General features: G+C 67.0%; 102 protein-coding genes and 1 other RNA gene. 62 read left to right on the forward strand and 41 right to left on the reverse strand.

The features are described 5' to 3' along the window. The 5 genes from AAHB16_RS23685 to AAHB16_RS23705 form a co-directional block, all read right to left on the reverse strand. The coding region (locus AAHB16_RS23685) for an MFS transporter (RefSeq protein ID WP_342052179.1) at positions 1-758 on the reverse strand (758 nt) is incomplete at its 3' end. An 8-nt stretch (positions 759-766) separates the two neighbouring features. After that, positions 767-1,522 carry an arsenical resistance protein ArsH gene (gene arsH, locus AAHB16_RS23690; protein ID WP_342052136.1) on the reverse strand — a complete coding sequence of 252 codons (756 nt, stop codon included), beginning with the start codon at positions 1,520-1,522 and terminating at the stop codon, positions 767-769. Then, entirely contained in the window at positions 1,519-1,941 is a 423-nt protein-coding gene (arsC, locus tag AAHB16_RS23695; RefSeq protein WP_342052137.1) for an arsenate reductase (glutaredoxin), read from the reverse strand. The genes arsH and arsC overlap by 4 nt, the downstream gene beginning before the upstream one ends. A 9-nt stretch (positions 1,942-1,950) precedes the next feature. Then, positions 1,951-3,015 (reverse strand): ACR3 family arsenite efflux transporter, encoded by a 1,065-nt coding sequence (arsB, locus tag AAHB16_RS23700; RefSeq protein WP_342052138.1) that lies wholly within the window; start codon positions 3,013-3,015, stop codon positions 1,951-1,953. Beyond that, positions 3,012-3,365: an ArsR/SmtB family transcription factor gene (locus tag AAHB16_RS23705; protein WP_342052139.1), complete on the reverse strand. Its 354-nt coding sequence runs from the start codon at positions 3,363-3,365 to the stop codon at positions 3,012-3,014. The genes arsB and AAHB16_RS23705 overlap by 4 nt, the downstream gene beginning before the upstream one ends. A gap of 236 nt (positions 3,366-3,601) precedes the next feature. Between AAHB16_RS23705 and ilvD the strand changes: the two genes are divergently transcribed. Further along, positions 3,602-5,461 carry a dihydroxy-acid dehydratase gene (gene ilvD, locus AAHB16_RS23710; RefSeq protein WP_342052140.1) on the forward strand — a complete coding sequence of 620 codons (1,860 nt, stop codon included), beginning with the start codon at positions 3,602-3,604 and terminating at the stop codon, positions 5,459-5,461. A gap of 85 nt (positions 5,462-5,546) precedes the next feature. On the opposite strand, the gene AAHB16_RS23715 is transcribed toward ilvD, so the two are convergent. Beyond that, positions 5,547-6,284 (reverse strand): DUF2076 domain-containing protein, encoded by a 738-nt coding sequence (locus AAHB16_RS23715; RefSeq protein WP_342052141.1) that lies wholly within the window; start codon positions 6,282-6,284, stop codon positions 5,547-5,549. A 151-nt stretch (positions 6,285-6,435) separates the two neighbouring features. On the opposite strand from AAHB16_RS23715, the gene AAHB16_RS23720 reads away from it, so the two are divergent. Then, positions 6,436-7,020, forward strand: a complete 585-nt coding sequence (locus tag AAHB16_RS23720) for a TetR/AcrR family transcriptional regulator (protein WP_342052142.1) — start codon at positions 6,436-6,438, stop codon at positions 7,018-7,020. Here AAHB16_RS23720 and AAHB16_RS23725 read toward each other — a convergent pair. Together AAHB16_RS23725 and AAHB16_RS23730 are read right to left on the reverse strand one after the other, a co-directional pair. Next, the gene (locus AAHB16_RS23725; protein ID WP_342052143.1) at positions 6,980-7,564 is read right to left on the reverse strand and encodes a TetR/AcrR family transcriptional regulator; all 585 of its coding nucleotides are present in this window, start codon (positions 7,562-7,564) and stop codon (positions 6,980-6,982) included. The genes AAHB16_RS23720 and AAHB16_RS23725 overlap by 41 nt on opposite strands. A gap of 43 nt (positions 7,565-7,607) precedes the next feature. Next, a complete protein-coding gene (locus tag AAHB16_RS23730; RefSeq protein ID WP_342052144.1) occupies positions 7,608-8,381 on the reverse strand; it encodes an IclR family transcriptional regulator in 774 nt (257 codons plus the stop codon). A 183-nt stretch (positions 8,382-8,564) separates the two neighbouring features. Between AAHB16_RS23730 and AAHB16_RS23735 the strand changes: the two genes are divergently transcribed. From AAHB16_RS23735 to AAHB16_RS23760, 6 genes are all read left to right on the forward strand, one after another. Continuing rightward, complete coding sequence (locus tag AAHB16_RS23735; RefSeq protein WP_150372863.1) at positions 8,565-9,536, forward strand: Bug family tripartite tricarboxylate transporter substrate binding protein; 972 nt, start codon at positions 8,565-8,567, stop codon at positions 9,534-9,536. 97 nt (positions 9,537-9,633) lie between these two features. Next, on the forward strand, positions 9,634-11,628 hold the full coding sequence (locus tag AAHB16_RS23740; RefSeq protein WP_342052145.1) for a flavin-containing monooxygenase: 1,995 nt from the start codon (positions 9,634-9,636) through the stop codon (positions 11,626-11,628). Next, entirely contained in the window at positions 11,625-12,839 is a 1,215-nt protein-coding gene (locus tag AAHB16_RS23745) for a CaiB/BaiF CoA transferase family protein (protein ID WP_342052146.1), read from the forward strand. Before AAHB16_RS23740 ends, AAHB16_RS23745 begins: the two co-directional genes overlap by 4 nt. Further along, on the forward strand, positions 12,836-13,807 hold the full coding sequence (locus tag AAHB16_RS23750) for a patatin-like phospholipase family protein (protein ID WP_342052147.1): 972 nt from the start codon (positions 12,836-12,838) through the stop codon (positions 13,805-13,807). The genes AAHB16_RS23745 and AAHB16_RS23750 overlap by 4 nt, the downstream gene beginning before the upstream one ends. Further along, positions 13,732-14,760, forward strand: a complete 1,029-nt coding sequence (locus AAHB16_RS23755; protein WP_342052148.1) for a Bug family tripartite tricarboxylate transporter substrate binding protein — start codon at positions 13,732-13,734, stop codon at positions 14,758-14,760. Before AAHB16_RS23750 ends, AAHB16_RS23755 begins: the two co-directional genes overlap by 76 nt. 2 nt (positions 14,761-14,762) lie before the next feature. After that, positions 14,763-15,341 (forward strand): nuclear transport factor 2 family protein, encoded by a 579-nt coding sequence (locus AAHB16_RS23760; protein WP_191002150.1) that lies wholly within the window; start codon positions 14,763-14,765, stop codon positions 15,339-15,341. Positions 15,342-15,363: 22 nt separating this feature from the next. Here the strand turns inward: AAHB16_RS23760 and AAHB16_RS23765 are convergent, their stop codons facing one another. Both AAHB16_RS23765 and AAHB16_RS23770 read right to left on the reverse strand, forming a co-directional pair. Continuing rightward, positions 15,364-16,581, reverse strand: a complete 1,218-nt coding sequence (locus tag AAHB16_RS23765; protein WP_150372857.1) for an MFS transporter — start codon at positions 16,579-16,581, stop codon at positions 15,364-15,366. Between the two features lie 134 nt (positions 16,582-16,715). Continuing rightward, positions 16,716-17,987: a GGDEF domain-containing protein gene (locus tag AAHB16_RS23770; protein ID WP_342052149.1), complete on the reverse strand. Its 1,272-nt coding sequence runs from the start codon at positions 17,985-17,987 to the stop codon at positions 16,716-16,718. A gap of 445 nt (positions 17,988-18,432) precedes the next feature. Here AAHB16_RS23770 and AAHB16_RS23775 point away from each other — a divergent pair, with 445 nt between their 5' ends. Next, on the forward strand, positions 18,433-20,604 hold the full coding sequence (locus AAHB16_RS23775; RefSeq protein ID WP_150372855.1) for a di-heme oxidoreductase family protein: 2,172 nt from the start codon (positions 18,433-18,435) through the stop codon (positions 20,602-20,604). A gap of 267 nt (positions 20,605-20,871) precedes the next feature. Beyond that, entirely contained in the window at positions 20,872-24,327 is a 3,456-nt protein-coding gene (locus tag AAHB16_RS23780; protein WP_342052150.1) for a response regulator, read from the forward strand. Positions 24,328-24,358: 31 nt separating this feature from the next. On the opposite strand, the gene AAHB16_RS23785 is transcribed toward AAHB16_RS23780, so the two are convergent. Then, entirely contained in the window at positions 24,359-25,882 is a 1,524-nt protein-coding gene (locus tag AAHB16_RS23785; protein ID WP_150373893.1) for a glucan biosynthesis protein G, read from the reverse strand. A 296-nt stretch (positions 25,883-26,178) separates the two neighbouring features. On the opposite strand from AAHB16_RS23785, the gene bglX reads away from it, so the two are divergent. The 4 genes from bglX (at position 26,179) to AAHB16_RS23805 (ending at position 31,280) form a co-directional block, all read left to right on the forward strand. Beyond that, positions 26,179-28,512, forward strand: a complete 2,334-nt coding sequence (bglX, locus tag AAHB16_RS23790) for a beta-glucosidase BglX (protein ID WP_342052151.1) — start codon at positions 26,179-26,181, stop codon at positions 28,510-28,512. A 56-nt stretch (positions 28,513-28,568) separates the two neighbouring features. Beyond that, positions 28,569-28,955, forward strand: coding sequence for a hypothetical protein (locus AAHB16_RS23795; RefSeq protein ID WP_191002149.1), 387 nt, complete (start codon positions 28,569-28,571; stop codon positions 28,953-28,955). 135 nt (positions 28,956-29,090) lie between these two features. Continuing rightward, positions 29,091-29,993, forward strand: a complete 903-nt coding sequence (locus AAHB16_RS23800; protein WP_150372852.1) for a transporter substrate-binding domain-containing protein — start codon at positions 29,091-29,093, stop codon at positions 29,991-29,993. Positions 29,994-30,083: 90 nt separating this feature from the next. After that, entirely contained in the window at positions 30,084-31,280 is a 1,197-nt protein-coding gene (locus AAHB16_RS23805) for a pyridoxal phosphate-dependent aminotransferase (protein WP_342052152.1), read from the forward strand. Between the two features lie 31 nt (positions 31,281-31,311). Here AAHB16_RS23805 and AAHB16_RS23810 read toward each other — a convergent pair whose 3' ends face one another. From AAHB16_RS23810 to AAHB16_RS23830, 5 genes are all read right to left on the reverse strand, one after another. Then, entirely contained in the window at positions 31,312-32,766 is a 1,455-nt protein-coding gene (locus tag AAHB16_RS23810) for an efflux transporter outer membrane subunit (RefSeq protein WP_150372850.1), read from the reverse strand. 19 nt (positions 32,767-32,785) lie between these two features. Further along, positions 32,786-33,964, reverse strand: coding sequence for an ABC transporter permease (locus AAHB16_RS23815; RefSeq protein WP_150372849.1), 1,179 nt, complete (start codon positions 33,962-33,964; stop codon positions 32,786-32,788). Next, a complete protein-coding gene (locus AAHB16_RS23820) occupies positions 33,961-34,959 on the reverse strand; it encodes an ABC transporter ATP-binding protein (protein WP_342052153.1) in 999 nt (332 codons plus the stop codon). Before AAHB16_RS23820 ends, AAHB16_RS23815 begins: the two co-directional genes overlap by 4 nt. Continuing rightward, complete coding sequence (locus tag AAHB16_RS23825; protein ID WP_446718128.1) at positions 34,956-35,960, reverse strand: HlyD family secretion protein; 1,005 nt, start codon at positions 35,958-35,960, stop codon at positions 34,956-34,958. Before AAHB16_RS23825 ends, AAHB16_RS23820 begins: the two co-directional genes overlap by 4 nt. Before the next feature lie 142 nt (positions 35,961-36,102). After that, complete coding sequence (locus AAHB16_RS23830) at positions 36,103-36,804, reverse strand: TetR/AcrR family transcriptional regulator (RefSeq protein WP_342052154.1); 702 nt, start codon at positions 36,802-36,804, stop codon at positions 36,103-36,105. Positions 36,805-37,036: 232 nt separating this feature from the next. Between AAHB16_RS23830 and AAHB16_RS23835 the strand changes: the two genes are divergently transcribed. Then, complete coding sequence (locus AAHB16_RS23835; protein ID WP_342052155.1) at positions 37,037-38,398, forward strand: carbohydrate porin; 1,362 nt, start codon at positions 37,037-37,039, stop codon at positions 38,396-38,398. 13 nt (positions 38,399-38,411) lie between these two features. Here AAHB16_RS23835 and queF read toward each other — a convergent pair whose 3' ends face one another. Further along, positions 38,412-39,275, reverse strand: coding sequence for an NADPH-dependent 7-cyano-7-deazaguanine reductase QueF (queF, locus tag AAHB16_RS23840; protein WP_150372845.1), 864 nt, complete (start codon positions 39,273-39,275; stop codon positions 38,412-38,414). 2 nt (positions 39,276-39,277) lie between these two features. Then, on the reverse strand, positions 39,278-40,837 hold the full coding sequence (gene ilvA, locus AAHB16_RS23845) for a threonine ammonia-lyase, biosynthetic (RefSeq protein WP_150372844.1): 1,560 nt from the start codon (positions 40,835-40,837) through the stop codon (positions 39,278-39,280). A 219-nt stretch (positions 40,838-41,056) separates the two neighbouring features. Here ilvA and otsB point away from each other — a divergent pair, with 219 nt between their 5' ends. The 3 genes from otsB (at position 41,057) to otsA (ending at position 45,263) form a co-directional block, all read left to right on the forward strand. Then, positions 41,057-41,821, forward strand: coding sequence for a trehalose-phosphatase (gene otsB, locus AAHB16_RS23850; protein WP_342052156.1), 765 nt, complete (start codon positions 41,057-41,059; stop codon positions 41,819-41,821). Positions 41,822-42,047: 226 nt separating this feature from the next. After that, positions 42,048-43,805: a glycoside hydrolase family 15 protein gene (locus tag AAHB16_RS23855; RefSeq protein ID WP_150373891.1), complete on the forward strand. Its 1,758-nt coding sequence runs from the start codon at positions 42,048-42,050 to the stop codon at positions 43,803-43,805. A gap of 63 nt (positions 43,806-43,868) precedes the next feature. Continuing rightward, positions 43,869-45,263 (forward strand): alpha,alpha-trehalose-phosphate synthase (UDP-forming), encoded by a 1,395-nt coding sequence (gene otsA, locus AAHB16_RS23860; RefSeq protein ID WP_150372842.1) that lies wholly within the window; start codon positions 43,869-43,871, stop codon positions 45,261-45,263. A 17-nt stretch (positions 45,264-45,280) separates the two neighbouring features. Here otsA and AAHB16_RS23865 read toward each other — a convergent pair whose 3' ends face one another. From AAHB16_RS23865 to AAHB16_RS23900, 8 genes are read right to left on the reverse strand one after another with little or no spacing between them, the layout of a single operon-like run. Then, positions 45,281-45,889, reverse strand: coding sequence for a nucleotidyltransferase family protein (locus AAHB16_RS23865; RefSeq protein WP_342052157.1), 609 nt, complete (start codon positions 45,887-45,889; stop codon positions 45,281-45,283). Positions 45,890-45,905: 16 nt separating this feature from the next. Then, positions 45,906-46,979, reverse strand: a complete 1,074-nt coding sequence (locus AAHB16_RS23870; RefSeq protein ID WP_150372840.1) for an XdhC family protein — start codon at positions 46,977-46,979, stop codon at positions 45,906-45,908. Then, positions 46,952-47,479, reverse strand: coding sequence for a CoxG family protein (locus AAHB16_RS23875; protein WP_342052158.1), 528 nt, complete (start codon positions 47,477-47,479; stop codon positions 46,952-46,954). The genes AAHB16_RS23870 and AAHB16_RS23875 overlap by 28 nt, the downstream gene beginning before the upstream one ends. Further along, positions 47,409-48,698: a vWA domain-containing protein gene (locus AAHB16_RS23880; RefSeq protein WP_446718129.1), complete on the reverse strand. Its 1,290-nt coding sequence runs from the start codon at positions 48,696-48,698 to the stop codon at positions 47,409-47,411. The genes AAHB16_RS23875 and AAHB16_RS23880 overlap by 71 nt, the downstream gene beginning before the upstream one ends. Further along, on the reverse strand, positions 48,695-49,585 hold the full coding sequence (locus AAHB16_RS23885) for an AAA family ATPase (protein WP_150372837.1): 891 nt from the start codon (positions 49,583-49,585) through the stop codon (positions 48,695-48,697). Before AAHB16_RS23885 ends, AAHB16_RS23880 begins: the two co-directional genes overlap by 4 nt. A 13-nt stretch (positions 49,586-49,598) precedes the next feature. Next, on the reverse strand, positions 49,599-50,399 hold the full coding sequence (locus AAHB16_RS23890; protein ID WP_342052159.1) for an FAD binding domain-containing protein: 801 nt from the start codon (positions 50,397-50,399) through the stop codon (positions 49,599-49,601). A 16-nt stretch (positions 50,400-50,415) separates the two neighbouring features. Next, a complete protein-coding gene (locus tag AAHB16_RS23895; protein ID WP_342052160.1) occupies positions 50,416-52,821 on the reverse strand; it encodes a xanthine dehydrogenase family protein molybdopterin-binding subunit in 2,406 nt (801 codons plus the stop codon). 13 nt (positions 52,822-52,834) lie between these two features. After that, the gene (locus tag AAHB16_RS23900) at positions 52,835-53,320 is read right to left on the reverse strand and encodes a (2Fe-2S)-binding protein (RefSeq protein WP_342052161.1); all 486 of its coding nucleotides are present in this window, start codon (positions 53,318-53,320) and stop codon (positions 52,835-52,837) included. Between the two features lie 235 nt (positions 53,321-53,555). Here AAHB16_RS23900 and AAHB16_RS23905 point away from each other — a divergent pair, with 235 nt between their 5' ends. The 16 genes from AAHB16_RS23905 to AAHB16_RS23980 all read left to right on the forward strand — a co-directional run bounded on the left by AAHB16_RS23905 (position 53,556) and on the right by AAHB16_RS23980 (position 72,541). Next, a complete protein-coding gene (locus AAHB16_RS23905; protein WP_150373890.1) occupies positions 53,556-54,134 on the forward strand; it encodes a YqaA family protein in 579 nt (192 codons plus the stop codon). 145 nt (positions 54,135-54,279) lie between these two features. Then, the gene (locus AAHB16_RS23910; RefSeq protein ID WP_150372833.1) at positions 54,280-58,254 is read left to right on the forward strand and encodes a DUF3683 domain-containing protein; all 3,975 of its coding nucleotides are present in this window, start codon (positions 54,280-54,282) and stop codon (positions 58,252-58,254) included. Positions 58,255-58,275: 21 nt separating this feature from the next. Further along, on the forward strand, positions 58,276-58,734 hold the full coding sequence (locus AAHB16_RS23915) for an HIT family protein (RefSeq protein ID WP_150372832.1): 459 nt from the start codon (positions 58,276-58,278) through the stop codon (positions 58,732-58,734). 138 nt (positions 58,735-58,872) lie between these two features. After that, on the forward strand, positions 58,873-60,807 hold the full coding sequence (locus AAHB16_RS23920; protein WP_342052162.1) for an ABC transporter ATP-binding protein/permease: 1,935 nt from the start codon (positions 58,873-58,875) through the stop codon (positions 60,805-60,807). A gap of 8 nt (positions 60,808-60,815) precedes the next feature. Then, positions 60,816-61,232 (forward strand): gamma-butyrobetaine hydroxylase-like domain-containing protein, encoded by a 417-nt coding sequence (locus tag AAHB16_RS23925; protein ID WP_150373889.1) that lies wholly within the window; start codon positions 60,816-60,818, stop codon positions 61,230-61,232. A gap of 19 nt (positions 61,233-61,251) precedes the next feature. Next, positions 61,252-61,983 (forward strand): bifunctional demethylmenaquinone methyltransferase/2-methoxy-6-polyprenyl-1,4-benzoquinol methylase UbiE, encoded by a 732-nt coding sequence (ubiE, locus tag AAHB16_RS23930; protein WP_342052163.1) that lies wholly within the window; start codon positions 61,252-61,254, stop codon positions 61,981-61,983. 84 nt (positions 61,984-62,067) lie between these two features. Next, positions 62,068-63,066, forward strand: coding sequence for a Tim44 domain-containing protein (locus tag AAHB16_RS23935; protein WP_150372829.1), 999 nt, complete (start codon positions 62,068-62,070; stop codon positions 63,064-63,066). Positions 63,067-63,166: 100 nt separating this feature from the next. Then, positions 63,167-63,826, forward strand: a complete 660-nt coding sequence (locus tag AAHB16_RS23940) for a ubiquinone biosynthesis accessory factor UbiJ (protein WP_150372828.1) — start codon at positions 63,167-63,169, stop codon at positions 63,824-63,826. A gap of 79 nt (positions 63,827-63,905) precedes the next feature. Then, positions 63,906-65,486 (forward strand): ubiquinone biosynthesis regulatory protein kinase UbiB, encoded by a 1,581-nt coding sequence (ubiB, locus tag AAHB16_RS23945; RefSeq protein ID WP_150372827.1) that lies wholly within the window; start codon positions 63,906-63,908, stop codon positions 65,484-65,486. 65 nt (positions 65,487-65,551) lie between these two features. Next, a complete protein-coding gene (locus tag AAHB16_RS23950) occupies positions 65,552-66,988 on the forward strand; it encodes a sodium:solute symporter family protein (protein WP_150372826.1) in 1,437 nt (478 codons plus the stop codon). 124 nt (positions 66,989-67,112) lie between these two features. Next, positions 67,113-67,475, forward strand: coding sequence for an FmdB family zinc ribbon protein (locus AAHB16_RS23955; protein WP_342052164.1), 363 nt, complete (start codon positions 67,113-67,115; stop codon positions 67,473-67,475). A gap of 11 nt (positions 67,476-67,486) precedes the next feature. Beyond that, entirely contained in the window at positions 67,487-68,248 is a 762-nt protein-coding gene (locus tag AAHB16_RS23960; RefSeq protein ID WP_342052165.1) for a DUF502 domain-containing protein, read from the forward strand. 47 nt (positions 68,249-68,295) lie between these two features. Beyond that, entirely contained in the window at positions 68,296-70,101 is a 1,806-nt protein-coding gene (gene aspS, locus AAHB16_RS23965; protein WP_150372823.1) for an aspartate--tRNA ligase, read from the forward strand. Positions 70,102-70,278: 177 nt separating this feature from the next. Then, entirely contained in the window at positions 70,279-71,247 is a 969-nt protein-coding gene (locus tag AAHB16_RS23970; protein WP_342052166.1) for a hypothetical protein, read from the forward strand. Between the two features lie 53 nt (positions 71,248-71,300). Continuing rightward, a complete protein-coding gene (nudB, locus tag AAHB16_RS23975; RefSeq protein WP_150372822.1) occupies positions 71,301-71,786 on the forward strand; it encodes a dihydroneopterin triphosphate diphosphatase in 486 nt (161 codons plus the stop codon). Then, the gene (locus tag AAHB16_RS23980; protein WP_191002148.1) at positions 71,783-72,541 is read left to right on the forward strand and encodes an endonuclease/exonuclease/phosphatase family protein; all 759 of its coding nucleotides are present in this window, start codon (positions 71,783-71,785) and stop codon (positions 72,539-72,541) included. The genes nudB and AAHB16_RS23980 overlap by 4 nt, the downstream gene beginning before the upstream one ends. 3 nt (positions 72,542-72,544) lie before the next feature. Here AAHB16_RS23980 and mobB read toward each other — a convergent pair whose 3' ends face one another. Then, complete coding sequence (mobB, locus tag AAHB16_RS23985) at positions 72,545-73,048, reverse strand: molybdopterin-guanine dinucleotide biosynthesis protein B (protein WP_150372821.1); 504 nt, start codon at positions 73,046-73,048, stop codon at positions 72,545-72,547. A 93-nt stretch (positions 73,049-73,141) separates the two neighbouring features. Between mobB and clsB the strand changes: the two genes are divergently transcribed. The 6 genes from clsB (at position 73,142) to AAHB16_RS24015 (ending at position 81,611) form a co-directional block, all read left to right on the forward strand. Continuing rightward, on the forward strand, positions 73,142-74,464 hold the full coding sequence (gene clsB, locus AAHB16_RS23990; protein WP_223851322.1) for a cardiolipin synthase ClsB: 1,323 nt from the start codon (positions 73,142-73,144) through the stop codon (positions 74,462-74,464). A 187-nt stretch (positions 74,465-74,651) separates the two neighbouring features. Next, a complete protein-coding gene (locus tag AAHB16_RS23995) occupies positions 74,652-75,242 on the forward strand; it encodes a TetR/AcrR family transcriptional regulator (protein ID WP_109582102.1) in 591 nt (196 codons plus the stop codon). 76 nt (positions 75,243-75,318) lie between these two features. After that, a complete protein-coding gene (locus AAHB16_RS24000; protein ID WP_150372819.1) occupies positions 75,319-77,106 on the forward strand; it encodes an acyl-CoA dehydrogenase C-terminal domain-containing protein in 1,788 nt (595 codons plus the stop codon). Between the two features lie 62 nt (positions 77,107-77,168). Next, a complete protein-coding gene (locus AAHB16_RS24005) occupies positions 77,169-79,601 on the forward strand; it encodes a 3-hydroxyacyl-CoA dehydrogenase/enoyl-CoA hydratase family protein (RefSeq protein ID WP_342052167.1) in 2,433 nt (810 codons plus the stop codon). 20 nt (positions 79,602-79,621) lie between these two features. Then, complete coding sequence (locus tag AAHB16_RS24010) at positions 79,622-80,821, forward strand: acetyl-CoA C-acyltransferase (RefSeq protein WP_150372817.1); 1,200 nt, start codon at positions 79,622-79,624, stop codon at positions 80,819-80,821. Positions 80,822-80,834: 13 nt separating this feature from the next. Further along, complete coding sequence (locus AAHB16_RS24015; protein WP_150372816.1) at positions 80,835-81,611, forward strand: enoyl-CoA hydratase; 777 nt, start codon at positions 80,835-80,837, stop codon at positions 81,609-81,611. 50 nt (positions 81,612-81,661) lie between these two features. Here the strand turns inward: AAHB16_RS24015 and AAHB16_RS24020 are convergent, their stop codons facing one another. After that, a complete protein-coding gene (locus AAHB16_RS24020) occupies positions 81,662-82,063 on the reverse strand; it encodes an acyl-CoA thioesterase (RefSeq protein ID WP_150372815.1) in 402 nt (133 codons plus the stop codon). 167 nt (positions 82,064-82,230) lie between these two features. Here AAHB16_RS24020 and AAHB16_RS24025 point away from each other — a divergent pair, with 167 nt between their 5' ends. Continuing rightward, positions 82,231-84,114, forward strand: a complete 1,884-nt coding sequence (locus tag AAHB16_RS24025) for an ABCB family ABC transporter ATP-binding protein/permease (RefSeq protein WP_150372814.1) — start codon at positions 82,231-82,233, stop codon at positions 84,112-84,114. Between the two features lie 22 nt (positions 84,115-84,136). On the opposite strand, the gene AAHB16_RS24030 is transcribed toward AAHB16_RS24025, so the two are convergent. Both AAHB16_RS24030 and AAHB16_RS24035 read right to left on the reverse strand, forming a co-directional pair. Next, a complete protein-coding gene (locus AAHB16_RS24030; protein ID WP_342052168.1) occupies positions 84,137-84,595 on the reverse strand; it encodes an Lrp/AsnC family transcriptional regulator in 459 nt (152 codons plus the stop codon). A 19-nt stretch (positions 84,596-84,614) separates the two neighbouring features. Next, the gene (locus AAHB16_RS24035; RefSeq protein WP_446718130.1) at positions 84,615-85,178 is read right to left on the reverse strand and encodes a cysteine dioxygenase; all 564 of its coding nucleotides are present in this window, start codon (positions 85,176-85,178) and stop codon (positions 84,615-84,617) included. 199 nt (positions 85,179-85,377) lie between these two features. On the opposite strand from AAHB16_RS24035, the gene AAHB16_RS24040 reads away from it, so the two are divergent. From AAHB16_RS24040 to AAHB16_RS24070, 7 genes are all read left to right on the forward strand, one after another. Beyond that, the gene (locus AAHB16_RS24040) at positions 85,378-86,340 is read left to right on the forward strand and encodes a LysR substrate-binding domain-containing protein (RefSeq protein ID WP_150372812.1); all 963 of its coding nucleotides are present in this window, start codon (positions 85,378-85,380) and stop codon (positions 86,338-86,340) included. A gap of 133 nt (positions 86,341-86,473) precedes the next feature. Next, positions 86,474-87,784 carry a Glu/Leu/Phe/Val family dehydrogenase gene (locus AAHB16_RS24045; RefSeq protein WP_150372811.1) on the forward strand — a complete coding sequence of 437 codons (1,311 nt, stop codon included), beginning with the start codon at positions 86,474-86,476 and terminating at the stop codon, positions 87,782-87,784. Between the two features lie 288 nt (positions 87,785-88,072). After that, positions 88,073-88,972, forward strand: a complete 900-nt coding sequence (locus tag AAHB16_RS24050; RefSeq protein ID WP_150372810.1) for a glutamate/aspartate ABC transporter substrate-binding protein — start codon at positions 88,073-88,075, stop codon at positions 88,970-88,972. A gap of 64 nt (positions 88,973-89,036) precedes the next feature. Next, positions 89,037-89,765, forward strand: coding sequence for an amino acid ABC transporter permease (locus tag AAHB16_RS24055; RefSeq protein ID WP_150372809.1), 729 nt, complete (start codon positions 89,037-89,039; stop codon positions 89,763-89,765). Between the two features lie 9 nt (positions 89,766-89,774). Beyond that, positions 89,775-90,458, forward strand: coding sequence for a glutamate/aspartate ABC transporter permease GltK (gltK, locus tag AAHB16_RS24060; protein WP_150372808.1), 684 nt, complete (start codon positions 89,775-89,777; stop codon positions 90,456-90,458). After that, a complete protein-coding gene (locus AAHB16_RS24065; RefSeq protein WP_150372807.1) occupies positions 90,455-91,189 on the forward strand; it encodes an amino acid ABC transporter ATP-binding protein in 735 nt (244 codons plus the stop codon). The genes gltK and AAHB16_RS24065 overlap by 4 nt, the downstream gene beginning before the upstream one ends. A gap of 68 nt (positions 91,190-91,257) precedes the next feature. Continuing rightward, on the forward strand, positions 91,258-92,211 hold the full coding sequence (locus tag AAHB16_RS24070) for a LysR family transcriptional regulator (RefSeq protein ID WP_342052169.1): 954 nt from the start codon (positions 91,258-91,260) through the stop codon (positions 92,209-92,211). On the opposite strand, the gene AAHB16_RS24075 is transcribed toward AAHB16_RS24070, so the two are convergent. From AAHB16_RS24075 to AAHB16_RS24085, 3 genes are all read right to left on the reverse strand, one after another. Beyond that, entirely contained in the window at positions 92,180-93,853 is a 1,674-nt protein-coding gene (locus AAHB16_RS24075; protein ID WP_342052170.1) for a thiamine pyrophosphate-binding protein, read from the reverse strand. The genes AAHB16_RS24070 and AAHB16_RS24075 overlap by 32 nt on opposite strands. An 8-nt stretch (positions 93,854-93,861) precedes the next feature. Then, a complete protein-coding gene (locus tag AAHB16_RS24080) occupies positions 93,862-94,863 on the reverse strand; it encodes a Bug family tripartite tricarboxylate transporter substrate binding protein (protein ID WP_223851321.1) in 1,002 nt (333 codons plus the stop codon). 131 nt (positions 94,864-94,994) lie between these two features. Then, complete coding sequence (locus AAHB16_RS24085; RefSeq protein ID WP_150372804.1) at positions 94,995-95,825, reverse strand: class II glutamine amidotransferase; 831 nt, start codon at positions 95,823-95,825, stop codon at positions 94,995-94,997. Positions 95,826-95,937: 112 nt separating this feature from the next. On the opposite strand from AAHB16_RS24085, the gene AAHB16_RS24090 reads away from it, so the two are divergent. From AAHB16_RS24090 to rnpB, 5 genes are all read left to right on the forward strand, one after another. Then, positions 95,938-97,011, forward strand: coding sequence for a tartrate dehydrogenase (locus AAHB16_RS24090; protein ID WP_150372803.1), 1,074 nt, complete (start codon positions 95,938-95,940; stop codon positions 97,009-97,011). Next, positions 97,008-98,333: a glycerate kinase type-2 family protein gene (locus AAHB16_RS24095; RefSeq protein WP_150372802.1), complete on the forward strand. Its 1,326-nt coding sequence runs from the start codon at positions 97,008-97,010 to the stop codon at positions 98,331-98,333. The genes AAHB16_RS24090 and AAHB16_RS24095 overlap by 4 nt, the downstream gene beginning before the upstream one ends. Further along, positions 98,330-99,373, forward strand: a complete 1,044-nt coding sequence (gene pyrC / locus AAHB16_RS24100; protein WP_150372801.1) for a dihydroorotase — start codon at positions 98,330-98,332, stop codon at positions 99,371-99,373. The genes AAHB16_RS24095 and pyrC overlap by 4 nt, the downstream gene beginning before the upstream one ends. Beyond that, complete coding sequence (locus tag AAHB16_RS24105) at positions 99,370-100,140, forward strand: DUF3025 domain-containing protein (protein ID WP_342052171.1); 771 nt, start codon at positions 99,370-99,372, stop codon at positions 100,138-100,140. Before pyrC ends, AAHB16_RS24105 begins: the two co-directional genes overlap by 4 nt. 15 nt (positions 100,141-100,155) lie before the next feature. Continuing rightward, positions 100,156-100,496, forward strand: an RNA gene (gene rnpB, locus AAHB16_RS24110) — RNase P RNA component class A. A 1-nt stretch (position 100,497) separates the two neighbouring features. On the opposite strand, the gene AAHB16_RS24115 is transcribed toward rnpB, so the two are convergent. After that, positions 100,498-100,920 carry an OsmC family protein gene (locus AAHB16_RS24115; protein ID WP_109582083.1) on the reverse strand — a complete coding sequence of 141 codons (423 nt, stop codon included), beginning with the start codon at positions 100,918-100,920 and terminating at the stop codon, positions 100,498-100,500. A gap of 581 nt (positions 100,921-101,501) precedes the next feature. Here AAHB16_RS24115 and rplM point away from each other — a divergent pair. The 5 genes from rplM to erpA all read left to right on the forward strand — a co-directional run bounded on the left by rplM (position 101,502) and on the right by erpA (position 104,247). Continuing rightward, positions 101,502-101,930, forward strand: a complete 429-nt coding sequence (gene rplM, locus AAHB16_RS24120) for a 50S ribosomal protein L13 (protein WP_109582082.1) — start codon at positions 101,502-101,504, stop codon at positions 101,928-101,930. Between the two features lie 12 nt (positions 101,931-101,942). Continuing rightward, positions 101,943-102,335 (forward strand): 30S ribosomal protein S9, encoded by a 393-nt coding sequence (gene rpsI, locus AAHB16_RS24125; protein ID WP_150372800.1) that lies wholly within the window; start codon positions 101,943-101,945, stop codon positions 102,333-102,335. A 208-nt stretch (positions 102,336-102,543) separates the two neighbouring features. Next, positions 102,544-103,305 (forward strand): DUF6776 family protein, encoded by a 762-nt coding sequence (locus AAHB16_RS24130; RefSeq protein WP_342052172.1) that lies wholly within the window; start codon positions 102,544-102,546, stop codon positions 103,303-103,305. A gap of 45 nt (positions 103,306-103,350) precedes the next feature. Continuing rightward, on the forward strand, positions 103,351-103,806 hold the full coding sequence (locus tag AAHB16_RS24135; RefSeq protein ID WP_150372798.1) for a bactofilin family protein: 456 nt from the start codon (positions 103,351-103,353) through the stop codon (positions 103,804-103,806). A gap of 72 nt (positions 103,807-103,878) precedes the next feature. Continuing rightward, positions 103,879-104,247, forward strand: coding sequence for an iron-sulfur cluster insertion protein ErpA (erpA, locus tag AAHB16_RS24140; protein WP_150372797.1), 369 nt, complete (start codon positions 103,879-103,881; stop codon positions 104,245-104,247). A 61-nt stretch (positions 104,248-104,308) separates the two neighbouring features. Here erpA and AAHB16_RS24145 read toward each other — a convergent pair whose 3' ends face one another. Then, positions 104,309-105,454, reverse strand: coding sequence for an anhydro-N-acetylmuramic acid kinase (locus AAHB16_RS24145; RefSeq protein ID WP_150372796.1), 1,146 nt, complete (start codon positions 105,452-105,454; stop codon positions 104,309-104,311). Position 105,455: 1 nt separating this feature from the next. Then, positions 105,456-106,847 carry a M23 family metallopeptidase gene (locus AAHB16_RS24150; RefSeq protein WP_150372795.1) on the reverse strand — a complete coding sequence of 464 codons (1,392 nt, stop codon included), beginning with the start codon at positions 106,845-106,847 and terminating at the stop codon, positions 105,456-105,458. A 239-nt stretch (positions 106,848-107,086) separates the two neighbouring features. Here AAHB16_RS24150 and tyrS point away from each other — a divergent pair, with 239 nt between their 5' ends. From tyrS to AAHB16_RS24170, 4 genes are read left to right on the forward strand one after another with little or no spacing between them, the layout of a single operon-like run. Beyond that, positions 107,087-108,328, forward strand: coding sequence for a tyrosine--tRNA ligase (tyrS, locus tag AAHB16_RS24155; protein ID WP_150372794.1), 1,242 nt, complete (start codon positions 107,087-107,089; stop codon positions 108,326-108,328). Beyond that, positions 108,325-108,798: a D-aminoacyl-tRNA deacylase gene (dtd, locus tag AAHB16_RS24160; protein ID WP_150372793.1), complete on the forward strand. Its 474-nt coding sequence runs from the start codon at positions 108,325-108,327 to the stop codon at positions 108,796-108,798. The genes tyrS and dtd overlap by 4 nt, the downstream gene beginning before the upstream one ends. A 26-nt stretch (positions 108,799-108,824) precedes the next feature. Next, a complete protein-coding gene (locus AAHB16_RS24165) occupies positions 108,825-109,472 on the forward strand; it encodes a YbhB/YbcL family Raf kinase inhibitor-like protein (RefSeq protein WP_342052173.1) in 648 nt (215 codons plus the stop codon). A 34-nt stretch (positions 109,473-109,506) separates the two neighbouring features. After that, positions 109,507-110,175, forward strand: a complete 669-nt coding sequence (locus AAHB16_RS24170; protein WP_150372791.1) for a histidine phosphatase family protein — start codon at positions 109,507-109,509, stop codon at positions 110,173-110,175. Between the two features lie 50 nt (positions 110,176-110,225). Here the strand turns inward: AAHB16_RS24170 and AAHB16_RS24175 are convergent, their stop codons facing one another. The 5 genes from AAHB16_RS24175 to ruvA form a co-directional block, all read right to left on the reverse strand. Beyond that, entirely contained in the window at positions 110,226-110,981 is a 756-nt protein-coding gene (locus AAHB16_RS24175; protein WP_446718131.1) for a queuosine precursor transporter, read from the reverse strand. 105 nt (positions 110,982-111,086) lie between these two features. Then, positions 111,087-111,671, reverse strand: a complete 585-nt coding sequence (locus tag AAHB16_RS24180) for a BPSL1445 family SYLF domain-containing lipoprotein (RefSeq protein ID WP_150372789.1) — start codon at positions 111,669-111,671, stop codon at positions 111,087-111,089. A 30-nt stretch (positions 111,672-111,701) separates the two neighbouring features. Next, the gene (locus AAHB16_RS24185; protein WP_150372788.1) at positions 111,702-112,301 is read right to left on the reverse strand and encodes a hypothetical protein; all 600 of its coding nucleotides are present in this window, start codon (positions 112,299-112,301) and stop codon (positions 111,702-111,704) included. 149 nt (positions 112,302-112,450) lie between these two features. Then, a complete protein-coding gene (ruvB, locus tag AAHB16_RS24190) occupies positions 112,451-113,527 on the reverse strand; it encodes a Holliday junction branch migration DNA helicase RuvB (RefSeq protein ID WP_150372787.1) in 1,077 nt (358 codons plus the stop codon). Between the two features lie 29 nt (positions 113,528-113,556). Continuing rightward, on the reverse strand, positions 113,557-114,138 hold the full coding sequence (ruvA, locus tag AAHB16_RS24195; protein WP_150372786.1) for a Holliday junction branch migration protein RuvA: 582 nt from the start codon (positions 114,136-114,138) through the stop codon (positions 113,557-113,559). Positions 114,139-114,145 lie beyond the last annotated feature (7 nt).

Below are 114,145 nucleotides of genomic sequence, written 5' to 3' on the forward strand. Positions count from 1 at the left end.
GCGGGTGCGGACGAGGGCGAGGGTGCGGGTGCGGACGAGGACGAGGACGAGGACGAGGACGAGGGTGCGGGTGCGGACGAGGGTGCGGGTGCGGACGAGGGCGAGGGCGAGGGCGAGGGCGAGGGCGAGGGCGAGGGCGAGGGCGAGGGCGAGGACGAGGGCGCGGACGCCTCTGCGGGGGGCGTGCCGTCCGATTCGCGGCGCGGCATGCTGCAGTTCAGCGCAAGTCCCAGCGTCACGTGCAGGACCGCCCACGCGAAACACGCGCCGCGCCAGCCGATATGGGCTTCCATATACGTGGAAAGCGGCCAGCCCACGGTGCTCGCGAAGCCCGCGATCAGCGTGATGCCGGTGATCGCGCCGCGCGAGCGATGACCATATAGCCCGACCAGCGTCGCGAACGCGGCCTCGTAGAGGCCCGCGCCCATCCCGATACCGAGCACGAGCCACGCCGCGAACAGGCCGATCACGCCCTGCGCGGCACCGAGACCCGCCAGACCCAGCGCGAAGACCACGCTCATTGCAACCAGCATCGGGCGGCCGCCATGACGGTCGATCATCCGCCCGGCCGATGGGCCGACCAGCGCGGAGACCACGAGCGCCGCGCTGAATGCCGCGAAGATCGTCGGCGGCGATACGCCGAGGTCGCGCGCCATGGGCGTCGCCAGCATCGCGGGCAGGTAGTAGGTGGACCCCCATGCCAGCGTCTGGGCAATACCGAGCCGCGCGATGACGGCCCGGCTCGGTGCCGTCTGCATGCCTGCGGTCATTCGAGTTCGTCGCTGTCTTCGGCCGGTGCGTCCTGCTCGTGTTGCATCGCCGCGGCCGCGAGTGCCGCGGCCTGGGCAGGCGCGGCGTCCTTGCGTTCGCTGTAGCGATCCGTCAGGTAGTCGCTGCGGTCGCGCAGCAGCAGCGTGAACTTGTAGAGCTCCTCCATGACATCGACCACGCGGTCGTAGTACGCAGATGGCTTCATGCGGCCGTCCGCGTCGAACTCCTGATACGCCTTGGCGACCGACGACTGGTTGGGGATCGTCACCATGCGCATCCAGCGGCCGAGCACGCGTAGCGCGTTGACGGCGTTGAACGACTGCGAGCCGCCGCTGACCTGCATCACCGCGAGCGTGCGGCCCTGCGTGGGCCGAATGCCGCCGAACTCGAGCGGCAGCCAGTCGATCTGGTTCTTGAACACGGCCGTCAGCGTGCCGTGCCGTTCGGGGCTGCACCAGACCTGTCCCTCGGACCACTGGGACAGCTCGCGCAGTTCGACGACCTTCGGATGATCGGCGGGCACGCTGTCGGCCATCGGCAGTCCAGCGGGATCGAACACGCGCGTCTCGGCGCCGAACTGCTGGAGAATGCGCTCGGCCTCCCGCACGAGCAGGCGGCTGTAGGACGTCGTACGCAGCGAGCCGTAGAGCAGCAGGATGCGCGGCGGATGCGTGCTGACGCGCGAAGGCTCGAGCTTGCGCAGGTCCGGCGTGTCGAACACCGCCGGCATGATGTTAGGCAGATCGATCATCGGATTCTCTGTCCCCGCGCGTCGATGACGGCTTCGCCATCTTCCTTGGTAAAGGCGCCCTGCTGCGGCGAGGGCAGGATATCGAGCACGACCTCCGACGGGCGGCAGAGCCGCGTGCCACGTTCGGTGACGACAAACGGCCGGTTGATGAGGATCGGGTGGGCCAGCATTGCGTCGAGTAGCTGGGCATCCGTGAGCGCCGGGTCGCCAAGGCCGAGTTCGGCGTAAGGCGTGCCCTTCTCGCGCATGGCCTCGCGCACGGTGAGGCCGGCGTCGCGAATCATCGCCTGCAGGGTCTCGCGATCGGGCGGGGTGGCCAGGTATTCGATGATCGCGGGCTCGATGCCAGCATTGCGGATCATGGCCAGCGTGTTGCGCGACGTGCCGCAGGCAGGGTTGTGATAGATCGTGACGGACATTGGAGGTTCCTACGCAGATTCGTACCAGCGTTGCGAGCGGTTGACCACGCGCACGACCAGCAGCATGACGGGGACTTCGATCAGCACGCCCACGACCGTCGCGAGCGCGGCGCCCGACCGGAAGCCGAACAGGCTGATGGCGGTGGCCACGGCGAGCTCGAAGAAATTGCTCGCGCCGATAAGCGCCGACGGTCCCGCGACGCAGTGCGCGACCCCGAGCCGGCGATTGAGCAGATAGGCGAGGCCCGAGTTGAACAACACCTGCACGAGAATCGGCACGGCGAGCAGCAGGATGATCAGCGGCTGCGCCACGATGGCATTGCCCTGGAAGCCGAACAGCAGCACGAGCGTGGCGAGCAGGGCAGCGATCCCGTAGGGTCCCATCGCGGCGACGGCCCGCTGGTACGTTGCCTCGCCCCGCGCGAGCAGTACGCGGCGAATGCCTTGCGCGATCAGCACGGGCGTGACGATATACAGCCCGACGGAGGCGATCAGCGTATCCCATGGCACCGTAATCGACGACAGGCCAAGCAGCAGGCCGACCACGGGCGCGAAGGCCACGACCATGATCGCGTCGTTGAGCGCGACCTGCGACAGCGTGAAGTACGGATCGCCCCTGCACAGCTGCGACCACACGAAGACCATGGCCGTGCACGGCGCCGCGGCCAGCAGGATCAGTCCCGCGACATAGCTGTCGAGCTGGTCGGCGGGCAGCCATCCCGCGAACAGATGCCGCACGAAGAGCCAGCCGAGCAGCGCCATCGAAAATGGCTTGACGAGCCAGTTCACGAACAGCGTGACGCCGATGCCGCGCCAGTGTCCGGCCACCTGGCCCATGGCGCCGAAATCGATCCGGATCAGCATGGGCACGATCATGACCCAGATAAGCGCGCCGACCGGCAGGTTCACCTGCGCGATCTCCATGGCGCCGATCGCGCGGAACAGCCCGGGCAGCCATTGGCCCAGCGCGATGCCGGCGACGATGCAGAGGGCGACCCAGACCGTGAGATAGCGCTCGAACACGCCGATGGCGGCGGCCGGCGCGCTCGCTTCGAGCGGTGGTGCGGCACTCATGACCGCACCGGGGCCGCGCAGGCGGACGAACCCGCGGACAAACCGGCGGACGCCGGCCCGCACGGCGCGCCACCGCAGCAATTTTCGGTGAGATAGCCCAGCAGGCCGCCCATGGTGTCGAAGCGCGCCATATAGACGATCGACCGCCCTTCCTGCCGGCTTGCCAGCAGGTGGGCACGGTGCAGTTCCTTGAGGTGGAACGACAGCGACGACGGTGGCATGTCCATGATTTCGGCAATGCGGCCCGCGGGCAGGCCCTCCGGCCCGGCCTGCACGAGCAGGCGGAAAATGGCGAGGCGCACGGCGTGGGCGAGCGCGCTTAGCGCTTCGAGGGCGCCGTCGGTTTCCATGATCTTCGTTTCCATTGTTCGACTATATTCGAAATATGGAAGATTGCCAACGTGCGCGATGGCGGGGGTGGGTGGCGCGGGCCGCTCGGAGCCCGTTATGGGATAATCGTCGGGTTTTGCCCACGGCGCGGCTCAAGAGGTTGTTCGCACGGGCGAGCGAAGGGCTCCTACTCGCGGGGCCCCCGGGTCTTCGACCCCCCATGATTCCAATTGCCGCGATTCAAACAGTTCCCACGATGCCCGCATACCGTTCCAAAACCTCCACCGCCGGTCGCAACATGGCGGGGGCGCGCTCGCTCTGGCGCGCCACCGGCATGAAGGACGAAGACTTCTCGAAGCCGATCGTCGCGGTGGTCAATTCGTTCACCCAGTTCGTTCCCGGACACGTCCACCTGAAGGACCTCGGCCAGCTCGTCGCGCGCGAGATCGAGGCGGCAGGCGGCGTGGCCAAGGAATTCAACACCATCGCCGTCGATGACGGTATCGCGATGGGTCACGACGGCATGCTGTATTCGCTGCCGAGCCGCGACATCATTGCGGACTCCGTCGAGTACATGGTCAATGCCCACTGCGCGGACGCGATGGTGTGCATTTCCAACTGCGACAAGATCACCCCGGGCATGCTGATGGCCGCCATGCGCCTGAACATTCCCGTGATCTTCGTGTCGGGCGGCCCGATGGAAGCGGGCAAGACGCGCCTGGCGAACCCCGTCACCAAGGCCGTCGAGTTCAAGAAGCTCGACCTCGTCGACGCGATGGTGATCGCGGCCGATGCGTCGTACTCGGATGCCGATGTGGCCGAGGTGGAGCGTTCCGCCTGCCCGACCTGCGGATCGTGCTCGGGCATGTTTACGGCTAACTCGATGAACTGCCTGACCGAGGCGCTGGGTCTTTCGCTGCCGGGCAACGGCACCGTGGTGGCCACGCACGCCGACCGCGAGCAGCTGTTCAAGCGCGCCGGCCGCCGTATCGTCGAACTCACGCGCGAGTACTACGAGCAGGAGAACGACCGCGTGCTGCCGCGTTCGGTTGGCTTCAAGGCGTTCGAGAATGCCATGACGCTCGATATCGCGATGGGCGGTTCGACCAACACGATCCTGCACCTGCTGGCGATCGCGCGCGAAGCCGAGATCGACTTCACGATGACCGACATCGACCGCATGTCGCGCATCGTGCCGCAGCTGTGCAAGGTGGCGCCGAACACGAACAAGTACCACATCGAGGACGTGCATCGCGCCGGCGGCATCATGGCGATCCTCGGCGAGCTGGACCGCGCCGGCAAGCTGCACACCGATGTGCCGACCGTGCATACGCCGACGCTCAAGGACGCGCTCGACCAGTGGGACATCGTCCGCACGCAGGACGAAGCGGTGCGCAAGTTCTATATGGCAGGCCCCGCCGGCATTCCGACGCAGGTGGCGTTCAGCCAGAACACGCGCTGGCCGAGCCTCGACCTCGATCGTGCCGAAGGCTGCATCCGCTCGTACGAGCATGCGTTCTCGAAGGAGGGCGGCCTGGCCGTGCTGACCGGCAATATCGCGCTCGACGGCTGCGTGGTGAAGACCGCCGGCGTGGACGAGAGCATTCTCGTGTTCGAGGGCAATGCGCACGTGACGGAGTCCCAGGACGAGGCCGTCGAGAACATCCTGAACGACAAGGTCAAGGCCGGCGACATCGTGATCGTGCGTTACGAAGGTCCGAAGGGCGGCCCCGGCATGCAGGAGATGCTGTACCCGACGAGCTATATCAAGTCGAAGGGTCTCGGCAAGGCCTGCGCGCTGCTGACGGATGGCCGCTTCTCGGGCGGTACGTCGGGCCTGTCGATCGGCCACTGCTCGCCGGAAGCGGCCGCGGGCGGCGCGATCGGTCTGGTGCGCGATGGCGACAAGATCCGCATCGACATTCCGAACCGCACGATCAACGTGCTGGTGTCGGACGAGGAACTCGCGCGCCGCCGCGAGGCGCAGAACGCCAAGGGCTGGAAGCCGGCGAAGCCGCGTCCGCGCAAGGTCACGGCCGCGCTGAAGGCCTACGCCAAGCTCGTGATGTCGGCGGACAAGGGCGCCGTGCGCGACCTGTCGCTGCTGGACGACTGAACGGACCGGCCGCTGTGCGGCCGGGCGACCGGTTGCCCAGTCAGGAAAGGGCCCGTCCCCGGTTTCGGGGCGGGCCCTTCCGCTTTCAGGTCCACGACGAATCGTCGTCGAGGAACGACCCGTTGCCGAGATCGTCGTCGTCGAGGAAGCTGTTGCCCGACGACGCGCTGGTCGTGTCCAGCGAGGGCGTGTCGTTGTTGCCGTAGTAGTTGTTCACCACGGTCTCGTTGGGCTGCTCCAGCACCGCCATATCCGGGTTCCCCAGCACATTGCTCGCGCTATTGCGATGGAACATGTTTTCGAGGCCCTGGAACAGGAACGCGCCACCGGCCACGCCGGCTGCCGTGGTCGCGATGCTCCCCAGCGTGCCGCCCAGCCCGCCACCGAGCCAGCCCGATCTTGCAGGTGGCTGTGCCGCGGCGGGTTGATACGCCACCGGTGGTTGGCCGGGTCCCTGAGCGGGTGCCTGAACGGGCGCCGGCTGGGGTGCCGCCATGGATGCGGCGCCGGCCGCCGCCGCGCGACCCGCGTTGTTGCCCGATGCGTAGCCCCACGCGTTGTCATCGAGAAAGCCGCGATTGCCGCCCCCCTGGGCGGCCTGCAATTGCTGCAATTGCGATTGCAGCGCGGCATTCTGCTCGCGTGCGGCGGCCAGCGCATTGTCGAGCAGCAGCGCGCGCTGCACGAGCAGGTAGGCGGCATCGGGCTGCCGCGCGACCGTTTCGGCGATCATGGCATCGGCCTGCGGATCTTTCGCGGCGACGCGCGCCTGCGACAGTTGGGTCAAGAAGCGTTCCAGCGCTTGGGTTTCCTGGGGGGTCATGGCTATCTCCTGTCCCGTTCGTTCGTACGGCTTGAGGTGAGTACGGGTTGAGTCTAGGGACGAAGACTTAAAGGAGACTTAAGGGAACCAACGATTGCACGTGCTAGGATCGACGCGTTAATCGACCCCGCATTCAGACCATGCATTCATCATGAGGCATTCACGCGCGGAGAAGGCCGCGACGCATCAACGCATCGTGCGGATTGCCGCGCGCCGTTTTCGCGAGCGCGGGTTCGCGGGCATTGGCGTGGCGGACATCATGGAGGAAGCGGGCCTGACGGTCGGTGGCTTCTACAAGCACTTTGCGTCGCGCGAAGATCTCGTCGTGGAGGCGCTGGCCGCCGCGTTCGGCGATCTCGAGGGATGGGACGACGCGGCGAGGACCAGCCTGCGCGATGCCATCGCGCGGTATCTCTCGCCCGCGCATCGCGACGATCGCTGCGGATCGTGCCCGCTGACAGCGCTGCTCAACGACGTGCCGCGCCATGTTCCGGACCGGGCGTCCGATGTCTACACCGGCCAGATCGAGCGCATGTTCGCGTTCTTCGAGCGGCTGTTGCCCGAAGAAGTGCGGGCGCGGCGGCGCGCGCGGGCGCGGCTGACCTTCAGTGCCTGCGTGGGCGCGCTCGCGCTGTCGCGCGCGGTGGACGATCCCGCGCTGTCGCGCGAGATACTCGACACGGTCGCCGCGCAGCTTACCGAGGCATTCGCGGGGACCGCGACGGCCACTGCGTGAGTTCCGCCGCGACATCCGCGAGCAGTTCGCCGGAAGCGGACGCGTCGGGTATCGCGCGCGACAGGCCCAGCGCGCCGACGCAGGCGCACCACGACAGGATGGCCTCCGCACGGGCCCGCTCACCGGCCTCGGGCGCGAGGCGATGGGCGAGCATGTCGATGACGCCGCGTACATGCGCGGTGAAGGCGCCGCGCAGGGCATCATCGGCGGTACCGTGTGCCATGTCGCTCGCGAGCGCGGCGACGGGGCAGCCCGCATCGACCGCATCGCGATGCGCGGGGCTCAGGTAGAGGGAGACGGCCGTATCGAAGTCCGGCGACCGGCGCGACCAGTCTCCGAGTACCGTGGCCGCCGCGGCGAATGCTTCCCGCAGCAGCACGTCGCGCGACGCGAAGTGCCGATAGATCGCGCCCGCCGTGATGTGCGCGTCCGCCGCGATATCGGCGACGCTCGCGCCATTGGTGCCCTCGCGCAGCAGGCGCCGCGCGGCGGTGACGACAAGGCGCTCGCGCGTGGCCGCCTTGGATGCCTGTGAATGACCCATGCCCGCTAGTGTGAAGCGAGACCGCGCGCGATGCAAACGCGGATCATCCCTCGGGCGGCAACGCCCATCCCGCGGCGCGCAGTTCCTCGCGCATCAGGTCCGCGATCCATCGGCGCCGCGCATCGTCCATGCGCGAGCGAATCGCGCCGATGCTGATGGCCGCATAGGTCCCCGGCGTGACCTCGAACGCCACGCCCACGCCGCCCACGCCCGTCGCCACGAGGTTGTCGGTCAGCGCATGGCCCTGTTGCCGGATCTGCGCGGCCTGGCGCAGCAGATGCGGCAGCGAACCGCGCTCCGGCGGCAACTCGGCCGCATGCCGCGCATGAAAGCCTTCGAGTTCGGCGTCTGACAGCGTCGCCATCAATGCGGTGCCCGCCGAGCCCACGCCCAGCAGCCGCAGCCCGCCGACCTGCAGCACGAGCGCCTTGATCGGAAACGCGCCCTGCTCGTAGTGCACGCAATGCGCATAGTCGCCATTGCGCACGACGAGGTAGACGGTGTCCTCGGTACGCCGGGCAAGCCGGATCATCGTCGGGCGGCAGCGCTCCATGATCGGCACGCGGCTCATCGTCGCGAGGCCCAGCTGCATCGACTCGAGGCCAAGCCGGTACAGCTTGCCCTCGTCGCGCGCGACCATGCCGCTCTGCACGAGCGAACTCAGCAGCCGGTAGGCGGTGGCCCGATCGAGCCCCGTCGCCGCGACCAGCGAAGCCAGCGAGATGCCATGCTCGTGGTTCAGCCCGACGAGCTTGAGCAGGTCGATCGCCCGGAACACGGCCTGCGCGCCGCGCGTACGGGAGGCTTCCGTATTCACAATGTGAACTCCTGCAAAAGATCACGCGCTCCATTATCGCCGCTCCGCCCGCTACGGTGCAGCATAGGGGAATCCGCACGTTCATATTGTGAACGAATCGGTATCGAGAGTTTTACGCCGTTACGCGCGCATACCGATACTGTGGCTATCGGCTACAAAAAAAACAGAACATCAGGAGACAACATGACTCGCGCATCCCTCATTGCCGCCACCTGTCTGGCGCTGCTGCTGCCCGGCGGCGCCTATGCGCAGGGGCCCGACAATTTTCCCGCCCGGCCCGTGAAGCTGCTGGTCGGTTACCCGCCCGGCGGCGCTTCGGACACGATCAGCCGCCTGATCGGGCAGGAGCTGTCGAAGCTCAACAACCAGTCGTTCGTGATCGAGAACCGCCCCGGGGTCGGCGGCATGATCGCGATGGGCATGGTTGCCAAGGCGCCGCCCGATGGCTACACGCTCGGCCTGGCCGTCAGCGGCACGCTGACCACGGGGCCGCATCTGCAGGCCACCAGGCTCTACGATCCGCTCAACGACTTCGAGCCCATCGGCATGGTGGCCAAGGCACCGATGATCCTGCTGGCCAGCCCCGCGAGCGGGTATGACAGCGTGGAGGCCGTGATCCGCGACGCGCGCAAGAAGCCCGGCCAGCTGATGTTCGCATCGGGCGCGCAGGCATTCGAGCTTGCGCTGCAGCTGTTCAAGTCCAAGGCCAACGTCGATATCACCACGGTCTCGTACCAGGGCGGCGCGCCCGCGTCCATCGATGTGATGTCCGGCCGCGCGCAGCTCATGGTGGACACCATCGGCGCGCAGCACGAGAACATCAAGGCAGGCAAGCTCAAGGCGCTGGCCGTGCTCGATAGCACGCGCTCCTCGATCGCGCCGGACGTGCCGACGATGATCGAGGCGGGGGTGAAGGGATATGAAGCGCTGGGCTGGACCGCGCTGGTCGCCCCGCGCGGCACGCCGCCCGCCATCGTGCAGAAGCTCAGCGCGCAGTTGCAGCAGGTGCTCACGATGCCGCAGGTCAAGCAGAAGCTCGACGCGCTGGGCTTCGAGGCCTGGCCCGGCACGCCGCAGTTCATGCAGAAGACCGTTGCCGCCGAATACGCGAAGTGGGGCGATGTCGTGCGCACATCCGGCATGACGCCCAAGTAAGACACCCAGGCAAGCGCTTTTTCTCCTCGTCGATGTTTGTTGCCCAAGGTGGCCGCGCGCGGCCCGCCGCGGGCCCCCTTTTGCCCAAAGAATGCCAATGACCGCCTCCTCGTCTTCCACGCCTGCCATCGATCCCGCATGGATCCGCGAACTCGACCACGCACTGCCCGCGGCCAATGTGCCCACGCTGCTGATGATGCTGTTGCATCTGACCGGCGACCGGCGCTGGCTGTCCGAGCGCTACCAGTGCACGCATATCCGCGGCATCGACGATCACGATAGCGGCGGCCTGCCGCCCGAGGTCCAGCAGGAAGTCCGCGACGCCGCGCGCGATGCCGTGCTCGCGTGGAAGGCCGGTGCGCCGGCCGCGCTGCCGTTGCCCGAACTCGGGGAACTCGTGGAGATGATGCGCCGCAGCGTCGGCGAGGACGTGCCCGAAGCCTACGGTCCGATGGTCGGCGCGTGGCTGGGCGGCGACCCCGCGTTCCGTATCGACCAGCGCGACGAATACCGCGTGCCCGAAGGCTTCCACGTGGTGGTGATCGGCGCGGGCGTGGCGGGACTCTGCGCTTCCATCCGCCTGCAGGGTGCCGGCATTCCGCATACGGTGATCGAGAAGAATGCCGAGGTTGGCGGCACGTGGTACGAGAACCGCTATCCGGGCGCGGGCGTCGATACGCCGAACCATATCTATTCGTACTCGTTTGCCAGGGCGGACTGGACGCGCTACTTCGCGCTGCGCGAGGAAATCCAGGCCTACTTCGTCGAGGTGTCGCATCGCTTTGGCGTGCGCGCGCATATGCGCTTCGGCACGAAGGTCGATGCGGCGACGTACAACGAAGGCAGCATGGACTGGACCGTGCGTGTCTCCGATGCCGACGGCAATGCGGACGTCATTCGGGCCGATGTCGTGATCAGCGCGGTGGGTTTGCTCAATATGCCGAAGATGCCGCCGATCTCCGGGCTCGATACGTTCGAAGGCCCATGCTTCCACAGCGCGCGCTGGCCCGAAGGCCTCGATGTGGCCGGAAAGCGTGTGGCCATCATCGGCAACGGCGCGAGCGCGATGCAGATCGTGCCCGCGATCGCGCCGATCGTCTCGCGGCTCACGGTGTTCCAGCGGTCCCGGCAATGGGCCGCGCCATTCGAGCGTTTTCAGAAGCCCGTGCCCGCGGCCGCGCGCTTTCTTTTGAAGGAACTGCCGTACTACCAGCCGTGGTATCGCCAGCGCCTTGCCTGGATCTTCAACGACCGTATCCATGCCTCGCTGCAGGTGGATCCCGAATGGCCGCACCCGGAGCGCGCGATCAATCGCCGCAACGACAAGCATCGCGAGTTCTTCGTCTCGTACGTGCGGGAGCAGCTTGGCGACCGCCAGGACCTGCTGCCCGACGTGTTGCCCGACTACCCGCCGTTCGGCAAGCGCATGCTGATGGACAACGGCTGGTTCCGCACGGCCACGCGCGACAACGTGCGCATCGTCAATGACGGCATCGATCGCGTGGAACGCGATGCGGTCGTCACGGCCGATGGCGAGCGCCACGAGGTCGATATCGTCGTGGTCTGCACGGGCTTCGATGCGGTGAACCTGCTGTCGTCATTCAACCTGCATGGGCGCGGTGGCCGCAACGTGCGCGAGCACTGGGACGCGCACGGCGCGCAGGCCTACCTCGGCGTGGCCACGCCGGGCTTTCCGAATTTCTTCATGCTGGCCGGCCCCAACACGGCGCTCGGCCATGGCGGCAGCGTCGTCGCGCTGCTGGAGACGCAGGTGCAGTACGTAATGTCGCTGCTCAAGGCCGCGCTGAACGCGCACGAGCGGTTCGAGATCGAGGTGCGGCAGGACGTGCACGACGCGTACAACGCGCGCGTGCAGGATGCCCACGCGCGCATGATCTGGACGCACAAGGGCATGTCCAACTGGTACCGCAACGCGCGCGGCCGCGTGGTGGCGCCCACGCCGTTCCGCAACGACGCCTACTGGCATATGACGCGCAACTCGGGCCTTGCCGACTATATCGTGCGCGAAGGCAATGCCGCGACGCGCGCATGCGACCCGCTCAACGCGCAGAAGGAGGGGGCCGCATCATGAAGATGACCTCCGGTCCCGGCCCGCATCTGCTGAGTGGCCTGCGCATCCTCGATCTCGGCACCATGGTCGCGGGTCCTGTCGCGGCCACGCTGTTCGGCGACTTCGGTGCCGAGGTCATCAAGGTCGAGGTCCCGCGCCGTGGCGACACCGTGCGCGATCTCGGCCCGTTCGTCGATGGCCGCTGCCTGTACTGGAGCGTCGAGAACCGCAACAAGAAAAGCATCACGCTCGACCTGCGCAAGCCGGAGGGTCGCGAGCTGTTGCTCGATCTGGTCGAACACGCCGATGCCGTGGTCGAGAACTTTCGCCCCGGCACGCTCGAGAAGTGGGGCTGCGGATGGGACGTGCTCAAGGCGCGCAATCCGCAGCTGATCATGCTGCGGATCTCGGGCTTCGGCCAGACGGGACCCTATCGCGAGCGCGCGGGATACGACCGCATCGCGCTGGCCTTCGGCGGACTCATGGGCATCACGGGGTTCCCCGATCGTCCGCCCGTGCGCATCGGCACGTCGATCGCCGATTACCAGTCCGCGATCCTCGGCGCGTTCGCGCTGATGATGGCGATCTACCGCCGCGACATGCACGGCGGCGAAGGCCAGCAGATCGATCTCGCCATGTACGAATCGATCATCCGTTTCACCGAGGTACTGGTGCCCGCCTACGACCGTCTGGGTACCGTGCGGGAGCGGCGCGGCAACAAGCACTTCGCGGCGGCGCCGGGCGAGCACTTCCGCACGTCCGATGGCCGCTACATGATCCTCACGGTGTCCGCCGACGCGGGCTTCCAGCGGCTGGCGCAGGCGATGGGCCGGCAGGACTGGCTCGGCGATCCGCGCTTTGCCACGCACGAACAGCGCTGGCAGCACGTGGACGAGCTGAACACCGCGCTGGCCGCGTGGATCGAGGCGCAGCCCGTGGCGGAGCTATGCGCCACGCTCGACGAGGCCAGGCTCGCGTACTCGTTCATCTTCAGCATCGAGGACATCATGAACGATCCGCACTATCGCGCGCGCGGCACCATCGCGTCCGTGCCGGATCCGCATATCGGTCCCGTGAAGATGGCGGGCGTGGTGCCGAAGTTTCCCGATAGCGCCGAAAAGCCGATCGAGCCCGCGCCGGACCTGGGCCAGCACAACGCCGAGATCTACGGCGATCTGCTGGGGCTGTCGCCCGAGCGCCTGGCCGCGCTGAACGACGCGGGGGTCATATGAAACGCGCGGTCGTGCTGGGCGGGGGCGGGGTGGCCGGCATTGCGTGGGCCACGGGCATCGCGGCAGGGCTCGCGCGGGCCGGTGTCGATATCGCCGACGCCGATGCGTTCGTCGGGACGTCGGCCGGCTCGGTGGTCGGTGCGCAGCTGGCGTCCGGTGTGGCGGTGGAAACGCTGCTCGCGCAGCAGCTTGCGCCGCCCGCGGGTTCGCTCGAACAGGCGCGGCCCTACTCGCAGGCCGACGCGGACGCGCGCAACCGGCATCTCATGAAACGCGTGGGCGACGATATCGATGCGGCGCGCCGGCGCATCGGCGCGTTTGCGCTGCGCAGCGAGACCGTACCGCTCGACGCGCGCCGCGCCATCGTCGCGGGCCGCCTGCCGCGCGCGACATGGCCCGGGCGCGCGCTGCATGTGGTGGCGGTGGATACCGCGACCGGGGCGCACGTCGTGTTCGATGCGGACGGCGGTGTGGACTTCGTCGATGCGATTGCCGCGAGTTGCGCGGTGCCCGGCGCGTGGCCGGCCGTGCCGATCGGCGGGCGCGTCTACATGGATGGCGGCATCCGCTCGCTGACCAACGCCGACCTCGCGCCGGACGCGAAGCATGTGCTCGTGATCGCACCGCTCGGGTATGCAGAGGGCAATCCCGTCAGCGGTCATCTGCGCGCCGAGGTGGACGGGCTCCGCGCGCGTGGCGCATCCGTGTCCGTGATCGTTCCCGATGCGGCGTCGCTCGATGCGATGACCGACAACGTTCTGGATCCGTCGCGTTGCGTGCCGAGCGCGCAGGCGGGATTGGCGCAGGCCGCGCGGATGGCGACGGAGATCGCCGCGGCGTGGCATGCCTCAAGTCCGGCGGATGCGGTGCCCATAACGAGAGGAGACATGTCATGGAATCATCGAGACGCCGCTTTGTGCGGCAGTGCATTGGCGGATCGCTGGGGGCGGGCTTCGCGCTGCCGTTAGGCCGTCTTGCGCATGCCCAGGCGACCCCTGCCGTGGCGACGCCCGCGTCGCTGCCCACCGGCTGGCCCGCCCAGCCGATCAAGGTCGTGGTGCCATTCCCGCCCGGCGGATCCACGGACATCCTCGGCCGCTTCGTTGCCGAGCATCTGCAGAAGACGCTCGGCAAGCCCGTGATGGTCGAGAACCTGCCCGGTGCCACGGGCACGATCGGCGTGGCCGCGGTCTCGCGCGCGAACCCCGATGGCTACACGTTGCTGATGGGTTCGGTCGGCACCATGGTCACGAACCATTTCGCGTACGAGAAGCTGCCGTTCACGATCGACTCGATCGCGCCCGTGATCAATCTTGCGGAGACGCCGAACGTGCTGATGGTGCGGCCCTCGCTCGACGTCGATTCGCCGGCCGCGCTCATCGCGCTGATGAAGGCCAGAGGCGGGAACTTCCAGTACGGGAGTTCCGGCGTGGCATCGAGCGCGCAGATCAGCTGCGAGGTGTTCAAGCAGCGCGCGGGCGTGCAGGCCGTGCACGTGCCGTACAAGGGCGGCTCGCAGATGCTGACGGACCTCATCGCGGGCAATATCGATTTCACGATCGATCAGATCTCGTCCGCGCTCAAGCTCATTCAGGCGGGCCGCATCAAGGCGCTCGCGGTCACGTCCGCGCAGCGCTCGCCGCTGCTGCCCGATCTGCCGACGTTGTCGGAGACGATGCCCGGGTTCGTGATGTCGCCATGGTTCTGCGTGGGCGCGCCCGCGAATACGCCGAAGCCGATCGTCGCGCGGCTCAATACGCTGCTCAATGGCATGCTCGCCGACAAGGCCATCGTGTCGAAGATGGAGGGGTACGGCATCGTGCCCGTCGGCGGCACGCCAGCCGATCTCGCGACATTGATCCGCAGGGAGGCCGCGCAGATGCAGGAGCTTTCCACCCGTGTGCAGTTCAAGACCGCATGACCATGACGACCAGCCAATATACCCCCGAACGCATCGTCTCCCGCCTGCAGATCCAGGACCTGATGTTCCGCTGGTGCCGCGCGGTAGACCGGCTGGACCGGCAGGGCATGCTCGATATCTTCTGGCCCGGCGCGATCGACAGCCATGGTCCGTATATCGGTCCGGCGGAAGGGCTCGTCGAATGGATCCTCGTGCGGCACCGGCCGATCGCGACCTCGAGCCACTTTATCGGCAACATGCTGATCGAGTTCGCGAGCGACGACGTCGCGCTGGTGGAGACCTACGTGCGCACGATCCAGCAGTACCCGGCCGAAGCCAAGCCGCAGCTTGCGCAGCTGACCGGCGGCGCGGCCGGCGACGCCGACGCGCCCATGGATATGTTCACGTCGTCACGCTACCTCGATCGGATGGAAAGGCGGGATGGGGTATGGCGCATTGCCCATCGCGATCTGATCCAGGACTGGAAGCAGATCGTCGATGTGAAATACCGCGCGCTGGTGCCCGGCGACGGCTGGATCATCGGCCGCCGCGATGGTGAGGATCAGGTGCAGACCGAGCGGCGGCGGCTCGGCATCGGCTGACGAGTGCCGCCGATGGGCACCGTTATCGTTCGCCCAGCGACAGGCCCGCGGGCTTGCGGCGGACCGAGATCTGGACGAGCACCAGTGCCAGGCCGGCCGCCGCGATGATGGCGCCGACGAGGGGCACGGCCTTGTAGCCGAAGCCCGCAGAGATGGCCCAGCCGCCGGCCGCCGCGCCGAGCGCGTTGCCGAGGTTGAATGCGCCCACGTTGACCGACGACGCCAGCCCCGGCGCTTCCACGGCCGCGCGCATCACGCGCATCTGCAGCGGCGGCACGACGGCGAACGTCGCGACGCCCCAGATCAGGAGGCCGATCGCCGCGCCCGCATGCGACTTTGCCAGCAGCGGGAACGCGAGCATCACGGCGATCAGCAGCACGAGAAAGCCGATCAGGCTGCCATCGAGCGAACGGTCCGCGAGCTTGCCGCCCGCGGCGTTGCCGATCGTGAAGCCGAGACCGATGAGCACGAGCATCGCGGTAATGAAGCCCGACGACGCACCCGTGAGGTCCGACAGTGTCGGCGCGATATAGGTATAGAGCGTGAACATGGCGCCGGCACCGAGCACGGTGGTCGCCAGCGCGCCGAGCACGACGGGACGCGTGAGCACGGCAAGCTCCGCGCGCACGTTCGGACGCTGGCCCGCGCTGCCCTTCGGCAGGGCGAACCACAGCGCGGCCATCGCGAGCACGCCGAGACCGGCCGTGGCCGCGAACGACATGCGCCAGCCGATCACGTTACCGAGCCACGTGGCCGCGGGCACGCCGCCGACGTTGGCGATGGTCAGCCCCATGAACATCGTCGCCACCGCGCTGGCCTGCTTCTCGCGCGGGACCACGCTGGCCGCGACGAGCGAACCGAGGCCGAAGAACGCGCCGTGGTTGAGGCTGGTGACGAGCCGCGCGAGCAGCAGCATCGTGTAGTCGGTGGCCACCGCGGACAGCAGGTTGCCGATGGTGAAGATACTCATCAGCACGATCAGCGCGGTGCGGCGCGACCAGCGCGACAGCGCGAGCGTCATCAGCGGCGCGCCGGCCATCACGCCGATGGCGTAGGCGCTGATCAGCATGCCCGCGGTCGGGATGGAAACGTTCACGCCGGCGGCGATCGTGGGCAGCAGGCCCATCGGCGAGAACTCGGTGGTGCCGATGCCAAAGGCGCCGACGGCGAGGGCGAGCAGGGCCAGCCCGGCGCTGCCGGCCGGTTGTGTGCTGTCCGTGGAAGGTTGCGTGGGTGTCATGCCGGATCTCCGGATATCCAATCCCGGCATTGTGCGGCGCATCATGGCCGGGAAAAAGGCGAGTCCGTGGGAAAGCTTGTTGACGCCACCTCAATAATCTGGCGTTCGCGACACCTGATTCGTGCGAAAAGTGCTCAAACGTCGACTTCCGAGACGATTTCCACGCGGTTGCGGTCCACCTTGGCGCGGTACAGCGCCTTGTCCACGGCCCGCAGCGCGGTCTCGAAGTCGCGCGCGGCCACGGCTGCGCGGCTGTCGGCGAGCCCCGCGCTGAATTCGAGGTGGAACGGCAGCGCGGGCGTCAGCGGCAGGGCCTTGAGGTGGTCGCGCAGGCGCGCCAGAAAGTGCTGGGCCTGGCCGAGTTCCGTGCGCGGCAGCATCAGCAGGAATTCCTCCCCGCCCCAGCGCACGAACACGTCGGACTGGCGCTTGAGCCGCGTTACGGTATCCGCGAAGGCCTGGAGCGCGGCGTCGCCGGCCGAGTGGCCGTACTGGTCGTTGATGCGCTTGAAGTTGTCGAGGTCCACCATCGCGATGGCGATGGGATGGCGCTCGGCGCTCGCGCGCGCCCATGCGTCGTTGAGGATCGACACCGCGCCGCGCCGGTTGAGCGCGCCCGTCAGCGAGTCCGTGATGCTCAGTTGCAGGATGCGCAGCCGCAGCCGTTCCTGCAGCGCGAGCGCGTAGCTCAGCGTGAACAGGAACGACACGATCACGTCCATCGTCAGCGCCTGCACCGATGGCAGGAACGTGTGCTCGAATGCCTGCGGCGGAATCGGATGCAGGACGAGCACGGGTCCCGACCAGGCGTGATAGGCAAGGACGACGAGCTGCCCCGCGAGCAGGCCCAGCGCGCCGCGATACCGGCGCGCGAGGCGCAGCGTGATGCGTGCCTGTATCGCGATGGTGGCCACCATGAACAGCGAGTGCCAGGGCAGCGCGTAGCCCGCCCGCACGGCCGCAGCCGCGCCGCAGGCGTAGAGCAGCGGGAGCGCGAGGCCGAGGCGCATCAGCACGGAGGTGCCGCGGCCGCGCTTGCCGGGCGCATCGTCCGGGCGCGGAGGGTCGAGGCGGGGAGGGTCTGGCCGAAGAGGGTCGAGCCGATAAAGCGCGAGCGTGTGGGCGCCCACTGCCGCCAGCAGCAGCGTCGTGCCGGTGATAAACGCCGCCAGGGGCGTCATCGTGGGCACCCAGGCGAGCGCGTCGCGGTTCACGCCCTGCGGCACGCCCGGCTGCAGCAGGGCCGCGACACGATAGGCGGCCAGCAGCAGATCGCCCGCGATCCACCAGTGCAGCGACGCGTTGTCCTTGCCGAGCCCGATATAGGACAGGCAAAGCAGCAGCATCGTCATGAGCCCGAACGGCGTGATGATCAGGAGCAGCGTGACGGGGTCGTTGAAGGACATGTAAGGCGTGCGAACGAATACCCGCGCAGTCTAGCGCATCGGCAGTGACACCTATTGCTGCGGTCGACTGCCAATTGATGTCACCTCATGGGCCATTTTCTGGCACGGCGCGATATAACCGCCTGCGTGCATTTCGGCAGATTCCGTTCGTACCCATATCCCCCTTTGGTTGGATACGCCAATTCGCAGGAATATGCCGCGATCTTCGGTCCGCTGCGAAGCCATTGCGCCGTCGCCGAAGGTCACCGCATGACCGAGAAATGGCAGGCACGATGATTGCGGTACAGGTCTGTCACATCCATTCAAGCCTTCCCAACAGTCTTGCATCCATATGGATCGCCATCCCGGCGCGTCCAGGGGGGCCTGTTGTCTGCATGCAGTGGAAACCGCCGGCGGAGCAACTGGCCGAAGGCATTCGATAACAACAAAGAAGGTCAGATAAACCATGCAATTTCCCGTCCCCAAGCGAGGCACGGGCGCGGTTGCCGCGCTTGCCGTCTCCCTGATTGCCGCGTCGATCGTCGCCGCCTGCGGCGGCGGTGGCGGCGGTGATGGCGCTGCCGCGCCGTCCGGCAACAACAACGCCAGCAACTCGACGCCCGTGCAGCCCGCATCGGGCTACTCGCCGCTGTATGACGCGACGACGCAGGCGATGGAGCAGATCCAGTACCGCGAGGCCGACGGCACGCTCGTGACGCTGGTGGGCATGCGGCCCACCGAGCGTCACGCACGCGAGCGCGGCGAGGCATGGGATGCGCCGGACGCGGGTCCGGGCCGCTACCTCACGTTCCCGACGTTCTACTTCCAGAATCGCACGTTCGGCCTGGAGATTCGCGACGAAGTGCCGGCGGGCCGCCAGAAGATCTCGTTCTACCTGCGCGTGAACCAGGGCATCTTCGACGGCACGACGTTCAGCCTGTTCCGCAATATCCAGAACCCGGAAGTGCGTGACTATGGCTGGTCGCTGAACTACGGCTTCAACAATCCCACGCAGGGTGGACTGCCGATCTGTATCGAAGGGCAGCCCAAAGAGAACTGCATGATGACCGTGGATTCGAACTGGCGCACGGACCCGCACAGCAAGCTGGCGATCGGCGACAAGATCGAACTCGCGCCGGCGCCGCGCCTCAAGCGCGATCCGGTGGTCGATGGCGGCGGCAGCCGCTACTACTCGTTCGAGCAGCTGTACGTGGTGGGCCAGGGCATGAAGCCGTGGTACGGCATCGTGCCGAACCTCGACTCGGAACCGATTCCGGACGAAGCGCTGCTGGGCGGCCAGGCGAGCCTCTCGTACAACTACTCCGAGGAGCCGATGCGCGTGTTCCAGCAGATGTCGAACAATATCGGCATCGCGAACACGCAGCGCTTCGTGGAGGGCCGCCGCCTGTTCCACACGTCGTTCCTCGACGGCAAGCACTCGGAGCATGACGCCGACAACCCCGTGTTCACGGCGCACATCGGCCAGCTCGGCCCGCGCTACAACCAGCCGCGCTGCATCCAGTGCCACACGAACAACGGCCGCAGCATCTCGCCGGGCATCGGCGTGAAGCTCGACACGATGTCGATCCTGACCGCCGCCGCCGATGGCAAGGCCGATCCGACCTACGGCTGGAACGTGCAGCAGCACGCGCAGGACGGCAATGCCCCGCAGTACGACGTCAGCATCAAGTCGTACGAGACCACGGTTCGCACGCTGCCCGATGGGGAGAAGGTGGAACTGGTCAAGCCGGTCTATGCGTTCAAGGGCCCGACCCCGGCGCAATACTCGGCGCGCCAGGCCGCGCAGGTCATCGGCATGGGCCTGCTCGAGGCGCTGGACGAGAAGACGATTCTCGCGCTCGCGGATCCGGACGACGTGAACGGCGACGGCGTGCGCGGCATCCCGAACTGGGTCACCGACCCGGAAACCGGCAAGACCCATCTGGGCCGCTTTGGCTGGAAGGCGTCGAAGGGCAGCATCCGCCAGCAGGCCGGCGACGCGCTGAGCAAGGACATGGGCGTGACATCGCCGGTGTTCCCGACGCGCGGTTGCCAGATGGGCGCCGCCGACTGCCGCCAGGCCGCCGCGGCCACGTCGATCTCCGAGACCGAGATCGAACGCCTGACGAGCTACCTGTCGCTGATCGCGGTGCCGGCACAGCGCAGCCTGCGCAGCGGCTTCCCGGCCGGCGTGCGCGTATCGCCCGAGCATGACGTGAATCCGGACCTGATCGCGCGCGGCAGCGTGCTGTTCACGCAGTCCCGCTGCGTGGCCTGCCACACCGCGACGCTGAAGACCGGCACCAACCACCCGTTCGTGGAACTGCGCGACCAGACCATCCATCCGTACACGGACCTGCTGCTGCACGACATGGGCCCGGGCCTGGCCGACACGCTGAGCGAAGGCCGCGCCGCGCCGAACCAGTGGCGTACCGCGCCGCTGTGGGGCATCGGTTCGCTGCGCTTCGTACAGGGCAATGCCGATCAAAGCGTGCGTTTGCTGCATGACGGCCGCGCGCGCAATATGGTCGAGGCCATCCTGTGGCACGGCGGCGAGGCCAACGACGCGCGCACGCGCTTCGAGGCCCTGCCCAAGAACGACCGCGACGCGATCGTCGCGTTCCTGCAGTCGCTGTAAAGGCCGCCACGACGCTTTCTCTCCCCGAGAAACGGCGCGACTTTCCCGCGCCGCCCCTGAGCCGTGCCTTCGGGCACGGCTTTTTTGTTGGCGCCGGTGAGGTAACATGCCGCCACCTCCAATTCCATGGGCGCCGACCCTTCGGCCACGTTCCCTATGTCTCCCTCGACCGGACTCGATGAGTTGGCTTTTCGGCGGATCCTTCGACGCAATATCACACTGCCACTCGTGGTCGGAGGGGTTACGGCGGCGATCTTCATCGGGCTCGTGCTGTATCTCCTCTCTGCCAACAGCTGGATCGAGCATTCCGAGCGCGTCATCGGCAATACGCAGGAGATCGGCCGGCTGGTCTGGCGCAAGGAAGCCGCGTTGCGCGGCTTCGCGATGACGGGCGACGAGCGCTACACGCGCGACTACGACCTCGCGCGTCCGATCCTGATGGCCGACGTCGATGCGCTCTCCACGCTCGTGCGCGACAACGCCGCGCAGGTGGAACGGCTGCAGCGCATCAAGGCATGGCAGCAGCAGTGGGATCGGAAGGCCGACGAACTGATCGCGCTGCGGCGCCGCGGGGATGGCACGCAGGCATCGGCGCTGGCCGGCCGCGGCGAGGCCGAGCGCGATGCGACGAATCGCGAGCTCGACGCGTTTCTCGGTATCGAGCAGACGCTGCGGCTCAATCGCGCGGACTCGGGCAGCCAGTTTGCGCTCGTGACGATCATCGGATCCGTGGTGGCCAGCGTGCTGCTGAGCTTTATCGTCGCCTGGCGAGGACGCCGGGATCTGGTGCAGCTGTCGGATGCCTATAGCGGATCGCTGGACGCGCACGAGAGCCAGGCGCGCGTGCTGACGCATCAGGCGTGGCTGCGCGATGGACAGGTACGCTTCGGTGCGCAGGTGGTGGGGCAGGACTCGCTCGCGCGGCTCTCGCCGGTCGTGCTCGAGTTTCTTGCGAGCTATCTTGGCGCGGCGGCCGGCACGCTCTATGTGCTGGTCAGCCGTAACACGCTCGAGCGCCGCGGCGCCATCGGCTTGGCAAACGAGGACATGCTGCCCCAGCGCATCGCCGTGGGCGACACGCTGGTCGGCCGTGCCGTGACGTCCGCGCAGTCCCTGCATATCGACGCCGTCCCGGCGGACTACTGGTCCGTCGCGTCGGCGCTGGGCGCCGCGCCGCCCACGGCGCTGGTGGTCGCGCCGATCCGGGCGAACGGCGTCGTGATCGGCGCGCTGGAGCTCGCGTTCATGGCGCCGCCCGATGCGCGTACCCATGAGTTCCTCGCGCTGATGAGCGCGACGATCGGCGACGTGGTGGCCGCCGCGCAGCAGCAGGAGCGTCTGCAGGAAGCCCTCGAGGAAACGCAGCAGCTCAACGAGGAACTGCAGAGCCAGCAGGAAGAACTGCGCGTGGCCAACGAACAGCTGGAACAGCAGACCTCGGCGCTCTCGCAGTCGCGCGCGGTGCTCGCGAACCAGAAGGCCGAGCTCGAGCAGACCAACGAGCAGCTGTCCGCGCAGGCGCGCGTGCTCGACGAGAAGAACGATGCGCTGATGCGCGTGCAGTCCACGCTCGAGGAAAAGGCCGCGGACCTCGAGCGCGCGAGCCAGTACAAGTCCGAGTTCCTCGCCAACATGTCGCACGAACTGCGCACACCGCTGAACAGTTCGCTGATACTTTCGAAGCTGCTGGCCGACAACAAGGCCGGCAATCTGTCGAGCGAGCAGGTGCGCTACGCGCAGACGATCCATTCGGCGGGCAACGACCTGCTGGTGCTGATCAACGACATTCTCGACCTGGCCAAGGTGGAGGCCGGCAAGGTCGAGCTCGTGATCGATACCGTCGCGCTCGAGCACATCAACAACAACCTCGTGCGCACGTTCGAGCCGCTCGCGCGGCAGAAGCGGCTTGCGTTCCAGTGCGCGGTGGCCCCCGACGTGCCGCTCGCGATCACGACCGATGGCCATCGCCTGGAACAGGTGCTGAAGAACCTGCTGTCGAACGCGGTGAAGTTCACGGAGCATGGACAGGTCTTCGTGCAGTGGACCATGGCGGGGCCCGATCGCGTGCGCTGCTCCGTCATCGATACCGGTATCGGCATCGCGCCCGCGCAGCACGCGCGCGTGTTCGAGGCGTTCCATCAGGCCGATGGCACGACCAGCCGGCAGTACGGCGGCACGGGATTGGGACTGTCCATCTCGCGCAGTCTTGCCGAACTGCTTGGTGGCGAGATTACGCTCGAGAGCACGCCGGGGCATGGGTCGGCATTCTCGGTGACGCTGCCCGTGCACTATGTGGCGCCGCATGTGGCGGCTCCCGAAGTGCAGGCCGATGCGATGGATGCTGGAGCGGCGCCGCTTGCCGCGCCGGTCGCCGGGGTGCGGGCCACGCTGCCCGCGACGGCGCCCGCGCTGATGGCAAACGTGGTGGCGAACGTGCCGGCGCACGTGCCCGCGAGCGTGTCCGCGAATGTTCCCGCGGACCTTCCCGATCTCGCCGAGGCGCGCGCCGTGATCCCCGACGACCGTTACGCGCTGAGCGGCGAGCGCCTCGTGCTCGTGATCGAGGACGAACCGCAGTTCGCGCAGATCCTGCTCGATATCGCGCACGACATGCAGTACCAGTGCATCGTCTGCGGCACGGGCGGGGAGGGCGCCGCGATGGCGCGCGAGCACCAGCCGCAGGCGATATTACTCGACCTCGGTCTGCCGGACCGTTCGGGCCTGATGGTGCTGCAGGAGCTCAAGGGCGACCCCCGCACGCGCCATATCCCGGTGCATGTGGTCTCGGCCATGGACCGCGCCGATACCGCGCTGCATCTCGGCGCGATCGGGTTCGCGGTCAAGCCGACCTCGCGCGAGGACCTTGCCAATATCTTCCGCCGCCTGGAGGAGAAAATCGCGCGGCAGGTCAAGCGCGTGCTGCTCGTGGAGGACGATGCGCGCCAGCGCGACAGCATCGTCCAGCTGATCGGCGACGAGAAGATCGAGATCGTGGCGGTGGAAACCGGCGAGCAGGCCCTGCAGCGACTGCTGACCGAGGTGTTCGACTGCATGATCGTCGACCTCAAGCTCCCGGACATGCAGGGCAGCGAACTGCTGCGCTCGATGGCGATTACCGAGGCCTGCTCGTTCCCGCCCGTGATCGTCTACACAGGCCGCAACCTGTCGAGTGCGGAAGAGCGCGAACTGCTCAAGTACTCGCAGTCGATCATCATCAAGGGCGCGCGCTCACCCGAGCGCCTGCTCGACGAGGTGACGCTGTTCCTGCATCAGGTGGAATCGGATCTGCCGGAAGAGCGCCGGCATATGCTGCTGGCCGCGCGGGCGCGCAGCCGCGAGCTCGAAGGGCGGCGCATCCTCGTCGTGGACGACGACGTGCGCAACGTGTTCTCGCTGACGAGCGCGCTCGAGCATCAGGGCATGCGCGTGGACATCGGCCGCAATGGGCACGAGGCGCTCGATATCCTCGCGCGCACGCCGGATATCGATATCGTGCTGATGGACGTGATGATGCCGGGCATGGACGGGCTCGAGGCCATGCGCCGGATTCGCGCGGACCTCAGGCTCAAGAGCCTGCCGATCATCGCCGTGACGGCCAAGGCGATGCAGAAGGACCGGCTGGAATGCCTTGCGGCCGGGGCCAGCGACTATATCGCCAAGCCCGTGGACCTCGACCAGCTGTATTCGCTGCTGCGCGTGTGGGTGCCGAAGGCGATGATCTGACCGTCGCCTTCGGGGCACGCGGGTCACGGGATCACTGCGCCTTCGGTGCCGTGTCCGGCGGCAGCTGGTAGCTCCACGTCTCGGTCAGCGGACGGTTGTCGCCCGAGACCAGCGCCGCGCGCAGCTCGACCACCTTCTTCGGGTCCTTGACCTTGAAGCGCAGCGTCAGCCGCTGTCCCTTGGTCGCCGGATTGACCTGCAGCACGCGCTCGATCAGCTCGGCGTTGTCGCTGAGGCTGACCTGCGGGTTGATCTGCGCGCTGGGCGCGAGATTCGCGAGCGGGGCGCCCTCGAAGTCGATCAGGAGCCCGACGCTGCCATCGAGATGGCGAATCAGGTTGGCCTGCATGATTTCACCGGCCGAGCGCAGCGTCTGCTTGACCCATGCCACGTCCTTCGGCACGAGCGCGCGCTCGTCCATCGTCCAGTGCATCGTGTAGTTGGCCACCAGTGGCGTCCCCTTCGCGGGCAGCGCGTCGGGCGTCCAGAATGCGACGATGTTGTCGTTGGTCTCGTCAGGCGTGGGAATCTCGACGAGCTCGACCTTGCCGCGTCCCCAGTCGCCCTCGGGCACGATCCACGCGCTGGGCCGCAGGTCGTAGCGATCCTTGAGGTCCTCGTAGGACGAGAAATCGCGGCCGCGCTGCAGCAGGCCGAAACCGCGCGGATTGTTCACGGTGAACTGGCTGATGGCCAGATGGCGCGGATTGTTCAGCGGGCGCCAGAGCCATTCGCCGTCGCCGGTATGGATCGACAGGCCGTTGGAGTCGTGCAGCGCCGGGCGGAAGTTGTGCGGGTCGCGCATCTGGTTCGGCCCGAACAGGAACATGCTCGTCAGCGGCGCCACGCCGAGCTTGGTCACCTTGTCGCGCATGAATACACGCGCCTGCACCTTCAGCGTGGAGTCCTCGCCCGGCATCAGCTCGAAGCGGTAGGCACCGGTCGCGCGCTGCGAATCGAGCAGCGCGAAGAACACGAGCTTCTTGTCCTGCGGGTTGGGACGCTCGATCCAGAACTCGCGGAACGCCGGAAACTCCTCGGCAACGGGCAGGCCGGTGTCGATGGCCAGGCCGCGGCTCGACAGGCCATACACCTGACCCTTGCCGATCACGCGGAAGTAGCTCGCGCCGAGCACGCTCATGACTTCGTCGAGCTTGTCGGGACGGTTGACGGGGTACATCACGCGGAAGCCCGCGTAACCGAGCTTGCTCGTGGCCGAGCGGTCGAGCTTGAGGTCGCCGAAGTCGAACCGCGACATGTCGTAGCGGATCTCCTGCACGTTGTTGCCGACGATCTCGTTGATGCGCACCGGCGAGCTGAACTGCATGCCCTGATGGTAGAACCCGAGCTTGAACGGCGTGCCCTGATTCTTCCACTCGAGGTTGTCGGTGCGCGGCTGGATCTTGATGTAGTCGGCGAACTGCATCTGCTGGAACGCCGGCGGCAGATTGTTCGCGGGTGCCACGTAGGGCTTGTCGGCCAGGCTCTTCGCGCGTGCGGTCACGTCGTCGAGCGAGAAGGCAAATGCGGCACCACCGTGCAGCACGGCCAGCATGGCGGCAAGCGCGGGCAGGACGCCCCGGGTAAATGTCGCGACAAAGGCTGCTGTCAAGACCGATTCCTCCAGTAAGACGGGTTGGAAAATGTTGCCACAGTCGTGCTGCGGTGCAAACCGCTAGTGTATAGACGGTAAACTGCGGGCGTAGTGCCTTAAAAGTTACGTTTTTGCGTGGCGTGCCTGCAACGGCATGCGTGCGCTGTAAAAAAGTCCGACAAAGTCGGGCATACGTCAGGCGCGCGTTCGGGCAGAGTCGAGCGCGTCGCTGACCTACATAACGGAAAAACGATCCGATGAGACTGCTCACCTCGCTGGCTGTTGCCGCCAGCCTGCTCTGCGCCCCTGCCTTTTCCGCCCTTGCCGCCCCGCCCGACGCCGCTCCGCCCGACAGCGCGCAGGCTTCCCCCGCGTCGGTCGCGGAGCGCAACGCGTTCATCGACAGGCTCATCGCGCGCATGACGCTCGAGGAAAAGATCGGCCAGCTGCGGCTGATCAGCATCGGCTCCGACATGCCGCAGCCGCAACTGCGCAAGGAACTCGAGGCCGGCCGCGTGGGCGGCACGTTCAATTCGGTGACGCCGGCCGAGAACCGTCCGCTGCAGGAGGCCGCGGTCAAGAGCCGGCTCGGGATTCCCATCTTCTTCGCCTACGACATCGTGCACGGCCATCGCACGATCTTCCCGATCAGCCTGGGCGTGGCCTCCACGTGGGACATGGGCGCCGTGGAACGCGTGGCGCGCGTGTCCGCGCTCGAGGCCACGGCCGACGGCATCGACATGACCTTCGCGCCGATGGTCGATATCTCGCGCGATCCGCGCTGGGGCCGCACGTCCGAGGGTTTCGGCGAGGACCCGTTCCTCGTGTCGCAGAGCGCGCGCGCGATGGTGCGCGGCTTCCAGGGCGCGTCGCCGGCCAATCGCGACAGCCTGATGGCCGTGGTCAAGCATTTCGCGCTGTATGGCGCCGTGGAGGGTGGCCGTGACTACAACACGGTGGACATGAGCCCGATGCGGATGTTCCAGGACTACCTGCCGCCATACAAGGCCGCGATCGATGCGGGCGCGGGCGGCGTGATGATCGCGCTCAATTCGATCAACGGCGAGCCCGCCACCTCGAACAAATGGCTGCTGCGCGACCTGCTGCGCAAGCAGTGGGGCTTCAAGGGCCTGACCGTCAGCGATCATGGCGCGATCGACGAACTGTTGCGCCACGGCGTGGCGAAGGATGGCCGCGAGGCCGCGAAGCTCGCGATCGAGGCGGGCGCGGACATGAGCATGCATGACTCGCTCTATCTTCAGCAGCTGCCGGGCCTCGTGAAATCGGGCGCGGTGCCCGTCGGCGTGGTCGATGAGGCCGTGCGCGAAGTGCTGGGCGCGAAGTACGACCTCGGGCTGTTCGCCGACCCGTATCGCCGTATTGGCCGTGCCGCCGACGATCCCGCCGATGTGGAAGCCGACAGCCGCCTGCATCGCGAGGACGCGCGCGACGTGGCGCGCCGCTCGCTCGTGCTGCTCGAGAACCGCAACCAGACGCTGCCGCTGAAGAAGGGCGGCACGATCGCGGTGGTGGGCCCGCTCGCCGATGCGCCGATCGACATCATGGGCAGCTGGTCCGCGGCCGGCAAAGGCAAGCATTCGGTCACGCTGCTGCAGGGCATGCGCGACGCGCTCGGCGATCGCGGCCGCGTGCTCCACGCGCATGGCGCGAACCTGACCGACGATCCGCGCGTGGTCGAGTACCTGAACTTCCTGAACTGGGACATGAAGGAGCTCGTGCAGGATCCGCGCCCGCTCGGCGAGATGATTGCCGAAGCGGTGGCGGCCGCGCGTGCCGCCGACGTGGTGGTGGTGGCCGTTGGCGAGTCGCGCGGCATGTCGCACGAGGCGTCCAGCCGCACCACGCTGTCGCTGCCCGGCTCGCAGCAGACGCTGCTCAAGGCGCTGAAGTCCACCGGCAAGCCGATGGTCGTGGTGCTGATGAATGGCCGGCCGCTCACGCTGAACTGGGAGAAAGAAAACGCGGACGCGATGCTCGAGACCTGGTACGCGGGCACCGAGGGCGGGCATGCCATCGCCGACGTACTGTTCGGCGACTACAACCCGTCGGGCCGCCTGCCGATCTCGTTCCCGCGTTCGATCGGCCAGATTCCCACGTATTACAACCAGCTGCGCATCGGGCGTCCGTTCACGCCGGGCAAGCCCGCGAACTACACGTCGCAGTATTTCGAGGAAGCGTCGGGCCCGCTGTACCCGTTTGGCTACGGCCTCAGCTACACGCAATACGCGGTGTCCGACGTGCGGCTCTCGCGGGACACGATGCGTGCGGGGGAACGTATCGAAGCCAGCGTGACCGTGAAGAACACGGGCGCGCGCGACGGCGAGGTGGTCCTGCAGCTGTACCTGCAGGACGTTGCCGCTTCGGTCGTGCGGCCGGTCAAGGAGCTCAAGGACTTCCGCAAGATTCCGCTCAAGGCGGGCGAGTCGCGCGTGGTGTCGTTCCCGATCGACGAGGACAAGCTCAAGTTCTACAACGCGAAGCTCGATTATGTGGCGGAACCGGGCGAGTTCAACGTCCAGATCGGGCTCGACGCCGAGAACGTGAAACAGAAGACGTTTGTGTTGCGTTAGTGCGGGAGCGCCGTTTGCACTACCATGGATAAACGTCCGCTCCGGAGATCGCTTCCATGCCTCGCCTCGCTCGCAGTCTGGTTATCACGTCGCTGTTGGTAACGGCAAGCGGTCTGCTCGCGTCACTGCCGTTGCCACAGCAACTCCACCATTCGATGGCGCGGGCGCAGCCGTCGGGCGACGCCGCCATCAATAACGCGATCTCCAACGCCGTGCGCGAAGGCGAACCCCAGTTCCGCCCCACGCCCAGCCAGCCGCCGTCGCGCGACGCCGAGTGCGATTCGCTCGCGGCCCAGATCGGCGATTTGCCGCGCCGCAGCTATCGCCCGTCGGGCCAGAACGTCGAAAACAGCCAGGGCACCGACATCCCGACCGTGGAGCGCGACCGCACGCGCCGGCAGCTCCAGCGCGTCTACAACGAGAAGTGCGCCGATCACAGCTGATCGCCTTTTCGCCCCGATGTGGCGCATTTGTTTCACCGATTCGGTGAAAAAACCATATGTTTCATGGTAATCCATGATGGAACGTTTGTTGCTCTGAGTTTAGAGTTGCAACATTCGACTCATAGGAGTGCCACCATGAAACACCATCGCCTGGCCCTTGCGGCCATGTTCGCCACCCTGCTGCCGCTGGCCGCCAGCGCCGCGGACGTGGCCGCGAGCCCCACGCTGAGCAAGATCAAGTCCGGCGGCGTGATCTCGATCGGCCACCGCACGTCTTCCATCCCGTTTTCGTACTACGACGCGAACCAGAAGGTGATCGGCTTCTCGCAGGACATCTGCGACCGCGTGATCGACGCCGTGAAGAAGGAAACAGGTGTTGCAGCGCTGCAGGTGCGCATGGTGCCGGTCACGTCGCAGAACCGTATCTCGCTCGTGCAGAACGGGACCGTGGACCTCGAGTGCGGCGTGACGACCAACCTCAAGGCCCGCCAGCAGCAGGTCGCGTTCTCGACCACGTTCTTCGTGGCGGGCACGCGCCTGCTCGTGAAGAAGAACAGCCCGATCCGCGATTTCGGCGATCTGTCGGGCAAGTCCGTGGTGACCAACGCCGGGACGACGTCGGAGCGCATCCTGCGCCGGCTCAACGACGAGAAGGGCGCAAATATCACGATCCAGAGCGCCAAGGACTATGGCGAGTCGTTCCTGATCCTGCAGTCGGGCCGCGTGGCCGCGTTCATGATGGACGACGTGCTGCTGTCGGGCGCGCGCACGCTGGCGCCGAACCCGTCGGACTGGGCCGTCGTCGGCACGCCGCAATCGTTCGAGGCCTATGCGTTCATGATGCGCAAGGACGATCCGGGCTTCAAGCAGGTGGTCGATGGCGCGATCACGTCGCTGATGAAGAGCGGCGAGATCGATACGCTCTATGCCAAGTGGTTCGCCAAGCCGGTGCCGCCGAAGAACATCAGCTTCGATCTGCCGGTGAGCGAGCCGCTCAAGCGCGCGTACGCGAACCCCAGCGACGAGGCCTTCGAGTAAGCGTCGGCCCGGACGCGATGGGGCGGGCGGTGGTACGCTTGGCGCTGCCATGCATCCGTAGCCTATCGCATCGACCGCCAAGGAGTTCCGATGTCCGTCGCCCCCGTCCTCCCGTCAGCCCGGGAAGCCGTCCACAACCTGCGCGCGTCGCGCATCCGCGAGGTGGCCAATGCTGGCATCGGCCTCCCCGACGTGCTGCCGTTCTGGTTCGGCGAATCGGACCAGGTCACGCCCGCGTTCATCCGCGACGCGGCCAGCCGCGCGCTGGCCGACGGGGCCACGTTCTACACGCACAACCTCGGCATTCCCGCGCTGCGCGAGGCGCTGGCCGCGTATGCCACGCGCCTGCATGGCGCCACCGCGGTCGATAACGTCGCGGTCACCAGCGCCGGCGTCAATGCGCTGATGCTGGCCGCGCAGCTCGTTGCCGGGCCCGGCGACCATGTGGTGGCGGTCACGCCGCTGTGGCCGAACCTCGTCGAAATTCCACGCATTCTCGGTGCCACCGTGGAAACAGTGTCGCTCGACTATGGGCCGCAGGGGTGGGCGCTGGACATCGACAAGCTGCTTGCCGCGCTCAAGCCCGGCACGCGCGCGGTGATGATCAATTCGCCGAACAATCCGACCGGCTGGGTGATGCCGCGCGCCGCGCAGCAGATCGTGCTCGATCACTGCCGGCGTCATGGCATCTGGATCATTGCGGACGAGGTGTACGAGCGCCTCTACTACGGCGACACCGATGGCGACGCACTGACCGCGCCGTCGTTCCTCGATATTGCCTCGCGCGACGAGCGCGTGATCAGCGTCAATTCGTTTTCCAAGGCCTGGCTGATGACGGGCTGGCGCCTCGGGTGGATGGTGCTGCCGGCCGCGCTGACCGCGGATCTCGGCAAGCTTATCGAGTACAACACGTCGTGCGCGCCGTCGTTCGTGCAGGAAGCGGGCGTGGTGGCCGTGCGCGAGGGCGAGTCGTTCACGCGGGAACTGGTCGCGCGCACGCGTCAGGCCCGCGACCATCTGGTGAACGCGCTCTCGTCGCTGCCCGGCGTCGATGCACGGGCGCCGGACGGCGCGATGTATGTGTTCTTCCGCTTCGACGCGCAGACGGGTGGTGCCACCGACAGCCTCGAACTGTGCAAGCGGCTCGTGCGCGAGGCGCGCATCGGGCTCGCGCCGGGGAGTGCGTTTGGCGACGAGGGCGAGGGGTTTGTGCGGTGGTGCTACGCGTGCGATGTCGCGCGGCTCGACGAAGGCGTCGCGCGTTTGCGGCAGTACCTCGCTCGCTAGCGCGGACCGGTAGCCGGGGACTACCGGGCGCTTAGCGAGCCGACACGTCGACGGCCTCCTGCGACCACCCACCCCCGAGCGCCTGCATCAGCGCCGCCGTATCCGCCAGCCGGCTCGCACGCGCCTGGGCCAGGTCGAGCGCCGCCTGCCGGGACTGGCGTTCCGCGTCGATCACCGTGAACTGGCTCACACCGCCGAGCCGGTACTGCTCGGACACGATCGCCAGCGTGTCGCGCGTCTGCCGCGCGTTGTCGGCGCGGGCCGCCAGCGTGCCGGCGTCCGCCTCCAGCGCGCGCAGCGAATCCGCCACGTTCTGCAGGCCCTGCAGCACGGCCTGCCGGTAAGCGGCGAGCGACTGCTCATACGCGGCCTCCGATGCGCGTTTCTTCGCCAGCAGCTCGCCACCGCGGAACACCGGCTGCACGACGCCCGCCGCGAGACTCCAGATATTGAGACTGTCGAACAGGTCGCGCATGCGCGTCTCCTGCGTGCCCGCGCTCGCGCTCAGCGTGATCTGCGGATACAGGTTCGCCGTGGCCACGCCGATATTCGCCGACGCCTCGTGCAGCAGCGCCTCGGCCGCGCGGATATCGGGCCGGCGGCGCGCGAGCGTCGCGGGCAGGCTCACCGGCACGGTATCGGGCAGGTACAGGTCCTCGAGCCGGAATTCGGGCAGGCTCGCACTGCCCGGCGTCTGGCCCGTATAGACCGCAAGCTGATGCCGCGCCGCGTCGATCTGCCGCGACAGGCCCGGAATCAGCGCCTGCGTCTGCGCAAGTTCGGCGCGCTGCCGCTGCACGTCCACGCGCGCCACGCCTCCGGCCCTTAGCCGATCCTCCATGATGCCGGCCTGCCGCTGCTGCGCATCCGCCAGGGCGACGGTATCGGCAAGCTGCGCGCGCAGACCGGCCTCGCGGATCGCCGTGGTGGCGACGTTCGCCGCGAGCGACAGGCGCGCGGCCTCGAGTTCGTAGCGCTGGTAATCGACCGCCGCGCGCAGTCCTTCCAGCTCGCGCCGCTGTCCGCCGAACAGATCGAGCACGTAAGAGACCTGTACCGTCGCGCCATAGAGCGTGAACGGTCCGGGGTTCGGAAACGCATCGATGCCGACGGACTTGATATCGAACTGCTGCCGCGCGGCATTGAACTTCGCATCGACGCTCGGAAACTGCGTGGCGCCCGTGCGCGCGATCAGCGTCTCCTGCGCTTCGCGCAGCCGCGCGCTGGCCTGCGCGAGCGTCGGACTGCTGTCGAGCGCGCGGCGCACGGTCTCGTCGAGCGCGGGACTGCGGAACAGCGTCCACCATTGCTTGGGCACGTCGCCTTCGGCGAAGGTCTGGGCCTGCCCTTCGGCGGTCACCGTACGCTCTGGCTGCGGGCCGGTGGTGTAACGCGCATCGGTGGTGGCGGCCGGCGAGCGGAAGTCGGGGCCGACCGCGCAGCCGGCCAGCGCCAGGGCCGCGCAGGAGATGAGGAGGGTGCGCATCGCGGGCTCCATCGTGAAGTTAATCCAGCGTGCGCTTGTAGAAGCGCACCGCGATGGTCATGACGACGACCGTGAAGACAGCCATCGGCCAGACGTTCGGCCAGAGTTCGGTCCATCCGTTGCCCTTGAGCAGGATGCCGCGGATCAGGCGGTTGAAGTACGTCATCGGCAGCACGTTGCCGATCCACTGCGCCCACGCGGGCATGCCGACGAACGGGAACATGAAGCCCGACAGCAGGATATTGGGCAGGAAGTAGAAGAACGTGAGCTGCACGGCCTGCAACTGGTTCTTCGCGAGCGAGGACAGCGTGATGCCGACCGTCAGGTTGGCCGCGATGAACAGCAGCGCCGCGAGGTAGACCGCGACGACGGAACCGAAGAACGGTACCGAGAAGATCCAGTACGCGGCCGCGAGGATGATCGTCGACTGGATCAGGCCGATGAAGATATACGGCACGATCTTCCCGGAGATGACCTCCACGGGCTGCACGGGCGTGGCGAGCAGATTCTCCATGGTGCCGCGCTCGCGTTCGCGCGTCATGGCGAGGCCCGTCATCATCACCATCGTCATGGTCAGGATCACGCCCATCAGGCCCGGCACGATGTTGTACTGCGTGATGCCTTCGGGGTTGTAGAGACGCTGCACATCGACGTCGAACGCGGACTTGCCGCCGGCCAGCGGCGCGAGCGCGCCCTTGAGGTCGATGCGCGCGACGCTGTCCGGCAGGCTCGCGAGCGCGGCAAGCGCGGGACCCGTCGCGGACGGATCGGTCGCATCGGCTTCCACGAGCATCGCGGGCCGCTCGCCGCGCAGCAGCTTGCGCGAGAAATCGGTCGGAATGGTCAGCACGAACTGCACGTCGCCGCGCATCAGCGCCTCGCGCCCCGCGCGTTCGTCGGGCAGCGTGCCCACGACCCGGAAGTACGTGGTGTTCTCCAGCGCCGCGATAAACGAACGCGTGAAGTCGCTCTGCTCCGCGCTGATGACAGCGGTGGGCATATGGCGCGGGTCCGAGTTGATCGCGAAGCCGAACAGCATCAGCTGGATGATGGGCAGGCCGACGATCATGCCGAACGTGACGCGGTCTCGCCGCAGCTGGAGGAACTCCTTCAGCACGATGCTCCACCAGCGCTGGACCGAGAACCGCGAGCGGGTGGCTCGCCGCCTCGGTGGGGTGGGCGTGGCGGGGTTGTTCATGTGCGCTCCTTCGCCCGCGGCCTGGCCGCGCTCGCGGCCATGTTGTCCTGCGCGCCGCTCATCATGTGGATGAAGACGTCCTCGAGGCTCGTCGGCGTCTGCGCGATGCGCCGGTTCGGGCCGGCAAGCTGTCGCAGTGTTTCGCCGAGCAGCGCGCCGTCGCGTCCCGTGACGTGCAGCGCGGTGCCGAAGGCCACGGTCTGCTCGACGCCGGGCTTGCCCTGCAGCGCGGCCGACAGACCGGCGAGGTCCTCGCCCTCGACGCTCCATGTGGCGAGGTGCTGGCTATCGACGACCTCCTGCGACGTCCCCTGTGCGAGCAGCTTGCCGTATGCGATATACGCGAGCTTGTGGCACCGTTCGGCCTCGTCCATATAGTGCGTGCTGACGAGTACCGAGATGCCGCGCGCGGCAAGCTGGTGCAGCTGTTCCCAGAAATCGCGGCGCGCCTTGGGATCGACGCCGGCCGTCGGTTCGTCGAGCAACAGCAGCCGCGGCGCGTGAAGCAGGCAGGCGGCGAGCGCGAGCCGCTGCTTCCATCCGCCCGAGAGCGATCCCGCGAGCTGCGCCGCGCGCGATTGCAGGCCGAGATCCTCGAGCGCGCGATCGACGGCCTCGCGGCGGTTGGGCATGTCGTACACACGCGCGACGAAGTCGAGGTTCTCGCGAATCGAGAGATCTTCCCAGTACGAGAACCGCTGCGTCATGTAGCCGACGTTGCGCTTGATCTCGGCGGCATCCTTGAGGATGTCGTACCCCAGGCAGGTGCCTGAGCCCGAGTCGGGCGTCAGCAGGCCGCACATCATGCGGATCGACGTGGTCTTGCCGCTCCCGTTGGGGCCGAGAAAGCCGAAGATCTCGCCGCGCGCGACCTGCATCGACAGATCGTTGACCACGTGCTTGTCGCCGAAATGCTTGTTCAGGCCATGCACGTCGATCGCGAGTTCGGGTGTGCCGTTCGACGCGGCGCCGGGAGGCGGGCTGGCGTGGCTCATGATGCGCGCACCTCCACGGGCTGGCCCGGATGCAGCTTCGGCGCGTCGCCGCGCGTGGGACGCGCCTCGATCAGGAACACGAGCTTGCGGCGCGTCTCGTTGCTGTAGATGACGGGCGGCGTGAACTCGGCTTCGTTCGACACGTAGGTGATCGTTGCCGCGACGGGCGCCGCGCAGCCATCGCAGAGGATCTGCACGCGCTGACCGGTCCGGATGGACCCGACCGCGCCCTCGGGCACGAAGAAGCGCACCTTCACGTTGCCGGGCGGCAGCATGCGCACCACGGGGCTGCCCGCCGGGACCCACTCGCCGTTGCGGAACGGCGTGTCGTAGACGAGGCCCGCTTCGGTCGCGGCCACCGCCTTGCGCGAAAGCTTCCATTCCGCCTGCGCCAGCGCGGCGCGCGCGGCCTGCACCTGTGCCGCCTGCGCGGCCATCTGCGCGGTGCGGCCCGGCAGGCGGGCCACATCGACATCGCGCTGGATCTCGCGCACGCGCGCGGCATCTGACTCGGCGGTGGCGCGGCTCTCGTCGAGTTGCGCGCGGGAGATGCCGCCGATCTCGAACTGCGCCTCGTCGCGCTTGCGTTGCGCGGCGCTGCGCGTGGCCTGCGCCTGTGCCTGCACGAGCTGGGCCTGATTCACCGCGACTTCGACGGGGCGCTTGCCGGTCTGCATATCGGTCAGCTGAGCCTCTGCCACGCGCACCTGCTCCGCGGCCTGATCGCGCGCGGCGCGCTCGTCGTCGGACTCGAGCACGAACAGGGGGGCGCCCGTGGCCACCTGCTGCCCGCGCTCGACCGCGAGGCGATCGAGGCGGCCGGCAAACGGCGAGGCGACGGCGACGAACTCGCCCTCGACATAGCCCTGCCACCCGGTGGGCGCATCCCGCGAGCAGGCGGCCAGCGCGAGCGCCATCATCGCCAGCGCGGCGGGGGTGACGGCCGCAGCGACGGTGCGCCGCCGGCGAGGCGTGTGGAGGGGGGCGGAGGAGGAAGGCATGGGCAGGCTCCGTGGGTGGCCTCTGCGCGTGCGCGCGGAGGCGCAAAAGGCGGGAAAGGCGTAAAGCGTAAAAGGCGGGAAAGCGGTGTTGGATTCGCGGCTGACGGGGCTGGGCCTCGCCCGCGGTGCCGGGCGGCAGCCGTCACCCGGGCGCCAGGCCGCGTGCGAGCAGCGCGCCGACATGGCGCACGAGCGTCTCGGTATCGATCGCATCCGCCCCCGGCAGGCCGCGCCAGATATGCGTGGTCGCGAGCGGCAGCAGCGTGAGCCCGATCAGCGAGACCATCACCAGCGGTGGCTCGAGTCCCGGATTGAGGTCGCCCCGCTCGCGCGCGGCCGCCAGCAGGCCGGTGACGAGCGCGCCGCGCCGCAGCGCGATCCGCTGCACCACGCGCTCGCGCAACTGGCCCTCGGCCCCGACGATCTCGCGGATCCACAGCCCCGGTAGCCACGGCGTGGCCGATGCCACGCGAATCAGCTGCGCGGCGAGCCCGGTCATCATCGCGACGATGTCCGGCGCGGGCGCTCCGGGTTCGGCCACGGGCGGCATGTTCGGAAACACCTGCTCGACGAGCGGCTGCAGCCGTTCATCGACGACCGCATCGAGCAACTGGTCGCGGTCGCGGAAGTAATAGTGGACGAGCGCGGGCGTCACGCCGGCCTCGGCCGCGATGGCCTTGATCGGGGTGCCGGCCACGCCATGCCGCGAGAACAGCAGGGTGGCCGCATCGAGCAGCCGTTCGCGCGGACTGCCACCCGCGTCCCCGTCACCGGCGGCGGCGGCGGCGGTCGGGCGGCCGGGACCGCGCGTGCCGGGGCGGGCCGGTCTGGATCTGGTTGTCATCGTGCATTCCTGAAATCTCAGACCATATTAATTTTCGAGTTAATTAATTCCAAGGGTCGTTACAATGTCGGCGGAACGGCATGTGCAAACGTTGAGGAGACGTTCGATGGACATGTCACATACGCTTGGCTATGCTGGCCCGGCCTTGCTGCGTGGGAACCCATGCATGTGACCCAACCAATCTCCGCACGACGCGCCCCACGCAGGACGCGACGGCATTTCCAGCTTGCTCATGTTTCTGAATCGCATCGCCGCCGCTGCCGCGCTGGTGCTGGCGGCCCACGGCGTCTGCGCGCAGGAGGCGCCAGCCGTCCCGCCCGATGCCGCCACCGTTGCAGCCACCGTTGCCGCTACCGAGAGCCCGTTCGCGTTCCACGGGCAGGCCACCTATATCTGGCAGCGCAAGCCAGCGTTCAATGCCGCCTACTCGGGCGAGAACAGCCTGACCGACGCGCGCGCCAAGAGCTATTCGTTCACGAGCACGCTCGACCTCGGCCTGCGGCTGTGGCAGGGCGCGGAGTTCCACTTCAACCCGGAAGTGGCGCAGGGCGTGCCGTTCTCGAATCTGCACGGCCTCGGCGGCCTGTCGAACGGCGAGCTGGCCAAGACGGCCAGCACGAGCCCGAAGTTCTATCGCGCGCGCGCGTTCGTGCGCCAGACCTGGGGCTTCGGCGGGGGCGAGGAAACGCTCGAGGAAGACTTCAACCAGTTTGCGCGGACCGTGGACAAGCAGCGCCTCGTGCTGACGGCCGGCAATTTCGGCGTGATCGACGTGTTCGACCAGAACCCGTACGGCTCGGACCCGCGTACGCAGTTCATGAACTGGTCGTTTCTCGCGCACGGCTCGTTCGACTATCCGGCCGACTCGCGCGGCTACGACTGGGGCTTTGCGCTCGAGTACGTCGGCGACGGCTGGTCCGCGCGCTATGGCCGCTTTCTGCTGCCGCTCGAGTCCAATGGCCGCGAACTCGATACGCGGATGTTCGACCATTACGGCGACGTGCTCGAACTCGAGAAGCGCTACAGCATCGCCGGGCGCCCCGGGCAGGCGCGCCTGCTGCTATGGCGCAACAAGGCGCGCATGGGATCGTTCACGGACGCGCTGGCCTATGGGCAGGCCAACAACGTGACGCCCGACGTCGGCGACGTGCGGCGCGAGCATGCGAAGGTGGGCGTGGGCGTCGCCTTCCTCCAGGAGGTCAACGACTCGCTGGGCGTGTTCCTGCGCGCGAACTGGTCGGACGACAAGACGGAAACCTACGCGTTCACCGAGATCGGCCGGCAGGTCGCGTTCGGCGGCACGCTCAAGGGCAATGCGTGGGGACGGGGGAAGGACGAGGTGGGTGTGGCATTCGCGGCCAACATGCTGGGGCCGCATCATCACGCGTACCTGGCCGCGGGCGGGCTCGGCGCGTTCCTTGGCGATGGCGCGCTGCGCTACGGGTCGGAGCAGGTGCTCGAGGTCTACTACAGCTTTGCGGTGTGGAAAACGCTGACGCTGTCGCCGGACTTCCAGTACATCCGCAACCCCGGCTACAACCGGGATCGCGGTCCGGCAAAGTTCTACGGCATCCGCGCGCACGCGGAGTTCTGAACGAACGCCGGCCTTACTGCCGTGAATTGCGGCGGTTATCGGGCCACGGCGTGTTGAAGTTCGTGCGGAACGGGTTGATGTCGAGCCCGCCGCGGCGCGTGTAGCGCGCATACACGGCCAGCTTCACCGGCTTGCACTGGCGCTGGATGTCCGTGAAGATCCGCTCGACACACTGCTCGTGGAACTCGTTGTGGTTGCGGAACGAGATCAGGTACTTCAGCAGCCCTTCCTGATCGATCGGCGCGCCCACGTAGCGAATCTGCACGCTGCCCCAGTCGGGCTGCCCGGTCACGAGGCAGTTGGACTTCAGCAGATGCGAGACCAGCGATTCCTCGACCGGCGATTCGTCCTGCGCCGCCGACAGCAGCGTCGGATCGGGTTCATAGACATCGGTCTCGATATCGAGGCGGTCCAGCAGCAGGCCCTCGAGCTCGCCCATCTTCTGCTTCCCGAGGTCGGACTCGGTCACCAGCCGCACCTGCACCGTGCCGCCCGTCGCTTCCGACAGATCGTGGTGAAGCAGTTGCTGGACGGCTTCCGGCGACGCGATCTTGCTCTGGTTGAACGAATTCAGATAGAGCTTGAACGACTTCGACTCGACGATGTTCGGCGTGTCCGACGGAATGATGAAGCTGGCCAGCGCGACCTGGGGCTTGCCCTTGAGGTTGAGCCACGACAGTTCGTATGCATTCCAGATATCGACGCCGAAGAATGGGAGCGACCGCCCCTCGGCCAGGCCGATCTCGGTGCGCTTGGGCTGCCGCGAAATCGGGAACAGCAGCGTCGGGTCGTACTCGGTCTTGTAGGCCGAGGGCTTGCCGAGCGGCGAATGTTCCGGGGTTTGTTCCGGCGATCGATGGTTGGGCGTGTCGCTCATGGTCAGTCGGCACGGGGCCGCGAGAGGAACAGCTTGTAGACGGGGTTCTCGGTCTCATCCCAGTGTACGTAACCGAGCGTGGAAAGAAAGTCGCGGAAAGCGCGCTTGTCGTTCTTCGGCACCTGGATGCCCACGAGGATGTTCGACGTGTCGCCGCCCTGGTTCCGGTAGTGGAACAGGCTGATATTCCAGTTCGGGCTCATGCTCGAGAGGAACTTCATCAGCGCGCCCGGACGCTCGGGGAATTCGAAGCGGTACAGCAGTTCGTTGTCCGCTTCCGGCGAGTGGCCGCCGACCATATAGCGGATATGCTGCTTGGCCAGTTCGTCGTTCGACAGGTCCAGCGTATCGAACCCGTGGCGGCGGAAGTTGGCCGCCATCTTGTCGCTCTCCGCGCGGCTGGCGATCTGCACCCCCACGAAGATATGCGCGGCCTTGCGATCGGCGATACGGTAGTTGAACTCGGTCACGCTGCGCGTGCCCACGATCTCGCAGAAGCGGCGGAAGCTGCCACGCTCTTCGGGAATCGTCACCGCGAACACCGCCTCGCGCGCCTCGCCCACCTCGGCGCGTTCGGCCACGAAGCGCAGGCGGTCGAAGTTCATGTTGGCGCCGCAGGCCACGGCCACAAGGTGCTGGCCCTTGAGCTTCTCGCGCGCGGCATAGGCCTTGAGGCCCGCCACGGCCAGCGCGCCGGCCGGCTCGAGGATCGAGCGCGTGTCCTGGAACACGTCCTTGAGGCCCGCGCAGATCGCGTCCGTATCGACGAGGATGATCTCGTCCACGAGTTCGCGCGTGATGCGGAAGGTCTCCTTGCCCACGAGCTTCACCGCGGTGCCGTCCGAGAACAGGCCCACTTCCTTCAGTTCCACGCGCTTGCCCGCATCGACGGAACGCTTCATCGCATCCGAGTCCAGCGTCTGCACGCCGATGATCTTGATCTCCGGCCGCACGGCCTTGACGTAGGCCGCCACGCCCGAGATCAGGCCGCCGCCGCCGATGGCCACGAAGATCGCGTGGATCGGGCCCGGGTGCTGGCGCAGGATCTCCATCGCGATGGTGCCCTGGCCCGCGATGACGTCCGGATCGTCGAACGGATGGATAAACGTGAGCTTGTGCTTCTTCTCGAGTTCGGCCGCGTGGTTGTAGGCGTCGCTGTACGACTCGCCGTGCAGCACGATCTGCACCCACTCGCCGCCGCGCTCGCGCACCGCGTCGATCTTGACCTGCGGCGTGGTGGTCGGCATCGCGATGATGGCCTTGCACTGCAGGCGGGCCGCGGACATGGCCACGCCCTGCGCATGGTTGCCGGCCGAGGCCGCAATCACGCCGCGCCTGAGTTCCTCGGGGGCAAGGGACGCCATCTTGTTGTAGGCGCCCCGAATCTTGAACGAGAAGACCGGCTGGGTGTCCTCGCGCTTGAACCAGACCGCGTTGCCGGTGCGGGCGGAGAGGTCGTGCGCGTAGGTCAGTTCGGTTTCCTGGGCCACGTCGTACACCTTGGCGGTCAGGATCTTCTTGAGGTAATCAGGTTTGGCGGGCTTGGCGGACGGGCGGGTCATGTTGGGCAGGCAGCTTGGGGCACGTGGCACTGCAAAAAAAAGCCGGAAAAATCGGCGGAAACCGCCAATGATAATGGATGGCGCCCATTCGCTGCCTCCCGATCTCCGGACGGCAGGCGCGACGGGGGTGGTGTGGGCGTCACCGGTCGGCCGTGGGGGTGGCTTGTAGGACAGCGCCCGGTGGCGGCTCGTCACATCCCCGTGCTACGGTAATACGCGATGTCTCCGCTACCTCTGATCGCACCCGATACCGCGCTGTTTCTGGACTTCGACGGCACGCTTGCCGACCTCGCCCCACGCCCCGAACTGGTGCGCGTGGAGCCCCAACTGGTCGACACGCTGACGACGCTGCATCGATGGCTGGATGGCGCGCTTGCCATTATCTCGGGCCGGCCCGTCGCCGAGCTCGACCATTTCCTGCAGCCATTGCGCCTGCCCGCCGCAGGCGTGCACGGTGCCGAGTTCCGCAATATCGGCGAGCACCTGATTACACCGCCTTCGCCCGATATCAGCCTGCTGATGCCGCAGCTCGAGGCCCTCGTGCGCAGGCACCCCGGGCTCCGGCTCGAGGACAAGACCATCGCCGTGGCCATCCACTACCGGCAGGCGCCGGAGCTGGAGCCGCTGGTGCGCGCCGCCGTGTCCGACGTGCTGCGCGACGCCACGGGCCTGGAGGCGCTGCCGGGCAAGATGGTCGTCGAGATCAAGCCCGCCGGCGTGGACAAGGGCGGCGCGATCGCGTCGTTCATGCGCATGCCGCCGTTCGCGGGACGCCGCCCGGTCTTCGCCGGCGACGACGTCACCGACGAGGCGGGATTCTCCGTCGTCGGCGAACTCGGCGGCACCGGTGTGCTCGTGGGCCAGCGCGCGAGCGCGGCCAGCGTGAGTCTGCCGGCCCCCTCCGCATTGCGCGACTGGCTGCATCGCTCGGCGCAGGCCGCGCGCGAAACCGTCACCCGTTCCACCACTTCACACCGACTCTAAGGGAGGATTCGCTGTGAGCCATTCCCATACCCCGTCGGGCGGACCTGCCCATGTCCCCGCCGACGCCACCACGATGCTCGAACCCGCCGCCGACACCGGCACGGCGAAGACCGCCGCGGATGCGGCGGCCAGCGCCGCCATCACCGCGAGCATTGCCTCCGAATCGGCGGTGAACGTCGATCGCGACTGCTCGAGCCGCGTCGCCGATGCCTCGCTTTCGCTCGGCATGATCGGCAATTGCGCGTTCTCGGCCCTTATCGACGGGCGCGGCCGCGTCGTGTGGATGTGCCTGCCTCGCTTCGACGGCGATCCCGTTTTCAACGCGCTGCTGGACCCAAGCGAGAACGGCGGGCATTTCTCGATCGAGATCGAGGACTTCCAGGAAGCGACGCAATGGTACGAACCGAACACGGCCATCCTGCGCACGCGGCTGATGGACAAGCACGGCAACTGCCTCGAGATTACCGATTTCGCGCCACGCTTCTTCCGGCTCGGGCGCTATTTCCGTCCCATCACGCTCGTGCGCCGCATCCGGCCGGTCCGCGGCGCGCCGCGCGTGCGCGTCAACGTGGCGCCGCGCTTCCAGTGGGGCCGCATCAAGCCCGAGATCACGCGCGGCAGCAGCCACGTGCGCTATATCGGCGACGGCACCACGCTGCGCATGACCACCGACGCGCCGCTCGCGTACGTGATGTCGAACACGCCGTTCCTCGTCACGCGCGGGTACAACTTCATCCTCGGCCCCGACGAGACGCTCGCGGGCGGCGTGGAAGAGACGGCGCGCGACTTCGAGCAGGAGACCACCTCTTACTGGCGCCTGTGGACGCGCCGGCTGGCGGTGCCGCGCGAATGGCAGGACGCGGTGATCCGCGCGGCCATCACGCTCAAGCTGTCGCTTTACGAGGAGACCGGCGCGATCGTCGCGGCCATGACGACGAGCATTCCCGAGGCGCCCGGCAGCGGTCGCAACTGGGACTATCGCTACTGCTGGCTGCGCGATGCGTTCTTCGTGGTGCGCGCGCTCAACAGCCTGTCCGAAGTGGGCACGATGGAGGACTACCTGCGGTGGCTCTCCAACGTGGTCATGCAATCGCAGGACGGCCATATCCAGCCGCTGTACGGGATCGGGCTCGAACGCGAATTGCCCGAAAGCATTCTCGACCATCTGTGCGGCTATCGGGGCATGGGCCCGGTGCGCGTGGGCAACCAGGCGCAGGAGCACTTCCAGCACGATGTGTACGGCAACGTGGTGCTCGGCGCCGCGCAGGCCTTCCACGATCACCGGTTGCTCCATCGCGGCGGCCTTGCCGAATTCCAGCGGCTGGAGGACGTCGGCGAGCAGGCCGTGCGCGTGTTCGGCACGCCCGACGCGGGCATGTGGGAGTTGCGCACGCGCGCGCGTGTCCATACGTCTTCCGCGCTGATGAGCTGGGCCGCGTGCGACCGCCTTGCGAAGATCGCGCTCAAGCTCGAGCAGCCGGCGCGCGCCGCGTACTGGGGCGACCATGCCGACCGCATGAAGACGCAGATCCTCGCCGAGTCATGGTCCGAGTCGCGCCAGGCGTTCGCCGAAAGCTTCGGCGGCAAGGAGCTCGACGCGAGCGTGCTGCTGATGGCCGAGGTCAACTTCATCGACCCGAAGGATCCGCGTTTCGTCTCGACGGTCAAGGCGCTGGAGACGTCGCTGTGCGACGGCCCCTATATGCGCCGCTACGAAGCGCCCGACGATTTCGGCAAGCCCGAGACCGCGTTCAATATCTGCACGTTCTGGCGCATCGATGCGCTGGCGCGCATCGGCCGCCGCGAGGAAGCGCGGGAGATCTTCGAAGCGATGCTTGCCGCGCGCAATCCGCTCGGGCTGCTCTCCGAAGACACGCATCCGGTTACGGGCGAGATGTGGGGCAATTTCCCGCAGACGTATTCGATGGTGGGGTTGATCAACGGCGCCATGCGGTTGTCCGCGCCATGGGACAGTGTGATCTGACGCCGCGGTGCACGAGCGCTCCACGCGGCGATCCAAACAACAAATAGCCAAAGCAAACAGCCAATGGGAAGACTTGTAGCGGTATCCAACCGGGTCGCCGATCCGCGTAACCACGCGGCGGGCGGTCTTGCCGTCGCGCTCTCCGAAGCGCTCTCGAAGACAGGCGGACTGTGGTTCGGCTGGAGCGGCAAGGCCGTCGAGGCGAACCAGGGCGGCACGCCGGGCGAAGGCGAACTCCATTTGCAGCAGGCCGGCAACGTGACGCTGGCCACGGTGGACCTGAGCCGCGAGGACTATGACGCGTACTACCTCGGGTACAGCAACGGCGTGCTCTGGCCCGTGTTCCACTACCGGCTCGATCTCGCGGACTTCGACCCGGCGGGCAATCTCAACAGCTACCGCCGCGTGAACCAGCTGTTCGCGCGCAAGCTCGCGCCGCTGCTGAAGCCGGACGATGTCATCTGGATTCACGACTATCACCTGATTCCGCTCGCGGCGGAGCTGCGCGCGATCGGCTGTGGCCAGCGGATCGGATTCTTCCTGCATATCCCGCTGCCGCCGCCGCTGATCCTCGCCGCGATTCCGCAGCACGAGTGGCTGATGCGCGCGATGTTCGCCTACGACCTGATCGGCTTCCAGAGCCAGGCCGACGTCGACCACTTTGCCCGCTACGCGCAGGACGAGGCCGGCGCCGAGCCGATGGGCGAGTACCGGTTCCGCGCGTTCCATCGGACCGTGCGCGCGCAGGCGTTCCCGATCGGCATCGATGTCGACGAGTTCATCGAGCTTGGCAAGGGCGACGATTCGCGCGAGACGTACGAGATGATGCGCGGCCAGTATGCGCGGCGCCGGCTGCTGCTCGGCATCGACCGGCTCGACTACTCCAAGGGCCTGCCGCAGCGCCTCAAGGCATTCCAGACGCTGCTGGCCGAGTATCCGGAGAACCGGTCCAGCGCGACGCTGATCCAGATCGCGGCACCGTCGCGCGAGTCGGTCGATGCGTATGCGGACCTCCGGCGCGATATGGAAGGCATTACGGGCGCGATCAACAGCGAGTATGGCGAGCTCGACTGGATGCCGGTGCGGTATATCCATCGGTCCACCGCGCGCAAGCGATTGCCGGGGCTGTGCCGCGCGAGCAGCGTGGCGCTCGTGACGCCGCTGCGCGACGGCATGAACCTTGTGGCGAAGGAGTTTATCGCCGCGCAGGACCCCGACGATCCCGGCGTGCTGGTGCTGTCGCGGTTCGCGGGGGCGGCCGAGCAACTGAAGGAAGCGCTGCTCGTGAACCCGTACGACACGCGCGCCACGGCGCAGGCGATTCAGCAGGCCTTGCACATGCCGCTGACGGAACGCCGCACGCGGCACCAGCGGCTGCTCGAACGCATCCGGGAGCAGGATGTGCACTGGTGGAGCAGCGAGTTTCTGCGCGCGCTGGCGGAGACGGAAAACGTTTGAGCGAGGGGGGGCGGTGGTTAGGTGGGTGGCATGCGCAGGTCGCCCGGGACATCGATATCCCGAAACGCCCCATCGTCCTCGGTGAGAATGCGCGTGACGGGCTGCGACTTCAGCAGCGCCCGCGCGCCTTCGTCGCCGTCGAGCTTCAGCAATTCCTCACGCCACGCCGCGCCGAATCCAACGGGGTGCCCACGCTGACCGTCGCGCCACGGCGCGGCGATCGTCGTGGGCGTCGTGATCGTCAGCGCCACCGCGCGCACGAGTTCGATCGACACCCACGGCATATCGGCGAGCGCCACCACCCATCCGCGCGCATCGGGACTCGCGGCCACCGCGTCGCGTAACGCCGCGCCCATTCCGGCCTCGGCCGCCGCGCTTTCGACCACGCGGCAACCCGCATGCCGCAGCTGTGCCGCAAGCTCGTCGTGCCCGGGCCGCACGACCGCAATCGTCGCGGGCAGCGCCACCGCGAGTGTGCGCGCGCTGCGCCACGCGACGGTGCGCCCGTCGGGCAGCGTTTGCAGCAGCTTGTTGCGCAGGCCGGCGGGGTCGAAACGGCGTCCGAAGCCCGCCGCCAGCAGCACGCCGGTCGGCAGGTCGGTGGTGGTCAGCGGCGCCGGGATCATGCGCTAGCCCAGACCGTCACGATGCCGCGGAAGCCACGGACGCCGCGGCAGCCGCCGTCCGATCTTCCGGCAGGATCGGACAGGCTGCCTCGCCCGCGGCGATCTCGCGCGCGGCCTTGGCGCCTTCCACTTGCAGAATGTCCGGCAGCGACACGTGATTCTTCGCGGCGATCACCTCGGCCAGGATGGAGATCGCGATCTCGGGCGGCGTGCGGCTGCCGATATAGATGCCAACGGGCCCATGCAGCCGCGCCAGCTCGGCCTCGGTGACGTCGAACTCCTTGAGCCGCTCGCGCCGCGCCTGATTGTTGCGGCGCGAGCCCAGCGCGCCCACATAGAACGCGGGGGTGTGCAGCGCTTCCATCAGCGCGAGGTCGTCGAGCTTCGGGTCGTGCGTCAGCGCGATGACCGCGCAGCGTTCGTCGAGGCGCATGGCCAGCACCGTGTCGTCGGGCATCGTGCGGACCATCGACACGCCGGGAATGTCCCACGTCTCCGTGTACTCCTCGCGCGGATCGCACACCGTGACCTGAAAGCCCAGCCCCACCGCGATCTGGCACAGATACTTCGAGAGCTGTCCGGCACCGATCACGAGCATGCGGTAACGCGGCCCATGGATCGTCAGCAGCCTGTCGCCGTCGAAGGCCAGGCCGTCGGTCACCTCGGCATGCCCGAGCGTCGCGCGGCCCGTTGCCATATCCAGATGGCGCGAGACGAGCCGCCCGGATTCCACCGCCGCCAGCAACTCCTCGATGCCGCTCGCGGCCGACAGCGGTTCGGTCACGAGCTCGATCGTGCCGCCGCACGGCAGCCCGAAGCGATGCGCTTCCTCGGCGCTGATGCCGTACTTGACGGACTCGGGCCTGTCGCTGCGAATACCTTCGCGCCGCACGCGATCGATGATGTCGTCCTCGATGCAGCCGCCCGAGACCGAGCCCACCACGAGGCCGTCATCGCGCACCGCGAGCATCGCGCCTTCGGGCCGCGGCGACGAGCCCCACGTCCGCACCACCGTCACGAGCAGCACGCGATGGCCTTCCGCCTGCCATCGCACGCTGCTCTTCAGGGCTTCGAGATCCACGCTGTCCATGATCGTTTCTGCTTTCCTTCTTCCTGTTGCACTGCGTCGTTGTCCTGCTCCGCTTCGCCCGGCCCGGTCACCACCTCGGTAAAGCGGACGAAGAAAGTATCGGCCATCTTGCGCGCGGCTGCATCGACGAGCCGCGAGCCGATCTGGGCGATCTTGCCGCCGACCTGCGCCTGGACCGCATAGGTGAGCAGTGTCGCGTCGCCATCCGGTGCGAGCGAAACCCGCGCCACGCCCTTGCCGAAGCCGGCCGCGCCGCCCTGGCCGTCGAACGCGATGGTATAGCTTTCCGGCGCCTGAATATCCTGTAGCGCCATACGGCCTTTGAAACGTGCTTTCACAGGCCCCACCGCGGCGGTCATCGCCAGCTGCCAGGCATTCTCGCCATCGGGCTCGATGCTCTCACATCCGGGAATACATTGCCGGAGCAGCTCAGGATCGTTCAGCGCCGCCCAGGCGATGTCGCGCGGCACGGGCAGGCGCTGGGTCTGGTTCATTTCCATGGTGGTCCCTTGTGGTGACGAGCAACGATTCGAGTTGCAGCAGGCTGTCGAGATTGTGCGCGGCGCGCAACGTGTCCACATGCGGCAGGATGGCCTGCATGCCGCGCGCCTGTGGCGTGAACCCCGCGTAGCGCAGCAGCGGATTGAGCCAGACGATGCGGTGCGCAAAGCGCGCAAGCCGTCCCATTTCGGCATCGAGCAGGTCGATGTCCTCGAGGTCGATACCGTCCGTCACGAGCAGCACGGTCGCGCGGCCCGACAGCGTGCGGCGCGCCCAATGCCGGTTGAATTCGGCCAGCGCGCCGCCGATGCGCGTGCCGCCGGCCCAGTCGCGCACCTGCCCCGCGATGAGGTTCACCGCTTCGTCGGGGTCGCGCTCGCGTAGCGCGCGGGTCACGTTGGTGAGGCGCGTGCCGAACAGGAATACATGCATGCGCTCGCGCGACTGCATGAGCGCGTGGCAGAAATAGAGCACCGCGCGCGAATACTGGCTCATCGAGCCCGAGATATCGAGCAGCAGCACGATGGGCACCTTGCGCTCGGCATGCTGGCGGTACTTCCAGCGCAGCCACTCGCCGTGCTGCCGTACGGCCAGCCGGGCGCTGGCGTGCAGGTCCGCATGCGTGCCGTGCGCAGCGGCGCGCAACCGCCGGGTGCGGTGCAGGCCCAGATGCGCGCGCCGCGTACGGATCAGATGCTGGAGGGCCCGCCATTCTTCGGCATCGAGCGTGTCGAAGTCGCGCTCGCCCAGCCGTTCGTGCGCGGAGAAGGTGAGGGCGACCGCAATGCGCTCCTCCGAAACCGATGGCGGCGCGGCGGGCGCGGGCGGTGTCCGTGCCGCGAGCGCATCCGCGAGCCGGTTGCTGCGCGGCGGCGGCGGTGCCCCCGCGTCGATGCGGGGCAGCAGCAGCGCGCGCAGCTTGCCCTCCCAGTCGGGGTCGCGCCAGAACAGGTCGAACGCCGCATCGAACAGCGGACGCTGGTCGGGGCCGGACAGCGTCAACGCCGCGAGCGCCGCGCGGACTTCGTCGCGCTGGCCGATATCGATATGGCGCAGCGCCTCGAGCGCGTCCACCGCGTGCGCGGGCGAGAGCCCGAACCCCGCGTCGCGCAGCAGGCGCATGAAGTGCGTGACGTTGCGGGCGAGCATGGGCAGCGCGATGCCGTCCGCGTGCGCGGGCGGCGTCAGTCCATCGTCGATCCCATCGCTGGTGCTCATGGCGACGGCTGCGACAACAGCTCGGCGACGGTCGGACCATCGGCCCGCGCGAGATCGTCCTGATACTTGAGCAGCACGCCGAGCGTGTCGCGCACGGACTGCGGATCGAGCTCGGTCACGCCGAGTGCCGCAAGCGCGCGGCACCAGTCGATGGCCTCGGCGATGCCCGGCGCCTTGAACAGGTCGATGCCGCGCAGCCGATGCACGAAATCGATGGCCTGCCGCTGCAGCGCGGCAGCCGCCTCGGGCGCGCGCGCGGCCACGATTTCCAGCTCGCGCTGCCGGTCCGGATAGCCCATCCACTGGTACAGGCAGCGCCGCTTGAGCGCATCGTGGACCTCGCGCGTGCGGTTGGACGTGGCGATGATGAGCGGCGGCCGCTCGGCGCGCACGGTGCCGATCTCGGGAATCGACACCTGATAGTCGGCCAGCACTTCGAGCAGAAAGGCCTCGAACGGTTCGTCGGCGCGGTCGATCTCGTCGATGAGCAGCACGCGCGGCACGCCCGGTGCGGCCGCATCGGGCAGCAGCGATTCGAGAAGCGGACGCTTGAGCAGGAAATCGTCGTGATAGAGCGATTGCTGCGCGGGCCGCTCGCCACGCGCTTCCGCAAGCCGCAGCGCCATGATCTGGCGCGGATAGTCCCACTCGTAGAGCGCGCTCGCCACGTCGAGCCCTTCATAGCACTGCAGGCGCAGCAGCCGCGTGCCGAGCGCGTCCGCCATCGCCTGCGCGAGCGCGGTCTTGCCGACGCCGGGTTCCCCTTCGAGGAACAGCGGCCGCTGCATGCGCAGCGCGAGGTAGACCACCGTGGCGGTCTCGCGGTCGGCAAAGTACCGCTGTCGCGCGAGCAGCGCGACCGTGTCGTCGATGGAAGCGGGCAGCATGAGCGGTCGGCACTCAGCCTTTCAACGCCTGCTCCACGGCCCGGCTCGCCAGCACCGGAATCAGATGCGCGCGATACTCGGCCGAGGCATGCAGGTCCGAGCCGAGCCCGGACGGGTCCATGCGCACGGCGCGCGCCGCGGCGGGCGTGAACGACGTGCTCAGCGCCTGCTCGAGCGCGGGCGCGCGGAACACCGAGTCGGCCGCGCCGGTCACCGCCACGCGCACGGTCCTGCCGCACCGCGAGACCATCACGCCGACGAGCGCGAACCGCGACGCCGGATTGCGGAATTTCACATAGGCGGCCTGATCGGGCTGTGGAAAGCGCACCGCGGTGATCAGTTCGTCGGGCGCGAGCGCCGTCTCGAACAGGCCCTTGAAGAAATTGTCCGCGGCGATATTGCGCCGGTCCGTCACGATGATCGCATTGAGCGCGAGCACCGCGGCCGGATAGTCCGCGGCCGGATCGTCATTGGCCAGCGAGCCGCCGAGCGTGCCCATCGCGCGGACCTGCCGGTCCCCGATCTCGCCGGCCAGGCGCGCGAGCGAGGGAATGCGCCGCATGACCTCGGGGTTCGTGGCCACGTCGGCATGGCGTGCGGCGGCACCGATGACAAGTTCGTCGCCCTCCATGCGGATACTGGCGAGCCCCGGAATGCGCGTGACGTCGATCAGCGTGGAAGGGGCCGCGAGGCGCAGCTTCATCGAGGCGAGCAGGCTCTGCCCGCCGCCGAGAAAGCGCGCATCGGCGTCTGCCTTGACCATGCCCACAGCGGCCTTGGCGTCGGCCGCGCGTTCGTACTGGAATGCGTACATGTCGTGCTCCTCTGGCTCAGACGGTGGGGGTGCCGCTATGGTTGGCCTGCTGCATCGCCTGCTGCATCGCTTGCCAGACGCGGTGCGGGGTCGCGGGCATCTGCACGTCGCGCACGCCGAGCGGCGCGAGCGCATCGACGAGCGCATTGATGAACGCGGGCGGCGAACCGATCGCGCCGGCCTCGCCGCACCCCTTCACGCCGAGCGGGTTGTGCGTGCACGGCGTGCCCTTGGCGGTCTCCACGGTGAACTCGGGCAGATCGCCCGCGCGCGGCATCGCGTAGTCCATGTACGAACCCGTGAGCAACTGGCCGCTGTCCTCGTCGTACACGCACTGCTCGAGCATCGCCTGGCCCAGGCCCTGCCCGATGCCGCCGTGGACCTGGCCCTCGACGATCATCGGGTTGATCACGTTGCCGAAGTCGTCCACCGCGGTAAAGCGCATCACCTGCGATTCGCCGGTGTCGGGATCGACTTCCACCTCGCAGATATACGCGCCCGACGGATAGGTGAAGTTGGTCGGATCGTAGAACGCGTTCTCGTTGAGCCCCGGCTCGAGCTTGTCGAGCGGATAGTTGTGCGGCACGTACGCGGTCAGCGCGACTTCGCCGAACGTCTTCGTGCGATCGGTGCCGGCCACGCGGAACACGCCGTCGCTGAACTCGATATCGGCGTCCGACGCTTCCAGCAGATGCGCGGCAATCTTCTTGGCCTTGGCCTCCACCTTGTCGAGCGCCTTCATGATCGCGGAACCGCCGACCGCGAGCGAGCGCGAGCCATAGGTGCCCATGCCGAACGGCACGCGTCCGGTATCGCCGTGCACGATCTCCACGGACTCGAGCGCGATGCCGAGCCGGTCCGCGACGATCTGCGCGAACGTGGTCTCATGTCCCTGACCGTGGCTGTGCGATCCCGTGAACACGGTCACGGTGCCCGTGGGATGCACGCGGATCTCGCCCACTTCGAACAGGCCCGCGCGCGCGCCGAGCGCCCCCGCGATGTTCGACGGCGCCAGCCCGCACGCCTCGATGTAGCACGAGTACCCGAGTCCGCGCAGCTTGCCGCGCTGCTTCGAGGCTTCGCGCCGCGCGGGAAAGCCGGCCACGTCGGCCAGCGCCTGCGCGCGCGCGAGGCAGGGCTCGTAGTCGCCCGTGTCGTAGGTCAGCCCGACGGGGGTCGCATACGGGAAGTCGCGGATAAAGTTCTTGCGCCGCAGTTCGGCCGGGTCCATGCCGAGTTCGCGCGCGGCCGTTTCCACGAGGCGCTCGACCACATAGGTCGCCTCGGGACGTCCGGCGCCGCGGTATGCATCGACGGGCGCGGTGTTGGTGAACACCGCGTGCACCTCGGCGTAGATCGCCGGTGTCGCGTATTGCCCGGCCAGCAGCGTCGCGTACAGGATCGTCGGCACGCTGCTCGCGAACGTGGACAGATACGCGCCCATGTTCGCCACGGTGTGCACGCGCATGGCCAGGAAGCGGCCATCGGCGTCCATCGCGAGCTCGGCGCGGGTCACGTGGTCGCGGCCGTGCGCGTCGGTCAGGAACGACTCGGACCGGTCGGCCGTCCATTTGACGGGGCGGCCGATCTTCTTCGACGCCCATGTCAGCGCCACGTCTTCCGGATACAGGAAGATCTTCGACCCGAAACCGCCGCCGACGTCGGGCGCGATGATGCGCAGCCGCGACTCGGGCAGCCCCAGCACGAACGCGCCCATCAGCAGCCGCTCGACGTGCGGGTTCTGGTTGGCCACGTACACGGTATAGCTGTCGTCGCGGCGCTCGTAGCTCGCATTGACCGCGCGCGGCTCGATCGCGTTCGGAATCAGCCGGTTGTTGACGATCTCCAGCGTGGTCACGTGCGCGGCCTTCGCGAACGCGGCATCGGTGGCCGCCTTGTCGCCATGGCCCCACGTGTAGCAGGTGTTGGCGGGCACATCGTCGTGGACCAGCGTGGCGGATTGCGCGGCGGCGGCCGGCGCGACCACCGCGGGCAGCGTCTCGTAATCGACGTCGACCTTCTCGGCCGCGTCGCGCGCCTGCTGGAGCGTCTCGGCGATGACCACCGCCACCTGATCGCCCACATGGCGCGCCTTGCCGTGCGCGAGCGCCGGGTGCGGCGGCTCCTTCATCGGCGTGCCGTCGATGCTGTGGATCAGCCAGCCGCAGGGCAGGCCGCCGACCTTGTCGGCCGCCATGTCCTCACCCGTCAGCACGGCGATGACGCCAGGGGCGGCCAGCGCTTCGGCGGTGTCGATCGACCGGATGCGCGCATGCGCGTGCGGCGACCGCACGAAGCACGCGTAGCTCTGGTGCGCGAGCACGATGTCGTCGGTGTACTGGCCGTTGCCGGTGAGGAAGCGATAGTCTTCCTTCCGGCGGACCGGCGTGCCGATCAGCGGATGTCTTTCGGGTGCGTTCATGGCGTCGCTCCTCTCATTCCGCCGCGACCGGCGCCTGCATCATCGCCTGTCCCTGCTGCACCGCGCGCACGATGTTGTAATAACCCGTGCAGCGGCACAGATTCCCGTCGAGCTGCTCGCGAATGGCTTCCGCATCGGCGTTGGGCTGCTCGCGCAGCAGCGCGGTGGCCGCCATGACCATGCCTGGCGTGCAGAAGCCGCATTGCAGGCCGTGGCATTCGCGGAACGCTTCCTGCATCGGATGCAGTTCGCCATGGTCCGACAAGCCCTCGATGGTCGTCACCTGCATGCCGTCCGCCTGCACGGCCAGCAGATTGCAGGACTTGACCGCGCGGCCGTCCAGATGGACCGTGCACGCGCCGCACTGGGCCGTGTCGCAACCCACATGGGTACCGGTCAGGCGCAGGGTGTCGCGGAGGAACTGGACGAGGAGGGTGTGAGGTTCGACCTGCGCGTCGATGGGCTTGCCATTGACCGTCAGGCGGATCGGAATCGCCATGCTTGTCTCCATGTGGGTGACGCGCATGGCCAATACCGGCATCCCGAACACACTGACTGCGCGGGACTGGCCACGACGCTGTGCTGCCGCTTGGTTGCTACGGCTATTTCGTGATATTGGTGCTTGCCGGGTGATGAGCGGTGAACGTTTGACCGCAACTGGCTCTAACAGTTAATCACAAAAAGCACGGTATCGCCATGTGGGTAACCCGCTCATGGAGACCGGCATTGCATCCATGGAAGCGTTCCTCGATTCGCTGCTCGGCATGGTCGCCCTCCCGAAGGTGGGGCTGCCGGCAATCTTCGTGGTCAGCCTGGTCTCGGCCACGCTGCTGCCGCTGGGCTCCGAGCCGGCGGTGTTCGGCTATATCAAGCTGAACCCCGATATGTTCTGGCCCGCGATCCTCGTCGCGACGGCCGGCAACACGGTCGGGGGCGCCATCGACTGGTGGCTCGGCTACTGGGCCAAGCTCGCGCTCGTGCGCTACCACCTGCGCCGCCAGCATCGCGAGCACGAGGTCGAGCACGCCCAGCACCGGCGGCATCCCCGCAAGCCGCGCAAGCCGGCCCTCGATGCGAAATACTTCCGCTGGATGCGCCGGCTCGGCCCGCCCACGCTGCTGCTGTCGTGGCTGCCGATCGTTGGTGATCCATTGTGCACATTGGCGGGATGGCTGCGGCTGTCGTTCTGGCCGAGCCTCGCCTACATGGCCATTGGCAAGTTTCTGCGCTACCTGGCCATGACGGCCAGCCTGCTCTGGATACCGGACAGCTTCTGGCACAGCATCGGCGCGACCCTCAAGGGCTGGTTCTGACCCACCCGAATGCCCCTTGCTGCAGTGCGGGATAAGGAGCAGCAACCGCCCCAACAAGGGGCGGAGGGAGGGGGCTTGCAGTACAATCGCGCTTCAATGAATAAATGCGCACTGTCCCCGTGCGCCCGCAGGAAGCGGTCCCGCCATGAACGCCCCACTCGTGCTAGATGCCAAGCTCGCCGCGCAGGACGCCGCTCCGCGCCTGCGAGAGATTCCCTACAACTACACGTCTTTTTCCGACCGCGAGATCGTCATTCGCCTGCTCGGCGAGGAAGCCTGGCGCATTCTTGACGAGCTCCGGAGCGAGCGCCGCACGGGCCGGTCGGCCCGGATGCTGTACGAGGTGCTGGGCGATATCTGGGTCGTGCGCCGCAACCCGTATCTGCAGGACGACCTGCTCGAGAACCCGAAGCGCCGCCAGATGCTGGTGGGCGCGCTGCATCATCGCCTGGGCGAGATCGAGAAGCGCCGCGCCGCGGACCGTGCCGAGCACGCCGAGCCGGCCGCCGAGGACCGGTCGCACCGCGTGGAGCAGTTGGTCTCGTTCGCGCGCCAGGCCATCGAGTCGTTCCAGCAGGAATTCGCCGATGCCTACGAGCTGCGCAAGCGCGCGCAGCGCGTGCTGGGCCGCGTCACGGAGAAGGACAACATCAAGTTCGATGGCCTGTCGCGCGTCTCGCACGTGACCGACGCCACCGACTGGCGCGTGGAGTATCCGTTCGTCGTGCTCACGCCCGACAGCGAGGAAGAGATCGCCGGCCTGGTCAAGGGCTGCTTCGAACTCGGCCTGACCATCATCCCGCGCGGGGGCGGCACCGGTTACACGGGCGGCGCGGTCCCGCTGACGCCGTTCTCGGCGGTCATCAACACGGAAAAGCTCGAGCAGCTGGGACCGGTCGAGCAGACCGATCTGCCGGGCGTGGCGCACAAGGTGGCGACGATCTTCTCGGGCGCGGGCGTGGTCACGCGCCGCGTGGCCGATGCCGCCGACAAGGCCGGCCTCGTGTTCGCGGTGGACCCGACGTCGATCGATGCGTCGTGCATCGGCGGCAACGTCGCGATGAACGCGGGCGGCAAGAAGGCCGTGCTGTGGGGCACGGCGCTCGACAATCTCGCGTGGTGGCGCATGGTGGATCCCGAGGGCAACTGGCTCGAGATCACGCGCATGGACCACAACCTCGGCAAGATCCACGACGTGCCGGTGGCCACGTTCCAGCTGCAATGGTCGGACGGCAATCGCGCGCCGGGCGAAAAGGTGCTGCGCACCGAGACGCTCGCGATCGAAGGCCGCAAGTTCCGCAAGGAAGGCCTCGGCAAGGACGTGACCGACAAGTTCCTGGCCGGCCTGCCCGGCGTGCAGAAGGAAGGCTGCGACGGCATCATCACGAGCGCGCGCTGGATCCTGCATCGCATGCCCAGGCATATCCGCACGGTTTGCCTGGAGTTCTTCGGCCAGCCGCGCGACGCCATTCCGAGCATCGTCGAGATCAAGGATTTCCTCGACGCCGAATCGAAGCGCGAGGGCGGTGCGGTGCTCGCGGGCCTGGAGCATCTGGACGAGCGCTATCTGCGCGCGGTGGGTTATGCCACCAAGAGCAAGCGCAATGCGTTCCCGAAGATGGTCCTCATCGGCGATATCGTCGGCGACGACGAAGACTCCGTGGCGCGCGCGACGTCGGAAGTCATCCGCATGGCCAACGGCAAGAGCGGCGAAGGCTTCGTCGCGGTCAGTCCCGAGGCCCGCAAGAAATTCTGGCTCGACCGTTCGCGCACGGCCGCCATCGCGCGCCATACCAACGCGTTCAAGATCAACGAGGACGTCGTGATTCCGCTGCCGCGCATGGGCGAATACACGGACGGCATCGAACGCATCAATATCGAACTGTCGATCAAGAACAAGCTCAAGCTCACCGACGAGCTCGAGCAGTTCTTCGCGCGCGGCAACCTGCCGCTGGGCCGCAGCGACGACGCCAACGAGATTCCGAGCGCGGAGCTGCTCGAGGACCGCGTGCAGCATGCGCTGACGCTGCTGCGCGAGATCCGCGCGCGCTGGCTGTATCTGCAGGACCATATGGACACGCCGCTCGGCGAGGCACGCGCCTCGCTGATCGGTCACGGCCTCGGCCTGCTCGGGCCGGCGTTCGAGCAGCGCCTGGCGCAGCAGCCGGACGCCACCGTGTTCCATCTGCTGCAGGACCGTACTATCCGCGTGTCGTGGAAGGGCGAGATCCGCGCCGAACTGCGCAAGATCTTCAACGGCGGCGAATTCAAGCCGATCCTCGACGAGGCGCAGAAGATCCATAAGCAGGTGCTGCGCGGCCGCGTCTTCGTGGCGCTGCACATGCACGCCGGCGATGGCAACGTGCACACGAACCTGCCCGTCAACTCGGACGACTACGACATGCTGCAGGACGCGCACCGCGCGGTGGCCCGCATCATGGCGCTCGCGCGTTCGCTGGACGGCGTGATCTCGGGCGAGCACGGCATCGGCATCACAAAGCTCGAATTCCTGACCGAGGACGAGATCGGCGACTTCCGCGCGTACAAGCAGCGCGTCGACCCGCAGGGCCGCTTCAACAAGGGCAAGCTGCTGCCGGGCGCGGACCTGCGCAACGCGTACACGCCGTCGTTCGGCCTGATGGGACACGAGTCCATCATCATGCAGCAGAGCGACATCGGCGCGATTGCGGAGAGCGTGAAGGACTGCCTGCGCTGCGGCAAGTGCAAGCCCGTGTGCGCCACGCACGTGCCGCGCGCGAACCTGCTGTACAGCCCGCGCAACAAGATTCTGGCCACGTCGCTGCTGATCGAAGCGTTCCTGTACGAGGAACAGACGCGCCGCGGCGTGTCGATCAAGCACTGGGACGAGTTCTCGGACGTCGCCGACCATTGCACGGTTTGCCACAAGTGCGTGACGCCGTGCCCGGTCAAGATCGACTTCGGCGACGTGTCGATGAACATGCGCAACCTGCTGCGCAAGATGGGCCAGAAGAAGTTCAACCCCGGCACCGCGGCGTCGATGTTCTTCCTGAACGCGACCAACCCGCAGACCATCAACCTGACGCGCTCGGCGATGATCGGGCTCGGCTACAAGGCGCAGCGGCTCGGCAACGAGGTGCTCAAGAAGTTCGCGCGCAAGCAGACCCAGCATCCGCCCGCGACGGTCGGCAAGCCGCCCGTGCAGGAACAGGTGATCCACTTCATCAACAAGAAGATGCCGGGCAACCTGCCCAAGAAGACCGCGCGCGCGCTGCTCGACATCGAAGACAACGAGATCGTGCCGATCATCCGCAATCCGAAGACCACGTCGTCGGACACGGAAGCGGTGTTCTACTTCCCGGGCTGCGGCTCGGAGCGGCTGTTCTCGCAGGTGGGGCTGGCCACGCAGGCCATGCTGTGGCACGTCGGTGTGCAGACCGTGCTGCCGCCGGGCTATCTGTGCTGCGGCTATCCGCAGCGCGGCGCCGGCCAGTTCGACAAGGCCGAGAAGATGGTCAGCGACAACCGCGTGCTGTTCCACCGCGTGGCCAATACGCTCAACTACCTCGACATCAAGACCGTCGTGGTGAGCTGCGGCACCTGCTACGACCAGCTGGCGGGGTATGAATTCGACAAGATCTTCCCGGGCTGCCGCATCATCGACATCCACGAGTATCTGCTCGAGAAGGGCGTGAAGCTCGAGGGCGTCACCGGTACGCGCTACATGTACCACGACCCGTGCCATACGCCGATCAAGACGATGGACCCGACCAAGCTCGTCAACGAGCTGATGGGCGGCAACGACGGCGGCGGCAAGATCGAGAAGAACGACCGCTGCTGCGGCGAGTCCGGCACGCTCGCGGTCACGCGTCCCGACGTGTCCACGCAGATCCGCTTCCGCAAGGAAGAAGAGATGCGCAAGGGCGCGGACAAGCTGCGCACCGAGGGTTTCGGCGGCGACGTCAAGATCCTCACGAGCTGCCCGTCGTGCCTGCAGGGGCTGTCGCGCTACAACGAGGACGCCTCGGTCACCGCCGACTATATCGTGGTGGAGATGGCCAAGTACGTGCTGGGCGAGAACTGGCTGCCCGAGTATGTGCAACGCGCCAACGCGGGCGGTATCGAGCGCGTGCTCGTATAACGCAAGGCTGGTCCGGCTTCCATGACCCATTCCCACGCCCCCGCCCAGACCCGTGTGCCGAACTGCCCCCTGTGCGAAGCCGATGGCGGCGAGCTGGTCTGGATGGGGGACCGCGCCCGGCTGATCCTCGTCGAGCATGACCGCTTCCCGGGGTTCTGCCGCATCGTGTGGAACGACCACGTGGCCGAGCTGTCCGATCTGGACGACGCCGACCAGGCATGGCTGATGCGCCTGGTCGCGCGCGTGGAGCGCGTGGTGCGCGAGGTGATGACGCCGGACAAGGTCAACCTTGCCGCGTTCGGCAACATGGTGCCGCATCTGCACTGGCACATCATTCCGCGCTATCGCTGGGACACGCACTTCCCGGAAGCCATCTGGGCCGCGCCACAACGCGCGGCCGATGCCGCGCGCGTGGCCGAGCTCGCCAGCCGGCTGCCCGCGCTGCGCATCGCGCTGTCGATTCCCGACGCCGAAGACTGACCGCTTTCGGGGGCGACCCCGGGCGCGGCGGCATTAAGCGCATTTTAAGTAATCGCGGTTAAGGTGACCTTGCTGGCCGCGAGCTGTCACACTCCCGGATCGCACGACTCCACGAACAACAACGAGGCTTGCCCGCTCATGTCGAACGTCACGCCACAGGTCACGCCCTCCTCGGCCACCGTGCCGGGTCCGGCCGTTCCCGTCCAGGCCCTCAGGAACCAGAGCCGGCTGCGGCTCGCGGCCACCTGGGAACTCATCAAGCCGTACTGGAAGTCCGAGGACCGCAAGGCGGGCCTGGGCCTGCTGGCACTGGTCGTCGCGCTGAACCTGGCCATCGTCTATATCAACGTGCTGCTCAACGAGTGGAACCGCGTGTTCTACAACGCGCTGGAGCAGCGTGACTTCGTCTCGTTCAAGACGCTGCTGGTGCGATTCTCGTGGATCGCCGGCTGCTTCATCGTGCTGGCGATCTCGCGGCAGTACTACCAGATGATGCTGCAGATGCGGTGGCGGACATGGATGACGGGCACGTTCATGGAGCGATGGCTCGGGCATCAGGCGTACTACCGCATCGAGCAGACGCATTCGACCGACAACCCCGACCAGCGTATCGCCGACGACCTGCGCCAGTTCACCGACGGCGCGCTGACGCTGTCGATGGGCCTGCTGAACTCCGTGGTCACGCTGATCTCGTTCGTCGGCATCCTGTGGGCCGTCTCGGGTCCGATCACGCTCGCGCTCGGCGGCACGCCGGTCGAGATTCCCGGCTACATGGTCTGGTTCGCGGTCGGATACGCGGTGATCGGCTCGGTGATCGCGCACTTCGTCGGCCGCCCGCTGATCGGCCTGTCGTTCCAGCAGGAACAGTACGAAGCAAACTTCCGTTTCATGCTCGTGCGCCTGCGCGAGAACAGCGAGCCCGTGGCGCTGTACAAGGGCGAGCCGACCGAGCAGGCCGGGCTGCGCGCGCGCTTCGAGCGCATTCGCGCGAACTGGAATCAACTGATGCGCTATACGCGGCGCCTGACGTTCGTGACGTCGGGCTATGCGCAGTTCGCGATCATCTTCCCGATCCTCGTCGCGGCGCCGCGGTACTTCGCCAACAAGCTCACGCTCGGCGGCCTGATGCAGATCGGTTCCGCGTTCGGCCAGGTGCAGGGCGCGCTGTCGTGGTTCGTCGATAGTTACGCGACGCTGGTCGGCTGGAAGGCCGCCGCCAACCGTCTGATCGATTTCCAGGACGCGATCCGGCTGGCCGAGCGCGAGGAAGCCGGCCCGCACGGCCGCCAGGACATCGAGGTCGTGGACGGGCAGGGCGATGCCATGACGGTGGACCAGCTTGCGCTCGCGCTGCCCGTGCGCGGCGGCGTCAGCGTCGACGAGGAAGGCATCGGTCCGGTGTCGCATCCACCCGAGCGCCCGCTCGTGGCGCCGTTCTCGCTGACCATCGGCCGCGGCGAGCGCTGGCTCGTGAGCGGGCCGTCCGGCTGCGGCAAGAGCGTGCTGTTCCGCGCGCTCGCGGGCATCTGGCCCTACGGCAGCGGCCGCGTGACGCGTCCCGGCGCGCGCATGCTGTTCCTGCCGCAGCGCAGCTATCTGCCCATCGGCACGCTCGCGGACGCGCTCTCGTACCCCGATGCGGGCACCGTCCACGACCGCGAGACGCTGCGCCGCGTGCTGCGCGACGCGCGGCTGGCCATGCTGGCCGACCACCTGGACACGTTCGACAACTGGTCGCTGCGGCTGTCGCCGGGCGAACAGCAGCGCCTCGCCTTCGCGCGCGCGCTGCTGCAGAAACCCGATTACCTGTTCCTGGACGAGGCCACGAGCGCGCTCGACGAGGAGACCGAAAGTGCGATGTACCGCCTGATGGTGGATACGCTGCCTAACGCGGCCATCGTCAGCATCGCGCACCGCAGCACGGTGGCGGCATTCCACGACCGGCGCCTGCGCTATGTGCCGGTCGATGGCGCGGCCGACTACCGCGCGGGGCGCGACGAGAGCGGTGCGGGCCCCCGGGATGGGCAAGCCATTGGGGGTGGAGTAAGCTATCAGGTCGTACAGGAGGCATGACCCCATCTATGGCTGGCCTAGAGAAAGATACCCCGCACCCCACCGCGCTGACGGTCCACACGCAGTCGCGCGTCCTCGAAATCGGCTTCGACAACGGCCGCACCTACCGGCTGCCGTTCGAACTGCTGCGCGTCTGCTCGCCCTCGGCCGAGGTGCAGGGCCACGGTCCGGGGCAGGAAACGCTGCAGACCGGCAAGCGCGATGTCGGTATCTCCGCCGTGGAGCCCGTGGGCAACTACGCGATCCTGATCCGCTTCGACGACGGCCACGAGACCGGCATCTACTCGTGGGAGCTGCTGCACCGCCTCGGCGACCAGCAGGACACCGTGTGGAACGATTACCTGAAGCGCCTCGAGGCCGCCGGCCTCGACCGCGATGCGCCGATGGCCGCGCCGGGCGGCCACGCCTGTGGCCATCATCATTGAATAGCAGGAGTTCTGGAACATGAGCGAGACCCACTTCGGGTTTGAGAAGGTCGAGGAGACGGAGAAGGCCGGCAAGGTCGCGGGCGTCTTCCATTCGGTGGCCAGCAAGTACGACGTGATGAACGACCTGATGTCGGGCGGCATGCACCGGCTCTGGAAGATGTTCACGATCGCGCAGGCCAACGTGCGGCCCGGCCAGAAGGTGCTGGACATCGCCGGCGGCACGGGCGACCTCGCGCGCGCGTTCGCCAAGGCGGCGGGCCCGACCGGCCAGGTCTGGCTCACCGACATCAACGAGTCGATGCTGCGCGTGGGCCGCGACCGCCTGCTGGACAAGGGCGTGGTGACGCCGGTGGCGTTGTGCGATGCGGAAAAGATTCCGTTCCCGGACAACTACTTCGATGTGGTGACGGTGGCGTTCGGCCTCCGCAACATGACCCACAAGGACCGCGCCATCGCCGAGATGCGGCGCGTGACCAAGCCGGGCGGCAAGGTCATGGTGCTCGAGTTCTCCAAGGTATGGAAACCGCTCGAGAAGGCCTACGATGTCTACTCGTTCAAGGTGCTCCCATGGCTCGGCGAGCGCGTGGCAGGGGATGCCCCTAGCTATCGCTACCTCGCCGAATCGATCAGAATGCATCCAGGCCAGGCTTCGCTTGTACGCTTAATGGAACAAGCTGGCCTGGAACAGGTCGAATACTTCAATCTGACGGCCGGAGTGGTGGCGCTCCACGTCGGGCGAAAGTACTAACTCGCCATGCATGGTCATTGAAAAGACGGGGCAACGGCCTCAGTTATATGAACAATGACCGGATCTGACAGGGGATCACAACATATGTCTACTTTTCGCGGAAAGTTCCTTGCCGCGTCGCTGATCATGACGCTGGCGCTAGGGGTCGCGCTGGACGCCGAAGCCAAGCGGCTTGGCGGATCGCGCAGTGTGGGCAAGCAATCGTCGCAGGTGACGCAGCAGCGCCAGCAGGCGCCGCAGACGCCGCCGGCGCAGCAGGGCGCGCCCGCGCAGCAGGCGGCACCGGCCACGGCAGGCGCCGCGGCGGGCGGCGCGGCAGCCGCCGCGCCCAAGCGCAACTGGGGCGGCATGCTCGGCGGCCTGGCCGCCGGTCTGGGCCTGGGCTACCTGCTCTCGCACTTCGGTCTGGGCGAAGCGATGGCCGGCTTCCTCGGTAACCTGATCATCATCGCGCTGATCGCGTTCGCGGCCATCTGGCTGATCCGCAAGTTCCGTGGCGGTGGCGCGCAGCGCCGCGAGCCGGCCTTCGCGGGCATGGGCAATGGCGCCGCGGGCGGTAACCGCGAGCCGGCGTTCGGCCAGCCCAAGGTGGCACAGCCCGAGGTTCGCCAGTCGGAGCCCACGTTCCGTCAGGCCGAGCAGCCCGCCGCCGGGGCCGCCGGCGCCGTCGCCGGTGTGGCGGCCGGTTCGGCCCCCCAGCAGGCCTGGGGCGTGCCGGCGGACTTCGACACCGAGAACTTCCTGCGCAATGCCAAGGTGCACTATGTGCGTCTGCAGGCCGCGTGGGATGCGGGCAACCTCGACGATATCCGCGAATTCACCACGCCGGAAATGTTCGCCGAGATCCGCATGGACCTGTCCGAGCGCGGCGCCGAGGTCAACAAGACCGACGTGGTCACGCTGGAAGCCCAACTGCTGGGCATCGAATCGACGCCGACGCAGCATGTGGCCAGCGTGCGCTTCTCGGGCATGATCCGCGAGCGCGTGGGCGAAGCCGCCCAGCCGTTCGCCGAGGTCTGGAACCTGGCCAAGCCGGTCAACGGCGGTGGCTGGCTGCTGGCGGGCATTCAGCAGGACGCCTGATCCCGCGCCGCCTGCCGGCAAGTGATGCGGCGGGCAAGTAGCTTAGAATGGAGGCCCACGCTCGCGTGGGCCTTCTTTTTTCCGCATCTTCACGCACGCCATGAACGCTCTGCCTACTCCCCTGGCCGCGCCGGTCGTCGCCGCCCTCAATCATCTGATCGAGCAGGAACCGTGGGCCTGCGGGCTGCTGGCGCCGTTCGCGGGCCGCACGATCCGTTTCGACGCCGCGGCGTTCGCGCTGTCGCTCAAGGTCACGGCGCAGGGCGGCATCGAGCGGGCGCCCGATAGCGATTCGCCGGCCGACGCGCCCGCGGTGACGCTGCGCGTGCCGCTGCAACAGTGGCCGCTGGTCGTCGCCGATGTGGCCGAGGGCGGGCAGGCCGCCGCGATGCGCCATGTGCGCATCGATGGCGATGCCGAATTCGCCAACGTGGTCTCCACGCTGGCCCGCCATCTGCGCTGGGATGCCGCCGAGGACCTGTCGCGCGCGCTGCGCGGCGTGCTGGGCGGGTCGATCGGCGGCCCGCTGGCGGACAGCGTGGCCCAGCGCGCGGTCGATGGCGCCCGGCAGGTGCACGAGGGCGCGACCCGCGTGGGCCGCGCCCTCGTGGACAACGTGACCGAATACCTGCTGGACGAACGGCCGACGCTGGTGCGCCACACGGCGCTGGAGCAGTTTGGCGGCGACGTCTCGCGGCTGCGCGACGATCTGGCCCGGCTCGAGAAGCGGCTGGAGCGGCTCGACCGCGCGGGCCGCTGAAGCGCCGACACGTGCGTCGGCTACACTCGCTGTTTCCTGCCGCCATGCGCGGCCCGGTTTCCGGATTCCACTCCCCCGAATGACCCGCCTTCTGCGTCTCTGCAAGATCCTCTTCGTCGTGCTGTATTACGGTCTCGACGAACTCGTGCTGTCCGGCTTCAACGACCGCAAGATCAAGTTCCTCGTCCGTGTCATCACGATCGGCCGGAAACTGGAACAGCCGCGCGGCGTCCGTCTGCGACTCGCGCTGACCGCGCTGGGCCCGATCTTCGTGAAATTCGGCCAGGTCCTGTCCACGCGGCGCGACCTCATGCCGCCCGATATCGCCGACGAACTCGCGATGCTGCAGGATCAGGTGCCGCCGTTCGACTCGGCGATCGCGGTCGGCATCATCGAGCGTTCGCTGGGCAAGCCGCTCGAGCAGCTGTTCCAGAACTTCGAGCAGCAGCCGGTGGCCAGCGCGTCGATCGCGCAGGTGCACTTCGCCACGCTGCGCGGCGGCCCGAGTCATGGCCGCGAGGTTGCCGTGAAGGTGCTGCGCCCGGGCATGCTGCCCGTGATCGACAGCGATCTGGCGCTGATGCGCGACATGGCCACGTGGCTCGAGCGCGTCTGGGCCGACGGCCGTCGCCTGAAGCCGCGCGAGGTGGTCGCCGAGTTCGACAAGTACCTGCACGACGAACTCGACCTGATGATCGAGGCCGCCAACGCGAGCCAGCTGCGCCGCAATTTCCAGGACACGAACCTGCTGCTGGTGCCCGAGGTGTTCTGGGACTGGTGCACGAGCTGCGTCTTCGTGATGGAGCGCATGCACGGCATTCCGATCTCGCGCACGGAAGCGCTCCGGGCCGCGGGCGTCGATATGCACAAGCTGGCCGAGGAGGGCGTGGAGATCTTCTTCACGCAGGTGTTCCGCGACGGCTTTTTCCACGCGGACATGCACCCCGGCAATATCCTCGTGTCGGTGGCACCCGAGACGTTCGGCCGCTATATCGCGCTGGACTTCGGCATCGTCGGCGCGCTGTCCGAATTCGACAAGAACTACCTCGCGCAGAATTTCATCGCGTTCTTCCGCCGCGACTACCATCGCGTGGCGCTGCTGCACGTGGAGTCGGGCTGGGTGCCGCCCGAGACGCGCGTGGAGGAACTGGAAAGCGCGGTGCGCGCGTGCTGCGAGCCGTACTTCGACAAGCCGCTGCACCAGATCTCGCTGGGCCTCGTGCTGATGCGGCTGTTCCAGACCTCGCGGCGCTTCAACGTGGAGATCCAGCCGCAGCTGGTCCTGCTGCAGAAGACGCTGCTCAATATCGAGGGCCTCGGCCGCCAGCTCGACCCCGACCTCGACCTGTGGAAAACCGCCAAGCCGTTCCTCGAACGGTGGATGCACGAGCAGGTGGGCTGGCAGGGCGCCTGGGAGCGCATCAAGGTGGAAGCGCCGCAGTGGGCCAAGATGCTGCCGGACTTCCCGCGCCTCGCGCATCAGTTCCTGGAACGCCGCGCGTTGCACAACAATGGCGAAACGGAGAAGCTGCTGGCCATGCTCGTGGCCGAGCAGCGCCGCACCAACCGCATCTTCGCCGCCGCGCTGATGCTCGTGGGCGGCTTCATGGCCGGCGTGGTGATCATGCAGATTTTGTCCTGGGGCGGGCACCTCGGATAAAACCGCGCTGATCCCGCGGGCCATGCCGTTATAATCCGCGTTTTCAAATCGGCTACGGCACCGGCATGCTGATCTGGTTCGTCATCATCTATTGGGTCATTTCGGTCGGTATTGGCCTGTGGGCGGCGCTGCGCGTCCGCAACACCAAGGACTTCGCGGTCGCCGGCCGCAGCCTCCCGTTCTATATCGTCACCGCGACGGTCTTCGCGACGTGGTTCGGCTCCGAAACGGTGCTCGGCATTCCGGCCGTCTTCCTGCGCGAAGGGTTATCGGGCGTCGTCTCCGACCCATTCGGCTCCTCGCTGTGCCTGATCCTCGTCGGTCTGTTCTTCGCCCGGCCGCTGTACCGGATGAACCTGCTGACGATCGGCGACTACTATCACAACCGGTACGGCCGCGTGGCCGAGGTGCTGACCACGCTGTGCATCGTGGTGTCGTACCTGGGCTGGGTGGCGGCGCAGATCAAGGCCCTGGGCCTGGTCTTCTTCACGGTGTCCGACGGCGCGCTGTCGCAGGAAGCCGGCATGATGATCGGCGCGGCCAGCGTGCTCGTGTACACGCTGTTCGGCGGCATGTGGGCGGTGGCGGTGACGGACTTCCTCCAGATGATCATCATCGTGGTGGGCATGCTCTATATCGGCATGGAAGTCAGCAGCCAGGCCGGCGGCGTGATGACCGTGGTGTCCCACGCGGCCGCGGCCGGCAAGTTCGAATTCCTGCCGTCGCTGGACCTGCTCCAGATCATCGGGTTTGCCGCGGCGCTGTTCACCATGATGCTCGGGTCGATTCCGCAGCAGGACGTGTTCCAGCGCGTGACCTCGTCCCGCACCGAGAAGATCGCGGGCCACGCGTCGGTGCTCGGCGGCGTGCTGTACTTCTGCTTCGCGTTCATCCCGATGTTCCTGGCCTACTCGGCCACGCTGATCGACCCCGCGATGGTGCAGAAGTACATCGACACCGATTCGCAGCTGATCCTGCCGCAGCTGATCCTGAACCACGCGCCGCTGTTCGCGCAGGTCATGTTCTTCGGCGCGCTGCTGTCCGCGATCAAGAGCTGCGCCTCGGCCACGCTGCTGGCGCCGTCGGTCACGTTCGCGGAGAACATCCTTCGCCCGTACTTCCGCCATCTGGACGACCGCAAGTTCCTGCGCGTGATGCAGGCCGTGGTGCTGGTGTTCACGACGCTCGTGACGCTGTTCGCGCTGAACTCGCACCTGTCCATCTTCCATATGGTCGAGAACGCCTACAAGGTCACGCTGGTGTCCTCGTTCGTGCCGCTGGCCTTCGGCCTGTTCTGGAAGCCTGCCACCCGCCAGGGCGGCCTGGCGTCCATCCTGCTTGGGCTCGTGTCGTGGATCGTGTGCGAAGTCGCGTTCGCCGATGCCGCGGTGCCACCGCAACTCGTGGGCCTGATGTTCTCCCTCGGCGGGATGGTGTTCGGATCGCTGTTGCCACAGTGGATCGTCGACCATCCGCGCGTCGAGAAAGTGCACACCGCATAACTTTTTGTCGATCGCGGGATAACGCTCGTGTTTACCGGCTTTTCCTCGCGGCCAATACCCAGCCACGGTTTATAATCCGAGGTTTTGTTCCGCTGATTTTCAGTTTTCTCGCGAAAGAACGACCATGCCGATCTATGCCTACCGTTGCGAAGCCTGCGGCCACGGGCGCGATGTGCTGCAAAAAATGAGCGATGCGCCGCTCACGGACTGCCCGTCCTGCGGCACGGCCGGCAGCTTCAAGAAACAACTGACCGCGGCCGGGTTCCAGCTCAAGGGCTCCGGCTGGTACGTGACCGACTTCCGCGGCGGTAGCGGCGGCGCCAGCGCGCCCGCTTCGGGTTCGTCGGGCGCGCCGGCATCGGACACGTCCGCTGCCTCGTCCTCCGCCGGGTCGTCCGCCGCCTCCTCCACGCCGTCGTCCTCGTCCTCGGGCGGCGACAGCGGTGGCGCGATACCGGCGGCGTCGTCCGGCGGCACCGCCACCTGACCGGGACCATCGTGGCCACCAAGAAGACCTCCGCCTTCAAGACCTGGTTTCTGACCGGGCTGCTCGTGCTGGTGCCGCTCGGCATCACGCTCTGGGTGCTGAACCTGATCATCGGCACGATGGATCAGAGCATGGCCCTGCTGCCGCTGTCGTGGCAGCCGGAGAACCTGTTCGGCCGCCGCATTCCGGGTCTGGGCGCGATCCTCACGCTGCTGTTCATCCTGCTCGTGGGCGTGGCCACGCATAACTTCATCGGCCAGCGCCTCGTGCGCTGGTGGGAAATGCTGCTGGGCCGCATTCCGGTGGTCGGCCCCATCTATACCAGCGTGAAGCAGGTGTCCGACACGCTGCTGTCCTCGTCGGGCAACGCGTTCCGCAAGGCGCTGCTCGTGCAGTATCCGCGCGAGGGCTCCTGGACCATCGCGTTTCTGACCGGACGGCCCGGCGGAGACGTGCAGAATCACCTTCAGGGCGAGTACGTGAGCGTTTACGTGCCGACCACGCCGAATCCGACCTCGGGCTTCTTCCTCATGATGCCCAAGGCCGATACGATCGAGCTCGACATGACCGTCGATGCCGCGCTCAAGTACATTGTCTCGATGGGCGTGGTGGCCCCGACCGACCTGCCGCGCAAGAGCGAACAGGACGAACGCGCCGCCGTGGCCGAGGAAGCCGTGGCGGTCACGGCCGCCGTGGCAGCCGCTGCCGTGACGAGCGCGGCCGCCGGCGACGCCGAAGCGGTCACTGCCGCCGATCCCACCGATACTCATTGAATTCGAGCGGGCCGCACAGCGCCCGCGCGCAACCCGGAATTTTTCCTATGTCCTCCATGCGTACTCACTACTGCGGTCTGGTGACCGAACAACTGACGGGCCAGGAAGTGGCCCTCACTGGCTGGGTGCAGCGCCGCCGCGACCATGGCGGCGTGATCTTCATCGACCTTCGCGACCGCGAGGGCCTGGTGCAGGTGGTGTGCGATCCGGACCGCCCCGAGATGTTCAAGGTGGCCGAGGAAATCCGCAACGAGTTCTGCATCCGCGTGACCGGCAAGGTGCGTCCGCGCCCGGCCGGCACCGAGAACGCGAACCTGACCTCGGGCAAGATCGAAGTGCTGTGCCACGAGTTGAGCGTGCTGAACCCGTCGGTCACGCCGCCGTTCCAGCTCGACGACGACAACCTGTCGGAAACCACGCGCCTCACGCACCGCGTGCTGGACCTGCGCCGTCCGCAGATGCAGTACAACCTGCGCCTGCGCTACAAGGTGGCGATGGAAGTGCGCAAGTATCTGGACGCGCAGGGCTTCATCGACATCGAGACGCCGATGCTCGGCAAGAGCACGCCCGAAGGCGCGCGCGACTACCTCGTGCCGTCCCGCGTGAACCCGGGCCACTTCTTCGCGCTGCCGCAGTCGCCGCAGATCTTCAAGCAGATGCTGATGGTCTCCGGCTTCGACCGTTACTACCAGATCACCAAGTGCTTTCGCGACGAGGACCTGCGCGCCGACCGCCAGCCCGAATTCACGCAGATCGACTGCGAAACGTCGTTCCTCACCGAGCAGGAGATTCGCGACCTGTTCGAGGACATGATGCGCACGGTGTTCAAGAACGCGATCGACGTTGATCTCGACGCGACGTTCCCGGTCATGGAGTTCCGCGAGGCGATGGCCCGCTTCGGTTCGGACAAGCCCGACCTGCGCGTGAAGCTCGAATTCACCGAGCTGACCGACGTGATGAAGGACGTGGACTTCAAGGTGTTCTCGGGTCCGGCCAACAGCGACAGCGGCCGCGTGGTCGGCCTGCGCGTGCCGGGCGGCGGCGCGATTTCGCGCGGCGAGATCGACGCGTACACGCAGTTCGTGGGCATCTACGGCGCCAAGGGCCTCGCCTGGATCAAGGTGAACGAAGTGGCCAAGGGCCGTGACGGCCTGCAGTCGCCGATCGTCAAGAACCTGCACGACGCCGCGATCGCCGAGATCCTCAAGCGCACGGAAGCGAAGGATGGCGACATCATCTTCTTCGGCGCGGACAAGGCCAAGATCGTCAACGACTCGATCGGCGCGCTGCGCCTGAAGATCGGCCATTCGGAATTCGGCAAGAGCACGGGCCTGTTCGAGGACGTGTGGAAGCCGCTGTGGGTGATCGACTTCCCGATGTTCGAGTACGACGAGGAAGACGCGCGCTGGGTGGCCATGCACCACCCGTTCACGAGCCCGAAGGACGAGCACCTGCAGTATCTGGAAACGGATCCGGGCAAGTGCATCGCCAAGGCCTACGACATGGTGCTGAACGGCTGGGAAATGGGCGGCGGCTCGGTGCGGATCTATCGCGAGGACGTGCAGAGCAAGGTGTTCCGCGCGCTCAAGATCAACGAGGAAGAAGCGCGTGCCAAGTTCGGCTACCTGCTCGATGCGCTGCAATATGGCGCACCGCCGCACGGTGGCCTGGCCTTCGGCCTGGACCGCATCGTGACGATGATGGCCGGCGCCGATTCCATCCGCGACGTGATCGCCTTCCCGAAGACGCAGCGTGCCCAGGATCTGCTGACGCAGGCCCCGAGCAGCGTCGACGAGAAGCAACTGCGCGAACTCCATATCCGCCTGCGCACGCAGGAGCCGAAGACGGCCTGACGTCTTCCGCGAAACCACAAAAAAGCCGCGTCTCGACGCGGCTTTTTTGTTGCCCCCACAACAATGCGTTTCCATTTGTTACGTTCCGGAACGATGGGGCCGGGAACAATGTCTTCCGAAGGAAGCGCGCGATGCCGGTCCACGACGAAGACCGCCGCGACGCGGGAGGACTTAGTCGTGAACCTTGATGTCGAACAGATCCGCCAGTTCCTGCTGGCGCATGCGGAAACGATCCTGACCTGGCTCGTGGCCGGCCTGCTGATGATGCTGCTGGCGCGCTTCGAGCTGCGCCGCGCGGTGCGGCGCTCCGCGCAGGCCATGTCGGAATCCGTGGCGACCACGGTGGCCGCCTGCGTGCCGGAGATCGCGCACGCGGCCCAGTCGGCGCGGCCGCTGGCCGATGCCGAGACCGGTACGCCGGAGGGGACGCCTGTTGCAACGCAGCGCGCCGACGCGCTGCGCAAGCTCGCGCTCGATACCGTCGCCACCGTGATGGCGCGCGGACGCTGGCTCGAGGACATGGGCAACCTGCGGCTGCCCGAGGATGCGCTGATGAGCGGACGCGGCGCGGGCGGTGCGGATCCGCTGCTGGTCGTGGCACCGCAGCCGCTGGTGCAGGCGTACCTGACCGCGCAGCGCATCTTCGAGGATGAAGCCTCGCGCCTGCAGACCCACCGCCGCGAGGCGCTGCGGCTGCAGGACGCGGCACAGGCGCTCGTGGCCGAGGCCGCGCACGTGGAGCGCGAGACGGGCAGCATCGTCATGCGTTTCGAGCAGGTCAACGCGCAGGGCGTGCAGGGCGCGGACGCTGGCGATTACCAGCGTTTCCTGATCCAGAAGTACAACGCGCTCGGCCTTCGCGAGAAGGAGATCGGCGAGGAACGCGCCGTGATCGAGGCGCAGATGCGGGAAAGCGCGGACGCGCTGGCCGCGCACGCACACGTGGCCGCCCAGCGCTACACGCAGTGCCTCGCGCCGCTGATGCAGCAGCTGCGCGCGTCGTGGGGCCATGGGGATTCGCCCGAAGTGTTCGACACGTGGCTCCACAATGCGCCGCAGTCGGGTGGGGAGCCCCGGCACCCCGCCGTGGCGCAGGAGCCGGTCGCGGGTAGGACAACGGAGCCCACTTCTCACAGCGCTGTCTGATACCGACCGCGGATGGCTGCGTTATGCTTGGGTCTGTTCCGCATTCCGCCTCCATGCCCTACAAGATTCCCGAATCGGTGCTGGTCGTCATTTATACGCCAGACCTCCAAGTGCTGTTGATCGAGCGTGCCGACCGGCCCGGCTTCTGGCAGTCGGTAACCGGCAGCCTCGATGCCACGGACGAGCCGCTGGCGCTCACGGCCGCGCGCGAAGTCGCCGAGGAAACCGGCATTATTGCCAGTGAGCACACGCTTACAGACTGGCATCACACGATCGACTACGAAATCTATCCCCAGTGGCGTCACCGCTATGCGCCCGGCGTCGTCCGCAATACCGAGCACTGGTTCGGTCTTTGCGTGCCGTATCCGGTGCCGGTGACGCTCGCGCCGCGCGAGCATACGCGCCATGAATGGCTGCATTGGGAGGCCGCGGCCGAGCGATGTTTTTCGCGCAGCAATGCCGAAGCCGTGCGCCAGCTCGCGTGGCGCGTGGCCGGCGTGCCCGCCGCGGGCCCCCAGCCCATACCCGGAGTGGCATGATGAAGTTGCGCGTGGTCACCTACAACATCCACAAGGGCGTGACCGGCTTTTCGGGCAAACCGCGCATCCAGAGCGTCCGCACGGGCCTGCAGTCGATGGATGCGGACATCGTGTTCCTGCAGGAAGTGCAGGACCGCAACGATCGGCTGATCGCGGCGGAGCTGTTCGACCCCGACCACACGCAGCTCAACTACCTTGCCACCGACGCCTATCCGCATTCGGTCTATGGCCGCAACGCGGTGTACGACCATGGGCATCACGGCAACGCGATCCTGTCGCGCCATCCGATCCTGATGTCGGAGAACCTCGACGTCTCCGACCATCGCTTCGAGCAGCGCGGGCTGCTGCACGCGGTCGCCGATATCAATGGCATCGAGGCGCATCTGATCTGCGTGCATTTCGGCCTCTTCGCGCGCAGCCGCGTGCGGCAGGCCAAGGCGCTGGTCGAGCGCGTGCGCAGCGTGGTGCCGGCCGATGCGCCGCTCGTCATCGCGGGCGATTTCAACGACTGGAACCATCGCCTCGACGCGCAGATCTGCAACACGCTGAACTGCATGGAGTCCGCGCAGGCCAAGACCGGACGCCTGCATACGTTTCCGAGCCATATGCCGTGGTGGCAGCTGGACCGCATCTACGTGCGCGGATTCGACATCGAGCGTTCGCTGGCGCTGACGGGCCGCGACTGGGCGCAGCGGTCCGACCATGTGCCGCTCGTCGCCGAACTCGCGCGGCGCGTGGCCATTCCCGAGGCCTAGCGGTTACCGGTAGTCGCGGATCCAGCGGAAGACGGCGTCGACGTCGTTGAGGTCGAGAATCGGCAGCGGCGTGCGCGCGCGGACATGATCGGGGTCGTCGGTGGCCACGGCCACCACGCCCGGCACCTCTCCCCACAGCGGCACGTTGCCCGTGGCCGGACGGAAGACCTCCAGCTTCGGGAAGTCGCTCCACTTGTAGCCTTCCACGAGCACGAGGTCGGTCCCGGCCGGCAACACGGCCAGCGCCTCGGCGATCTCGGGCGAGGCGCGCTCGGCCGGATAGTTGCGCATCAGCGTCAGGTGGCGCGCGCCGACCAGCACCACGTTCTCGCAGCCCGATGCGCGCATGCGCCAGGAATCCTTGCCCGGCGTGTCGGGATCGAAGCCGTGGTGGGTGTGCTTGATGCCGGCCACGCGCATGCCCGCCGTGACGAAGCGCGGAATCAGCTGTTCCAGCAGCGTCGTCTTGCCGCTGCCCGATGTGCCGGCGATACCGAAGACCTTCACGATCCGTTCCCAATCAAGCGTCAGAATGAACCGGACGATAGCAGAGAAGGCGCACCGATGTGCTTGTCGCGCCGGTTCGCCGATAATCGAGGCATGTCACGGATATTCGATCGCGCGGATACTGCACCGCACCATCCCGACCAGGCGCCGTCGCGCCCCTACCGTCCACTCGAGCGCCGCGCGGGGGTGCTGCGATGGGCCGCCCGCAGCGGCCGCACGGTGCCCGGCAACCGCGTCGATCTGCTGCGCAACGGCGAGGCCTTCTTTCCCGCGTTGATCGAGGCGATCGACGCGGCCACCGCGAGCGTGGTCGTGGAGACGTATATCTATGCCGACGACGATGTCGGCGCGGCCGTGGGCGATGCCCTGATCCGCGCGGCCGGCCGGGGCCTGGACGTGCGGCTCGTGGTCGATGGCTTCGGCGCCGGCGACCTGCCCGCGGCGCTCGCGGCGCGCCTGCGCGAGGGCGGCGTCCAGCTCGAGATCTACCGGCCGATGCGCGGCTTCCGGCTGGCCCGGCGCCATCTGCGCCGGCTCCATCGCAAGATCGCGGTGATCGATGCGCAGTTGCCCGATTCGGTCGGGTTTGTCGGCGGTATCAATATCATCAGCGACCATAACCACGGTCCGCTCGATCTGCCCGAACTCGGTCCGCGTTACGACTTCACCGTGCGCGTACGTGGGCCGCTGGTCACGCAGATCGCGCTGGCGGCGGCGCGGCTGTGGTTTCGCATCGCGCAGCGCCACGGCATGCGGGACGCCGCGCGCGCGCTGCAGGAGATGGAGGCGCTGACGGCCGCCGCCGATGGTCCGCCGCGCGACATGCAGCCCGACGGCGTGCCCGCGGCGTTGCTGTTGCGCGACAACCTGCGCAATCGCCGCACGATCGAACGCGAGTACCTGTACGCGCTCGGTGCCGCGCGCCACGACGTGATCATCGCCAATGCGTACTTCCTGCCCGGCCACAAGATGCGCCGCGCGCTGCTGGCATGCCGCAAGCGCGGCGTGCGCGTGCGGCTGCTGCTGCAGGGGGTGGTCGAGTACCGGCTCCAGCATTACGCCACGCACGCGCTGTATGCCACGCTGCTCGCGGCCGGCGTGGAGATCTACGAGTACGAGGCGAGCTTCCTGCACGCGAAGGTGGCCGTCGTCGACGAAAGCTGGGCCACGGTCGGGTCGAGCAACATGGACCCCTTCAGCCTCCTGCTCGCGCGCGAGGCCAACGTGTCGGTGTACGACCGCGCATTTGCCACCGATCTGCGCGCGCACCTCGAGCGCGCCATGGCGCAGCGGAGTGCGCGCATCGCGCCGGAAGTCCATGCGCGGCTGCCGCGCGTGCGGCGTTTTGCCAACTGGGCCGCGTATTTCGTCCTGCGTCTGGGCGTCGTGATCGCGGGCGTGACGGGGCGCTACTGATTGCCCGCCGTTTAGAAACCAAGGTCTAATTAAGTACTTGATGCCGACGCGGCTCGCCCGAATAATCTGAACGACCGTTCTTTTTTGGCTTAGACTGCGCTAGATCAAAGCCATCCACTGAACGGAGAGAGAAATCATGCGCCACCAGTCAGTTCGTCTTGAATCCGCCGCCGCTGCACCCGCGCCCTTGCGCAAGGGTGAGATGACGCGTGTGGCGATTCTCGATGCGGCACTGGAACTGTCGTCGCGCGACGGGCTCGAGGGGTTGACCATCGGGCTGCTCGCCGAACGCATGCAGATGAGCAAGAGCGGCGTATTCGCGCACTTCGGTTCGCGCGAGGACCTGCAGGTGGAAGTGGTGCGCGAGTACCACCGCCGGTTCGAGCAGGAGGTGTTCTACCCTTCCTTGCAGGAGCCGCGCGGATTGCCGCGCCTGTGGTCGATGGTGCGCCGCTGGATGGAGAAGCGCATCCAGGAAGTGACCACGGGCTGCATCTACATCAGCGGGGCCGTCGAATACGACGACCGTGCGGAAAGCCCGGTTCGCGACGAACTCGTCAGGAGCGTCACGATCTGGCGTGCCGCGCTGCTGCGTGCGATCGACCAGGCGAAGGAAGAAGGCCATCTGCGCGCGGATTGCGATCCGCGCCTGATGCTGTTCGAAATGTATAGCCTCGAACTGGGGCTGCATCACGATGCCCGCTTCCTGCGCCTGCCCGACAGTGCCGAACTTGCCATGGTTGCGCTCAACAAGCTGATTCAGTCCTACCGTACCTGAAGTCGTCCGGTGCAACGGGCTCCGCGTCGCGCGGAGCCGGCGGCGGGCGGCATCGTGAACCTCCAAGGAGTCTTTGATGGGCCAGTACACCGCACCGTTGCGCGACATGCAGTTCGTGCTCCATGAACTGCTCGGCGTGGAAGCCGAACTCAAGGCGATGCCGCGCCACGCGGACGTCGACGCGGACACCATCAACCAGGTCATCGAGGAAGCCGGCAAGTTCTGCGCCGACGTCGTGTTCCCGCTCAACCAGAGCGGCGACCGCGAAGGCTGCACCTACGTCGGCGACGGCGTGGTGCGCGCGCCCAAGGGCTTCCGCGAGGCCTATCGGCAGTACATCGAAGCCGGATGGCCGGCGCTCGCATGCGATCCCGAGTTCGGCGGCCAGGGCCTGCCGATCGTCGTCAACAACGCGCTGTACGAGATGCTGAACTCGGCCAGCCAGGCGTGGACGATGTACCCGGGGCTGTCGCATGGCGCCTACGAGGCGCTGCACGCGCACGGCACCCCCGAGCTCAAGCAGACGTACCTGCCCAAGCTGGTCTCGGGCGAATGGACCGGCACGATGTGCCTGACCGAGCCGCACTGCGGCACGGACCTCGGCATCCTGCGTTCGAAGGCCGAGCCGCAGGCCGACGGCTCCTATCGCATCACGGGCACCAAGATCTTTATCTCCGCGGGCGAGCATGACCTTGCGGACAACATCATTCACCTCGTGCTCGCGCGCCTGCCGGACGCGCCGCAGGGCACCAAGGGCATCTCGCTGTTCGTGGTGCCGAAGTTCGTGCCGGACGCGAGCGGCAATCCCGGCGAGCGCAACGGCATCCAGTGCGGCGCCATCGAGCACAAGATGGGCATCCACGGCAACGCGACGTGCGTGATGAACCTGGACGGCGCGCAGGGCTGGATGGTCGGCGAGCCGAACAAGGGCCTCAACGCGATGTTCGTGATGATGAACGCCGCACGCCTCGGCGTGGGCGCGCAGGGCCTGGGCCTGACCGAGGTCGCGTACCAGAACTCGCTGGCCTACGCGAAGGATCGCCTGCAGATGCGTTCGCTGACGGGCGTAAAGGCACCGGACAAGGCGGCCGACCCGATCATCGTGCATCCCGACGTGCGCCGCATGCTGCTGACGCAGAAGGCCTACGCCGAAGGCGGCCGCGCGTTCGCGTACTGGACCGCGCTGCAGATCGACCGCGAGCTGTCGCATCCGGACGAGTCGGTGCGCAAGCAATCGGCCGACCTCGTCGCGCTGCTCACGCCCGTGATCAAGGCCTTTCTGACCGACAACGCATTCACCTCGACCAACGAGGGCATGCAGGTATTCGGCGGCCACGGCTATATCGCCGAGTGGGGCATGGAGCAGTACGTGCGCGATGCACGGATCAACATGATCTACGAAGGCACGAACACGATCCAGGCGCTCGACCTGCTGGGCCGCAAGATCCTCGGCGACATGGGCGCCAAGCTCAAGGCCTTCGGCAAGGAAGTGCAGGCGTTCGTCGAGCAGGAAGGCACGAACGAGGCGATGCAGGAGTTCGTCAACCCGCTGGCCGACCTTGGCGACAAGGTGCAGAAGCTCACGATGGAAATCGGCATGAAGGCCATGGGCAATGCCGATGAAGTCGGCGCTGCCGCGGTGCCGTATCTCCGCGTGGTGGGTCACCTCGTGTTCTCGTATTTCTGGGCGCGCATGGCCAAGATCGCGCTGGAGAAGCAGGGCAGCGGCGACAAGTTCTACACGTCCAAGCTGGCTACCGCGCGCTTCTACTTCGCGAAGCTGCAGCCCGAGACCGCCGCCGAGATCCGCAAGGCCCGCGCCGGCGCGGCCACGCTGATGGCACTCGACGCCGACCTGTTTTGATCGTTCCGGGGGCGCTCGCCCCCGAACCCTCTCATCAACGCTCACCGAATACTGGAGCGCGCATGTCCAATTTCATCGTCAAGAAGGTCGCCGTGCTGGGCGCCGGCGTCATGGGCGCGCAGATCGCCGCGCACCTCGTCAACGCGCGCGTGCCCGTGGTGCTGTTCGACCTGCCGGCCAAGGAAGGTCCCAAGAACGGTATCGCGCTGCGTGCGATCGAGAACCTCAAGAAGCTGTCGCCGGCGCCGCTCGGCATCAAGGACGAAGCCGGCCTGATCCGCCCCGCCAATTACGAGGACGATATCGCGCTGCTCAAGGAGTGCGACCTCGTGATCGAGGCCATTGCCGAGCGCATGGACTGGAAGCACGACCTGTACAGGAAGGTCGCGCCGTACATTGCACCGGGCGCGATCTTCGCGACCAATACGTCGGGCCTGTCGATCGGCGCGCTGGCCGATGGCCTCGGTGACGATACCGGCCTCAAGTCCCGCTTCTGCGGCGTGCACTTCTTCAACCCGCCGCGCTACATGCATCTGGTGGAGCTGATTCCCACCGCGAGCACGCAGCCCGAGATCCTCGACCGCCTGGAGGCGTTCCTGACGACCACGCTCGGCAAGGGCGTGGTGCGCGCGAAGGACACACCGAACTTCATCGCGAACCGCGTGGGCATTTTCTCGATCCTCGCGGTGTTCGCCGAGGCCGAGAAGTACGGCATTCCGTTCGACGTGGTCGATGACCTGACCGGTTCGAAGCTCGGCCGCGCGAAGTCGGCGACGTTCCGCACGGCCGACGTGGTGGGCCTCGACACGATGGCGCACGTCATCAAGACGATGCAGGACAACCTGCGCGACGACCCGTTCGCGCCCGTGTACCAGACGCCGGCCGTGCTCAAGGGCCTCGTCGATGCGGGCGCGCTCGGCCAGAAGACCGGCGCGGGCTTCTACCGGAAGGAAGGCAAGGCCATCAAGGTCCTCGACGCGAAGACCGGCCAGTATGTCGAGTCGGGGAAGAAGGCCGACGAGATCGTCGCGCGCATCCTCAAGAAGGAGCCCGGCGAGCGCATCAAGCTGCTGCGCGAATCGACCAATCCGCAGGCGCAGTTCCTCTGGGCCGTGTTCCGCGACGTGTTCCAGTACATCGCCGTGTATCTCGACCAGATCGCGGGTTCGGCCGCGGACGTGGACCTCGCCATTCGCTGGGGCTTCGGCTGGAATACCGGTCCGTTCGAGGACTGGCAGGCGGCCGGCTGGAAGCAGGTGGCCGAATGGGTGAAGGAAGACATCGACGGCGGCAAGGCGCTGGCCAATGCCGCGCTGCCCGCGTGGGTGTTCAGCGGTCCCGTGGCCGAGGCGCAGGGCGTGCACACGCCGAACGGTTCGTGGTCGCCGGCGACGAACGCGTTCGTCGCGCGCCCGCAGCTGCCCGTGTATGCACGGCAGGCGTTCCGCGCGTCGCTGCGCGGCACCGACGCGGCCGACCCGCGCAAGGCGGGCAAGACCGTCGAAGAGAACGACGCGGTGCGCATCTGGACCAGCGATGGTGCCGATGACGTGCTGATCGTCTCCTACAAGAGCAAGATGAACACGATGGGCCCCGACGTCATCGACGGCCTCACGCGCGCCATCGACCTCGCCGAAGCGGGCTACAAGGGCCTCGTGATCTGGCAGCCGACGTCGCTGCAGCTCGGCAATCCGGGCGGCCCGTTCTCCGCGGGCGCGAACCTCGAAGCCGCGATGCCAGCCTTCATGATGGGCGGCGCCAAGGGCATCGAGCCGTTCGTGAAGAAGTTCCAGGACGGCATGATGCGCGTCAAGTACGCGGCGGTGCCCGTGGTAACGGCCGTGTCGGGCATCGCGCTCGGCGGCGGTTGCGAACTGATGCTGCACGCCGCGCGGCGCGTGGTGGCGATGGAATCGTATATCGGCCTCGTCGAAGTCGGCGTGGGCCTCGTGCCCGCGGGCGGCGGCCTCAAGGAGGCCGTGCTGGCGGCAGCGCGCGCGGCCGATGCGGCTGGCAGCACGAACTACCTGAACTTCATCACTGGCCGGTTTCAGGCCGCCGCGATGGCCAGGGTGTCCACGTCGGCGCTCGACGCGCGCAAGATCGGCTACGTGCAGGCAACGGACCCGATCGTGTTCAACGTGCACGAACTGTTGCACGTGGCGCAGAGCGAGGTGCGCGCGCTGGCCGAGGCTGGCTATCGTTCGCCGCTGCCGGGCGCGCTGGTGCCGGTGGCCGGGCGTTCCGGTATCGCGACCATCCAGGCTTCGCTCGTCAACATGCGCGACGGCAACTTCATCTCCGCGCACGACTATCTGATCGCGAGCCGTATCGCCGAGGTGGTGTGCGGCGGCGACGTGGAAGCCGGCTCGCTGGTCAGCGAGGACTGGCTGCTCGCGCTCGAGCGCAAGGCATTCGTCGACCTGCTCGGCACCGGCAAGACGCAGGAACGCATCATGGGCATGCTGCAGACCGGCAAGCCGGTGCGTAACTAACAGGCAAGCGAGGAACCGACATCATGAAACAACTGCAAGACGCTTACATCGTCGCGGCCACCCGCTCGCCGATCGGCAAGGCGCCCAAGGGCGCGTTCAAGAACACGCGCCCCGACGATCTGCTCGCTACCGTGCTGAAGGCTGCCGTGGCGCAGGTGCCGTCGCTGGACCCGGCGCTGATCGAAGACGCGATTGTCGGCTGCGCGATTCCCGAGGCGCAGCAGGGCCTCAACGTCGCGCGTATCGGCGCGCTGCTGTCGGGCCTGCCGAACACCGTCGGCGGCATCACCGTGAACCGCTTCTGCGCATCGGGCCTGTCCGCCGTGGCGATGGCGGCCGACCGTATCCGCGTGGGCGAGTCCGACGTGATGATCGCGGCGGGCACCGAGTCGATGAGCATGGTGCCGATGATGGGCAACTCGCCGTCGATGTCGCCGTCGATCTTCCTGCGCGACGAGAACGTGGGCATCGCGTACGGCATGGGCCTGACGGCCGAGAAGGTGGCGAACCAGTGGAAGGTCAGCCGCGAGGACCAGGATGCGTTCGCGCTCGCCTCGCACCAGAAGGCGATGGCCGCGCAGCAGGCCGGCGAGTTCGCCGACGAGATCACGCCGATCGAGATCGTCGAGAAGTTTCCGGATCTGGCTTCGGGTCAGGTCAGCGTCAAGACGCGCACGCTCGCGCTCGACGAAGGTCCGCGTCCCGATACGTCGATGGAAGGCCTCGGCAAGCTGCGTGCCGTCTTCGCGAACAAGGGCAGCGTGACCGCCGGCAACAGCTCGCAGACGTCCGATGGCGCGGGCGCGCTGATCCTGGTCTCCGAGAAGATCCTCAAGCAGTTCAACCTCGTGCCGCTCGCGCGCTTCGTGTCGTTCGCGGTGCGCGGCGTGCCGCCGGAGATCATGGGCATCGGCCCGAAGGTGGCGATTCCCGCGGCGCTGAAGGCGGCGGGGCTGTCGCAGGACCAGATCGACTGGATCGAACTCAACGAGGCATTCGCCGCGCAGTCGCTGGCCGTGATCCGCGACCTGGAACTCGACGCGTCGAAGGTCAACCGCATGGGCGGCGCGATCGCGCTGGGCCATCCGCTCGGCGCGACGGGCGCGATCCGCTCGGCGACCGTCGTGCACGCGCTGCGCCGCCACAACCTCAAGTACGGCATGGTGACCATGTGCGTCGGCACGGGCATGGGCGCAGCGGGTATCTTCGAACGCGTTTGAGAGGGGAGCCACCATGAGCATCGCCACACGGATCGACAACGGGATTCTGACCCTCACCTTCGATCGCCTCGACCGGAAGAACGCGATCACGGCGGCGATGTACCAGACGCTGGCCGATGCCTTGCGGTCGGCCGAGGCGGACAGCGCAGTGCGCGTGATCGTCATCGAGGGCAAGCCGGAGATCTTTACGGCCGGCAACGACCTCGAAGATTTCATGAAGCGCCCGCCCACGTCCGGCGAGGGCGGGGCACCGGCGCCGGTGTTCCAGTTCCTGCATGCGATCGCCGAGGCGGGCAAACCGGTGGTCGCTTCGGTAAGCGGGGCGGCGGTCGGCATCGGCACGACGCTGCTGCTGCACTGCGATCTCGTCTATGCCTCGGATACCGCCAAGCTCACGCTGCCGTTCACGCAGCTGGGGTTATGCCCGGAGGCGGCGTCGAGCCTGCTGCTGCCGCGGCTGGTCGGTTATCAGCGTGCCGCCGAGAAACTGTTGCTGGGCGAGCCGTTCAGCGCGCAGGAAGCGTTCGAGATCGGACTCGTGACGAAGGTGCTGCCCGTGGCGGAACTCGATGCGCACGTGCGGCGGCAGGCGGCCAAGCTCGCCGCGCTGCCGGCATCGTCGCTGCGCGAGACCAAGCGGCTGATGAAGGGTGGCGAGGCCGCGGCGGTGAAGCGCCAGATGGCCGAAGAGGCCGGCGTGTTTGCCCGCATGCTGGCGGCGCCGGAGGCGAAGGAGGCCTTTACGGCGTTCTTCGAGAAGCGCAAACCGGATTTCTCGAAGTTCCAGTAACGGACGCCGGGGGACAGGCAAGCAGGGTATGGGGGCGCAAGCCCCCATTTTCATACCGGCAATTCGCGCGGCAGCCGGTTCTCGTCGGTCGCCACATAGGTGAGCGTGGCTTCGGTGACCTTGACGATCGCATTGCTGTGGCGCATGCGTTGCGCATAGACCTCGACGGACACCGTGATCGAGGTGCGGCCCGTCTTCACGATATCGGCATAGAAACTCACGAGGTCGCCGACAAATACCGGGTTCTTGAACAGGAACGAGTTCACCGCGACGGTGGCCACGCGGCCCTGCGCGCGCTCCACGGCCGGAATCGACCCGGCGATATCGACCTGCGCCATGATCCAGCCTCCGAAAACATCGCCATGCACGTTGGCGTCGGCGGGCATCGGGACCACGCGCAAGGCGGGGTTCTTGCCTTCGGGGAGGGTGGACAGGGGAGCGAGCTGGGTCATGAGGCGGTGTTGAAGATACGGATGAAGGGATCGGTGAAGGGACCGATGAAGGTTCGGATGACGGCAAGGGTGCCGATCCGGGTGGCAGGACCGGCGTCGGCCGGGGCGGCCTCTGCCGTCCATCGCGATCTCTGCGACAATCGCGGCATTGGCCAGAATTCTAACGTATGCGCCGTTCCTCCACGACAGCCCCCAGCACCGACGAAAGTGCCGCCACGGCACCCTCGAACTCGATTTTCTCCAGCCGGGGCGCGCCGCGCAGCGACTGGCAGACCGTCCGTAACCTGCTGCCCTACGTCTGGCACTACAAATGGCGCGTGATCTTCGCGCTGGCGTGCCTCGTGCTTGCAAAGGTCGCGAACCTCGGCGTGCCTGTGCTGATGAAGCGCCTGATCGACACCATGGACGTGGCCCCCGGCGATGCGCACGCGCTGCTTGTGGTACCCGTCGGGCTGATCGTCGCGTATGGAGTGCTGCGCCTGTCCAGCACGCTGTTCACTGAGCTGCGCGAAATCCTGTTCGCCAAGGTCACGCAGAGCGCGGTACGCGAGATCGCGCTGCAGGTCTTCCGCCATCTGCACGCGCTGTCGTTACGGTTCCACCTCGAGCGGCAGACGGGGGGCATGAGCCGCGACATCGAGCGCGGCACGCGCGGCATCCAGCAGCTGATCTCGTATTCGCTCTACAGCATCCTGCCGACGCTCGTGGAAATGGCGCTCGTGATCGGGTTCCTCGTGCTCCATTACGACATCTGGTTCGCGGGCATCACGGCCGTCGCGCTGATCGGCTATATCGTGTTCACGATCGTCGTGACCGAGTGGCGCACGCATTTCCGCCGCCGCATGAACGAACTCGATTCGCGCGCGAGCCAGAAGGCGATCGACTCGCTGCTCAACTTCGAGACGGTGAAGTATTTCGGCAACGAGGAATACGAGGCGCGCCGCTATGACGAGAACCTGCTCAAGTACCGCGCCGCGGCGGTGCGTTCGCAGAACTCGCTGTCTTTCCTGAACTTCGGCCAGCAGACGATCATCGCCATCGGGCTGATCCTGATCCTGTGGCGCGCGACGGTGGGCGTCGCGGCGGGGCGCCTCACGCTCGGCGACCTCGTGCTCGTCAACACGCTGATGATCCAGCTCTATATCCCGCTGAATTTCCTCGGCGTGATCTATCGCGAGATCAAGCAGGCCACCACCGATATGGACCGCATGTTCGTGCTGCTCGGCACCAATCAGGAGGTGGCCGACGTGCCCGGCGCGCCGGCGCTGGAGGTGCGCGGCGCCGCCGTGCGCTTCCGCCATGTCGGCTTCGGCTACGAGTCCGACCGCGTGATCCTGAACGACGTGGACTTCACGATCGCCGCGGGCACCACCACGGCCGTGGTCGGCCACAGCGGCTCGGGCAAATCGACGCTCGCGCGGCTGCTCTATCGGTTCTACGACGTCAGCGGCGGCGGCATCGAGATCGATGGGCAGGATATACGCGGCATCCGGCAGGATACGCTGCGCCGCGCGATCGGCATCGTGCCGCAGGACACCGTGCTGTTCAACGACAGCATCTACTACAACATCGCGTACGGCCGTCCTGAGGCCTCGCACGACGAAGTCATCGCGGCCGCGCGCGCGGCGCAGATCGATCCGTTTATCCGCGAACTGCCGCAGGGTTACGACACGCCGGTCGGCGAGCGCGGGCTCAAGCTGTCAGGCGGCGAGAAACAGCGCGTGGCCATCGCGCGCACGCTGCTCAAGAATCCGCCGATCCTCGTGTTCGACGAGGCGACGTCCGCGCTCGACTCGCGCACCGAGCAGGCGATTCAGGCCGAGCTCATGCGCCTGGCGCAGAACCGCACGACCCTGCTGATCGCGCACCGCCTGTCCACGGTCGTGCATGCGGACCAGATCCTCGTGATGGACCATGGCCAGATCATCGAGCGCGGCACGCATGGGGAACTGATGCGCATCAACGGGCGTTACGCCGAGATGTGGCGCATCCAGGCACGCAATGCGGTCGAAGGCGAAACCGACGACGCGGAGGGCGTCGCGCATGCCTGAGTCGCGCGTGAGTCGCGCGTAATCAGGCGTAATCGAGCGGCAGCGCGGTGGTGTACTTGATCTGCTCCATCGCGAAGCGCGAGCTCACGTCGGAAAGCTCGGCGCCCTGGATCAGTTTCTTGTACACGGCGTCGTACGCGGCGATATCGGGCACCACTACGCGCAGCAGATAGTCGGTATCGCCCGCCATGCGATAGAACTCGGTGACCTCGGGGATCGATTGCACGAGCCCGTGGAACGTCTTCAGCCACTTGGCGTTGTGCTGGTTCGTGCGGATCGAGACGAACACCGTCACGCCGACATTGAGCCTGGCCGCATCGAGCAGCGCCACGCGCCGGCGGATCAGCCCGGCTTCCTCGAGTTTCTGGATGCGCCGCCAGCACGGCGTGGAAGTCAGGCCGACTTTCTCGCCGATCTCGGCGACGGGCATCGTGGCGTCTTCCTGCAGCAGGGCGAGAATCTGGCGGTCGTAGCGATCCATGGGTAACGGTAACGGGGGTTCAGGCGGGGACGGTATCCACCAGCAGGTTCACGCCGGTGGCGATGTGCTGCGGCTCCACGCCGTAGACGTGCAGCGAGACGGCGATATTGTCGCCGGTGTTCGAGAGCCGATGGATATGGCGCAGCCCGGCCGGCACGCTGAACGTATCGCCGGCCGCGCGCGTCACGGTATTGGCCAGCGCGGCATGGCGCGTGGCGGGGTTCCAGCGGTAATGATGCTCGGTCATCGTGCCGCGCAGCACGCGATACGCGCACCATGCGCGATGGCCGTGGACGGGGCTCGCCTGTCCGGGGCGCCAGACCAGCAGCATCGCGGAGAACCGGCCGAACGGATCGGCATGGATCAGATGGCGCGTGTAGGTTTCCGCGCTGCCGTCGAGCGCGCCCGACGGCAGCGTCGCGAGCAGCGTGTCCGCATCGGGCAGGCTCGCGACGATGCCGTCCGCCACGAGCCGCGCCCCTTGCGCGAGCGCGTCCTCCATGGTCTGCGCGAATGGCATCAGCGGCGGCGGGGCGGCGCGGCCGGGGGCGGGCGTGGCAGGCATGGCGGAAAGACGGGACATGGCGGGCTCCGGTTGCATTTGCTCGGGGACGGCGTGCGCTGGGCATGCGGATAGCCCATCATAGGCCGCCCGGCAGAGTCGCAACGTGCGTAATCGGGTCCGGATTGCGCGGAAATTGTAATCCTGTTCTTCACGGACGTCGATTCGTAGCAATTTGTTCTCCTGCGCATTCCGCGATGGGCGCGGCATAATTGCGGCCATGGAAATCAAATGGCTTGAAGACTTCGTGAGCCTGGCGGAGACGCACAGCTTCTCGCGCTCGGCGGAACTGCGCCATGTCACGCAGCCGGCGTTCTCGCGCCGTATCCAGTCGCTCGAGGCGTGGGTCGGCACCGAGCTGATCGACCGGTCGAGTTACCCGACAAGCCTCACCGCCGCCGGCAAGGTGTTCTACGAGCAGGCGCTGGCGATGCTCGCGCAGGTCAGCGAGACGCGCGCGCTGATGCGCGGCCAGCGGTCCGCCAACGCGCAGGTGCTCGAATTCGCGGTGCCGCACACGCTGTCGCTGACGTTCTTCCCCGAATGGCTCAAGGCGCTCGAGCGCCAGCTCGGCACGCTGCCGTGCCGGTTGCGCGCGCTCAATGTCCACGACGCGGTGCTCACGCTCGTGGAAGGCGGGTGCGACCTCGTCATGGTCTATCACCATCCGCGCCAGGCCATCCAGCTCGACCCCGCCCATTACGACATGCTCGTGCTCGGCACCGAGCGGCTGTCGCCATACAGCGTCCCCGATGCCACGGGCCGGCCGCTGTTCCGGCTGCCGGGCACCGACAAGAAGCCGGTGCCGTTCCTCAGCTACACGCCCAACGCGTTTCTCGGCCGCATGGTCGATATGCTGCTGGCGGAAGCCGCGGCGGACGGGCTCAAGCTCGACAAATGCTACGAGACCGATATGGCCGAAGCGCTCAAGGTCATGGCGCTGGCCGGCCACGGCATGGCGTTCCTGCCCGAGAGCGCCGTGCGCGACGACGTGCAGCAGGGCCGGCTGGTCCGCGCCGAGGGCGGACGCGGGCTGCCGCAGTCGATCGACATGGAGATTCGCCTCTATCGCGAACGGCCCGGCGAGAACGGCGCCGACCGGCGCGGCGGACAGGGCCGGCGCAAGCGCCAGCTCGTCGACCAGATCTGGAGCACGCTGGCGGGGCAGACTGCACCGGGCTGAGGCGCGTCGCACCATGTCGGAAAGGTTATGCGTGTCTTGCATAACCCTGTCAGGGCGGATGAGCAAACGGCATTGGATTGTGAAAGGGTGGCGCCGATATCCTGTGCATCACCTTCAAACGTGGAAACCAGCCATGTCTTCCGCAGCACCGTCGCAACCCTCCTCGATCATTACCCATCCCCTCCCGTCCTACCTCAACGCCGAGGAGCTCGGCCCCTGGGGCATCTACCTCAAGCAGGTCGACCGCGTCACGCCCTATCTGGGCTCGCTCGCGCGCTGGGTGGAAACGCTCAAGCGCCCCAAGCGCGCGCTGATCGTCGATGTGCCCATCGAGATGGACAACGGCACGATCGCCCATTTCGAGGGCTATCGCGTGCAGCACAACACCTCGCGCGGCCCGGGCAAGGGCGGCGTGCGTTTCCACCAGGACGTCACGCTGTCGGAAGTGATGGCGCTGTCCGCGTGGATGTCGGTCAAGAACGCGGCCGTCAATGTGCCGTACGGCGGCGCCAAGGGCGGTATCCGCGTGGATCCGCGCAAGCTGTCGCAGGGCGAGCTGGAACGCATCACGCGCCGCTACACCAGCGAAATCAACATCATCATCGGCCCGAACAAGGACATCCCGGCACCGGACGTCAACACGAACGAGCAGATCATGGCGTGGATGATGGACACCTACTCCATGAACGAGGGCAGCACGGCTACCGGCGTGGTGACCGGCAAGCCGATCTCGCTCGGTGGCTCGCTGGGCCGCCGCGAGGCCACCGGCCGCGGCGTGTTCGTGGTGGGCTCGGAGGCCGCGCGCAACATCGGCATGGACGTCAAGGGCGCGCGCGTGGCCGTGCAGGGCTTCGGCAACGTGGGTTCCGTGGCCGCCAAGCTGTTCCATGAAGCGGGCGCGATCGTGGTGGCCGTGCAGGACCACCGCACCACGCTGTTCAACCCGGCCGGCCTCGACGTGCCCGCGATGATCGAGTATGCCTCGCATAGCGGCACCATCGAGGGCTTCCGCGCCGAGGCGATCTCGGGCGACCAGTTCTGGGAAGTCGATTGCGACATCCTCATCCCGGCCGCGCTGGAAGGCCAGCTGACCGCGAAACGCGCGTCGCAGATCAAGGCGCGCCTCGTGATCGAGGGCGCCAACGGCCCGACCACGCCCGAGGCCGACGACGTGCTGCGCGAGCGCAATATCCTCGTCGCGCCGGACGTCATCGCCAACGCCGGCGGCGTGACGGTGTCCTATTTCGAATGGGTGCAGGATTTCTCGAGCTTTTTCTGGACCGAGGAGGAAATCAACCAGCGCCTGGTACGAATCATGCAAGAAGCCTTCCGGGCGATCTGGCAGGTGGCCCAGGACAACAAGGTCACGCTCCGCACCGCCGCGTTCATCGTGGCGTGCACGCGAATCCTGCAGGCGCGCGAAATGCGCGGACTGTATCCCTGATACGGATGCGCGTCATGATGATGTGTTGCAATGCAATATTCACCGTGACGCGCCAGGATGACGCGAGAAACGCGGTTGCCGGTCCATGCCGGCGACCGCGTTTTTTTGCGTTTTTTTCCGTTTGAACGATTTCGCCTCGATATGGCGCGGCGGCGAGACACCGTGCCGGAAATTGCACCAGTTAGGGGAAAACCCGTTGTCGGATATAAGCGGCTAAGCAATACTATTTCGCTGGCGGGGCGTTTTTTGCTAGAGTGCCGCCTTTCTCTTCATGGTCAAGGAGATGTTATGAATTTTGCCAAGCTGGCTGGCCTCATGGTCGCGGCAGGGATTCTGAGCGGCGCCGCACAAGCCGCCGAGCCGCTTTCGGGCACGCTGCAGAAGATCAAGGAAACGGGTGTCATCACGCTGGGCGTGCGGGATTCGTCCATTCCGTTCAATTACAACCTGGGCGGCGTGCGCCAGGTCGGTTACTCCTATGACATCAACACGAAGATCGTGGAAGCCGTCAAGGAACAGCTGAAGCTGCCGAACCTGCAGGTCAAGGAAATCCCGATCACGTCGCAAAACCGTATCACGCTGCTGCAGAACGGCACGATCGATATCGAGTGCGGCTCGACGACGAACAACCTCGAGCGTCAGAAGCAGGCTTCGTTCACGAACAGCATCTTCATCATCGGCACCCGCATCATGGTGAAGAAGGATGGCGGCATCAAGGACTGGGCCGACCTGAAGGGCAAGAACGTCGTGACGACCGCCGGCACCACGTCGGAGCGTCTGCTGCGCAAGATGAACGACGACCAGAAGCTGGGCATGAACATCATCAGCACCAAGGACCACGGTCAGTCGTTCCTGACGCTGGAGTCCGGCCGTGCCGTGGCGTTCATGATGGATGACGCGCTGCTGTACGGCGAGCGCGCCAAGGCCAAGAACCCGAACGACTGGATCGTGGTCGGCAAGCCGCAGTCGCGCGAGTCCTACGGCTGCATGATCCGCAAGGATGACGCCCCGTTCAAGAAGCTGTCGGACAACGTGATTTCCGGCCTGATGAAGGACGGCACGATCAACACGATGTACGCCAAGTGGTTCCAGCAACCGGTCCCGCCGAAGGGCCTGAACCTGGACTTCCCGCTGTCGGAAGACATGAAGGCGCTCTTCAAGAACCCGAACGACAAGGCGCTCGACTGATCCTTCAGTCATGGGAGTGCGAAACGGAAGGAGAAGTCCTTCCGTTTCTTTTTGAGGACGCAAGATGGATTACAACTGGCATTGGGGAGTTTTCCTCGAGCAGGCCGCGCAGAACGAGACGTACCTCGACTGGATGATTTCCGGTCTGAAGGTCACGCTCGCGCTGGGCCTCACCTCGTGGGTCATCGCCCTCGTCATTGGCTCGGTGCTCGGCGTGCTGCGCACCGTGCCGAACAAATTCCTGTCGGGGATCGCGGCGTGGTATGTCGAGATCTTCCGCAATATTCCGCTGCTCGTGCAGCTGTTCATCTGGTACTTCGTGATTCCCGAACTGCTGCCGTTCGGCGAGGCGATCAAGCAGATGAACCCGTTCACGCAGCAGTTCCTGGCGGCGATGCTCTGCCTGGGCACCTTTACGGCGGCCCGGGTTTGCGAACAGGTCCGCTCGGGTATCAATTCGCTGCCGCGCGGCCAGCGCAACGCGGGCCTCGCCATGGGCTTCACGCTGTCGCAGACCTACCGGCACGTGCTGTTGCCGATGGCGTTCCGCGTGATCGTGCCGCCGCTGACCTCCGAGTTCCTGAACATCTTCAAGAACTCCGCGGTCGCGTCGACGATCGGTCTGCTGGAGCTCGCGGCGCAGGGTCGTCAGCTGGTCGACTACACGGCACGGCCGTACGAGTCGTTTATCGCGGTGACGGTGATGTACATGCTGATCAACGTGACGGTCATGCTGATCATGCGCTGGGTGGAAAAGCGCACGCGCGTGCCCGGCTTCATCGGCGGCAAGTAAGGGGACACGATGGCATACGACTTCGATTTCAGCTCGATCAATCCCGCCACGCTGGAAGTGCTCGGCGAGGGCATGTTGGTCTCGCTGAAGATCACGGTAACCGCCGTGGTGGTGGGTATCGTCTGGGGCACCGTGCTCGCGATGATGCGCCTGTCCTCGTTCAAGCCGCTGAACTGGTTTGCGCAGGGCTACGTGTCCATATTCCGCTCCATCCCGCTGGTGATGGTGCTGCTATGGTTCTTCCTGATCATCCCGCAGGTCTTGCAGAAGCTCTTCAACCTGTCGCCGGCCACGGATCTGCGCATGACGTCCGCGCTGATCGCGTTCGCGCTGTTCGAGGCCGCGTACTACTCGGAGATCATCCGCGCGGGTATCCAGAGCGTGTCGCGCGGCCAGATGTTCGCGGCGCAGGCGCTCGGCATGACCTACGGCCAGACCATGCGTCTGGTGATCCTGCCGCAGGCGTTCCGCAACATGGTGCCGCTGCTGCTGACGCAGGGCATCATCCTGTTCCAGGATACTTCGCTCGTGTACGTGAGCGCGCTGGCGGACTTCTTCGGCCAGGCCTACGGTATCGGCGAGCGTGACGGGCGGATCGTCGAACTGCTGCTGTTCGCGGGCCTCGTCTACTTCGTTATCTGCTTCTCCGCTTCGCTGCTGGTCAAGCGTTACCAGAAAAAGGTGGCTGTATGATCGAAATCAATAACGTTTCCAAGTGGTACGGCGCTTTCCAGGTGCTGACCGACTGCACCACCAAGGTCGCCAAGGGTGAAGTGGTGGTGGTGTGCGGCCCGTCGGGTTCGGGCAAGTCCACGCTGATCAAGACCGTGAACGCGCTCGAGCCGTTCCAGAAGGGCGACATCCTCGTGGATGGCACCTCGGTCGGCAATCCGAAGACCAACCTGCCGAAGCTGCGTTCGCGCGTCGGCATGGTGTTCCAGAACTTCGAGCTGTTCCCGCACCTCTCGATCACCGAGAACCTGACCATCGCGCAGATGAAGGTGCTAGGCCGCTCGAAGGAAGAAGCCACCGCCAAGGGCCTGAAGTACCTCGAGCGCGTGGGCCTGAAGAGCCAGGCCGGCAAGTTCCCGGGCCAGCTGTCGGGCGGCCAGCAGCAGCGCGTGGCCATCGCGCGCGCGCTGTCGATGGACCCGATCTGCATGCTGTTCGACGAGCCGACCTCGGCGCTCGATCCGGAAATGGTCAACGAAGTGCTGGACGTGATGGTGCAGCTGGCGCAGGAAGGCATGACCATGATGTGCGTGACCCACGAAATGGGTTTCGCGCGCAAGGTGGCCAACCGCGTGATCTTCATGGACGCCGGCAAGATCGTCGAGGATTGCCCGAAGGAAGAGTTCTTCGGCAACAGCGAAGCGCGCTCGGACCGCGCCAAGCAGTTCCTCTCGAAGATCCTGCAGCATTAAACCCACGCCCCCTCCGCGCGCTGGGCTTCAGCGCGCGGGGGTGAGCGCCGCAGTACCGCTTTATGCCCATGAATTCCGACGATCTGTCGATCTTCGCGCTCGTTGCGGATTCCGGCAGTTTCTCCGCCGCCGCGCTCGCCGGCGGCGTCGATGCCTCCAGTATCAGCCGCCGCGTTACGCAGCTCGAAAAGCAGCTGGGCACCCGCCTGTTTCATCGCACGGGCCGCGGCGTCTCGCTGACCGAGCAGGGCAGCGCGCTGCTGGCCTATGCCCGCCAGATCAAGGAAACGCTCGCCGCCGCGGAGGCCGCGGTCTCCAGCAACGCGGGAATGGGTCCCCCGCGTATCCGCATCGCGGCGCAGCCGACCATCGCCCGGACCGTGTTCGGCGACCTCTATCACGTCCTGCACAGGCAGTTCCCGCACAGCCGGCTGCATTTCACCGAAGGGCTCGCCAGCAGCATCCTGGCCGACCTGCAGGCCGGCGCCATCGATATCGCGATTCTGTATCGGCCCGAATATCCGGGCAGCATGAGCTACGAGCCGCTGCTGCTGGAGCGCCTCTACCTGCTGACGCCGCCGCGCTTCGCGATGACGCAGGAGCGCGTGGACGCGCATGGGCTGCAGGGGGTGCCGATGATCCTGCCGAGCACGCACCACGGCATTCGTGTGTTCGTCGAAGCCATGGCGGCGCGGCGCGGGCACAGCGTGCAGCTGGCGCTCGAGAGCGACGGCTCCAACGCGATCACCGCGGCGCTGGTCCACAAGGGCTGCGGCTGTACCGTGCTGCCGCTCGCGGCCGTGCCCGACGATATCGCCGCGGGCCGGCTGCGGGGGTTTCCGCTGCCGGGCGACGATGCCGAACGCTGCATCAGCCTCGTGCTCGGCCGCACGGACCTCGAGCCCGCCACGCTGTGGGCACTGGGCGCCGCCATCCGCGAGGTGGCGACCGATCTCGTGAAGACCGGCGCCTGGCCCGGCGCGCGGCTGATTACGCCTGATCCAGCCGCAGTGCCGGCGTGATCTGCTGCGGATCGGTCACGAGTTCCAGCACGGCCGCACGACCCGATGCCCGCGCGCGCTCGAGCGCGGCCGGAAAGTCCGACTCGTGCTCCACGCGCTCGGCATGCGCGCCGAATGCTTTCGCCAATGCGATGAAATCCGGGTTGGCCAGCTGCGTGCCCGAAATGCGGCCCGGGTACTCGCGCTCCTGATGCATGCGGATGGTGCCGAGCATGCCGTTGTTCACGACGATCACGATCACCGCCGCGCCGAACTGCATGGCGGTGGCGAGCTCCTGCGGATACATCATGAAGCAGCCATCGCCGGCAAAGCACACCACGGTGCGGTCCGGAGCGGCCAGCTTGGCCGAGATGGCCGCGGGCAGGCCGTAGCCCATCGCGCCATTGGTCGGCGCGAGTTCCGTGCCGAGCTGCTTGTAGCGATAGAAGCGGTGGACCCACACCGTATAGTTGCCGGCGCCATTGGTGATGACCGTATCGTCGGGCAGCGTGTTCGAGAGATGCGCGACCACGGACGACATCTCGACGCCCCGCTGCGCGGCACCGCGCGCGAGCGGCGTGTTGTGCGCGACGTACGCCGCGCGCGCGGCCTCGGTCCAGCCATGCCACGGCAATGCCGCGCCTTCGGGCTTCAGCGCCGAGAACGCGATGGCGGCGTTGGACACCGACGCATTGACGGGCAGATCCGCGAGGAATACGCGGCCGAGCTCCTCGGGGTCCGCATGCACATGCACGAGACGTTGCGCGGGGCGCGGGCTGCGGATCAGTTCGTAATTGCCGGACGTGACTTCGGACAGCCGGCTGCCGATCACGATCAGCAGATCGGCCTCGCCGACCATGCGCGACAGCGCGGGAGATACGCCAAGGCCCAGCTGGCCGACGTAATGCGCATCGCGGTTGTCGAGCACATCCTGGCGGCGGAACGAGGCGGCGACGGGCAGGTTCCACGCGCTCGCGAACGCGCGCAGCGCGTCCTGAGCGGGCGCGGTCCAGCCGGTTCCGCCGACCACCACGAGCGGACGCTGTGCCTCGCGCAGCAGGGCCGCGAGCTCGGCCGGCGCGGCCGCATCGGGCGCGGCCTCGCTCACGCGTGCCGGCGGCACGTCGGCCACGGCCGCGGCGCCGAACAGCACGTCCTCGGGCAGCGCCACGACGACGGGGCCCTTGCGGCCCGACATGGCCACGCTGAACGCGCGGCTCACGATCTCGGGAATGCGCGCGATGTCCTCGATCTCGGTCGCCCATTTGGCGAGGCCGCCGAACACGCGGCGATAGTCGACTTCCTGGAAGCCCTCGCGTTCCTTGATCTGGTTGGCCACCTGGCCCACGAACAGGACCATCGGCGTGGAGTCCTGCATCGCGGTGTGCACGCCATTGGCCGCATGCGTGGCACCGGGGCCGCGCGTCACGAATGCGATACCGGGACGGCCCGTCAGCTTGCCGTACGCATCGGCCATGTTCGACGCCGCGCCTTCATGGCGCGTGACGATCGTGCGGATGCTCGCATGGTCCGCCAGTGCGTCGAGCACGGGCAGGTAGCTTTCGCCGGGGACGCAATAGATGGTGTCCACGTGGTTGCGCCGCAGCGCTTCCACGAGGATCTGGCCGCCATTGCGGGAAGGGGAGGTCGGGGTGGTGGTCATCGGAAACTTTAATCGAGCGTGAGGTTCAGCGTCGGGGCGATCCTGGCCCAGCGCTTTGCGTCCTCGTTGATGAACGCGGCAAACGCGGCCGGATCGCTGCCGACGTACTGCGAGCTCGCGCTCTCCAGCACGTGCCTGAACTCCGGGGTGCGCATGTAGTCGAGCGAAGCTTTCTCGAGCCTGGCCACGACGTCGGCGGGCGTATTGGCGGGCGCGAACAGGCCGTACCACGCGTACGACTCGAAACCTTTCAGATCCTTGATGCCCGACTCTTCGACGGTGGGCACGTCGGGCAGCTGCGACGCGCGCTGCTTGCCCGTGACGGCGATGGCCTTGGCCTTGCCGCTCTTGATCATCGGCACCACGGCGATCGTGCTGTCGATCAGCATCGGCACATGGCCGCCGACGAGGTCGTTGATGGCCGGCGCCGAGCCCTTGAACGGGATATGGTTCATCTCGAGCTTCGTCATGGTCTTGAGGAGCTCGCCCGTCATGTGCTGGGTGGTGCCGTTGCCCGCCGATGCCCACGAGAAATTGCCCTTCTGCGCGCGGATATAGGCAAGCAGCTCGGGGAGGGTGTTCGCGGGTACCGACGGATGCACGACGATCACCTGCGGCACCTTGAGCAGGTTCGTGATGGGCTTCAGGTCGGTCTTCGCATCGAACGGCATCTTCTTGTAGAGATGCTGGTTGATGACGATCGGGCCGCTGGCCGTGATCATCAGCGTGTAGCCGTCCGGCTTGGCGTGCGCGACGAGGTTGGTGCCGATATTGCCGCCGGCGCCGGCGCGGTTGTCGATGACGAACGGCTGGCCGAGCGCTTCCGACAGGCCCTTGGACAGCGGCCGCGCGGCGATATCCGACGGACCGCCGGCGGGCCAGGGCACGACGATCGTGACGGCCTTCTCCGGCCAGGCCGCGCTGGCGGTCCCCGCCAGCATCGCCGTCACGAGTGCCGCCGCACCCGCCATCCATCGCCGCAGCGAAGCGTTTTTCTTGTTACCGAACATGCTTCCGTCTCCTGATCGTTCAAATCCGATCGCGAAGTATCTCAGGCGGAAGCAGGGTGTGAGAGGCGTTTAGCGCAGACCTGTTTTTCGCAAAACGCAAAGCGGCTCAGGCCCGCGCGGCTGGGTGCACGCTAGGTGCATGCGGTATTGGCGGCGTTCTTGGCCTGGACTTCGGGCGGAATCGGCACGGTCAGCGTCATCGACGGCAGGCCGTTCTCGAACATGATGAGCTCGCCGGGGGCGAAGCGCGTCCAGGTCTCGTTGTCGGTCAGCGGCGCGGTGGCGATCACGGCCACGCGGTCGTCGGGCGTGGTCACCTGCGCGAAATCGATCGACAGGTCCGCATCGATCAGATGTGCCTCGGAGAACGGCCACTGGCGCACGATGTAGTACAGGTACGTCGAGCAGTGCGCGAACAGCGCCTGGCCGTTGCACAGCAGATAGTTGAAGACCCCGTGCAGCGTGATGTCGCGCGTGATGTCGGCCAGCGCGTGGCAAAGCTCGTTCAGCGGCGGCTGCGAGCCCGGGAACCGCTTGCGCAGGCCCTGCATCAGCGTGCAGAACGCGAGTTCGCTGTCCGTGTCGCCCACGGGCTGGTACACGCCGGACAGGAACGGGCTGAAATTCTTGAGGTCGCCGTTGTGCGCGAAGATCCAGTGCCGGCCCCACAGCTCGCGCATGAACGGGTGGCAGTTTTCCAATCGCACGGTGCCCTGCGTGGCCTTGCGGATATGGGAGATGACGTTCTTGGACTTGATCGGATAGCGCTTGATCAGGTCCGCCACCGGCGACGTGCCGGCGGACTGGTTGTCGATGAACAGGCGGCAGGCCTTGTCTTCGAAGAACGCCACCCCGAACCCATCGGAATGATGGTCGGTCAGGCCACCGCGCAAGGCGAAGCCTGTAAAGGAGAACGTCACGTCGGTCGGCGTGGCGCAGTTCATGCCTAGCAACTGGCACATGGCGGGAACCCGGCGCGGCAGGGGGCTGCCGCATTTGCAATAGAATGCGCAGATTATCACGCGCGCGCGGGGTGCTGCCAACACTCCGAACGCATACTGAAAGCGCCCCGCCATGAGCCAATACAAGATCGCAGTCATTCCCGGAGACGGCATCGGTACGGAAGTGATGCCCGAAGGCATTCGCGTGATGGATGCCGCCGCGCGCCGCTTCGGCATCGATTTCCAGTGGGACCATTTCGATTTCTCGAGCTACGCGTACTTCGAGAAGCACGGCAAGATGCTGCCCGACGACTGGTTCGACACGCTGACGAAGTACGACGCCATCTATTTCGGCGCGGTGGGCTGGCCGGCAAAAATGCCCGATCACGTGTCGCTGTGGGGCTCGCTGCTCCAGTTCCGCCGGTCGTTCGACCAGTATGTGAACCTGCGCCCGGTGCGCCTGCTGCCCGGCATCAAGAGCCCGCTGGCGGACCGCAAGCCCGGCGACATCGACTTCTACGTGGTGCGCGAGAACACCGAAGGCGAGTATTCGAGCATCGGCGGGCGCATGTTCCCGAACACGGACCGCGAGATCGTGGTGCAGGAAACCGTGATGAGCCGGACCGGCGTCGATCGCATCCTGAAGTTCGCGTTCGAGCTCGCGCAGAAACGGCCGAAGAAGCACCTGACCTCCGCCACCAAGTCCAACGGCATCTCGATCACCATGCCGTACTGGGACGAGCGCGTGGAGGCGATGGCCGCGAATTACCCCGGCATCAACGTGGACAAGTACCACATCGACATCCTGACCGCGCACTTCGTCCAGCATCCGGACTGGTTCGACGTGGTCGTGGCCAGTAACCTGTTCGGCGACATCCTGTCGGACCTGGGTCCGGCCTGCACGGGCACGATCGGCGTGGCGCCGTCGGCCAATATCAACCCGGACCGCACCTATCCGAGCCTGTTCGAGCCCGTGCACGGCTCGGCGCCCGATATCGCGGGCCGCGGCATCGCCAATCCGATCGGGCAGATCTGGTGCGGCGGCATGATGCTCGAGCACCTCGGCCACCCCGAGGCGGGCGCCGCCGTGCTGGCCGCGATCGAGAAGGTACTGGGGGCGGGGCCCGCGCACGCGCCGCTGACGCGCGATATCGGTGGCACCGCGAGCACCACGGACCTCGGCCGCGCGATCGCGGAGGCCCTGTGAGCGGCCCCGATTCGCGGCGCGACAGCGCCCGCGCGCTGCTGCTCGAGTCCTTCCGCGCCGCGGTAGCGGCCGCGGACCCGCTCGAGATCGTCGCGGCCCATCTGCCGCCGCCGCACGCGGGCGGCCGCACGCTCGTGGTCGGCGCCGGCAAGGCCGCCGCGTCGATGGCCGCGGCGGTCGAGCGCGCTTATGCGAACCATCCCGCGGGCCGCGCCACGCTCGAGGGCCTCGTGGTCACGCGCTACGCGCACGGCATGCCGACCGACCATATCCGCGTGATCGAGGCTGGGCATCCGGTGCCCGACGAGGCCGGCGAGCAGGCTGCCGCCGATATCCTCGCGCGCGTCGAGGGCCTGACCGAGAACGACCGGCTGATCGTGCTGGTATCGGGCGGCGGATCGAGTCTGCTGTCGCTGCCCGCCAAGGGCATCCCGATGGCCGACCTCAAGGCCACCACGCGGGAGCTGCTGCGCTGCGGCGCGCCGATCACCGAGATGAACATCGTGCGCAAGCACATCTCGCGCATCCAGGGTGGCCGCCTCGCGCAGGCCAGCCGCGCGCCGGTCACGACGCTGATCGTGTCCGACGTGGCCGGCGACGACCCGAGCGCGATCGCCTCGGGGCCGACCGTTCCCGACCCGAGCACCTATGCCGATGCGCTCGCGATCCTGCGCCGCTTCGGCGCGACCGTGCCCGCCACCGTGCAGGCGCATCTGGAGCGCGGCGCGCGCGGCGAGATCGACGAAACGCCGAAGCCCGGCGATCCGTTGTTCGCGCGTGTGGACAATCGCATGATCGCCACGGCCCACGGCAGCCTGGAAGCGGCCGCGGCGGTGTTCCGCGCGCACGGCATCCAGCCCGTGGTGCTCGGCGACACCGTGACCGGCGAGGCACGCGAGGTGGCACAGGTCTACGCGGCGCTGGCGCGCGAGATTCGCGCGTACAATGCGCCGTTCGCCGCCCCCGTGGCGCTGATTTCGGGCGGAGAATGCACGGTGACGCTGCCCCCCGGGGCCAGCGGCGCGCGCGGTGGCCGCTGCTCCGAATTCCTGCTGTCGCTGACGCTGGAACTGGGCGGCATGGCCGGCGTCCATGCGATTGCCGCCGATACCGACGGCATCGACGGCTCCGAGGACAACGCCGGCGCGATCGCCGACCCGACTTCGCTTGCCCGGGCCGATGCCGCGGGCACGCCCGCGCGCCGACAGCTCGACGCGCACGATGCCTGGGGCTTCTTCGACGCGATCGGCGACCTCGTGGTCACCGGCCCCACGCGCACCAACGTGAACGACTATCGCGCCATCCTGATTCTGCAACCATGACCCAAACGCTGACCATCACCCGCCCGGACGACTGGCACCTGCACCTGCGCGACGGCGCGGCGCTCGCGGCCGTGCTGCCCGACACCGCCCGCCAGTTCGCGCGCGCGATCATCATGCCCAACCTGAAGCCGCCCGTGACCACGGTGGAGCAGGCGCGCGGCTACCGCGAGCGGATTCTCGCGGCGCTGCCCGCCGGCATGACGTTCGAGCCGCTGATGACCCTGTACCTGACCGACAACCTGCCGGCCGAGGAAATCAAGGCGGCGCGCGCCAGCGGCTTCGTGCACGCGGTCAAGCTGTACCCGGCCGGCGCGACGACCAACAGCGACGCGGGCGTGACCGATATCCGCCGCTGCGCGAAGACCCTCGAGGCGATGGAGCGCGAGGGCCTGCCGCTGCTGGTGCACGGCGAGGTGACCGATGGCGACATCGACCTGTTCGATCGTGAAGCCGTGTTCATCGAGCGCGTGATGAAGCCGCTGCGCCGCGACTTTCCGGGCCTGAAGGTCGTGTTCGAACACATCACGACGAAGGACGCCGCCGAGTACGTGCGCGACGCGGAAGGCCCGATCGGCGCCACGATCACCGCGCATCACCTGCTGTACAACCGCAATGCCATCTTCATCGGCGGCATTCGCCCGCATTACTACTGCCTGCCGGTGCTCAAGCGCGAGCTGCACCGCGAGGCGCTGGTCAAGGCCGCGACGTCGGGCAGCGAGCGCTTCTTCCTCGGCACCGACAGCGCGCCGCATGCACGCGGCCTCAAGGAACACGCCTGCGGCTGCGCCGGCTGCTACACGGCGCTGCATGCGATGGAGCTGTACGCGGAAGCGTTCGACAACGCCGGCGCGCTCGACAAGCTCGAAGCGTTCGCCAGTTTCAACGGCCCGGCGTTCTACGGCCTGCCGCGCAATACGGGCACGCTGACGCTCGCGCGCGAAGACTGGGAACTGCCGACGGAAGTGCCATACGGCGAGACGACGCTGGTGCCGCTGCGCGCCGGCGAGACGATGCGCTGGAAGGCCACGACGGCGGCGTGAGCGCCGGCTGGCGCGGCATCGACTGGGGCCGCCCGTGGTTCCAGCCGTTTGCCGCGGTGGGTGCGGGCATGGCGGGCGCGCCGACGCTCCATGCCGACCTGAATCGCCGCGCGGCGGGCCTGCGCAACGCGCGCGGGCTGCCGCTGCGGTTCGTGCCGCAGGACCGTCTGCCGGCGGACACCGCCTACGAATCGCATATCTTCGCCACCGGCGAAGTCCCCACCCGCGACAACCTGCACGACGCGTTCAACGCGCTCGTGTGGCTCCACTTCCCCGAAACCAAGCAATGGCTGAACCGCCTGCAGGCGGAGGAGATCGCGCGCGCCGGCGTGGCCAGCGAGCGCGGGGGCGTGCGCGATGCCGCGACGCTGTTCGACGAGAACGCGGTGATCTTTCTCTGCGAGGACGCCGCCCTCGAGGCCGCGTTGCGCGACTTCCAGTGGCACACGCTGTTCGTGGACGCGCGCGCCGCGTGGGGCCGCGACTGCGCGGCGGTGCCCTTCGGCCATGCGCTGCTGGAAAAGCTGATCGCGCCGTACAAGTCGGTCACGGCCCATGCGTGGCCGCTGCGGTTACCGGTCGATAGCCGGCCCGATACGATCGATCGCGCGCTTGCGGCGTCGCTGCGGGAGGCGCGCGACACGCTGCGCGGCGGACGCAGTTTTGCCCCGCTGCCGGTGATGGGCATCCCGGGCTGGTGCCCGGAAAATGCGGACGCCAGGTTCTACGCCGATCGATCGGTGTTTCGCCCCGGGCGCCGTCGGTGATAGACTGCGGGCCGCAAAGCAGGCCAGACAATCGCTGCTTGGTTCGCAAGGGCCAAGGGGAGGAAAGTCCGGACTCCACAGGGCAGGGTGTTGGCTAACAGCCATCCACGGCAACGTGCGGAATAGGGCCACAGAGACGAGTCTTCCCATCGGGTTCGCCCGGCGGGAAGGGTGAAACGCGGTAACCTCCACCTGGAGCAATCCCAAATAGGCAGGCATCGAGGCGGCCCGCTGAGCCTGCGGGTAGGGAGCTGGAGCCGGCCGGTAACGGCCGGCCTAGAGGAATGGTTGTCACGCCCGGTCCGCCGCAAGGCGGGCCAGGCGCACAGAATCCGGCTTATCGGCCTGCTTTGCTTCTTATCCTTCCACGATTTCCATCGTGTGCGTGATCTCGGCGGTCTTCGCCAGCATGATCGACGCCGAGCAGTACTTGTCGTGCGACAGCGTGATCGCGCGCTCCACCGTCGCCGGATTCAGGTTGCGGCCCGTCACCACGAAATGGAAATTGATGCGCGTGAACACCTTCGGGTCCTCGTTCGCGCGCTCGGCCTCGAGCTTGACGCTGCAGCCGCGCACGTCCTGGCGCCCGCGCTTGAGAATCAGCACCACGTCATAGGCCGTGCAGCCGCCGGTACCCAGCAGTACCATTTCCATCGGGCGCGGCGCAAGGTTGTTGCCGCCGCCGTCGGGTGCGCCGTCCATCGCCACGATATGGCCGCTGCCGGTCTGGGCCACGAAGCTCATGCCTTCCGGGCCCATCCATGTTACTTTGCATTCCATTGTGTTCGTTCCTTGTCTGTTTCCAATATGGTGGCGAATCTTGCCATCCGCAACGCCTTATCATCGTTCCCCACCGACGGATGGCAGGGATTTCCCGCATTTTTTGGAGGGTTTCCTCTACTGTCGCGAATGCGCATCATCGGCGCTGTTTCGCTAAGTCATTGTTTATAAAGACACTCACAGGCCAATGAGTGTCTTTTTCAGCATTCTATAATGCGAAATTCAATTTCGCAGTGTAAATTCCCTTGCGCCCGCAAGACCCGGCTGTATAATTCGAAGTATTGAACGACGACGCGCTGGTGTGCGAAACCGAACCTCGGCATCGAGCCCTTCGGCACCGAACCCCCTTCGTCGATCTCCCAGTGTCTCCTCCACCCTCCTCCTTTGGTGGATTCGAACCCAAGCCTAAGCCGCTTGGGTTTTTTTTCGCACATTGCTTGTACGCGCCGACAAGCCCGCAGTATAATCGACGACTTTTCCGGTCGTTGCCCCCGGAAAAAGAGCAGTGACAGGCAGTACCGACAGGACGCTAAAACGGCGACCGTCATATCGGGCAGCATTTCTACGATTCAGGAAAAATCATGAAGACCTTTTCCGCCAAGCCTCATGAGGTAAAGCGCGACTGGTACGTGATTGACGCGACGGACAAGGTCCTCGGCCGTGTTGCCAGCGAAGTGGCACGCCGACTGCGCGGCAAGCACAAGCCGGAGTTCACCCCGCACGTCGATACTGGCGATTACATCATCATCGTCAACGCGGCGAAGCTGCGCGTCACGGGTACCAAGGAACAAGACAAGAAGTACTATCGCCATTCGGGTTACCCGGGCGGTATCTACGAAACGACGTTCGGCAAGATGCAGCAGCGTTTCCCGGGCCGTGCCCTGGAAAAGGCTGTCAAGGGCATGCTGCCGAAGGGCCCGCTGGGCTATGCGATGATCAAGAAGCTGAAGGTTTACGCCGAAGCCGAGCATCCGCATGAAGCACAGCAGCCTAAGACGCTGGACATCTAAGGGGGCCAATCCATGATCGGTAACTGGAATTACGGCACTGGCCGCCGCAAGAGCGCTGTGGCTCGTGTCTTCATCAAGTCGGGCAAGGGCGATATCATCGTCAACGGCAAGCCTATCCAGGAATATTTCGCTCGCGAAACGTCCCTGATGATCGTGCGTCAGCCGCTGGAACTGACCGCTCACGCTCAGACCTTCGACATCAAGGTCAACGTGAACGGCGGTGGCGAAACCGGCCAGGCCGGTGCGGTGCGCCACGGTATCACCCGCGCACTGATCGACTACGACGCCACGCTGAAGTCGGCACTGTCGAAGGCAGGCTACGTGACCCGCGACGCGCGTGAAGTCGAGCGTAAGAAGGTCGGTCTGCACAAGGCACGTCGCCGCAAGCAGTTCTCGAAGCGTTGATGCGCCATCGCAGGGTCCGGTCTTCCGGATACTGCGAGGTCAGAAAAACCGCACGCCTGGCGTGCGGTTTTTTTTCGTTCCGATTCTGACCGAACGTGGCAATTTCGCCGAATCAGCTGAAAGTGTTGCCAAATCCGGCGCCTGTCATGATTTTGGAGGGATAATGCACGCCCGCCGAGACATTTGCGGCGCAGTAGCAGGAGATCGCATGAAATACCGGCCGCTGCGTCCACGCAGAGGCTTGCGCGGCTCGCGTGCCGTGATTCGCGCGCACCGTCCGTGGCGTAGCTGGATGATGGGTGCCGTGCTGTTGCTCGCCATTGGCGCGGGCCTGGCCGTGTGGGCCTACGACGCGGGGCATCGCCCGACGGCCGCGCCCGAGACCGGTGCCGCGAATGCCGGGCAGCCCGTGCCGGCCCAGGCCGAACTGCTCGTCCAGCTGAAGGCGGCCACCGACGAGCGCGACCGGTTGCGCGCGGGGGCCGATACGGCCGAGGCCGAACTGCGAATGGCCCGTGCCGCGCAGGAACGGCTCGCGGAGCAGCTGAAGGCCGCGGAGGCCGAGACCGCGCAGCTCAAGGAGGACCTCGGGTTCTTCGAGACGCTGCTGCCGGCCACTGGCGACACCTCGGGCGTGCATGTGCGCAGCTTTCGCGTGACGCGCGACGAGGCACAACCGCATGCCCTGCATTACCGGCTGCTCGTCATGCAGGGCGGGTCGCGCGCATTCGTGCCGCAGCCGGAATTCCAGGGCAACCTGGAATTCACGATCTCGGCAATGCGCGCGGGCAAGCCGACGATGCTGGCGGTGCCGCAGGCCGGGGGGCCGGGGCTGCCGCCGGTGAAGTTCCAGCATTACCAGCGGATCGAGGGCGATCTGCCGGTTCCGCAGGATGCGGAGATCCGGTCGGTGTCGGTGCGCATCGTCCAGAACGGGCAGGTCCGCGCGGTGCAGTCGGCCGCGCCGTAGGAAGCAGGACGCAGGAAGCAGGAAAGCGATTCAGGAGAAAACAACATGTTCTCGAAGAAGAAAGGTTTGTCCATCGACACGCTGATCGGCGCGGATACCGTGATCGTGGGCGATGTGACGTTTGCCGGGGGATTGCGACTGGATGGCCGTGTGCGTGGCAACGTGACGGGCACCGAGGGCAAGCCGAGCATGCTCGTATTGAGCGAGAAGGCAGTGATCGAGGGCGAAGTGCGCGTCGGTCATCTGATTCTCAACGGCAGTGTGACCGGTCCGGTACATGCGGCCGAATTGCTCGAACTCCAGCCGAATGCGCGGGTCTATGGAGAAGTGCATTACGCAGCGCTGGAAATGCATCAGGGCGCGCTGGTCGAGGGCCGCCTCGTGCCGCTGTCGCAAAGCGAGCCGAAGGCGCTGCCGAACCTGTCGGCCCCCGCCGCCGTCGCGGCCGAGCTCGTGGAAGCCGACCGCAAGGATGTATCCCCGGAGCCCAGTGCCCCTTGAAAGCGAGGGGTTTCGGCACGATCTTTCCGATGCGCTTAGAATACGAGCGTATCTAACTAGGAGAACCCCCCCATGAACGCAGTCGCAGAGGCACCCGTAACCGAGGACGTGCCGGCACCGTTCGTCTTTACCGACAGCGCAGCCGACAAGGTCAAGCAATTGATCGAGGAAGAGGGCAACGCCGACCTGAAGCTGCGCGTGTTCGTGCAGGGCGGTGGCTGCTCCGGCTTCCAGTACGGCTTCACGTTCGATGAAGACGTGAACGAAGACGACACCACGCTGAACAAGAACGGCGTCACGCTGTTGATCGACTCGATGAGCTACCAGTACCTGGTCGGCGCCGAGATCGACTACAAGGAAGACATCAATGGCGCCCAGTTCGTGATCAAGAACCCGAACGCCAGCACGACCTGCGGCTGCGGTTCGTCGTTCTCGGTCTGAACGTTCCCGCCTCAAAGAAAAAGCGCACCCTGCGGTGCGCTTTTTTTTTGTCTGGGCCCCTTTATCTGGGATACAGCGCGCCAAGCACGCGCGGCCCCGCCGCGCCGGTGACCGTGGGCACATTGCCGGGCGCGCGATGCACGCACTGGCGCGCGAGCCACGCAAATGCGATGGCCTCGACCTGGGTCACGGGCACGCCGAAATCGTCGGTCGTCTGCACGCTCACACCCGGCAGCAACTGCGCAAGCCGCGCCATGACGAAGCCATTGCGCGCCCCGCCGCCGCAGACGATGAGCCGGCGCGCGTCGGCCGCGTGGCGCCGGACATCGCGCGCGATCGCTTCCGCCGTCAGCACGGCCAGCGTGGCCTGCACATCGGCGGGGGCCGGCACGCGCGAACCGCACGCATCGAGGCAATCCTGGAGCCAGTGGCGGTGGAACAGATCGCGGCCCGTGCTCTTGGGCGGCGGCATGCGGAAATACGGTTCATCGAGGCAGCGGGCCAGCAGCGTGGCATCGACCTGACCGCTGGCGGCCCACTGGCCGTCCTCGTCGAACGGCGCGCCGCGATGCCGCTGGATCCAGTCGTCGAGCAGCGCATTGCCGGGGCCGCAGTCGAAACCCGACACCGGACGGCCCGTCCCAGCCGCGGGCACGATGCTGATATTCGAGATGCCCCCGATATTGCAGATCACGCGCGTTTCGTCCGGCGCGCCGAACAGCGCCGCGTGCAGAGCGGGAACGAGCGGTGCGCCCTGGCCGCCGGCCGCGATATCGCGGCTGCGGAAGTCGGCGATGACGTCGATGCCGGTCAGCTCGGCCAGCAGCGCCGGATGCTGGCTCTGGCGCGTATAGCCGATGCCGTCGTACTGGCCGGGACGATGGCGAATGGTCTGGCCATGCGCGCCAATGGCGGTCACCGCGCCGGCCTCGGTCTCCGCTATGCGCAACAGCGTGGCCACGCACGCCGCGTACACACGGGCCAGCGCGTTCGCGGCCATGGCTTCGCGGTGGATCTCGTCATCGCCCGGTTGCTGGAGTGCGCCGAACGCTTCGCGTAGTTCGGCCGGAAACGGCGCGTGCGCCGCCGCGCGGACTACGGGGCGCGGGCCGGACAGGTCCACGAGCACGCCGTCCGCCCCGTCCATGCTGGTGCCCGACATCAGGCCGATATAGCAATCCGTGGGCACTGCGGACGGTGCGGTCATGTCAGTTGGCGGCGGTCAGGACGTTGTAGGTGCGCAGTGCGTTGATGCGGCCCAGCATGCTGCTGGTGTAGCTCAGGAATTCCTGGCGGGCCTTGCCGGTCAGCGCCGGCGCTTCCATCAGCGTGATGGTCAGCGGATTCTGCGGCACGTCGTTGTAGCGGAATTCGTAGTGCAGATGGGGACCCGTGGCCCAGCCCGTCTGGCCGACGTAGCCGATGACCTCGCCCTGCGACACGTGCTGGCCCTGCCGCAGCGTGGCAAAGCGCGACAGATGCGCGTAGTAGGTCGAGTAGCCGCCCGCGTGCTCGAGCACGACGATATTGCCGTAGCCGTTCTGCTGGCCCACGAAGTCCACCGTGCCGTCGCCCGAAGCGAAGACCTTGGTGCCCTGCGGCGCGGCGAAGTCCACGCCCTTGTGCTGGGCCCACTGGTGATGCAGCGGATGGTCGCGGCCGCCGAAGCCCGACGACACGCGCGAGAACTCGATCGGCGAACGCAGGAACGGACGCTTCATGCTGCGGCCGTCGAACGTGTAATAGCCGCCCTGGCCGCCGTCTTCGGGCGCGAACCACAGCGCCTGGTGCAGCGAGTTCCGGTTGATGAGCTCGACCGCGATCACGCGGCCGTTGCGCACGAACGTGCCGTCGCGAAAGCCGGCTTCGAAGATGATGCGGAAGCGGTCGCCGCTGGCGATGTCGTGATGAAAGTCGATGACGCCCGAGAAGATCGAGATCATCTGCGCGACGATCTCGTCCGGCACGTTGGCCGCGTCCATCGCCTTGAAGAAGCCGCGCCCGTCGATCGCGCCCGACGCCATGTCGTAGCGCAGGTCGTTATCGACGGTGTTGATACGTGCCTTGTACGTGTATTCGCCATCGGCCTTGACCGGGGCGACGCGCTCGATCACGAGCTCGCGCGACGAGGCGGCGTCGCCACCGAGGTTCGCCTGCAGCGAGACCAGCAGGTTGTCGTCATCGACCTGGGCCTGCACGATCTGGCCCGGCGCGAGGTCGAACAGCCCGCGCGCGGTGCGGTTCTTGACGATAAAGGCCTGTGCGTCGGGATCGTCCACGCCCAGGCGGCGGAGCAGGGCGGCGATGGTGTCGCCGCGCTGCATGTGTTCCTGGCGGATATAGACACCGCTGTCGGCGTCGGTCAGCTGCGCGAGCTGCTGGCGCAGATCGGGCAGGCGCATCGATTCCTGGACGCGGGGCGCCTCGGGGTCGTCATAGGCATTGCGGGGCGCCACGCCCATCGCCGCGGCCATGCCGAGCGTGAACACGGTACCGACGGAAGCCGTCAGCTGCTTGCGCCGGCGCGCATGCAGAGGATTGGTGGGGTCGACGAGCACCACCAGCTCGCGCGCGAAAACTTCGCGGAGTCTGGACCACATCACGTAAAATTCACTCTTTGTAACGGGCACGCGTCCGCAACGATGTGTGTCGTCTGCCTTCCTCCCCCGAGGTGCGGCACGGCCTTGATTGTTTGCCGCCTACCCTACAATGGCGGTTTGGCGCCTGGCACGCGAGACTCATGGGTCTCTGCTCTTCGGCGACATAGAAAGCGCGGATTATACCAGAGAAAATTTTGGTTGCCAGCGCGGATTTTCCATGTATTTCAACGACTTACGTCATGACTGATGTTTCCCCGGCCGTCGCGGCCAAATATCCCCTGACACCGTCGGTGATGCAGGCGCTGGAGATCTCCAGGCGCGGCTGCGATGAACTGCTGATCGAGGCCGAGTGGGCGCAGAAGCTTGCCCGCAGCGAAGCCACGGGCGTGCCGCTGCGGATCAAGCTCGGTCTGGACCCCACCGCGCCCGACATCCACCTCGGCCATACCGTGGTGCTGAACAAGCTGCGGCAACTGCAGGATCTCGGCCATCAGGTCATCTTCCTCATCGGCGATTTCACCTCCACCATCGGCGATCCGTCCGGGCGGAACTCCACGCGTCCGCCGCTCACGCGCGAGCAGATCGAGGCCAACGCCCAGACCTATTACCGCCAGGCGAGCCTCGTGCTCGATCCGGACCGTACCGAGATCCGCTACAACAGCGAATGGTGCGATCCGCTCGGCGCGCGCGGCATGATCCAGCTCGCGGCCAAGTACACGGTGGCGCGGATGATGGAGCGCGACGACTTCACCAAACGGTTCCGGTCTGGGATTCCGATTTCGGTGCATGAGTTCCTTTACCCGTTGATGCAGGGCTACGATTCGGTCGCGCTCAAGGCCGACCTCGAACTGGGCGGCACCGACCAGAAGTTCAACCTGCTGGTGGGCCGCGCCCTGCAGCAGGAGTACGGGCAGGAGCCGCAGTGCATTCTCACCATGCCGCTGCTCGTGGGGCTCGACGGCGTGGAGAAGATGTCGAAGTCGAAGAACAACTACATCGGCGTGACCGAGGCACCGAACGACATGTTCGGCAAGCTCATGAGCATCTCGGACGACCTGATGTGGCAGTACTTCACGCTGCTGTCGTTCCGCCCGATGAGCGAGATCGACCTGATGAAGCAGGAGATCGCGCTGGGCCGCAATCCGCGCGAATGCAAGGTGGCGCTCGCGCAGGAGATCGTCACGCGCTTCCATAGCGCGGAGGCGGCCGAGCGGGCGCTCGAGGACTTCAATCACCGCGCGCGCGGCGGCATTCCGGACGATATCCCCGAGGTGCAGCTCGCGGGCGCGCCGCTCGGTATCGGCCAGCTGCTGAAGCAGGCCAACCTCGTGCCCTCGACCTCGGAGGCAAACCGCAACATCGAGCAGGGCGGCGTCAAGATCGACGGTGCCGTCGTGAGCGACAAGGGCACCAGGGTGGAAGCCGGCACGTACGTGGTACAGGTCGGCAAGCGCCGCTTCGCGCGCGTCACGCTGGCATGATCGCGCTGATCCAGCGCGTCTCGCAGGCGCGCGTCACCGTTGGCGGCCGCACCACCGGCGAGATCGGCGCGGGGCTGCTCGCGCTCGTCTGCGCGGAGCGCGGCGATACGGAGAGCCAGGCCGAGCGCCTGCTGGCCAAGCTGCTCGCGTACCGCGTGTTCTCCGACGACGCGGGCAAGATGAACCTGTCCGTGCAGAACATCGATGGACACGGCAACGCGGGCGGGCTACTCGTGGTGTCGCAGTTCACGCTGGCCGCCGATACCAACAGCGGCACGCGTCCGAGCTTCACGCCGGCCGCGTCGCCCGAGGATGGCCGGCGCCTCTACGATCATTTCGTGGCGCGGGCACGCGCCGCGCACCCGACGGTGGAGACCGGCGAGTTCGGCGCGATGATGCAGGTCAGCCTGACCAACGACGGTCCCGTGACATTCTGGCTGCGCGTGCCTCCGGGCGCCGCGGCGTCTTGAACCCCGAACGACCGAAGGAGCATCCGATGAAACTCTGGAGCAAGGCTTTCGCCGACAACGCGCGGATTCCCGGCGAGTTCGCCTTCTGCGTGCCCGATGCGGCCACGCACGTGACGCTGTCCACGAACCGCAACCCCGATCTGCACTGGGACGACGTGCCGCACGGCACGCGTTCGTTCGTGCTGGTCGTGCACGATCCCGACGTGCCCAGCAAGGGCGACGACGTGAACCAGGAAGGCCGCGAGGTGCCGGCCTCGCTGCCGCGCGTGGACTTCTACCATTGGGTGCTCATCGACATTCCGCCCGGCCTGAACACGATTTCGGCCGGCACGCACAGCGACGGCGTGATCGCGCGCGGCAAGCCGGGCCCCGAGGCGCTGGTCGGCACGGCGACCGCCGGCGGTCTGCGTCACGGCGTGAACGACTACACGGGCTGGTTCGCGAACGATCCGGACATGAAGGGCGACTACTACGGGTATGACGGCCCGTGCCCGCCGTGGAACGACGCGATCCAGCATCGCTACGTGTTCACCGTGTATGCGCTCGATATCGATCGGCTGCCGATCGAAGGCCGCTTCAACGGCGCGCAGGTGCTGGACGCGATCCAGGGCCACGTGCTGGGGCAGGCCAGCTATACCGGCACCTACACGCTGAACCCGAAGCTTGCTCGCTGAAGCCTGAAGCAAGGCCGCCCCCAAAGGAAATGGCATGTCGTTAAGCACCGGGCCGCTGGCCTTTACCCACCTGATCGTGATCCGCCATGGCGAGACGGCATGGAACCGCGAGCGGCGCCTGCAGGGGCAGCTCGACGTGCCGCTGAACGAGACGGGCGCCGCGCAGGCGCGTGCGCTGGCGGAGGCGCTGACCGGCGAGCCGATCGATGCGGTGTATTCGAGCGACCTCGGCCGCGCGATGCAGACCGCGGCGCCGCTGGCGGCGGCGCTCGGGCTGACCGTGCGCCCCGAGCGGCAACTGCGCGAGCGTTGCTATGGGGTGCTGGAAGGCATGACCTACGCGGAAGTCTCGGAGCAGCGGCCCGAGGATTTCGCGCGGTGGCAGGCGCGCGTGCCCGACTACGCGCCCGAGCGCGGCGAATCGCTGCGCGCGTTCCAGGACCGCGCGGTGGAGATCGCGCTGTCGCTGTCGCGCCGGCACCCCGGCGAGCGGATCGCGCTGGTCGCGCACGGCGGTGTGCTGGACTGCCTCTATCGCGAGGCGACGGGCATGACGCTGGAAGCGCCGCGCCAGCACGAACTGCTCAACGCGAGCGTCAACCGGCTGCGTTGCGACACGGCCCACCTGACGCTGCTGCAGTGGGGCGACGTGAGCCACCTGGCGGCCATGACGCTCGACGAGGTGGACCGCCGCGTTCCCTGAGGCCCGAGGCGCGCCCCGCGGCCTACATGCCCTACACCGCCCTACACGCCCTACACGCGCAGGCGGAACGGCGTGAAGTTCGTATCGCGGTCGAACCAGTCCTCGTTCTCCGCGCGCTTGAGAAAGTTCACGACCTTGTAGGTCACGGGCGTCATCACGACTTCCCACATCGTCTTCAGCACGTACTGCGCGATCGCCACCTGGATGACCTCGTGCAGGGGCCAGACCCCGTAGAACGCGATGATGTAGAACAGCGACGAATCGACGAGTTCGCCCGCGAGCGTCGAGCCGATCGTGCGCGACCATAGCCAGCGGCCGCCGGTCCACAGCTTCATCTTCGCCAGCACGAAGCTGTTGGCGAAGCTCCCGCAGCAGAAGGCGATCAGCGAGCCGAGCGCGATGCGCCAGGTGTTGCCGAACACGTCCTGCAGGCTCTTCTGGTAGTCGGCCATGAACGGCGCCACCGGCATTCTCAGCACCACGAAGCTCATGAACGTCGCGAACGCCAGCGCGGCAAAGCCCGCCCATACCACGCGCCGGTCGCGGCCGTAACCGTAGACCTCGGTCAGCACGTCGCCAAAGATGTACGAGATGGGGAAGAACAGCACGCCCGCGCCGAATGTCACCGTGCCGATGACGGGCAGCGTGACCTGGGCCGCCTTGGCCGCGCCGATCAGGTTCGAGCACAGCAGCACCGTGACGAATGCCACCATCACGAGGTCGTAGTACCGGTAGACGCGGCCTGTATGCGGGGCGGAGGGCGTGCCGGTGCGAGGCGGGGTGGGAGCGGTGATGGGTTCGGGCATCGTCGGGGTCCGGTCCGAGGGGACGTTCGCGCGATTATGCCGGGAACTGCGGACAGACGCCCGCCCCTCTCTCCGCGGGACGGAAGAGAGGGGGCGCCGGGTGGATTACAGCGAGAGCTTGCTGATCTTCGAGCCGTCGAGCGAGGCGTCGAACATCAGCCCCGCGTTGGTCTGCACGAAGCCGATCACGGGCTGCTGGCCCGTTACCGTATCGATCTTGCCATTGGCGCCGATCTTGGCCAGCGCCACGCTCGCATCGGCCCCGACCGTCCAGCCGCTGCTCTGGACGAACTTGTTGTAGGCCTCGGGCGTCATGAACATGATGATGACGGCTTTGGACTGGCCCCCCGCGGTCAGGCCGAACGATGCGGCGATGGTGCGGTAGTAGCCGACCGTGGCACCCTTCGCGCGCAGCGCGCCGTCGCCATACGCGCCGCCGACCACGAGGCCGCCGGACAGCACGCGCGGAAACACGAGGATCCCCTGCGCCTTGTTGCCCAATTCCCGCGACCCGTCCACCGAGCCGTAGAGCCGGTTGAGCGCGCCGTCCACGCCGGCATCGATTTCCTGGCGTTTGGCGGCCGCATCGGATGGCGAATCCGGCCCGGTCGTCGTGCAGCCCGCCGCGAACGCGGTGGCGACGACAAGACCCGATGCCGTGACGCGGGTCACGAACTGACGTCGATTCATGGCTGACCTCCCTTGGTGAGCCGGCGCGGCCTAGCCCGCGGACGGCGACTTGACGCTGATCGCGATGACCTCGCGCAGCACGATCTTGACCATCTGCCCCACCTTGATCGAGGCGAGGTCGATGGCCGGATCCTGAACCTTGACCGTGCGCAGGTTCTCGCGCGGACCGCGGAACGTGAGCGTGCGCGCGTTGGCATCGACGCGCGTGACCTGGCCGGTGACCGTGGTCGTGACCTCTCGCGTCAGACCGGGCTTGCCGCCTTCCGCCGCGCGCGAGGTGCGTTCGACCTGCTCCGCCATGGCCACATCCTTGCTGCCGACGGGCTCGAGCCCCGCGACGAGTACCGCGCCGCGCGTGAGCGTCACGATATCGCCCTTGCGGATATTGCCGAAGTTGCGCGCCTCGTCGCCGGCCACCAGCTCCACGACATTGCCGCGCGGACCCTGCACGAGGACGGCCTTGGTGTCGGGATCGATGTCGATGACCTTGCCGCTGATGACGGCTTCTTCGGCGATGCCGACGGCCGGCGGTGTCTTCGGTTGCGCGTGCGCGGTGGCCGCGCCGAGGGCCAGGGCGGCGACCAGCGCGACAGGGAGCAGGCGGAAGGGAAGTCGGAACGAGGGGACCATGGTTGCATCGCGCGCAGGGCGCGAGTGATTGGGAGTCGATGCAGACCATTGTGGACAACCGGGCAGGGGCCGGCAATCCACTTCGAAAAAATTTGCGGCGAATCCTAAATCGTTTAACTCGGAGTCTGATGGGGGCGCCTGGATGAAACTCAGGGCGCGTCGAACAGCTCGCCGCCGCCCTGCGGCGACGCCAGGCCGAAGTGACGATAGGCGGACGCGGTGGCCACGCGGCCGCGCGGGGTGCGTTGCAGATAGCCCTGCTGGATCAGGTAGGGCTCGAGCACATCCTCGATGGTGTCGCGCTCCTCGCCGATCGCGGCCGCGAGGTTGTCGATGCCGACCGGCCCGCCGCCAAACTTGTGCAGCACGGCCTCGAGCAGCTTGCGGTCCATGAGGTCGAAGCCGACGCTATCGACGTCGAGCATCGCGAGCGCCGCATCGGCGATCTTGCGCGTGATGGTGCCGTCGCCCTTGACCTCGGCGTAGTCGCGCACGCGCCGCAGCAGGCGGTTGGCGATCCGCGGCGTACCGCGCGCGCGGCGCGCGATCTCGAGCGAGCCTTCGGGATCGATCCGCGCGCCGAGCAACTGCGACGAGCGCGTGACGATGCGCGCGAGTTCCTCGGCGGTGTAGAACTCGAGCCGCGCCACGATGCCGAAGCGGTCGCGCAGCGGATTGGTCAGCATGCCCGCGCGCGTGGTGGCGCCGACGAGCGTGAACGGCTGCAGGTCGAGCTTGACCGATCGCGCGGCCGGCCCTTCGCCGATCATGATGTCGATCTGGTAGTCCTCGAGCGCCGGATACAGGATTTCCTCGACGACCGGCGAGAGCCGGTGGATTTCGTCGATAAACAGCACGTCGTTGGCTTCGAGGTTCGTCAGCAGCGCGGCGAGGTCGCCCGGCCGCTCGAGCACCGGGCCCGATGTCTGGCGCAGGCTGACGCCCATCTCGCGCGCGATGATGTGGGCCAGCGTGGTCTTGCCGAGGCCCGGCGGCCCGAACAGCAGCACGTGGTCCAGCGCCTCGCGGCGGTTGCGCGCCGCGTGCATGAAGATATCGAGCTGGTTGCGGACCTTTTCCTGCCCGACATACTCGTCCAGCAGCTTCGGGCGCAGCGCGCGCTCGAACGCTTCTTCCTGCGTGGAAGCGGGAGTGGCCGCTATCACACGTTCGGTGCCGCGTTCGGGGGCGCGCTCGGCGCCGGTGAGCTTGTCGGTTTCGATCATGCCGCTATTCTACTCGCGCGCACCGCCCGTCAGCCCCTGGACAGCGCCTTGAGCGCGAGCTTGATGCCATCGGATACGCCGGTACCGGCCGGGACCTGCTTGATGGCCAGCGTCGCTTCCTTCTCGGAGTACCCCAGCGCCAGCAGCGCGTTGAGGATGTCCACGGCCGAATCGGGCACCGGGGTGCTGCCCGGCGCATGGCCCAGTTCCGCGCCCAGCTTGCCCTTGAGCTCGAGCATCAGCCGTTCCGCGGTCTTCTTGCCGATGCCGGGAATGCGCGTGAGGCGGCCCGCTTCCTGCAGCGTGACGGCCTGCGCGAGTTCGGTCACCGACAGCCCCGACAGCACCGCGAGTGCCATGCGCGCGCCGATGCCCGTGATCTTGATGAGCTCGCGGAACGTATTGCGCTCCGCCGCCGTGCCGAAGCCGTACAGCAGATGGGCGTCCTCGCGCACGATCAGCTGCGTCAGCAGCGTGACGGGCTGGCCCACCTGCGGGAGGTTGTAGAACGTGCTCATCGGCACATCGACTTCGTAGCCGACGCCGTGGCAGTCGACGAGCAGATGCGGGGGATTCTTTTCGAGGAGCGTGCCTGCGATTCTTCCGATCATGTTTTCC

The organism is Cupriavidus sp. OTU4054, assembly GCF_038440175.1.
Taxonomy (GTDB): Bacteria; Pseudomonadota; Gammaproteobacteria; order Burkholderiales; family Burkholderiaceae; genus Cupriavidus; species Cupriavidus pauculus_D.

Bases quoted from the DNA above. Each gene is read 5' to 3' on its own strand.
- arsH (WP_342052136.1), bottom strand. From the start codon at position 1,522: ATGATCGATCTGCCTAACATCATGCCGGCGGTGTTCGACACGCCGGAC.
- arsC (WP_342052137.1), bottom strand. From the start codon at position 1,941: ATGTCCGTCACGATCTATCACAACCCTGCCTGCGGCACGTCGCGCAAC.
- arsB (WP_342052138.1), bottom strand. From the start codon at position 3,015: ATGAGTGCCGCACCACCGCTCGAAGCGAGCGCGCCGGCCGCCGCCATC.
- AAHB16_RS23705 (WP_342052139.1), bottom strand. From the start codon at position 3,365: ATGGAAACCGACGGCGCCCTCGAAGCGCTAAGCGCGCTCGCCCACGCC.
- ilvD (WP_342052140.1), top strand. From the start codon at position 3,602: ATGCCCGCATACCGTTCCAAAACCTCCACCGCCGGTCGCAACATGGCG.
- AAHB16_RS23715 (WP_342052141.1), bottom strand. From the start codon at position 6,284: ATGACCCCCCAGGAAACCCAAGCGCTGGAACGCTTCTTGACCCAACTG.
- AAHB16_RS23720 (WP_342052142.1), top strand. From the start codon at position 6,436: ATGAGGCATTCACGCGCGGAGAAGGCCGCGACGCATCAACGCATCGTG.
- AAHB16_RS23725 (WP_342052143.1), bottom strand. From the start codon at position 7,564: ATGGGTCATTCACAGGCATCCAAGGCGGCCACGCGCGAGCGCCTTGTC.
- AAHB16_RS23735 (WP_150372863.1), top strand. From the start codon at position 8,565: ATGACTCGCGCATCCCTCATTGCCGCCACCTGTCTGGCGCTGCTGCTG.
- AAHB16_RS23740 (WP_342052145.1), top strand. From the start codon at position 9,634: ATGACCGCCTCCTCGTCTTCCACGCCTGCCATCGATCCCGCATGGATC.
- AAHB16_RS23745 (WP_342052146.1), top strand. From the start codon at position 11,625: ATGAAGATGACCTCCGGTCCCGGCCCGCATCTGCTGAGTGGCCTGCGC.
- AAHB16_RS23750 (WP_342052147.1), top strand. From the start codon at position 12,836: ATGAAACGCGCGGTCGTGCTGGGCGGGGGCGGGGTGGCCGGCATTGCG.
- AAHB16_RS23755 (WP_342052148.1), top strand. From the start codon at position 13,732: ATGGAATCATCGAGACGCCGCTTTGTGCGGCAGTGCATTGGCGGATCG.
- AAHB16_RS23760 (WP_191002150.1), top strand. From the start codon at position 14,763: ATGACGACCAGCCAATATACCCCCGAACGCATCGTCTCCCGCCTGCAG.
- AAHB16_RS23765 (WP_150372857.1), bottom strand. From the start codon at position 16,581: ATGACACCCACGCAACCTTCCACGGACAGCACACAACCGGCCGGCAGC.
- AAHB16_RS23770 (WP_342052149.1), bottom strand. From the start codon at position 17,987: ATGTCCTTCAACGACCCCGTCACGCTGCTCCTGATCATCACGCCGTTC.
- AAHB16_RS23775 (WP_150372855.1), top strand. From the start codon at position 18,433: ATGCAATTTCCCGTCCCCAAGCGAGGCACGGGCGCGGTTGCCGCGCTT.
- AAHB16_RS23785 (WP_150373893.1), bottom strand. From the start codon at position 25,882: ATGCTGGCCGTGCTGCACGGTGGTGCCGCATTTGCCTTCTCGCTCGAC.
- bglX (WP_342052151.1), top strand. From the start codon at position 26,179: ATGAGACTGCTCACCTCGCTGGCTGTTGCCGCCAGCCTGCTCTGCGCC.
- AAHB16_RS23795 (WP_191002149.1), top strand. From the start codon at position 28,569: ATGCCTCGCCTCGCTCGCAGTCTGGTTATCACGTCGCTGTTGGTAACG.
- AAHB16_RS23800 (WP_150372852.1), top strand. From the start codon at position 29,091: ATGAAACACCATCGCCTGGCCCTTGCGGCCATGTTCGCCACCCTGCTG.
- AAHB16_RS23805 (WP_342052152.1), top strand. From the start codon at position 30,084: ATGTCCGTCGCCCCCGTCCTCCCGTCAGCCCGGGAAGCCGTCCACAAC.
- AAHB16_RS23810 (WP_150372850.1), bottom strand. From the start codon at position 32,766: ATGCGCACCCTCCTCATCTCCTGCGCGGCCCTGGCGCTGGCCGGCTGC.
- AAHB16_RS23815 (WP_150372849.1), bottom strand. From the start codon at position 33,964: ATGAACAACCCCGCCACGCCCACCCCACCGAGGCGGCGAGCCACCCGC.
- AAHB16_RS23820 (WP_342052153.1), bottom strand. From the start codon at position 34,959: ATGAGCCACGCCAGCCCGCCTCCCGGCGCCGCGTCGAACGGCACACCC.
- AAHB16_RS23825 (WP_446718128.1), bottom strand. From the start codon at position 35,960: ATGCCTTCCTCCTCCGCCCCCCTCCACACGCCTCGCCGGCGGCGCACC.
- AAHB16_RS23830 (WP_342052154.1), bottom strand. From the start codon at position 36,804: ATGACAACCAGATCCAGACCGGCCCGCCCCGGCACGCGCGGTCCCGGC.
- AAHB16_RS23835 (WP_342052155.1), top strand. From the start codon at position 37,037: ATGTTTCTGAATCGCATCGCCGCCGCTGCCGCGCTGGTGCTGGCGGCC.
- queF (WP_150372845.1), bottom strand. From the start codon at position 39,275: ATGAGCGACACGCCCAACCATCGATCGCCGGAACAAACCCCGGAACAT.
- ilvA (WP_150372844.1), bottom strand. From the start codon at position 40,837: ATGACCCGCCCGTCCGCCAAGCCCGCCAAACCTGATTACCTCAAGAAG.
- otsB (WP_342052156.1), top strand. From the start codon at position 41,057: ATGTCTCCGCTACCTCTGATCGCACCCGATACCGCGCTGTTTCTGGAC.
- AAHB16_RS23855 (WP_150373891.1), top strand. From the start codon at position 42,048: ATGATCGGCAATTGCGCGTTCTCGGCCCTTATCGACGGGCGCGGCCGC.
- otsA (WP_150372842.1), top strand. From the start codon at position 43,869: ATGGGAAGACTTGTAGCGGTATCCAACCGGGTCGCCGATCCGCGTAAC.
- AAHB16_RS23865 (WP_342052157.1), bottom strand. From the start codon at position 45,889: ATGATCCCGGCGCCGCTGACCACCACCGACCTGCCGACCGGCGTGCTG.
- AAHB16_RS23870 (WP_150372840.1), bottom strand. From the start codon at position 46,979: ATGGACAGCGTGGATCTCGAAGCCCTGAAGAGCAGCGTGCGATGGCAG.
- AAHB16_RS23875 (WP_342052158.1), bottom strand. From the start codon at position 47,479: ATGGAAATGAACCAGACCCAGCGCCTGCCCGTGCCGCGCGACATCGCC.
- AAHB16_RS23880 (WP_446718129.1), bottom strand. From the start codon at position 48,698: ATGAGCACCAGCGATGGGATCGACGATGGACTGACGCCGCCCGCGCAC.
- AAHB16_RS23885 (WP_150372837.1), bottom strand. From the start codon at position 49,585: ATGCTGCCCGCTTCCATCGACGACACGGTCGCGCTGCTCGCGCGACAG.
- AAHB16_RS23890 (WP_342052159.1), bottom strand. From the start codon at position 50,399: ATGTACGCATTCCAGTACGAACGCGCGGCCGACGCCAAGGCCGCTGTG.
- AAHB16_RS23895 (WP_342052160.1), bottom strand. From the start codon at position 52,821: ATGAACGCACCCGAAAGACATCCGCTGATCGGCACGCCGGTCCGCCGG.
- AAHB16_RS23900 (WP_342052161.1), bottom strand. From the start codon at position 53,320: ATGGCGATTCCGATCCGCCTGACGGTCAATGGCAAGCCCATCGACGCG.
- AAHB16_RS23905 (WP_150373890.1), top strand. From the start codon at position 53,556: ATGGAAGCGTTCCTCGATTCGCTGCTCGGCATGGTCGCCCTCCCGAAG.
- AAHB16_RS23910 (WP_150372833.1), top strand. From the start codon at position 54,280: ATGAACGCCCCACTCGTGCTAGATGCCAAGCTCGCCGCGCAGGACGCC.
- AAHB16_RS23915 (WP_150372832.1), top strand. From the start codon at position 58,276: ATGACCCATTCCCACGCCCCCGCCCAGACCCGTGTGCCGAACTGCCCC.
- AAHB16_RS23920 (WP_342052162.1), top strand. From the start codon at position 58,873: ATGTCGAACGTCACGCCACAGGTCACGCCCTCCTCGGCCACCGTGCCG.
- AAHB16_RS23925 (WP_150373889.1), top strand. From the start codon at position 60,816: ATGGCTGGCCTAGAGAAAGATACCCCGCACCCCACCGCGCTGACGGTC.
- ubiE (WP_342052163.1), top strand. From the start codon at position 61,252: ATGAGCGAGACCCACTTCGGGTTTGAGAAGGTCGAGGAGACGGAGAAG.
- AAHB16_RS23935 (WP_150372829.1), top strand. From the start codon at position 62,068: ATGTCTACTTTTCGCGGAAAGTTCCTTGCCGCGTCGCTGATCATGACG.
- AAHB16_RS23940 (WP_150372828.1), top strand. From the start codon at position 63,167: ATGAACGCTCTGCCTACTCCCCTGGCCGCGCCGGTCGTCGCCGCCCTC.
- ubiB (WP_150372827.1), top strand. From the start codon at position 63,906: ATGACCCGCCTTCTGCGTCTCTGCAAGATCCTCTTCGTCGTGCTGTAT.
- AAHB16_RS23950 (WP_150372826.1), top strand. From the start codon at position 65,552: ATGCTGATCTGGTTCGTCATCATCTATTGGGTCATTTCGGTCGGTATT.
- AAHB16_RS23955 (WP_342052164.1), top strand. From the start codon at position 67,113: ATGCCGATCTATGCCTACCGTTGCGAAGCCTGCGGCCACGGGCGCGAT.
- aspS (WP_150372823.1), top strand. From the start codon at position 68,296: ATGTCCTCCATGCGTACTCACTACTGCGGTCTGGTGACCGAACAACTG.
- nudB (WP_150372822.1), top strand. From the start codon at position 71,301: ATGCCCTACAAGATTCCCGAATCGGTGCTGGTCGTCATTTATACGCCA.
- AAHB16_RS23980 (WP_191002148.1), top strand. From the start codon at position 71,783: ATGATGAAGTTGCGCGTGGTCACCTACAACATCCACAAGGGCGTGACC.
- clsB (WP_223851322.1), top strand. From the start codon at position 73,142: ATGTCACGGATATTCGATCGCGCGGATACTGCACCGCACCATCCCGAC.
- AAHB16_RS24000 (WP_150372819.1), top strand. From the start codon at position 75,319: ATGGGCCAGTACACCGCACCGTTGCGCGACATGCAGTTCGTGCTCCAT.
- AAHB16_RS24005 (WP_342052167.1), top strand. From the start codon at position 77,169: ATGTCCAATTTCATCGTCAAGAAGGTCGCCGTGCTGGGCGCCGGCGTC.
- AAHB16_RS24015 (WP_150372816.1), top strand. From the start codon at position 80,835: ATGAGCATCGCCACACGGATCGACAACGGGATTCTGACCCTCACCTTC.
- AAHB16_RS24020 (WP_150372815.1), bottom strand. From the start codon at position 82,063: ATGACCCAGCTCGCTCCCCTGTCCACCCTCCCCGAAGGCAAGAACCCC.
- AAHB16_RS24025 (WP_150372814.1), top strand. From the start codon at position 82,231: ATGCGCCGTTCCTCCACGACAGCCCCCAGCACCGACGAAAGTGCCGCC.
- AAHB16_RS24030 (WP_342052168.1), bottom strand. From the start codon at position 84,595: ATGGATCGCTACGACCGCCAGATTCTCGCCCTGCTGCAGGAAGACGCC.
- AAHB16_RS24035 (WP_446718130.1), bottom strand. From the start codon at position 85,178: ATGTCCCGTCTTTCCGCCATGCCTGCCACGCCCGCCCCCGGCCGCGCC.
- AAHB16_RS24040 (WP_150372812.1), top strand. From the start codon at position 85,378: ATGGAAATCAAATGGCTTGAAGACTTCGTGAGCCTGGCGGAGACGCAC.
- AAHB16_RS24045 (WP_150372811.1), top strand. From the start codon at position 86,474: ATGTCTTCCGCAGCACCGTCGCAACCCTCCTCGATCATTACCCATCCC.
- AAHB16_RS24050 (WP_150372810.1), top strand. From the start codon at position 88,073: ATGAATTTTGCCAAGCTGGCTGGCCTCATGGTCGCGGCAGGGATTCTG.
- AAHB16_RS24055 (WP_150372809.1), top strand. From the start codon at position 89,037: ATGGATTACAACTGGCATTGGGGAGTTTTCCTCGAGCAGGCCGCGCAG.
- gltK (WP_150372808.1), top strand. From the start codon at position 89,775: ATGGCATACGACTTCGATTTCAGCTCGATCAATCCCGCCACGCTGGAA.
- AAHB16_RS24065 (WP_150372807.1), top strand. From the start codon at position 90,455: ATGATCGAAATCAATAACGTTTCCAAGTGGTACGGCGCTTTCCAGGTG.
- AAHB16_RS24070 (WP_342052169.1), top strand. From the start codon at position 91,258: ATGAATTCCGACGATCTGTCGATCTTCGCGCTCGTTGCGGATTCCGGC.
- AAHB16_RS24075 (WP_342052170.1), bottom strand. From the start codon at position 93,853: ATGACCACCACCCCGACCTCCCCTTCCCGCAATGGCGGCCAGATCCTC.
- AAHB16_RS24080 (WP_223851321.1), bottom strand. From the start codon at position 94,863: ATGTTCGGTAACAAGAAAAACGCTTCGCTGCGGCGATGGATGGCGGGT.
- AAHB16_RS24085 (WP_150372804.1), bottom strand. From the start codon at position 95,825: ATGTGCCAGTTGCTAGGCATGAACTGCGCCACGCCGACCGACGTGACG.
- AAHB16_RS24090 (WP_150372803.1), top strand. From the start codon at position 95,938: ATGAGCCAATACAAGATCGCAGTCATTCCCGGAGACGGCATCGGTACG.
- pyrC (WP_150372801.1), top strand. From the start codon at position 98,330: ATGACCCAAACGCTGACCATCACCCGCCCGGACGACTGGCACCTGCAC.
- AAHB16_RS24115 (WP_109582083.1), bottom strand. From the start codon at position 100,920: ATGGAATGCAAAGTAACATGGATGGGCCCGGAAGGCATGAGCTTCGTG.
- rplM (WP_109582082.1), top strand. From the start codon at position 101,502: ATGAAGACCTTTTCCGCCAAGCCTCATGAGGTAAAGCGCGACTGGTAC.
- rpsI (WP_150372800.1), top strand. From the start codon at position 101,943: ATGATCGGTAACTGGAATTACGGCACTGGCCGCCGCAAGAGCGCTGTG.
- AAHB16_RS24130 (WP_342052172.1), top strand. From the start codon at position 102,544: ATGAAATACCGGCCGCTGCGTCCACGCAGAGGCTTGCGCGGCTCGCGT.
- AAHB16_RS24135 (WP_150372798.1), top strand. From the start codon at position 103,351: ATGTTCTCGAAGAAGAAAGGTTTGTCCATCGACACGCTGATCGGCGCG.
- erpA (WP_150372797.1), top strand. From the start codon at position 103,879: ATGAACGCAGTCGCAGAGGCACCCGTAACCGAGGACGTGCCGGCACCG.
- AAHB16_RS24145 (WP_150372796.1), bottom strand. From the start codon at position 105,454: ATGACCGCACCGTCCGCAGTGCCCACGGATTGCTATATCGGCCTGATG.
- AAHB16_RS24150 (WP_150372795.1), bottom strand. From the start codon at position 106,847: ATGTGGTCCAGACTCCGCGAAGTTTTCGCGCGCGAGCTGGTGGTGCTC.
- tyrS (WP_150372794.1), top strand. From the start codon at position 107,087: ATGACTGATGTTTCCCCGGCCGTCGCGGCCAAATATCCCCTGACACCG.
- dtd (WP_150372793.1), top strand. From the start codon at position 108,325: ATGATCGCGCTGATCCAGCGCGTCTCGCAGGCGCGCGTCACCGTTGGC.
- AAHB16_RS24165 (WP_342052173.1), top strand. From the start codon at position 108,825: ATGAAACTCTGGAGCAAGGCTTTCGCCGACAACGCGCGGATTCCCGGC.
- AAHB16_RS24170 (WP_150372791.1), top strand. From the start codon at position 109,507: ATGTCGTTAAGCACCGGGCCGCTGGCCTTTACCCACCTGATCGTGATC.
- AAHB16_RS24175 (WP_446718131.1), bottom strand. From the start codon at position 110,981: ATGCCCGAACCCATCACCGCTCCCACCCCGCCTCGCACCGGCACGCCC.
- AAHB16_RS24180 (WP_150372789.1), bottom strand. From the start codon at position 111,671: ATGAATCGACGTCAGTTCGTGACCCGCGTCACGGCATCGGGTCTTGTC.
- AAHB16_RS24185 (WP_150372788.1), bottom strand. From the start codon at position 112,301: ATGGTCCCCTCGTTCCGACTTCCCTTCCGCCTGCTCCCTGTCGCGCTG.
- ruvB (WP_150372787.1), bottom strand. From the start codon at position 113,527: ATGATCGAAACCGACAAGCTCACCGGCGCCGAGCGCGCCCCCGAACGC.
- ruvA (WP_150372786.1), bottom strand. From the start codon at position 114,138: ATGATCGGAAGAATCGCAGGCACGCTCCTCGAAAAGAATCCCCCGCAT.